This is a genomic window from Paenibacillus lacisediminis, from assembly GCF_046567315.2.
The window spans coordinates 171,605-286,947 of record NZ_JBKIAX020000003.1 but is presented as its reverse complement, the minus strand read 5'-3'; the positions used below and the strand labels follow the sequence as shown (position 1 = coordinate 286,947).

Annotated in this window: 96 protein-coding genes and 4 tRNA genes (2 of these 100 running past the window's edge); 12 read left to right on the top strand and 88 right to left on the bottom strand. The window is 52.8% G+C overall.

The window, feature by feature from the left end:
* Positions 1–2,188 carry the 5' portion of an immunoglobulin-like domain-containing protein gene (locus tag ACLD72_RS07480; RefSeq protein ID WP_458475673.1) on the bottom strand. 1,685 nt of this gene lie to the left of the window's left edge, so 2,188 of the gene's 3,873 nt are visible here — the first part of the coding sequence; it begins with the start codon at positions 2,186–2,188; its stop codon lies off the left edge, out of view.
* Positions 2,189–2,252: 64 nt separating this feature from the next.
* Positions 2,253–2,591, bottom strand: a complete 339-nt coding sequence (locus tag ACLD72_RS07475) for a phage tail protein (protein ID WP_458475672.1) — start codon at positions 2,589–2,591, stop codon at positions 2,253–2,255.
* A gap of 267 nt (positions 2,592–2,858) precedes the next feature.
* Between ACLD72_RS07475 and ACLD72_RS07470 the strand changes: the two genes are divergently transcribed.
* The gene (locus ACLD72_RS07470; RefSeq protein ID WP_458475671.1) at positions 2,859–4,511 is read left to right on the top strand and encodes a stalk domain-containing protein; all 1,653 of its coding nucleotides are present in this window, start codon (positions 2,859–2,861) and stop codon (positions 4,509–4,511) included.
* 73 nt (positions 4,512–4,584) lie between these two features.
* Here the strand turns inward: ACLD72_RS07470 and ACLD72_RS07465 are convergent, their stop codons facing one another.
* The 12 genes from ACLD72_RS07465 to ACLD72_RS07410 all read right to left on the bottom strand — a co-directional run bounded on the left by ACLD72_RS07465 (position 4,585) and on the right by ACLD72_RS07410 (position 19,023).
* On the bottom strand, positions 4,585–6,063 hold the full coding sequence (locus ACLD72_RS07465) for an Lsa family ABC-F type ribosomal protection protein (RefSeq protein ID WP_411002725.1): 1,479 nt from the start codon (positions 6,061–6,063) through the stop codon (positions 4,585–4,587).
* Positions 6,064–6,376: 313 nt separating this feature from the next.
* Positions 6,377–6,670, bottom strand: coding sequence for a putative quinol monooxygenase (locus tag ACLD72_RS07460; RefSeq protein WP_411002727.1), 294 nt, complete (start codon positions 6,668–6,670; stop codon positions 6,377–6,379).
* Between the two features lie 70 nt (positions 6,671–6,740).
* Positions 6,741–7,322, bottom strand: coding sequence for a DJ-1/PfpI family protein (locus tag ACLD72_RS07455; RefSeq protein ID WP_411002729.1), 582 nt, complete (start codon positions 7,320–7,322; stop codon positions 6,741–6,743).
* A 19-nt stretch (positions 7,323–7,341) separates the two neighbouring features.
* A complete protein-coding gene (locus ACLD72_RS07450; protein ID WP_411002731.1) occupies positions 7,342–7,797 on the bottom strand; it encodes an NUDIX hydrolase in 456 nt (151 codons plus the stop codon).
* A 719-nt stretch (positions 7,798–8,516) separates the two neighbouring features.
* Positions 8,517–9,152: a pyridoxamine 5'-phosphate oxidase family protein gene (locus ACLD72_RS07445; protein ID WP_411002735.1), complete on the bottom strand. Its 636-nt coding sequence runs from the start codon at positions 9,150–9,152 to the stop codon at positions 8,517–8,519.
* Between the two features lie 37 nt (positions 9,153–9,189).
* Positions 9,190–9,840, bottom strand: coding sequence for an HAD family hydrolase (locus ACLD72_RS07440; RefSeq protein WP_411002736.1), 651 nt, complete (start codon positions 9,838–9,840; stop codon positions 9,190–9,192).
* Between the two features lie 46 nt (positions 9,841–9,886).
* Positions 9,887–10,771, bottom strand: a complete 885-nt coding sequence (locus tag ACLD72_RS07435; protein WP_411002737.1) for a YwqG family protein — start codon at positions 10,769–10,771, stop codon at positions 9,887–9,889.
* Positions 10,772–10,819: 48 nt separating this feature from the next.
* Positions 10,820–12,007 (bottom strand): VWA domain-containing protein, encoded by a 1,188-nt coding sequence (locus tag ACLD72_RS07430; RefSeq protein ID WP_411002738.1) that lies wholly within the window; start codon positions 12,005–12,007, stop codon positions 10,820–10,822.
* A 3-nt stretch (positions 12,008–12,010) separates the two neighbouring features.
* Positions 12,011–14,371, bottom strand: coding sequence for a DUF5682 family protein (locus ACLD72_RS07425; protein WP_411002739.1), 2,361 nt, complete (start codon positions 14,369–14,371; stop codon positions 12,011–12,013).
* Entirely contained in the window at positions 14,368–15,468 is a 1,101-nt protein-coding gene (locus tag ACLD72_RS07420) for an ATP-binding protein (protein WP_411002740.1), read from the bottom strand. The genes ACLD72_RS07425 and ACLD72_RS07420 overlap by 4 nt, the downstream gene beginning before the upstream one ends.
* 244 nt (positions 15,469–15,712) lie before the next feature.
* Positions 15,713–17,563 (bottom strand): HEAT repeat domain-containing protein, encoded by a 1,851-nt coding sequence (locus tag ACLD72_RS07415; protein ID WP_411002741.1) that lies wholly within the window; start codon positions 17,561–17,563, stop codon positions 15,713–15,715.
* A gap of 26 nt (positions 17,564–17,589) precedes the next feature.
* Complete coding sequence (locus ACLD72_RS07410; RefSeq protein ID WP_411002742.1) at positions 17,590–19,023, bottom strand: SWIM zinc finger family protein; 1,434 nt, start codon at positions 19,021–19,023, stop codon at positions 17,590–17,592.
* Positions 19,024–19,521: 498 nt separating this feature from the next.
* Between ACLD72_RS07410 and ACLD72_RS07405 the strand changes: the two genes are divergently transcribed.
* Entirely contained in the window at positions 19,522–20,424 is a 903-nt protein-coding gene (locus ACLD72_RS07405; protein ID WP_458475669.1) for a transposase, read from the top strand.
* A gap of 444 nt (positions 20,425–20,868) precedes the next feature.
* Here ACLD72_RS07405 and ACLD72_RS07400 read toward each other — a convergent pair whose 3' ends face one another.
* The gene (locus ACLD72_RS07400) at positions 20,869–21,447 is read right to left on the bottom strand and encodes a TetR/AcrR family transcriptional regulator (RefSeq protein ID WP_411002164.1); all 579 of its coding nucleotides are present in this window, start codon (positions 21,445–21,447) and stop codon (positions 20,869–20,871) included.
* 104 nt (positions 21,448–21,551) lie between these two features.
* Here ACLD72_RS07400 and ACLD72_RS07395 point away from each other — a divergent pair, with 104 nt between their 5' ends.
* Entirely contained in the window at positions 21,552–22,976 is a 1,425-nt protein-coding gene (locus ACLD72_RS07395) for an MDR family MFS transporter (protein ID WP_411002165.1), read from the top strand.
* A gap of 95 nt (positions 22,977–23,071) precedes the next feature.
* Here the strand turns inward: ACLD72_RS07395 and ACLD72_RS07390 are convergent, their stop codons facing one another.
* From ACLD72_RS07390 to ACLD72_RS07360, 7 genes are all read right to left on the bottom strand, one after another.
* A complete protein-coding gene (locus tag ACLD72_RS07390; protein WP_411002166.1) occupies positions 23,072–24,436 on the bottom strand; it encodes a DJ-1/PfpI family protein in 1,365 nt (454 codons plus the stop codon).
* A 337-nt stretch (positions 24,437–24,773) separates the two neighbouring features.
* On the bottom strand, positions 24,774–26,180 hold the full coding sequence (locus tag ACLD72_RS07385) for a Sapep family Mn(2+)-dependent dipeptidase (protein WP_411002167.1): 1,407 nt from the start codon (positions 26,178–26,180) through the stop codon (positions 24,774–24,776).
* A 35-nt stretch (positions 26,181–26,215) separates the two neighbouring features.
* Positions 26,216–27,196: an aldo/keto reductase gene (locus ACLD72_RS07380; protein WP_411002168.1), complete on the bottom strand. Its 981-nt coding sequence runs from the start codon at positions 27,194–27,196 to the stop codon at positions 26,216–26,218.
* Positions 27,193–27,549, bottom strand: a complete 357-nt coding sequence (locus tag ACLD72_RS07375; RefSeq protein ID WP_411002169.1) for a hypothetical protein — start codon at positions 27,547–27,549, stop codon at positions 27,193–27,195. The genes ACLD72_RS07380 and ACLD72_RS07375 overlap by 4 nt, the downstream gene beginning before the upstream one ends.
* Before the next feature lie 39 nt (positions 27,550–27,588).
* Entirely contained in the window at positions 27,589–28,428 is an 840-nt protein-coding gene (locus ACLD72_RS07370) for a MetQ/NlpA family ABC transporter substrate-binding protein (RefSeq protein WP_411002170.1), read from the bottom strand.
* Between the two features lie 25 nt (positions 28,429–28,453).
* Positions 28,454–29,116 carry a methionine ABC transporter permease gene (locus tag ACLD72_RS07365; protein WP_411002171.1) on the bottom strand — a complete coding sequence of 221 codons (663 nt, stop codon included), beginning with the start codon at positions 29,114–29,116 and terminating at the stop codon, positions 28,454–28,456.
* Complete coding sequence (locus tag ACLD72_RS07360; protein ID WP_411002172.1) at positions 29,116–30,078, bottom strand: methionine ABC transporter ATP-binding protein; 963 nt, start codon at positions 30,076–30,078, stop codon at positions 29,116–29,118. The genes ACLD72_RS07365 and ACLD72_RS07360 overlap by 1 nt, the downstream gene beginning before the upstream one ends.
* 370 nt (positions 30,079–30,448) lie before the next feature.
* Between ACLD72_RS07360 and ACLD72_RS07355 the strand changes: the two genes are divergently transcribed.
* The gene (locus tag ACLD72_RS07355) at positions 30,449–31,441 is read left to right on the top strand and encodes a LacI family DNA-binding transcriptional regulator (protein ID WP_458475667.1); all 993 of its coding nucleotides are present in this window, start codon (positions 30,449–30,451) and stop codon (positions 31,439–31,441) included.
* A 110-nt stretch (positions 31,442–31,551) separates the two neighbouring features.
* On the opposite strand, the gene ACLD72_RS07350 is transcribed toward ACLD72_RS07355, so the two are convergent.
* The 34 genes from ACLD72_RS07350 to ACLD72_RS07185 form a co-directional block, all read right to left on the bottom strand.
* A complete protein-coding gene (locus ACLD72_RS07350; RefSeq protein WP_128633520.1) occupies positions 31,552–32,133 on the bottom strand; it encodes a ribonuclease H-like YkuK family protein in 582 nt (193 codons plus the stop codon).
* Positions 32,134–32,546: 413 nt separating this feature from the next.
* A tRNA-Tyr gene (locus tag ACLD72_RS07345) sits at positions 32,547–32,629 on the bottom strand.
* A gap of 167 nt (positions 32,630–32,796) precedes the next feature.
* Positions 32,797–32,871 (bottom strand) — tRNA-Glu (locus ACLD72_RS07340).
* A gap of 156 nt (positions 32,872–33,027) precedes the next feature.
* Positions 33,028–33,104: transfer RNA gene (locus ACLD72_RS07335), tRNA-His, on the bottom strand.
* Between the two features lie 12 nt (positions 33,105–33,116).
* Positions 33,117–33,191 (bottom strand) — tRNA-Glu (locus ACLD72_RS07330).
* 177 nt (positions 33,192–33,368) lie between these two features.
* Positions 33,369–33,536, bottom strand: a complete 168-nt coding sequence (locus ACLD72_RS07325) for a hypothetical protein (RefSeq protein WP_178075947.1) — start codon at positions 33,534–33,536, stop codon at positions 33,369–33,371.
* 430 nt (positions 33,537–33,966) lie between these two features.
* The gene (locus tag ACLD72_RS07320; RefSeq protein ID WP_411002175.1) at positions 33,967–35,862 is read right to left on the bottom strand and encodes an IucA/IucC family protein; all 1,896 of its coding nucleotides are present in this window, start codon (positions 35,860–35,862) and stop codon (positions 33,967–33,969) included.
* Positions 35,822–37,069 carry a type III PLP-dependent enzyme gene (locus tag ACLD72_RS07315; RefSeq protein ID WP_411002176.1) on the bottom strand — a complete coding sequence of 416 codons (1,248 nt, stop codon included), beginning with the start codon at positions 37,067–37,069 and terminating at the stop codon, positions 35,822–35,824. The genes ACLD72_RS07320 and ACLD72_RS07315 overlap by 41 nt, the downstream gene beginning before the upstream one ends.
* Positions 37,066–37,842: an HpcH/HpaI aldolase family protein gene (locus ACLD72_RS07310; RefSeq protein ID WP_411002177.1), complete on the bottom strand. Its 777-nt coding sequence runs from the start codon at positions 37,840–37,842 to the stop codon at positions 37,066–37,068. Before ACLD72_RS07310 ends, ACLD72_RS07315 begins: the two co-directional genes overlap by 4 nt.
* Complete coding sequence (locus ACLD72_RS07305) at positions 37,839–39,620, bottom strand: IucA/IucC family protein (protein ID WP_458475666.1); 1,782 nt, start codon at positions 39,618–39,620, stop codon at positions 37,839–37,841. Before ACLD72_RS07305 ends, ACLD72_RS07310 begins: the two co-directional genes overlap by 4 nt.
* A gap of 14 nt (positions 39,621–39,634) precedes the next feature.
* Positions 39,635–41,380, bottom strand: coding sequence for an IucA/IucC family protein (locus ACLD72_RS07300; protein ID WP_458475665.1), 1,746 nt, complete (start codon positions 41,378–41,380; stop codon positions 39,635–39,637).
* A gap of 39 nt (positions 41,381–41,419) precedes the next feature.
* Positions 41,420–42,793: a diaminobutyrate--2-oxoglutarate transaminase gene (locus tag ACLD72_RS07295; RefSeq protein ID WP_411002179.1), complete on the bottom strand. Its 1,374-nt coding sequence runs from the start codon at positions 42,791–42,793 to the stop codon at positions 41,420–41,422.
* A 22-nt stretch (positions 42,794–42,815) separates the two neighbouring features.
* Positions 42,816–43,832 carry an ATP-grasp domain-containing protein gene (locus tag ACLD72_RS07290; protein ID WP_411002180.1) on the bottom strand — a complete coding sequence of 339 codons (1,017 nt, stop codon included), beginning with the start codon at positions 43,830–43,832 and terminating at the stop codon, positions 42,816–42,818.
* A gap of 796 nt (positions 43,833–44,628) precedes the next feature.
* Positions 44,629–45,408 carry an IucA/IucC family C-terminal-domain containing protein gene (locus ACLD72_RS07285; RefSeq protein WP_458475663.1) on the bottom strand — a complete coding sequence of 260 codons (780 nt, stop codon included), beginning with the start codon at positions 45,406–45,408 and terminating at the stop codon, positions 44,629–44,631.
* Complete coding sequence (locus ACLD72_RS07280; RefSeq protein WP_411002182.1) at positions 45,365–46,201, bottom strand: ABC transporter ATP-binding protein; 837 nt, start codon at positions 46,199–46,201, stop codon at positions 45,365–45,367. The genes ACLD72_RS07285 and ACLD72_RS07280 overlap by 44 nt, the downstream gene beginning before the upstream one ends.
* Before the next feature lie 59 nt (positions 46,202–46,260).
* On the bottom strand, positions 46,261–47,304 hold the full coding sequence (locus ACLD72_RS07275; RefSeq protein ID WP_411002183.1) for a FecCD family ABC transporter permease: 1,044 nt from the start codon (positions 47,302–47,304) through the stop codon (positions 46,261–46,263).
* The gene (locus ACLD72_RS07270; protein ID WP_411002184.1) at positions 47,301–48,314 is read right to left on the bottom strand and encodes a FecCD family ABC transporter permease; all 1,014 of its coding nucleotides are present in this window, start codon (positions 48,312–48,314) and stop codon (positions 47,301–47,303) included. The genes ACLD72_RS07275 and ACLD72_RS07270 overlap by 4 nt, the downstream gene beginning before the upstream one ends.
* 17 nt (positions 48,315–48,331) lie before the next feature.
* The gene (locus ACLD72_RS07265) at positions 48,332–49,354 is read right to left on the bottom strand and encodes an ABC transporter substrate-binding protein (RefSeq protein WP_411002246.1); all 1,023 of its coding nucleotides are present in this window, start codon (positions 49,352–49,354) and stop codon (positions 48,332–48,334) included.
* 190 nt (positions 49,355–49,544) lie between these two features.
* Positions 49,545–51,518, bottom strand: a complete 1,974-nt coding sequence (locus ACLD72_RS07260) for an Ig domain-containing protein (RefSeq protein ID WP_411002185.1) — start codon at positions 51,516–51,518, stop codon at positions 49,545–49,547.
* Positions 51,519–51,695: 177 nt separating this feature from the next.
* Entirely contained in the window at positions 51,696–52,943 is a 1,248-nt protein-coding gene (locus ACLD72_RS07255; RefSeq protein WP_411002186.1) for an NAD(P)/FAD-dependent oxidoreductase, read from the bottom strand.
* Positions 52,940–53,236 (bottom strand): (2Fe-2S)-binding protein, encoded by a 297-nt coding sequence (locus tag ACLD72_RS07250; protein ID WP_411002247.1) that lies wholly within the window; start codon positions 53,234–53,236, stop codon positions 52,940–52,942. The genes ACLD72_RS07255 and ACLD72_RS07250 overlap by 4 nt, the downstream gene beginning before the upstream one ends.
* Positions 53,237–53,271: 35 nt before the next feature.
* Positions 53,272–53,544, bottom strand: coding sequence for a (2Fe-2S)-binding protein (locus tag ACLD72_RS07245; RefSeq protein WP_411002187.1), 273 nt, complete (start codon positions 53,542–53,544; stop codon positions 53,272–53,274).
* Between the two features lie 15 nt (positions 53,545–53,559).
* A complete protein-coding gene (locus tag ACLD72_RS07240; RefSeq protein ID WP_411002248.1) occupies positions 53,560–54,996 on the bottom strand; it encodes an aldehyde dehydrogenase family protein in 1,437 nt (478 codons plus the stop codon).
* 482 nt (positions 54,997–55,478) lie between these two features.
* A complete protein-coding gene (locus tag ACLD72_RS07235) occupies positions 55,479–56,366 on the bottom strand; it encodes a dihydrodipicolinate synthase family protein (protein WP_411002188.1) in 888 nt (295 codons plus the stop codon).
* A 51-nt stretch (positions 56,367–56,417) separates the two neighbouring features.
* Complete coding sequence (locus ACLD72_RS07230; protein ID WP_411002189.1) at positions 56,418–57,476, bottom strand: proline racemase family protein; 1,059 nt, start codon at positions 57,474–57,476, stop codon at positions 56,418–56,420.
* Between the two features lie 53 nt (positions 57,477–57,529).
* On the bottom strand, positions 57,530–58,537 hold the full coding sequence (locus ACLD72_RS07225; protein WP_411002190.1) for a proline racemase family protein: 1,008 nt from the start codon (positions 58,535–58,537) through the stop codon (positions 57,530–57,532).
* Positions 58,534–59,730 carry an NAD(P)/FAD-dependent oxidoreductase gene (locus tag ACLD72_RS07220; RefSeq protein ID WP_411002191.1) on the bottom strand — a complete coding sequence of 399 codons (1,197 nt, stop codon included), beginning with the start codon at positions 59,728–59,730 and terminating at the stop codon, positions 58,534–58,536. The genes ACLD72_RS07225 and ACLD72_RS07220 overlap by 4 nt, the downstream gene beginning before the upstream one ends.
* Before the next feature lie 43 nt (positions 59,731–59,773).
* The gene (locus ACLD72_RS07215; protein WP_411002192.1) at positions 59,774–60,844 is read right to left on the bottom strand and encodes a M24 family metallopeptidase; all 1,071 of its coding nucleotides are present in this window, start codon (positions 60,842–60,844) and stop codon (positions 59,774–59,776) included.
* Positions 60,845–60,876: 32 nt separating this feature from the next.
* Positions 60,877–61,707: a carbohydrate ABC transporter permease gene (locus ACLD72_RS07210; protein WP_411002193.1), complete on the bottom strand. Its 831-nt coding sequence runs from the start codon at positions 61,705–61,707 to the stop codon at positions 60,877–60,879.
* Positions 61,708–61,712: 5 nt separating this feature from the next.
* The gene (locus ACLD72_RS07205; RefSeq protein WP_458475662.1) at positions 61,713–62,621 is read right to left on the bottom strand and encodes a carbohydrate ABC transporter permease; all 909 of its coding nucleotides are present in this window, start codon (positions 62,619–62,621) and stop codon (positions 61,713–61,715) included.
* Between the two features lie 22 nt (positions 62,622–62,643).
* The gene (locus ACLD72_RS07200) at positions 62,644–64,017 is read right to left on the bottom strand and encodes an ABC transporter substrate-binding protein (protein WP_411002195.1); all 1,374 of its coding nucleotides are present in this window, start codon (positions 64,015–64,017) and stop codon (positions 62,644–62,646) included.
* Positions 64,018–64,149: 132 nt separating this feature from the next.
* Positions 64,150–65,961: a cache domain-containing sensor histidine kinase gene (locus ACLD72_RS07195; protein ID WP_458475661.1), complete on the bottom strand. Its 1,812-nt coding sequence runs from the start codon at positions 65,959–65,961 to the stop codon at positions 64,150–64,152.
* An 18-nt stretch (positions 65,962–65,979) separates the two neighbouring features.
* A complete protein-coding gene (locus tag ACLD72_RS07190) occupies positions 65,980–66,762 on the bottom strand; it encodes a response regulator (RefSeq protein ID WP_411002197.1) in 783 nt (260 codons plus the stop codon).
* Between the two features lie 24 nt (positions 66,763–66,786).
* The gene (locus ACLD72_RS07185) at positions 66,787–67,332 is read right to left on the bottom strand and encodes a helix-turn-helix domain-containing protein (RefSeq protein WP_411002198.1); all 546 of its coding nucleotides are present in this window, start codon (positions 67,330–67,332) and stop codon (positions 66,787–66,789) included.
* 321 nt (positions 67,333–67,653) lie between these two features.
* Here ACLD72_RS07185 and ACLD72_RS07180 point away from each other — a divergent pair, with 321 nt between their 5' ends.
* Positions 67,654–68,802 carry a cation:proton antiporter gene (locus tag ACLD72_RS07180; protein WP_411002199.1) on the top strand — a complete coding sequence of 383 codons (1,149 nt, stop codon included), beginning with the start codon at positions 67,654–67,656 and terminating at the stop codon, positions 68,800–68,802.
* 32 nt (positions 68,803–68,834) lie between these two features.
* Here ACLD72_RS07180 and ACLD72_RS07175 read toward each other — a convergent pair whose 3' ends face one another.
* From ACLD72_RS07175 to ACLD72_RS07100, 16 genes are all read right to left on the bottom strand, one after another.
* Positions 68,835–69,320, bottom strand: a complete 486-nt coding sequence (locus ACLD72_RS07175; RefSeq protein WP_411002200.1) for a hypothetical protein — start codon at positions 69,318–69,320, stop codon at positions 68,835–68,837.
* Positions 69,321–69,334: 14 nt separating this feature from the next.
* The gene (locus ACLD72_RS07170) at positions 69,335–70,096 is read right to left on the bottom strand and encodes a GNAT family N-acetyltransferase (protein ID WP_411002201.1); all 762 of its coding nucleotides are present in this window, start codon (positions 70,094–70,096) and stop codon (positions 69,335–69,337) included.
* A gap of 30 nt (positions 70,097–70,126) precedes the next feature.
* Complete coding sequence (locus ACLD72_RS07165) at positions 70,127–70,801, bottom strand: HAD family hydrolase (RefSeq protein WP_411002202.1); 675 nt, start codon at positions 70,799–70,801, stop codon at positions 70,127–70,129.
* Between the two features lie 380 nt (positions 70,802–71,181).
* Positions 71,182–72,663 (bottom strand): beta-N-acetylhexosaminidase, encoded by a 1,482-nt coding sequence (locus ACLD72_RS07160; protein ID WP_458475660.1) that lies wholly within the window; start codon positions 72,661–72,663, stop codon positions 71,182–71,184.
* Positions 72,664–72,779: 116 nt separating this feature from the next.
* Positions 72,780–73,769, bottom strand: coding sequence for a siroheme decarboxylase subunit beta (gene ahbB, locus ACLD72_RS07155; RefSeq protein ID WP_411002204.1), 990 nt, complete (start codon positions 73,767–73,769; stop codon positions 72,780–72,782).
* Positions 73,770–74,792 (bottom strand): radical SAM protein, encoded by a 1,023-nt coding sequence (locus ACLD72_RS07150; RefSeq protein WP_411002205.1) that lies wholly within the window; start codon positions 74,790–74,792, stop codon positions 73,770–73,772.
* Positions 74,793–74,820: 28 nt separating this feature from the next.
* Complete coding sequence (locus tag ACLD72_RS07145) at positions 74,821–75,993, bottom strand: radical SAM protein (protein ID WP_411002206.1); 1,173 nt, start codon at positions 75,991–75,993, stop codon at positions 74,821–74,823.
* 109 nt (positions 75,994–76,102) lie between these two features.
* Complete coding sequence (locus ACLD72_RS07140) at positions 76,103–78,490, bottom strand: polyprenyl synthetase family protein (protein ID WP_411002249.1); 2,388 nt, start codon at positions 78,488–78,490, stop codon at positions 76,103–76,105.
* A gap of 405 nt (positions 78,491–78,895) precedes the next feature.
* Positions 78,896–79,378, bottom strand: coding sequence for a hypothetical protein (locus tag ACLD72_RS07135; protein WP_251587666.1), 483 nt, complete (start codon positions 79,376–79,378; stop codon positions 78,896–78,898).
* Positions 79,375–80,172: a DUF3100 domain-containing protein gene (locus ACLD72_RS07130; RefSeq protein ID WP_411002207.1), complete on the bottom strand. Its 798-nt coding sequence runs from the start codon at positions 80,170–80,172 to the stop codon at positions 79,375–79,377. Before ACLD72_RS07130 ends, ACLD72_RS07135 begins: the two co-directional genes overlap by 4 nt.
* 45 nt (positions 80,173–80,217) lie before the next feature.
* A complete protein-coding gene (locus ACLD72_RS07125) occupies positions 80,218–81,480 on the bottom strand; it encodes a M20/M25/M40 family metallo-hydrolase (RefSeq protein WP_411002208.1) in 1,263 nt (420 codons plus the stop codon).
* A 276-nt stretch (positions 81,481–81,756) separates the two neighbouring features.
* Positions 81,757–83,148 carry a hypothetical protein gene (locus ACLD72_RS07120; RefSeq protein WP_458475659.1) on the bottom strand — a complete coding sequence of 464 codons (1,392 nt, stop codon included), beginning with the start codon at positions 83,146–83,148 and terminating at the stop codon, positions 81,757–81,759.
* Positions 83,149–83,229: 81 nt separating this feature from the next.
* The gene (locus ACLD72_RS07115) at positions 83,230–84,210 is read right to left on the bottom strand and encodes an ABC transporter permease (protein WP_458475658.1); all 981 of its coding nucleotides are present in this window, start codon (positions 84,208–84,210) and stop codon (positions 83,230–83,232) included.
* Positions 84,211–84,217: 7 nt separating this feature from the next.
* On the bottom strand, positions 84,218–85,708 hold the full coding sequence (locus ACLD72_RS07110; RefSeq protein ID WP_411002211.1) for a sugar ABC transporter ATP-binding protein: 1,491 nt from the start codon (positions 85,706–85,708) through the stop codon (positions 84,218–84,220).
* 77 nt (positions 85,709–85,785) lie between these two features.
* Positions 85,786–86,772: a sugar ABC transporter substrate-binding protein gene (locus ACLD72_RS07105; protein ID WP_411002212.1), complete on the bottom strand. Its 987-nt coding sequence runs from the start codon at positions 86,770–86,772 to the stop codon at positions 85,786–85,788.
* Positions 86,773–86,950: 178 nt separating this feature from the next.
* Entirely contained in the window at positions 86,951–88,957 is a 2,007-nt protein-coding gene (locus tag ACLD72_RS07100) for a LacI family DNA-binding transcriptional regulator (protein ID WP_411002213.1), read from the bottom strand.
* 249 nt (positions 88,958–89,206) lie between these two features.
* On the opposite strand from ACLD72_RS07100, the gene ACLD72_RS07095 reads away from it, so the two are divergent.
* The 3 genes from ACLD72_RS07095 to ACLD72_RS07085 are packed head-to-tail and all read left to right on the top strand — an operon-like array spanning position 89,207 to position 91,862.
* The gene (locus ACLD72_RS07095; protein ID WP_411002214.1) at positions 89,207–89,746 is read left to right on the top strand and encodes a sigma-70 family RNA polymerase sigma factor; all 540 of its coding nucleotides are present in this window, start codon (positions 89,207–89,209) and stop codon (positions 89,744–89,746) included.
* Positions 89,733–90,872 carry a DUF4179 domain-containing protein gene (locus ACLD72_RS07090; protein WP_411002215.1) on the top strand — a complete coding sequence of 380 codons (1,140 nt, stop codon included), beginning with the start codon at positions 89,733–89,735 and terminating at the stop codon, positions 90,870–90,872. The genes ACLD72_RS07095 and ACLD72_RS07090 overlap by 14 nt, the downstream gene beginning before the upstream one ends.
* Positions 90,873–90,890: 18 nt before the next feature.
* Positions 90,891–91,862 carry a DUF4179 domain-containing protein gene (locus ACLD72_RS07085; RefSeq protein WP_411002216.1) on the top strand — a complete coding sequence of 324 codons (972 nt, stop codon included), beginning with the start codon at positions 90,891–90,893 and terminating at the stop codon, positions 91,860–91,862.
* A 34-nt stretch (positions 91,863–91,896) separates the two neighbouring features.
* Here the strand turns inward: ACLD72_RS07085 and ACLD72_RS07080 are convergent, their stop codons facing one another.
* From ACLD72_RS07080 to ACLD72_RS07045, 8 genes are all read right to left on the bottom strand, one after another.
* Entirely contained in the window at positions 91,897–93,009 is a 1,113-nt protein-coding gene (locus ACLD72_RS07080) for a GntR family transcriptional regulator (protein ID WP_411002217.1), read from the bottom strand.
* Positions 93,010–93,041: 32 nt separating this feature from the next.
* A complete protein-coding gene (locus ACLD72_RS07075; protein WP_458475657.1) occupies positions 93,042–94,640 on the bottom strand; it encodes an extracellular solute-binding protein in 1,599 nt (532 codons plus the stop codon).
* A gap of 19 nt (positions 94,641–94,659) precedes the next feature.
* A complete protein-coding gene (locus ACLD72_RS07070) occupies positions 94,660–95,556 on the bottom strand; it encodes a carbohydrate ABC transporter permease (protein ID WP_411002219.1) in 897 nt (298 codons plus the stop codon).
* Between the two features lie 19 nt (positions 95,557–95,575).
* A complete protein-coding gene (locus tag ACLD72_RS07065) occupies positions 95,576–96,571 on the bottom strand; it encodes an ABC transporter permease (RefSeq protein ID WP_411002220.1) in 996 nt (331 codons plus the stop codon).
* A gap of 603 nt (positions 96,572–97,174) precedes the next feature.
* Positions 97,175–99,376 (bottom strand): DEAD/DEAH box helicase, encoded by a 2,202-nt coding sequence (locus tag ACLD72_RS07060; RefSeq protein ID WP_411002221.1) that lies wholly within the window; start codon positions 99,374–99,376, stop codon positions 97,175–97,177.
* Positions 99,373–100,692, bottom strand: a complete 1,320-nt coding sequence (locus ACLD72_RS07055; RefSeq protein ID WP_411002222.1) for an ATP-binding protein — start codon at positions 100,690–100,692, stop codon at positions 99,373–99,375. Before ACLD72_RS07055 ends, ACLD72_RS07060 begins: the two co-directional genes overlap by 4 nt.
* Positions 100,689–102,227 carry a TerB N-terminal domain-containing protein gene (locus ACLD72_RS07050; RefSeq protein WP_411002223.1) on the bottom strand — a complete coding sequence of 513 codons (1,539 nt, stop codon included), beginning with the start codon at positions 102,225–102,227 and terminating at the stop codon, positions 100,689–100,691. Before ACLD72_RS07050 ends, ACLD72_RS07055 begins: the two co-directional genes overlap by 4 nt.
* Before the next feature lie 132 nt (positions 102,228–102,359).
* Positions 102,360–102,530 (bottom strand): hypothetical protein, encoded by a 171-nt coding sequence (locus tag ACLD72_RS07045; protein ID WP_411002224.1) that lies wholly within the window; start codon positions 102,528–102,530, stop codon positions 102,360–102,362.
* A 170-nt stretch (positions 102,531–102,700) separates the two neighbouring features.
* Here ACLD72_RS07045 and ACLD72_RS07040 point away from each other — a divergent pair, with 170 nt between their 5' ends.
* Positions 102,701–103,891 carry a M14 family metallopeptidase gene (locus ACLD72_RS07040; RefSeq protein WP_411002225.1) on the top strand — a complete coding sequence of 397 codons (1,191 nt, stop codon included), beginning with the start codon at positions 102,701–102,703 and terminating at the stop codon, positions 103,889–103,891.
* A 302-nt stretch (positions 103,892–104,193) separates the two neighbouring features.
* On the opposite strand, the gene ACLD72_RS07035 is transcribed toward ACLD72_RS07040, so the two are convergent.
* The 6 genes from ACLD72_RS07035 to bioB form a co-directional block, all read right to left on the bottom strand.
* Entirely contained in the window at positions 104,194–105,141 is a 948-nt protein-coding gene (locus tag ACLD72_RS07035; RefSeq protein WP_411002226.1) for an NAD(P)/FAD-dependent oxidoreductase, read from the bottom strand.
* A 166-nt stretch (positions 105,142–105,307) separates the two neighbouring features.
* The gene (locus ACLD72_RS07030; RefSeq protein ID WP_411002227.1) at positions 105,308–107,242 is read right to left on the bottom strand and encodes an FtsX-like permease family protein; all 1,935 of its coding nucleotides are present in this window, start codon (positions 107,240–107,242) and stop codon (positions 105,308–105,310) included.
* Complete coding sequence (locus ACLD72_RS07025; RefSeq protein WP_251587694.1) at positions 107,239–107,994, bottom strand: ABC transporter ATP-binding protein; 756 nt, start codon at positions 107,992–107,994, stop codon at positions 107,239–107,241. The genes ACLD72_RS07030 and ACLD72_RS07025 overlap by 4 nt, the downstream gene beginning before the upstream one ends.
* A gap of 100 nt (positions 107,995–108,094) precedes the next feature.
* Entirely contained in the window at positions 108,095–109,099 is a 1,005-nt protein-coding gene (locus ACLD72_RS07020; RefSeq protein WP_411002228.1) for a sensor histidine kinase, read from the bottom strand.
* Positions 109,096–109,788 carry a response regulator transcription factor gene (locus ACLD72_RS07015; RefSeq protein WP_411002229.1) on the bottom strand — a complete coding sequence of 231 codons (693 nt, stop codon included), beginning with the start codon at positions 109,786–109,788 and terminating at the stop codon, positions 109,096–109,098. Before ACLD72_RS07015 ends, ACLD72_RS07020 begins: the two co-directional genes overlap by 4 nt.
* Positions 109,789–109,868: 80 nt before the next feature.
* Positions 109,869–110,861 carry a biotin synthase BioB gene (gene bioB, locus ACLD72_RS07010; RefSeq protein WP_411002230.1) on the bottom strand — a complete coding sequence of 331 codons (993 nt, stop codon included), beginning with the start codon at positions 110,859–110,861 and terminating at the stop codon, positions 109,869–109,871.
* Between the two features lie 266 nt (positions 110,862–111,127).
* Here bioB and ACLD72_RS07005 point away from each other — a divergent pair, with 266 nt between their 5' ends.
* Positions 111,128–111,988, top strand: coding sequence for a YitT family protein (locus tag ACLD72_RS07005; RefSeq protein ID WP_411002231.1), 861 nt, complete (start codon positions 111,128–111,130; stop codon positions 111,986–111,988).
* A 35-nt stretch (positions 111,989–112,023) separates the two neighbouring features.
* On the top strand, positions 112,024–112,926 hold the full coding sequence (locus tag ACLD72_RS07000; protein ID WP_411002232.1) for an aldo/keto reductase: 903 nt from the start codon (positions 112,024–112,026) through the stop codon (positions 112,924–112,926).
* Between the two features lie 257 nt (positions 112,927–113,183).
* Here ACLD72_RS07000 and ACLD72_RS06995 read toward each other — a convergent pair whose 3' ends face one another.
* Both ACLD72_RS06995 and ACLD72_RS06990 read right to left on the bottom strand, forming a co-directional pair.
* A complete protein-coding gene (locus tag ACLD72_RS06995; protein ID WP_411002233.1) occupies positions 113,184–114,146 on the bottom strand; it encodes a hypothetical protein in 963 nt (320 codons plus the stop codon).
* Complete coding sequence (locus tag ACLD72_RS06990) at positions 114,110–114,733, bottom strand: RNA polymerase sigma factor (protein ID WP_411002234.1); 624 nt, start codon at positions 114,731–114,733, stop codon at positions 114,110–114,112. Before ACLD72_RS06990 ends, ACLD72_RS06995 begins: the two co-directional genes overlap by 37 nt.
* A 125-nt stretch (positions 114,734–114,858) precedes the next feature.
* Here ACLD72_RS06990 and ACLD72_RS06985 point away from each other — a divergent pair, with 125 nt between their 5' ends.
* Positions 114,859–115,343, top strand: the 5' portion of a protein-coding gene (locus ACLD72_RS06985) for a DUF3231 family protein (RefSeq protein ID WP_411002235.1). 22 nt of this gene lie beyond the right edge of the window; the window shows 485 of its 507 coding nt (coding positions 1–485); its start codon is at positions 114,859–114,861; its stop codon lies off the right edge, out of view.

The following is a 115,343-nucleotide window of genomic DNA, read 5'->3' as shown; positions in this document are numbered from 1 at the left end:
CGCTGTTATACAGTCCAAGCCGGGCGCCCGGGACCGCTCCGCTTACATGGACGGAGCCTGCTACGCCGCTGCTTGCGGCCGCAGCCGACACCGGGCGCGGCCGCACATGAACTTCGCGCACGGCGCCTTCCGCCATCCATCCATCGCCGCTATAATCATAGCTTAGGGAATAAATACCGGGGGCATTTATATCCACCAAACCCGTTCCCATTATCCCTTCCGCCAGAATGCTCCCATAAACGCTATCGACGACGGTCGCTCCCGGATCCCTAAAGCTGTCTCCGCTTTCGAACAGCATCGGATTCGTTCCGCTGAGGCGAATATAAGGTGTATTCGGCAGAGCTTTAAGTACGGTGAGCCGAAACGTTCTCTGCACGGCAGACGCATCCTTGGACACCGTTGCCGTCAAGCGAACCTCGGCATCCCCGTCCGTGTACCTTGGCCTGTTGACCCGGCCGTCCGCATCCAGCACTTCCGGCCGATCGGACGCCCATTCGATCGTAGTGTCAAAGGGGCCCGACCGGGGAAGATCGATGGAATCTTTAATCCCCGCAGGGTAATTGAGAACTAGCGTATCCGCCGCCAGCCGTACCGCCTCATCCGGGCGAATCGGCTGAGCGGGAAGCAGCAGCGGGAACGCCTTGGTCAGCGAATACGCTCCTCTTGAAATCGTCGCCGTCAGCGTCACGTTCTGATCCCCATCCGTATAACTCGGCAGGGTCACCTGTCCTTCCGAGTTCAGAAATTCAGGATGCGACGAGTCCCAGGCAATGGAAACCCCGTTTGCCCCGCGGTCCGGCAAATCCAAATCGTACGTCACCGTCGTTACGGGCAAGGTCAACGACTGATATGCGGCCGCCACCGCTTCCTCATCGTTAATCGGGAGGCTCAGGACATGAACGTTAAACGTCTTGACTCGTTCCAGACCGTCCAGCCTCAGCACAGCGGTTAGCGTAACATCCTTATCCCCTTCAGAATAAGCAGGCTGGTGAACCGTTCCGTCCGGCGCGACGATCTCCGGCGCACTGGAAGACCACTCGATCTGTGATCCGCCATAACCGGTTGCAGGCAGTGCGAGGTTGCCTGCAACGGCCGTCAGATCCCCGAGCGTAAGTTCCTGCTCCGCTCTGGCCAGAGCGGTTTCGGCCGGTTCCCTCAGCACGGTTATGTAGAAAGTCCTCGGCATCTTATACGTTCCCAGCATTACCGTCGCCGTCATTTCCACCGCGCGGTCCCCCTGAGCATACGCAGGGCGGGTCACCTTTCCGTCATTACCGGCCGTTTCCGGAGCGTTTGAGCTCCAGCTGACGGTTGTCCCGCTTAATCCGGCAAGCGGAAGCGTTAAATCCTGCGTCACCGCAGAAGCGTTGTCGCCGGGCGCATATCCGATTTCCAGCGCCGCGGCGGCCTCGTCAGCCCGTTCCGCCTCGCTTGGGACGTTCACGGTGATTTCCGCCGCCGCGCTGCTTCCTTTGGCATTAACCGCTTGAACGCTGTATGTAATTTCTCCTGCCGGCAGGACATCGGCATCCGTATAAGAAGTAAGCGGTCCGGAATAAATCAGCGTGCCGTTTCGTCTAAGTTCATAAGAGGCCGCGTTTGCTGCGGCATCCCAACTAAGCTTGGGAGCCCCATCTTGAAAGACGCCCGCAAAATTACCCGGCATCCCGGGCGCGGCCAGCAATTCTCCATAAGCTTCAAATTCGAGCACGGACGCCCATTGATTGTTGGCGGAATTCCCCTGATCGATCACCAGCCGGACGTAACGCGCCTCCGCCTGCTGCAGAGACCGTTGAAAGAGCGGATTAGTGTTGCCCTGCACCGTATCCACGGTCTTCCAATCCGATCCGTTCAAGCTTGTTTCCAGATGGAAATGATAAGGGTCCAGTCCGCCGGACCATTCATAGTAGAGCCCCATGCCGGTTACCTTCCAAGTACTCAGCGTATAAATATCCCCTAAATCGACCTGAATCCATTTCTCTCCAGCGGTTGCCTGGTACCAGCGGCTGGTTGGCTGAAGGGAACCGTCCACCGCCCTCGACGGTTCGTACGGGTCGGCAAAGCCGCTGGAAGTTACGGGTTTGCCTAGCGTTGCATTCACAGCCACCGCCGCCGACGCATCCTGACCCAACATCAAAATCGCCCCGCCGATGGCCGGCAAAAGCGGGATCAGGTACCGGAGTTTCATATTTTTACGCGTTTTACGCTTTGTTTTCGACACGCCCTCACCTCATCTTCCATGTTTACGATTCCTACTCGCGCGGCGGGAACGGGCCGTTTATAGAAATATAATAGGAGATCCCCGGCATCGGCGAAGCTCCGCGCAGGTCCGGCAGTGCAAACGTCGTTTGACCGTTCCCGCCGAATTTTGTTCCGAGCAAGGAATATAAAGCAGGGTTTTGAGAAATCGACAACTCCTGGCCTTCGGCTTTCATCCAGCCTTCCGGGGTGAAGCTGTAGGGGAACAGCTGAATCTCGCCTAAGTACGGATCTGTCGACGCTTCCGCCTGCCCAGGATTAACCGCTGTGCCTGCCGTTAACATCACTCCCAGCGCACCGAGGATCAGAGCTTTTTTGTAAAAACTTTTCATCATATACATCCTCCTTTTGAATTCACGGAATATATCGAAATTCTCGCTGTAGTCCGTGATAAAAATCATAGACTAAGTAGATATTAGCATGAATGGCAACCATTTAATATTGAAATTTTAATCGGTGCTGCCGTGGATTGAACATGACCAGTTCTTTTGCCGGCGCTTACAAGTGCAGATCGAAACTTTTTCCATGCACTGCCGTCTAAATGATGTGCCGAATTTTTCATATTTTAGAGGTGAATTCCTATGAAATGGAGCTTTAAATTGATCAAGATACAAACGCTTTTTCTTTTACTGTTGCTGTCGATCCCGCTTTTCCTGTCATCCGCCGCGTCGGCGGCTTCTTCCGATTCCGTAACCATCGAGGATCCCGTGCTGGAAAAAATCGTCCGCTCCCTCCTCGACAAACCCTCCGGACCGATTACCGCCGAGGACGCCGAGCGCATCACGGAGATCGATACCTCGAAGTCCTATGACGCCATGGCTGAAGGCGCGCAGAATGGCTCGGGCGACGGATCGGCCGGAATGTTTCCCGGCATTCAAAGCCTTGAGGGGCTTCAGCATTTCGCCCATTTGCAACGGCTTTATATCGCGCCGGACTATACCCACTCTTTTCAACCTGAGCATCGCATCAAAGACGTTAATCCGCTAAGCAAACTAAGCAAGCTTGAGGATGTGACCATATCTTCGGCTTCGCTTAGATCGCTTGACGGTTTGCAAAACTTGGCCAACCTGAAGCGATTGACATTGCAATATAACGGCCAGCTGTCGGATCTTAAGCCTCTCCGTGGTCTGACTTCTCTCGAAGAACTGGATTTGACCGGAAATAATGTCGCGGACCTGTCTACCATCGGCCAGTTGCCTAAGCTCCATAAACTCGTGCTGGATACGAACCCGCTGGTTGATTTAAAACCGCTGCGCGGACTTAAAAGGCTAACGGAGCTGTCGTTCGCCAATTTGACCATCGCCTACGACAACTCGAATCCAAAGCCGATCGAGCTGGAACCGTTAAGCGGACTGACCGGACTCGTTAAGTTAAACATGGAAGCAGCGCGCATACATGATTTATCGCCAATCGCTTCGCTTTCCCGCCTGGAAGAACTATATACAGGACAGAGTCCGAACCTTCGGCATCCTGAAACCGTTAAAGCGTTCCCGAATCTAACCCGGCTTTCGCTCCCAGCGGTTGGTTTGAAAGATGTCACACCGCTAACCGGACTTGCAAAGCTAGAATACCTCGATATCAGCATGAACGAAATCGAATCGATCGATGCTCTGCGCGGCTTGTCCAAGCTTCACACCTTTAACGCTGCCGCCAACCGCCTATCTTCGATCGACGTCATCAACGCTTGGCCCGAGCTTGAGTATGCCTATTTCAACCAAAATCTGCTCGTTTCGCTCGAAGGGGTCCAGCCCGGACCGAACATGAAGCAGCTTGATATTGAAGGCAACATCGTCGATTACCGTGAACCGTCCGGCTCCGCTGCCGTGATCCAAAAATTGAAAGAAGCCGGCGCCGAAGTAAGGTATTCGGCCTATGAACCTTTTCCGGACATTTTGTTCCGCCAGAATCAGGACGTATATGTTTTAGGGAAGATTGTAAAATTGGACGAAGCCCCTTTCAACAACAAAGGGAGATTTTACGTGCCGCTCCGGTTCGTGTCGGAAACGCTGGGGGCTGAGGTGAAATGGGATAAATCGGCGCGCAAAGTAACGATTCACGGGAAAAACCGTGAGCTTGAACTTACGATCGGAGAAAAAACCATCCTTGTGAACGGAAAACGCATGGAGACCGATGCGGCTCCGATGATGGTCGGAGGCACCACCTTCGTTCCCGTCCGCTTTGTTTCCGAACAGCTCGGCATTTACGTTCAGTCGATTGGGAACAGCGCAGTCGGCCTGATCCTGCCGGATTGATGCAAAACGAAAGAGGCCGCCCGCAAAAGTGTAATCACTATTGAGGAAGGCCTCTTCATTTACCCAATCAACACTATAGCTCGACAATCTTGGTGGCAATATGATCGCAAAATTCGCGGTCATGCTCCACGAAAAGGATGGTCGGCGCATATTGCAGCAGCAGTTCTTCGATTTGCATGCGCGAAATGACGTCGATGAAATTCAGCGGTTCGTCCCAGACCAGGAGATGGGCCTGCTCGCAGAGACTTCTCGCGATCAGCACTTTCTTTTTTTGACCGCCGCTAAATGCCGTCATGTCCTTTTCGAATTGGATTCGGGAAAAATCCAGCTTTCTTAAGATCGCCTTAAACAGGCTTTCATCAATGCCTTCGCCCCGGGCGTAGTCCGTTAAGTTGCCTTGGAGATGGGAAGTATCTTGGTTAACATAAGATATTTTAAGTTGACTTCCTGTTCTAACCGTCCCCGTGTGGCTAATCTCCTCACCGCAAATCAGTTTAATGATGCTAGATTTCCCGGAACCGTTTTTCCCGGAAAGCGCAATCCGCTCCCCCTGCTCGATCGTAAAGCTGATATCCTCGCAAACCGTCTTCTCCCCGTAAAAAATCGAAACGTGCTCAAGCTGGGCCAGCCGGGAGTTATGATAAGGAAGCTGTGTGATCTTTAAACTTTCCGACGTTTCAATGTTTTTCAATAGTTGGGACTTTTCCTCAATAGCGGATTGCTGCCGTTGCTCCATCGATTTGGAGCGCTTCATCATCTTGGCGGCTTTGTGGCCGATATATCCTTTATCCACCTTCGACCCGGAGTTTTTCGTACCGTTTTTCGTTTTTTCCACTTCATGCGACCAGTTGTTCGTCCGTTTCGCCGCTTCCGACAAGCGTTTGATATCTTTTTTTAGCTTATCGTTTTCGGCGAGCTCATAATTATCCTGCAGCTGTTTGTTTCCCCACCAATCGGAAAAATTGCCCTTCTGAATTTCGATATTCGTCTTGTTGATGGACAGGATATGATCCACGCAGTTGTCCAAAAACGCCCGGTCGTGCGAGACCAGAATAAAACCGCTTTTGCCCGCCAAATAATCGCTCACGAGCTTTCGCCCTTCCATGTCCAAATGGTTGGTCGGTTCGTCGATGAGCAGGAAGCGGTTTTCCTTCAGGAACAAGGTTGCAAGCATCACCTTTGTCTGCTCGCCGTTCGACAAGGATTCAAACGGCCGGTACAACACATCCTCGGACACCTTCAGCAAGTTCAGTTCGCGCATAAGTTCCCAGTTGACATAATCCGGAAATATTTCGCTGACGACATCCAGGGTCAGGTATTCCGGATTTTTGATCTGGAAGGGAAAGTACTCAAAGCCGACATCGCCAGAAATATGGCCGCTGTATTCGTATTTACCCTGAAGCAGGTTCATAAACGTCGTTTTGCCCCTGCCGTTCCTCCCCGTAAATCCAAGTTTCCAATCGGTATCGATTTGAAAGCTGACGTCTTCAAAAATGTTATCGTAACTGCCATCATAGGCAAAAGTCAGATTCGTCACTTTAATTAATGACATGAAATGATCCTCCTGCAAAAAAAATTTGAGCCGCAAGAAAGTTACTTTCCCGCAGCTCAAATTAAATACAGCAAATCTGGCCCACTTTTGGAATCAGATCAGGATATTCCGTTTGAGTGAAAAGGATAAGCAACTTTCTTGCATAGAAAAAATAAAACATGCGAAACCATTTTCGCTTTGTTGTTTTATAATTCTTAGCAAGAAAAATCCATTATCCTCTTCAGCTCCTGTCCTTTAAATTATGTGTATTTTAACATACCCGTTTTTAAAATTCAACCGTTCAACGCCAGGATGACCTACGGGCCTTGCTTTATTACTTCAAGAGTTGTCCGCTATAAGTTTTTATATCCAACGGTTCGGTTAAAAACTGACTCGCCTTGGCCACGAATGAGGTGAAATGTTCACTGGAATTATGAGAAGCCACTGCGGCCGAATCTTCCCAGACTTCAACCATCGTAAACGCATGTTCCTTTTCCGTATCTTTATACAGCCGGTACGATATATTACCGGCTTCATTTCTCGAGGCTTGTACAAGTGGCGCAATCTCTTCCAAAAAACTCGCTTCCTTCATTGGGTCTACTTGAAACCCGGCATGAATAATAATCACCTTTTCCATCCCTTTCTGTTTTATACGGTTTTTTCTCTCTTTATCCTTCGCCAGCCTCCTTTTTTTATCCTTAAAACACCGCAATATCCGTGTTGTGATAAGGATAATCCATTTGCTTTCTGATCTTTTCCGCTTCGCCCGGCCCCAATAATCGTTCCGCGATATACAAGCCCAAATCGACGGAAGTGGCTACGCCGCCGCCGGTAATCACTTTTCCGTCTGAAACGATTCTGGCCTGAACGACTTCCCGGCAATAGGGTTCCAGCAGTTCATAGGAAATAGGATGCGTTGTCGCTTTTTTGTTTTCCAAAAATCCCGCCGCCCCCAGTAGCAAGGAGCCTGTACATACCGATACGATGTATTCCGCCTCCCGGGCCCCTTTGAGCCAATCGATATATTCCTCATCATAACGTAAAGCTCTGGTCCCAAACCCTCCGGGAACAAACAGCATATCGTACGTAGAAAGATCGGGGTTCACTTGGTTTACTTTGATCGCCATTCCCCGTTCATCCGTGACCTCTTCCTTTCGTCCGCACAAATCCCAAGATACATCCTTCGTTGCTTCGAAATGTTTCAAGCGGGTCACCACGTCATAGAATCCGATCAAATCCAGGAAAGTAATCCCATCGAATAGAGCGTAAGCGATTTTCATGATTGAACACCCCCTTCATTTAGAAATGATTTTGCAGACTCAAAAATGCTCTAATGATCGGTTGATCCGGCGGGCTGATGTTATCCGGCAATCGGTTCACTTCAAAAAATCGGACCTCTTCCACTTCGGTCTCCTCTTTACGGATCGTTCCACGATACTCTCGGCACAGATAAGCGGTCACCACGTTATAAACTTCGTCCCCGTGCGGATACTTGTAATAAAGCTCATGCCCCGAGAAAACATCCATCAATTCGAGCTGAATGGCCTCCAAACCCGTCTCTTCAAACAATTCTCTCCGGGCTACTTGCTCCAACGATTCCCCAGGTTCCAGCGATCCCCCGGGTAACCCCCACATGCCGTTATCCGTTCTTCTCTCCAGCAAAATGGAGTCACCGTCGATAACCACAACACAAGCCCCTATCATAATTAAAGGTCTGGTACCCACAATCTTTCTTAAATCCATAATATAGCCCATGGGGGATCACTTCTTTTCCTGGTTATTAATAGCTCAAAACCAAAATGGGATTTGAAAAAGCAATATCAGAAAAACTGCAAAAACCAGGCTCCCTAAGAAATTCCATAGAAAAACATAAGTACATAAAATGGCGTTATTCCAGCTATATACGTCAATTTTGGGAAAATAGAGGAAATTTGTGTCGCTATTTTCTCAAAGCTCAAGGAATATCCGCCTTCTGGGCCGCTCAAAGGAAAAATAAGAACAAAAAATTCCGCTAATGGGGATGGACATGCCTGGCTCCAGAAAATAAGTACATAAAGTTCCGCTATTTTGCAGGCCCAGCCGGCGGTTCATCGTTCAGTAGTCGTTCCTATCAAACACCGATTTTTAAGTTGAGCTTAATTTAGTACTTTATTGTATTTACTCGAAACAGCACGAAACACAATAAATAAATGAAGCACGTAATGCCAAACAGCTTAAAAATGCTGGGTGTCAGCAGCATATACAAGCTGTACGGAAAACTCCAGATGAACGAAATCAATAAAATTAGACTCCGGGACAAAGCAAGACCCACGCAAAATAAAACAGCCGGGAGAACCAGCATAATAAATGTAATCAAAAGACTAATCCGATCAAAGCCGTTAAAATATGGGTTAAACCACAGCAGAACCGCCCATAAACCAACGGTAACCATACTTGCCGCATAACCGATTCGTTTGATAAGCCCTAACGACGGCTTAGTATAACCGCTGCTCATAGCTCTCCTTTAGCGAAGCGGCCACCTCATCGGCGGAAAGTTTTAATTTTTCCGCATGGTTGGCGATAATTTTTGCCGGATTCGGAAGCTTCTCTGGTTTCGGCCAATAGCTGTCATCCCACACATGCGACCGTTTGAACGCTTTGGCGCAATGCATGTAACATTCCTCAACTTTCACTCCGATCCCCAGCACCGGAACTTTTCCGAAAGCCTCCATGTTCTTTAGGATCTCCTGATCTTTCACGATCCAGGCCTGTCCATTGATTCTTAACGTCTCCCCCAGCCCGGGAATCATAAAAATCAATCCGATCCTTGGATTTTCGAGAATGTTCCGCAAAGAGTCAAATCGTTTATTTCCGGGACGTTCGGGAATAACCAAATGGTGGTCATCCATAACGTGTACAAAGCCGGCGGCATCTCCGCGCGGAGATACATCACAAAATCCCGCCGAATCGGCAGTGGACAGGAAGATGAGCGGGGACTTGGAAATAAAGTCGTGGCAATGCCGGTCTATGACCGTTATCGTTTTGTTCTTAACCAATTCTTTCGGAAATCCACATAACGTCCGGAGCTCCTCCTCCGAATTAACGATGTCATTAAAAATAGATGCTTTCACTTGAAATTCCCCCTGCGGATGATCTTATGGACGCTGGCTATAGTTCTGGGATTTTTACTTCTGCGATTGATCTTACAATAAAATCAGCCGCTGACAGATCTTGATTCCCCGAGTTTGGATTCACGAATCCGATGCATCGCATACCGGCGCTTTTCGCTGCCGCCACCCCGTGTTTGGCATCCTCCAGGACACAGCAATGCTCCGGTTCCACGTTCATCGCCCGCGCGGTTTCCAAATATACATCCGGAGCGGGTTTCCCCCTGGGAACCTCTTCCCCGCTTGTGATGCATGCGAATTCATGCAGGATGTTGAATTTGCTTAACACCTTTTCGATAAATATTCTGGGGGACGATGAGGCCAAACCGATCGGAATGTTCCCATCACGCAACTTCTGAATGAGCTCTCGTATCCCGGGAATGGGTTCAATGTCCGATTCATCCAAATAGGCAAGTTTTTTCGTTAATTGCAGTTGAATCAACTCTTCAATCGAATGCGGCAATTGATATTCATCCTTGATTAATCTCCACATTTCGGGATTGGTCATGCCCACGTATTGCTCCAGTTTTTCTTTGCTGCTGGCAACGCCGATTGAGTTCAACGTGTATAGATCAACTTCAAAATGCAGCGGTTCGCTATCAATAATTACGCCGTCCATATCAAAAATAAATGCTTTCAGCATGCTATTCATGTTATCTCCTTCTCTGAACTAGTTTCTCGGCTAAAGCCCGGGCGTCTTAGCTGGAATACAAAGAGCAGTAAGTATTCGTAAAATTCCCCGCCGACAAATCCTCTTTCCGTATGAAAAATTGCAGTGCTCCGGCATCCCACCAGCAAAAACCAACCTCCTGGTCCGAATCTAACGCCAGCAGCAAAAGCGTATCGCAGACTTCCTGCTTCGCCTTGTCCGAATCCCCTTTCAAGTGCGCCGTGATCCGCTCCATGGCCGCTTCCTCGGAATAGTTGTATTGCTCCCCGGTCAATATCCCCAGCGCCGCTTCCATTTCGCAATCCCCATGCTGGGTAGCCGGATAACCGAACAAACCCGCCAGGTCGCCGGAAGACAAATCGCTCAACTCGAAGCAAAAATCCTCGTACTGCCCGTAGTCATGTTCCTCATCCTCAACCTTCTCGTAATCCACATAGCCGTAATTGGGCGGCTCCAGCGTGGCTCTGGCCGTCACCCGGTAACCGTTAAACGGTTCCTCAAGGGCCGTCACTTCAGGTGAAGGACGACGCCTGGCCTCCTTAAGCTCCTCTTCATGCAGGTACACCACTTTGTGTTCAATATGATAAGCCGGTTCATCCACTCCAACGAAAAAATACAGCACGCCGTCCTGCGGGAGCCGGGAAGCTTCGTCATGAGGCGCCAATTCACGCAGGCGCAGCTGCGCCAGAAATGTCATAGGTGTTCCGCCGGAAATCAGCGGCCACGCCACGTTCGGCGGCAGATCAGGATCTCCGCCGATGCGGGAAGGGCAAATTTCCGTGTAATCTTCCGCCCCGGTCTTGGACAGGCGGATACCCTGACGCACCGTCTCTTTCAAATAATCCAGCGCATGCTCAAATTGATGTTCACGGACCGTCCGCTCCAGCTTATTCTTATCGTTTTCGCTTAACATGGTCTCCACCCTCCCGGTTCTTTCTATATCATTTGTTTTCCAACCGCTTCACCAGCTCCGCAAATCCTTGCCCTGCAGCGCCCCTTCCACCAATTGCGGCAGCATGGCAGGCGTGCAGGCAAAACTAGGGGTTCCGTCTTTAGCAAAAGTCCTGGCCAACTGCTCATCATAAAACGGTTTCCCTTCATCCGACAGGGCAAGCAAACATAACGTCTTGACGCCGGCTTCCTTCATCTCCCGCATCCGCCGGATCAGCCGGGATTGATTGCCCCCCTCATAGAGATCGGAGATCAGGATGAACAGCGTTTTCTTCGGTTCTTTAATGAACTGTTCGCAATAGGCGACGGATTTATCGATATTTGTGCCGCCGCCAAGCTGAATACCGAACAGCATATCCACCGGATCGTTCGCGCATTGCTCGGTTAGATCGACCACCTCGGTATCGAAGACGACCACCCGGGTATCCAGGGCGGGAATGCTGGCAAAAATGGACCCGACCACCGACGCCCAGATCACCGATTCCGCCATGGAGCCGCTCTGGTCGATATCGACGATAACCGTCCATTCCTTGCTCCGCTTCGCACGGTCAAAGTAATAGAACCTTTCCGGGATGATCCGCTTATGCTTTGCATCGTAATGCTTCAAATTCCGCTGGATCGTCCGCTTCCAGTCGATTCCGCTAAGCGAGGAAAGCGGCGTATGCTGACGGCGGTTTAACGCCCCGGTGACCGCTTTCTGGAGCTCATGGCTCATCCGCTTAACCAAGTCATCCACCACCGCCTGCACAAGCATCCGTGCGGTGTCCTTCGTCTTCTCCGGAATCTTCCCTTTGAGCGAAAGCAGCGTGCCAACGAGCTGGATATCCGGTTTTACGGTGGCCAGCACCTCCGGCTCGAACAGCAGCTGCTTCCAGCCCTTACGTTCCATCGCATCGTTTTGGATCACCGAGACCACGTCTTCCGGAAAAAAAGTCCGTACGTCACCAAGCCACTGCGCGAGGCGGGGCATGGACTTCCCATGGCCCGCACCGCGCGAACCCATACCGCTCCCGGACGCTCCTTCCCCGCCTTCTGCCGTTTGATCATAAATGGCCGCGAGCGCGCGATCCATAATCAACTCATCGTCCGAGAGCTCCACTTGCCCTCCGCTGCCGTACCGGCCAAGCTCCCCTGCTGCGGCCGCGCCCAGAATAAGCCGCCAGCGGGGCAAAGCCGTTTGATTTACTGCTTCCGCCATCGTCTATAAATCCTCAAAATCAAAATCATTAAGTTCGTCCAGCATCCGGGCTTCATCCTCCTTAAGCTCATCCATCATGATTTCGGCCGCCTGCTCCGGCTCCACACCCCACAATTCGCCAAGCAGCTCGGCGACCATCGTTTTTTCCTTCTGGCTAAAGACACTGAATGCGCGGCGCAAAAAAACCAGTGACCGCACAAACTCGTGATCCTCCAGCGTACTGATATATTCGTTAAGCTGCTCCCATAAGCTCATACGCGACAGCAGGGCATAGCGGTTGCGCATCGCCAGACCCTCAAACCAGCCGGCGCCCAGGTCGGCCGGAATTCCCGGCGAGAGCCGGCGCGAAACTTCGGCAGCGCATTGCTCGGCCGTCAGTTCCCCCCGCTCCAGCAAAATCGCACACGCCAGACCGGACAACCTGGGATGGGCGTCATCCCTGTCCGACAAAGCGCTCAGTTCCTCAAGCCACAGCGCTTCATTCACCTCATCGCTATGCTCCGCAGCGATATGGTTCAGCTCGTTCATCGCTTCCGCCATCGCCTGCGCCGCTTCATCATTGCATTGGCTCGCATCTTGCAGAAACAATGCGGCGCGCAAAAACAGCTGCTGCAGCAAAGGGATCAGCGGGGCCGTATCCATTCTGCGAATGCCGCCGAAGCGGATAAGCTGGGACAGACTTCTCGCCGCGGCCGCAATTTCCACGACATTCCGGCTCTCGACCGCCAGACTTTGCAGGGCCGTTCGGCCGGCCTCCATCTGCTGAATCATCCCGCACTCGTAGGCAACGGATATTAGCGCGGAAGCCTCCCTGATCGTTGAGCAGTCCTCCAGCCGCTGCTGCAAAACGAAGGCCGCGGCGGTTTCCACGGTTTCGCCCAGCAAATTGGATTCCACCACTTCGATTTCCACTTCCGGCGACCATTGGACGACCCAATGCTCCGACCAAACAGCCTGATCGGCGGACCTTCCCCGGTCTTTCACAAAATGAATGCCGAGCAGCTTCAAACGATGGAACCAAATCGAACGGTTCAAATCGAGATAGGCCGCTTCCTCGGAATTCACCCGCCGGTTTTCCCGCAGATCCAGGGCAAGGTCCTGGGCAACCGCGGTTTTGTATTTTTCCAGCTTAAGCCGCTTCAGCTGGCGGTTCACGTCGTCCTGAATCGGCGTCTGGCTGACGCCTTCGGCCAGGGCCCCGATCGCCGTCCCCACCTCCGTACGCGCGAGCGCTTCGGCGACCACGGCGAGTTCCCCATGGCCCAGGAGCGTTTTGGCGGCATCTCTGAGGTCCATCAGCGCAGGCAGGCTACCGCCATGCAGGGCCGACAGGGATTCGGCGAGCCTGACCGCCTCGATCACCTCGGCCGTGGAGCGGTACGTTCCCGTCTTTCGCAGATCCGCGGCCACGGAAGCCAGATAACGATGCGGCAGTTCCCCCAGCGTCCCCCGCTGCATTTGCTCCCACATCATTTCAAAATAGTACGGCGCAGTATTCCCCGCCCCATACCCGGTTATGGACGAAAGCCGCAAATAGGAGTACGGCATCAGCGTCAGCTTCGTCTTGCGGGAAGGAAGCTGGGCCAGTTCGCCGTCGCTCATCGCGACGGAAAGATCCTGGAGCGCGGAAGCGTGATACGCCCCGCAAATGACCACGATCTGTTCAGGCTTATGCCCAGCTGCGATCACATCGGCAATTTGCCGGCACATATACGCTTCGCGCACCGCATTATAGGCGTATTCGAGCGTTTGGCTGCGCCGCTCCTGCTCCTCCGTCAGCTCCCGCATCTGCCCGGAATACGCCAGGATGGCCTGACGGTATGCATCCGGATGCAAATTGTGCTCAAAATTACGTTCCCAATAAGCGTCATAATCATATTCGCCGGCGATTTCCGCGATCCTGCCGTACAAGGAGCTTTCTGGCTCAGCGCTTTTTTCCGATACCCGGCCTCCTCCTTCCGGGGGAGTGTCCTCGCTGCCGTTGGGCCGGATCTCTTCCTGATCACGGGCGGCGCCGCGAGCATCCTGCAGACAAACTGCGGAGGACGAAGGCAAATCGATAAAAGCGCAGTGCGCCTCGTGCTTTCGGGCCCAAAGCATCGCCTGATATTCCGGCGAATACACGGCAAACGGCCAAAGCACGGTCCGAACCGGAACCTCCTCGGTGAAGGCCAATATCGCAACCGGCGGCTTGGTCGAGGTGTTCGTCAAATGCACGATTTCGGCGGAAGCATCCGCAGGACCTTCGATCAGCACCGCCGTTGGCTTTACCCGATCGAGGAAGCCGGCCACATGGTAAGCGCCGGCCGGCGACAGGTGCCGGACGCCAAAAATATGCACGCCAGCGCCGCTAGCCGTCTTCATTGATTCATCTCCTTGCAAGCGTTGTACAGACCGCGCCAGCTTGCTCCGCGTTTTTTCATCACATTGTCCAGATATTCCTTCCATACGAGACGATCTTTGTCGTCATCTTTCACGATCGCCCCCTGCAGGCCTGCGGCCAAATCCTCGTCGGTCATTTCCCCGCCGCCAAAGCTGGCCGCCAGCGCTATGCTGTTGGTGAGCAGCGAAATGGCTTCCGCCGTGGAGATGACCCCCGCCGGGGATTTCACCTTCTCTTTTTTGTCCAGTGTCATGCCGCTGCGCAGTTCTCTAAAGATCGTCACAACCTTTTGCAGCGCTTCGTCCGCAGGAACAGCCGCCTGCAAATCATAGGAAGCGGCGATTTCGCTGACGCGCTTCTTCACGATTTCCACCTCGGTTTCGAGGTCCGCCGGCGCAGGCAACACGATCATGTTAAAGCGGCGTTTCAGCGCCGTCGACATTTCGTTGACACCCCGGTCGCGGGTGTTGGCTGTAGCGATTATGCTGAACCCTTTGCGCGCATTGAGTTCCTTACCAAGCTCGGGAATGGAGATCGTTTTCTCCGACAAAATCGAAATCAGGGCGTCCTGCACCTCGGAAGCGCAGCGGGAAATTTCCTCGAAACGGGCAATGCCGCCCGCTTCCATAGCCCGCATGATCGGGCTCTTCACCAGCGCCTCCGGCGTTGGCCCCTGGGCGAGCAGCATAGCGTAGTTCCAGGAATAGCGGACCTGCTCTTCCGTCGTCCCCGCCGTCCCTTGCACAACCAGCCCGGAGTTGCCGTAAATGGCCGCGGCCAGATTTTCCGACAGCCAGGACTTGGCCGTACCCGGCTCCCCGATCAACAGCAACGCGCGGTCGGTCACCAGCGTCGCAATCGCCATTTCAACGAGGCGCGGATTCCCGATATATTTCGGCGTGATCACTTGGCCGCCGGCCGTCCCGCCGACGATAAATTTAAGCACCGACTGCGGGGACATTTGCCACCCGGCCGGGATTTTTCCTTGATCCTCACGGACCAATGCCTGCAGTTCTTCCTGATACAAAAGCTCCGCCGGCTTGCGCATAATCTCCTGCATTGTGGATTCCGTACTCATCACCGTTTCGCTCCTTTATGATAAAAATATGAGTTCAAAAAGTCGGGTTTTCAGCACCGAGAAGATTGGATGAAGCTAGGGACTGAGTAGCGGAGCGTACGTTTTGGGTACGTGAGCAACTGAAATGTTTCCGCAGGAAACATTCTTCGGAAGCATCCACTTGGTCCGGCTGAATTCAAGATTCGACGCCCGATCCACTTCATAGCCTGCTTCGTGATCAAAAGACGACTTTTTGAACTACCTCTTAAATGGATGATTCCATCGTTTTTAGAATATATCCCAGTTGCTCTACGCTGTTGTTGACGAATTTGGGTATGGCCTTGCGGATTCGCTCCGCATATGAGGCGGGAAGCCGGCAAAGCTGGTCGAACAGAAACGGTTCGATTTCGTGGCATTCCGTATTCCGCTCGTCTTCCAAAGCCCGGACGAGCGCTTCATGCAGCTCGTTCTCCGCGATTCCCGCGCGAACCAGCCCCATGACCGCCAAATTGGCAAATCGGTTGCGAAATTCCGGCGAATTGCTCAGCTTGGTAAGCAAATAGGATGCGGCGGCCACATGTCCCGGTCGAGCGAAAGCGCTGGCCAGTGCCAGGTGATCCAGGGTGATGAAATGGTCCAGCCAGCGCGGGTCCCAATTTGCGGCGATTTCCTCCGGCGTCGGCATATCCACCCGATAGACATAGTTTTTTCGTTCATTTGTCCAGACCGGCGTCATTTCCTGATATCTGCGGTTAACGACCAAACCCTCCATTGTCTCGAGCAGTTGCTTGGCGTAATTGGCGCTTTTGCTGATGGCCGAAGCATTCAACCGGTCTTGCAAAATACCGGCGTACTCCTCATACAAGCGTTCCGGAGGCAACGCGGACTGCGCCTTGACAAAGGTATCACGCACATACGTGTTCGTGCCCGCCGTTTTTTTCATTTCGATTTTTACCGCGGCCCTTACAAGCTCATCCCCCTCAGCGGAGCCGGCTTTTGTTATGTACTGCATCGCTTCGTTCGTTAAAAAGGCCCAGCCGAGCGTGTAAGCATAGTGTGCATAGTTCCGCAGAACTCTGAAAAATATCTGTTCCAGCTCAGGGATCGTTTTATGGTGCAGCGCCCAGAAATAACGTCTCGCCAGCATCGAGATTTCCTGCGTTTTCTCCTTATCCGCTACGCCCGCTTCCACAGACTGAACCAGTTCGGCAAAATCTCTGGCCAGCCACCCGTTTAACCGCTCCGATTGGCTTCGGTTTAACGCCGGGCCTACCAGCTCGCTATCTTTGCCTTTGGAAACCTCATACAGACGTTCGGCCGCGCTTGCCCAGTCGCTGTCCGCCAACGCCTGGTACGCTGCTTCGCGAATGCTCTTCTTCTTGTCGCGGCTGAAATCGAGCAAGGCTTGCTCATATTCGGCATGCCCCGCAAGCAGACGAATCGCCGTCGTCCGCACTTCATCGGAACCCGAAACGGCGGCCTCATAAATGACAGGCAGCGCTTGTTCGCCGCCATTACTCGCGATGACGGTCAGCTTGCGAGCTTCAAGCTTCCCTCCGGCGGGCTCAAAGCTTCGGGTCAAATATGGTACGATGGCAGAACCGTAGCATGGCAAGATGTCGGTCATCGCAAAGTCGGCGATTTCCACGTAAGGGTCGTTTAAGGCTTCTATGGCAAAAGGAAGGAGACGCAGATCCTGAAACAATCCTTCGCGGAACGCTTCGACAATGATTTCATGGCGTCCCCCGCCCCGGGTGGTAAGCGCCTGGCGGACTACGGACAATTTCCGGTAAGATGCGTACGTCTTCAAGGAAACGGGCTTGTTTTTCAAAGGGGCCGTCTCACTCTCGGCAGAACCTTTTCCTTGGGTACGCAGCACCGACTGAAGGAGCAGATTAATATCCTGCAGCCGCTGGGCCGAATCCGCCCCACTATCTCCGGCAATCAAAGATTCGATACCTGCGGCGAGTTTTTTAAATACAGGCGCCCGCTCGCCCAGCTGTTGAAAAGACGGAAGCAGCCGCTTCAATCGAAAATCCCCGGATGCCAGATCGCTCCCGGCAATATAAAGCCGCCGGATTTCTTCGTTCAGCTCAAACAGTAAGGTTTGACTCATTATGCTTGTTCCTCCAATTCGGCTTGTTAGTAGAGCAACCGTACCAGCTCTTGTTGGTTTAAAATACTGAGCGGCTGAACCGTTAGCCGGCCGCTTTGGGAATTATGGTGAAACATCCCCAGCACGGCGATGTCCTGAAGACGCTCATCCGGCAAAAACCTCATAAGTTGGACGGTTCCGTCGTCCAAAACATCGCGCAGCTCCAACGTGTCCCCTTGAGCATCGGCAATAAACAGCCGGCCTTCCGAATCGGTGACCACCTTTTCTACAGACAGCAGCGCGACCGGGTTAGGATCACCCAGCGGATTTTTAAGCTGGTTTTTGACCCGCTTGACGGTGTCGGCGAAGGATGAAGCGGCGCAGCGGTAAATTTGGCCAAGATCATTCTCCTTCAAGGCTCTTGTGGTCATGGATTCGAAGCGGACGCGCCGGTTCAGATCGCCAGGGTAGCGGTAAAGCTCCGGCACGGCGGCCACCTCAAAAAAGCTGTCTTCTTCACGCATTAATTTCGCTGCTTTATAAGGACGGTACTGGACCGTGTAATGAATTTCCCCGCTATCCGGCTGAATCCAATAACCGCAGTCGACGTATTCCTGCCGGGCAGCATCATCATAGCTCAAAAAGGCAAGCTGAATCAGCTCGGTTCCCGGAGCGGCCAATCCCGCCTCCTTCAGTTCGGTCAGCTGCCAAGCATGCCCGAGCCATTCCTCGATGGAAGACTCATGGTCCAGCGCCAGCTCAGGATCTTCCAGCCTTGCGGACAGATGCGCCCGGCCTTTTTTGATGAAAGCATGAATGACGGCAAGCTGCTCGGCAGCCAACGAATAGGCTTGCTCCGTATTTTGCCGCTCCGATAAGGTCAGCAGCAGCTTGCTAAGCTGAATTTGCGCGCCGGCCAAATAGTGGCTTTTCATTTGCTTCGCATGCTCCTGAATCACTTTTAGCTCTTTCGTATCCAGGGTTCCGAGTCCGCGCCGGATCAAAGACTGCGTTAACTTCTCGAGCAGCTCCAGCCCTTCCAGTTGCGCCGTGATTTTTTTCTTAAGCGCTGATTTATTGACTTTCTTCGGCTTGGCCACGGCTCCAGCAGCGGCCTCCTGCGCTTTTTTCTCTTCCCGCTTCCCGGCTTTTTCCCGTTTGGCCGCCAGATCTCCAGGCACCTCTGCCGTCGTGAACGGCTTCCCTTCCGCATAGGCATACAAAAGACCAAGTACATGCTTGCACGGGAATTGCCGGCTCGGACAGCTGCACCGCATAACCGGTTTGTCGGGAACGGCGAAATCCGCAGATGGCGCGTAAGGCGTTTTTCCGCTTCCCGCACACAAGCCAAATAGCACCTGTTCATCCTCGGATCGGTGCAGCTCGATGTACTTGCCTTTTCTGTTCAAATCTTGACCGTTCTTAATCGCCGCGCTATTCGGTGCCTGTGAGTCGATCCAAGTTTCCCTAATCTCAATCAAACGTAGTTCCCCTCCGCCATCGGTAAGTTTACTGCTCTGCCAAAATTATCATATAAGTCTTTCTTCTATATAATACCTAATATTCGCAGCCTTCCCTACCTACTAAAGTCCCAATGGGAACATATATTCTTATATATTTATGCTTTACCTAAGAACTCAACTTTCGCAGCAAAAAATCGGCAGGCCAGCAAGATGTAGCTGGGGCTAACATTTCGAGCAGTGTCACAAATCGACGCCAGGTGAGGGGCTATCTAAATGGTTCGTGTCTTGGTGTCTTGGTGTCTCGGTGCCTTGGTGTCCCTGCCTGCAACCTTTGCACGATTATCCCTTTCGTTCAGAGAGCTGGGGGTGGGGGCTAGAGCAAGGGTGCCAAAAAAGAGAGGGGAAAAAATGAGGCGGTTCAGGTGAGATTTTCGGCTTGATAAGGGAACGTACGTTTGGTATACTGAAGTAAATCGAACACATGTTCATAAATTCTTGATTCGGGGGCGAGCGAATATGGAGGTCAATGCGGGAACGGAACTTCAACCATTCAGCAGCCGTTATAACAGCGAGCAGGCCTGCATGGAGGCGCTGATCGCGATGAAGTGGCCGAACGGCTTCGTCTGCCCGCGCTGCGCTCACACCCGGTGCAGTCGTCTGACCTCTAGGCATATCCCCCTGTTCGAATGCGGAAAGTGCAAGCATCAAACGTCGGCTTTGGTCGGTACGATTTTTGAAGGAACGCATTTGCCCCTGCTCAAGTGGTTCGAGGCCCTGGATTTGTTCCTGCTTGAGGGCGGCATCTCGGCGATTCGGCTGAGCCAGGTGATCCGAGTCACTTACAAAACCGCCTGGTTGATGCTGCACAAAATACGCCATGCCGTCGGGGAGTTCGATGCCCAGGAACTGCTCTGTGGAGATGTGAAGGTGAACAGCGATCTGTACGGGCGCGATCCGTCCCGGTGTCAGTTTTCGCATCCGTATGCCACGGCGGTCGTAGCGGGATGCACGGTGACGGAGTCGGGCGAGCCGGAGCAGGTCAAAATCCGCCTGGTGCCGCATAAAAGAGGAGACGGACAAAGGGCAAACCGTCACGAACTCGCCGCGTTCATCAACGGGCATGTAGATGTCCGTACATCGTCTGTACAGTCGTTCCCTCTAGCCTTTCGTCTGTATGCGCCTTTGCGGAAAGTGGTGAGAGAGGCGTGGGAATCGCTGAAGAGTACATATATAGCCTTGGGACTGAAGCATCTGCAGGCATATCTTAACGAGTACACCGGACGCCGCCAGCTGCACCTGCCCGGAGCGAAAGAAACGATGCGGCAGAAGTTGCTGCGCATGTGTGTGGCGATTCCGGCGATCCCCTACCGCCGGCTGATCGCGCGCCAACCGAACCAGCCCCTTGCGGCTGCGGCCTGATCGAGACGCTTGAACGGCGAGGGGAGTTTGATGCAGATCAACTTAATGGGTAGGGGTTAGCTTAATGCGGATCGACTTGATTGGTGTGAGTTAGCATGAACGGTGTGGGCGTTGCTGCAGAAGGAAGGGTACAGGCTACAACAAAATCACGGTCTTTTCGTTTCCCTCGCGTCTTGTCCTTGATCTCCTGTCTTGATCTCTTGTCCGGTCTGTTTCACCTCCCCTAAACCTGATTCCTTCTCCTAAGCCCGTCTAAATGATCTCGAACCGATCTGTTTCTCCACTAAATATTTTCTTCTCCCGAGCTTGTCTGTTTCTCTGCTACCTGAGCAATTGTTACCTGATTAAACGGGATAATCGTGCAAAGTCTCTGGACAGCGAGTGTTGATCTGCCGCTCAAAGACTCAAGCTGATTTTGCTCTGCGAAAGTTGAGCTAAGAAGATTCACTTAATTAACGGTAAAAAAATCTCATCCACAATTTCAGCAATTGTGTCCTGTGACACAGGCTCATAGGTAATTAACACCTCATGTCTAACAAGATCAACAGGCAGCCTTGCAATTCGTGGAGTAATTTTCTCCTGCCTAATTTCTCCTCGCTCTACTGCCCGATTCAGAATGGTTTGCATGGTATTGGTTCTTCGGAAACTGATCAATTCAGATAAGGGTATACCCGTTAGAACAGACATTAATCCATGAATCGTTTCTGGCCCAATTTGACGGAGCATTTCATTCAATCGATTCAGTACGATGATGACATCGCTTCGCAGATCGCCAGTATTAGGGACTTCATCCGGCGGTGCCGGTAAATTATTCTGAATTGCTGCCAAGACAAGCTCCTCGCGATTTGGCCAACGCCGATAAATAACTGGCTTACTGGTTTGAGTCCGGGCAGCAACCCCTTCTATTGTAAGACTCGGAAAACCAACCTCCATCAGTTCATCCCATGCTGCTTGAAGAATGGCGGCTTCTAATTCCGCTCCTCTTCGTCTAGTCGTAGACTCTCCTTCATTTTTCTTATTCATATTTAGCCCTCCAATAAAACACGTTGCGTTTCTTATGTGTTTATTATATCATAAACTCAAATAAGAAACCATAAGTATCTAATATTGAAAAGGAGTGAGCATGCATGGATAAACAAATTGAACAAACAGCCAATAAAAAAATAGATCCGGCCGTTATGAAAATGGCATGGATTCTGTTGGTTGGACTTCTAGCCCCTTTATTCGATACCACCATAATGAATGTCGCAATCGATACGCTTGGAAATGCTTTACACGCGTCCGTTTCAACGATTCAGTGGGTGATGACGAGTTATTTAATTGCCCTTGGTATTGTTATTCCCATTTCAGGATGGGCACTTGATCGTTTTGGCGGTAAAAAGATATGGATATTGGCTTTAAGTTTATTTTTAATTGGGTCTGTTTTATCAAGTTTGTCATGGAATGTAGGAAGTCTCATTGCTTTTCGGGTGATTCAAGGATTGGGTGGTGGCTTAATGATGCCAATCATGCAGACCATGATTGTGCGGGCAGCTGGCGGAGAGAAATTAGGTAAATTAATGGCCATTGTTGGTTTACCTGTACTTATCGGACCTATTCTTGGACCTGTATTAGGTGGGGTTATTATTAATTATCTTAACTGGCGTTGGATTTTTTATGTCAATCTTCCTGTTTGTTTAATCGCTTTAATCCTAGCCGTATGGGGTTTACCCAAAGATGATGCCACAAATCAGCCTCAAAAACTGGATATCCTTGGTTTATCCTTGTTATCACCTAGTATCGTGTTGATTATTTATGGGCTTACCAAAGTAAGCTCAGATCATGGCTTTTTTCATAGTTCAGTCATCGTCCCTATTGTCGTTGGAGTTTTATTTCTGCTGGTCTTCTGCCTCTATGTTTTAAGAAAATCTAACAATCCAGTAATAGATATACGTATATTTAAAAGCATGCCCTTTACCGCATCCTCTTGCCTTTTGTTTTTATCAGGTCTATCCTCTTATGGAGGCATGTTATTACTACCACTCTATTATCAACAAGTTCGCGGGGAGAGTGTTCTCGCTTCAGGGTTATTATTGATTCCTCAAGGTATAGGGATGTTATTGACGCGTTCATTAGCAGGTAAACTTACAGATACAATCGGCTCTCGATGGATCGTGCTCTGCGGTACCCTTCTAACAATATTCGGAACCATTCCCTTTGCCTTTTGCAGAGCCAATACCAACGAATTTCTGCTTGCCATTGCCCTCGTTGTCCGTGGCGGAGGACTTGGCGGAGTTATGCTCCCTATTATGGCAACAGCTTATGAAGGATTAAGTAAAGAACAGGTCCCGCATGCCAGCAGCGCCACTCGGATTCTACAGCAAATCGGGGGAGCTTTTGGTGCTTCAGTGCTTGCAATCATCTTACAAAATCAAATGACCTCTCAATCTGTTATTAATATAACTACGCGGAACGCGGCTTTTAATCATACATTTATGTGGACAGTCGGCTTCACTTTAATTTCACTCCTTTTCATAGCCTTCTTACCTAATAAAAAATCCAGTAAGAAATAAGTTAATTACACTAAAAAAAGAGATCAAGCCATTCTGGTTGATCTCTTTTTTAGAACTTCATATCGATGGGCATTCAAATACAACGCTCAAGATTTTTAGTGATGCGAAAACGTCTTTCTCCTTACGAAACGTCTGTCTACCCAATAAACAACGAGCAGCGACAACAAGCCGACACCGATCGGTATACCGAACGCTTCATACGAAAATGGCGCTCCTTCAAGCTTAAGCTGGCTTGTGGCGCGGTACTCCAGCCGCTTGGCGGCGAACTTTGCCGTCCGGATATCTTCCTGCTGCGCCAAATCTTCAAACGCAGGCTCCATCGCGAACCGCTCCGGCACATCGCTGTGCAGATAAAGCTGCTTGGCCTTGCCGCCGTTTTCGTTCCAGCTGCGGATATCGTCCGCAGCGAGCGTTTTAACGTCCGGCCCCACAAAAATCATTTTGTCAAGCTGCGGAGCATTCGCTATTTGATACCGGGCGATCAGATTCAGACCGTGCCGGGTAACGACCGGCCCTTGTTTGCTTGTTATCGTCAAGTTTGTCGTCGTGCCGGAAGCTCCGTACGTATCAAAAGCTGAGGCTAACATCAGCTCGTCGGCCCCGTTATACAGCATTACCCCGTTCTTTTTCTTGCTCCATTGAAACGCATTGTTCAAAACATAGACGATATCGCTCAATCCGGCCGTGAATGGCTCCATTTGCGGATGCTCAACAAAATCGTAGGAAGGGTAATTCATTTCCTCCGCCACTTTCTTCGCCGCCGGCTCCCCCAAGTGCCGGGATATAACATACAGCGTGGCATCGATCCCCGAAGTCAGACCGGCCGAGGAGACTATGTTGCCATCAGGTACATAACGCTGATCCCTTTTCCAAGTCACTTCGGTATATTTCTTTTCCAATCTGCCGATATCCCCCCAATGCGTTGCCGCAGCTTTCCCGTTCAGCAAGCCGGTATCCGCCAAATTTTCCGCCCCATTGCAAATGGACAACAAGATCGTTTCCTTGCCTGAGTGTTTCCTGATCCAATCGCGGACAGGCATGTATTTAGTCTCATCCAAAATCGGCATGTAAGGAATCACGATGATATCCGGACTTTTACCCGTCAATTTGTCCAACTCGTCAAAAGTGTACTGCGGTACGACATCAAGGCCGCCCGTTAACGATTTGATGTTTTTGTCGGGAGCCGCCGCAAACACATTGTACGAACCCGTCATTGAGAACATTTCGTAGGGTACGAGAAAATCGAACACTTCGGTCACTTCATTCGCCAAAATAACGGCCACGGTCGGCTTTTTCGAATCATAGGCAGGAGCTTGGATGTTTTGTAAAGATGCAGGAACCGGCTTATCGTAAACCGACATAGCCTCCTGCATCGTGCTCATGAAACCAATCGCTCCGGTCCCTCCCACAACCAGAACGAAAACAAACACATACACGATGAAACGCCATACTTTTTTCACTCGTCTTCTCTCCCTTAATTTTCTCTAGTTAATGATTAATTGTTACTTACTTTCATATTTCAAGAATAAGAGGAGAAGGCAAATTAATAAACTCGCCCGAAGACTGAATTTTCCCTCGACTAAGGTCCAGGTAGAGGACTTTTCTCGAACGGCGGCCGAATGCTTGTTTCTTTCTATTATCATAGCTGACCGGCCCTTTTCTGAATATGACTCCATCAGGCTATCTTATTCGAGGTATTCGAGCCACAACTCTTATGTTCAATAAGGCAACACTCAAAAAAAAGAAGCGGGGTTCACCCGCCTCCATTCTCATTCAAGTGTCTTTTTTTTCAATATCCTAAATCAAATTATCGATGGTAAGAACTGCTTTCACATAAATGCTGAAGGCGCTCCATATAGTATCTAATTTCACGGCCTCATCTGGCTGATGGCCGCCCCCTTTTCCCGTCGGAAAGGGGGATTCTTCATCCATGCGCAGCGGTCCGAAAGCTACCGCTCTCGGGATCCATCTCGCATGTGTAATACCGCCCATCGCATAAGGCGGCAGGTCCGTGCCCAGCTCGCTATTCGCAAGCTTGCACAGCTCCATTATTACTGGATCATCTTTCGGAATATAATGAGGCGGACTGTCCTCACTGTGAGTCAGTTGAAAGCCGTAGCGGTTAGCGGCTGCGGATAGCCGCTTGCGAATGTCGTCGCCCTTTTGGGTCACACCGTAGCGAATATCGCATAAAACTTTGAGCCTTCCACCCTCTAATTTTACAACGCCCGCATTGCTGGTGGCCGCACCCGCTTCATCCTCAAACTCGATTTCCAGCCCTTTACCATAAGAGCTTTCGAAGCATTCCTTCACAAAACGCAGCGCTCTGACGGCCGCAGCCCCTTGCACAAGCCCATAGTCCAGAAGCGCAGCCGCCAGCTTTACCGAGGCGTTTTCCGTTCCTTCGGGAAAAGCGGCATGCCCTGCTTTTCCGTGTGCCGTAATGACCGTGACACTCCCCTCGAACGTGACCGTGAATGGACCTGACAGCCTTTTTTGGACTTCGGCCGGATCAAGTCCGCTTAAGCGGGCTGACGCCGAGGCGGGAATGACGTTGTATTCCTCCCCGCCGGCAAAAGCTAGCAGATTACCATCCATAACTTCGGTTTCAAAATCCGCTTTAAGCATCCCCTTTTCGGCAAAGCAAACGGGAAAATACGCATCCGGCACAAGGCCAAATTGAGGCGGCTCATGCCGTGATAGGAAGTACTGGATATCACGCATGCCGCTCTCTTCGTTGCAACCCAGAAACAAATAAAGACTGTGGCGCAAGCCGATACCGCTCTGAGCAAAAAACTTCAGCACATAAAGCGCCATTACGGCAGCCGTTTTATTATCAACCGCTCCTCTGCCGAACAGATAACCATCCTGTACGAACGGCTCGTAGGGAGGAAAGCTCCAACCCTCTCCTTCCGGCACGACATCCAGATGATTAAAAAATCCTATGCATTTGGGATGCTTTCCAAGCTGCGCCTTGACGCCATACCCATCAAACAGGGTCACATCCAGCCGTTCTCTTTCAAGCAGCTTAACCGCCTCATCCAAAACCTGGCCGCAGCCTGGGCCAAACGGCTGCGTACTATCGGAAGCAAACTTTTGCCCGACGCTTCTGATTCGGATTAAGCGCTTGGCATCCTCCACGATGTAAGCTTTATTTGCCGCTAAAAAAAGCTCTATTTCCTTGTTCAAATTGTTATTATCCATCAGATTTCACCTTGGTTCTCCATGGTCAGGCCAAGTTATCGTAACCTGTTCAACCTGCGGTCCAGTTCCTCCATCGTGTCCGTCGAGAGGCTTACCTGAGCCCCCAAAATATTCTCATGCAGGTGCCGTTCCTTTCTAATCCCGCAAATTACATTAACATACTCGTGCTTCGCCCTTAGATAGGCAATCGCAATCGCTCCTGCGGAAACTCCATATTCCTTGCCTATTTGTGTGAGATAGCCCGCAAAATCCACCGCGCGAGCAAATTTTTCACCCTGCCACCAACTATCTCCGTTACGGGGATCGTCTTTCGGTACCACATAATCTTTGCGGATATTGCCGCTGAGCAGCCCTTGGGCCAGCGGAGAATAAGCGTGAAAGCTGATGCCGTTCTCCTTGCACAACGTAAGAATTTCGGCTTCCACCTCTCTTGACAGCATATTGTATTTTCTTTGTACGATCGCTATTTCTCCTTGCTCGATATAACTCCGAATGTGATGCGGCTCGCAGTTGGATGCGCCGATCGCTCTTATTTTGCCTTCCTTTTTAAGCCGGAGCAGGGTATCGATGGTATCTTCTAGCGGCGTTAAAAATGGTTCGCAGGCAGGGTTATGCGTATAATAAATATCGATATAATCAGTGCCGAGTCTTTTCAGGCTCTGCTCCACTTCAATTTTTATGGTGCGCGGACTAAGATTGCGTTTGACCCGTTTGCCTTCCCAGGTAAAGCGGTAGCTGCCTTCGTCATCTCCCCACCATAAACCGCATTTGGTCGATAAAACCACTTTATCCCGCTTGCCCTTAATCGCTTTTCCGATGATCTCCTCGCTGTGTCCAAAACCGTAAACGGGGGCGGTATCTATGATATTGACCCCAAGATCAAGCGCCGTCTCGATGGCTCTAATCGACTCCGCATCATCGGTACCGGGAAACTGGAAGCCTCCGCCGATGCCAAAAGCGCCAAATGTGATCACGGAAGCTTGAATCCCGCTTTTGCCGATCTCCATGTATTTCATTGATCGAGCCTCAGATTGCCGGCAACGCCAACATTTTCATCGGCGTGCTCCTTGATAATAACGATGGTTTTAACATTAACGCCCTTAAAAATTCGTTCTGCGGTAATCTGGATGTTTTTCACCAGATCGCGTTTGGCCGAAACGGGCTTGCCGGGAGCGGTGTATACAAAAAAGGTGATTTCTTCATAATTCTTCTTAGTACTGTTTACTCGGGGAAGCTCAAGGAACGAAATAGTTTTCAGTTCAGGCGGGAGCAGGAGCGATTGTGTAACCGCAGTGCCGATTTCATTTACAAAAGTCTCCTTCTCGCTATCGTTCAGTGATGTGTTCGCAAATGCAATAACCGTTGCCATATTTGCCCATCTCCTTTTAGTATAGTCAGATTACAAGTATTACAAGTTATAGGGCTTTTTAACGCCGTGGTATGTTTCCAACAGCCAATCCGAGTATTCTTTCGAGGTTAAAATTTCAACGACCTTGTCAAGCCACTCTTTGTTTGCATCTTCGGTTCCTTTTTTGACTGCCAACAAAATGCCGCCGTATTGCTTGTATACTTCAGGCGTTTCCTGAAATAAAGCTGTGTCGATCGTTACCTCGGGATCATTCATCTGATACACCGTAATGGCGGGAGCGGTCATCGCATCCAAATCGGCAAACGCCCCCACCCTGCTGCGCGGATCAATCTCGATAAAATTCAATTTTTTCTTGTTTTCTTCGATATCCAGCAGCGTAGGCAAATCAACGCCTTGGCGAAGCTTGATCAGGCCGTTGTCCGCCAGAAGCTCCAGCTCGCGCGCGCGGTTGGCGGAATCGTTGGCTATGCCGATCTTGGCGCCTTCAGGCAAATCATCAGCAGTTTTGTATTTCTTAGATACAAATAGAACAGGTGTGGTATAAATATTAGGACCGTAACCAACAAGATGGGAATCATTGCTTTCGTTAAAGCTGTTCATATATTTCTCATTTTGAAAATAGTTTGCATCGATACTGCCGTCCTCGGTCGCGTTGTTCAGTGCGATATTGTCGTTGAAAACACGAGTCTCAATGTCATAGCCCTCGGGCTTCAGCTTTTTGGCCACATAATCAATATCCGGTTGCTCGCGGGCGATCACGCCGATAATGATGTGTTTGGATTTTCCGCCTGCGGAATCGGAGGTTTGAGCGCAGCCCGCAAGAACGGAAAACGAAACAATGCTAGCTGTAATTAGGGCGATGATGGAAGCTTTTCGCATGGATAATCCCTCATTTTTCGTAAAATTATTTTAGTTTTCGATAAAGCGCGTTGCCGCCAACTTGCATCAATTGAACGATAATGATTAAGATAACAACCGTACTATACATAATGGTGTCGTTGAAATTTTGATAGCCATAGGTAAGTGCAACGGCCCCCAAGCCACCAGCGCCAACCGTCCCCGCCATGGCGGTAAAACCAAGCAGCGAAACAAAACCTAACGTCAAATGGGAAATGACCGAAGGAATCGACTCGCTGACGATGACGTGAAACGTAATCTGCCAGTCGGACGCCCCAAATGATTTTGCCGCTTCAATAAGACTAGGATTCACTTCCTTGAAGCATCCCTCCAGCAGTCTGGCAATCAGCGGGGAGCCGACAATCGTGATGGAAAATATCGCGGCCGTCGTGCCGATGGTCGTTCCAACCACCAGTCTGGTCAAAGGAATAATCGTGATGATCAGGATAATAAACGGCACCGAACGGAGCACATTGATGACCGCGCTGGTCCCCTCATATACGAGCTTGTTGGGACGTAGTCCCTTAACATCGGTCGTGACCAGAATGAGTGCAAGTATGAAGCCGAAAACCGTGCAGGTAACGACAGTGCCCCCAAGCATAATTAGCGTATCGATCAGACCGGGGATTATGATTTGGTTTAGCATCGTCTGGAAGTCATATTGATACATCAAAGTTGCCTCCATTCCGTGCAGCTTCGATCCAAGTAGGCTTTGACTTTTTCAAAATCATGTTCATCCACCGCAAGGGTAAACGCCCCTGCAATGCTATCCACGTACCGGTCCAAACCGCCCCACACCAATTCAAACGGCACGCCAGTCGCCAATGCAAAATTGGAAAGTACATCTGTCTGATCAGGCCGCTGAACGATTTCAAACTTTACCTTCCCTTCATCGCCATCGCCGCCTTCTGCGCTTCTAACCCCAAGAAAGTCGTTTAAGACGTCGGAGCGTTTCAGGAATATCTCTTGCACTGAGCCGGTTATTCTCAGCCTGCTTTCACTTAACACGGCAATGTTGTTGCAGGTTTCCTTAACGACTTCCATCTGGTGAGTCACAATGACAATGGTTATGCCAAGCTCCCTGTTAATCTTTTTAAGAAGTGCAAGTATGGACTTGGTGATGTTCGGATCCAGTGCGCTGGTCGCTTCGTCACACAATAAGATATTGGGATTCATGGCTAGCGCTCTGGCAATGGCCACGCGTTGCTTCTGTCCTCCCGACAGCTGACTTGGAAAGGCGCGGACTTTGTCCGAAAGCTCCACCAGCTCCAATAACTCATAAATGCGCGCTTCCGCTTCTTCCTTTCTATAGTGAAAACATTTCATCGGAAATATAATGTTGTCGTAGACGTTTTTTCGCTCAAGGAGTGAAAATTGCTGAAAGATCATTCCGATTCCCTTGCGGAAATTTCTAAGTTCGGTTCCACGCAAACTAGTAATGTCAATCCCGTTGACGAAAAGTGTCCCTTTTTCAAAACTTTCCAGCCCGTTAATGCATCGTAACAAGGTGGATTTACCCGCTCCGCTTACACCGACAAGACCGAAAATATCTCCGTCCTCGATGGTGACATTAATACCAGATAAAACCGGCTTATCACCGTAGGATTTATATAAATCTTTTATTTCAATCATATCTGCTCCCCCCTCTGCTTCCCGTTGTAGTGAGACAAAGCGTCTCTAAATGATGATGAGTAAGACAAGGAGCCTCCGGTTTGTCCGGTCAAGCAAATGCAATTTTGTTCGCGTTTTCCCAAAATTATATCGATCTAATTTTAGAATAAAAAATAATTACCGGTTAGCCGATAGCATTAACTTAAAATCACATCAGATTACTTGGAATAATGCTAACAGACGTCTCGATTTCTGTCAACCTAAAAATCAACCTGGAGAAATTATGATATACTGATCACATTATATTTGAAATTTAGTCATTTTTAAGGAAATGTAGAGGGGGGAATACAGTATGTCGTCATCCCAGAAAAAGCGGGTTACTCTTCAGGATGTGGCCGATGATGCGGGCGTTTCCCGCGCCACGGCTTCTCTGGTGGTCAGAGGCAGTAAAGCGATCAAAGAGAGCACACATAAAAAGGTAATCGGTTCGATGGAGAAGCTAGGCTATGTATACGACCGGGTAGCTGCTAGCTTTCGTTCCCAGCGCTCATCAACGGTTGGCGTCATCATTACGGATATCGAAAATCCGTTCTATCCCATTATGCTGTCCAGCATCGAGGATATTTTTTATGAACAGCGATTTACCGTACTTCTAGGCATGTCATCCGAGTCGTTAGAAAAGCAGGAACGCGTGCTGAATACGATGCTGGAGCATCGGGTAAGCGGTATTATACTCACCCCTGTTCCCGGAACTCCCCCGTCCATTTTTACTAAACTGCGGAATATGAATATACCTGCGTTGTTGATAGGGCGGGAAATCCAAGATTTGGATGCCGACTATATCGGGACAGACTACCGCCTGGGTTCACAATTAGCCATTCGTCATCTGGTGCAGCAAGGTCACAGGCGAATTGCTTATTTGGGAGGGAAGCCTCCTGGCAGCACCGCTTACCGGGAGCGGGTGGAGGGCTATTGTACAGCGCTGCGGGAATGTGGGCTTGAGGTCGATCCTGAGCTAATTATTCCCAGTCCGGTGAATCGAGAAGGAGGTATCCAAGCCTTAAAAGAGGCGCTTGAGCTCCAGGATCCGCCGACTGCCTGTTTATGTCACAATGACATCATTGCTCTAGGCGCCATTATGGGTTTACAGCTTCAGGGACTGGTTGCCGGTGAACACATGGCAATTGTAGGCTTTGATAACATTCAGGAGACAGAAACCGTCAAACCAGAGCTGACCACCGTATCCATTTCCCAGGACCGGTGGGGCATCGAAGCGGCCAAACTAATGCTGCAAAGAATTGAAGGGTTTCAGGGCAATTCCGTAAAAATAATCATTCCGCCCCGGCTTATTGTCCGAAAATCTTCTGTTTTTACCGAAGGATAATTCATCCCCAAGCTTAATACTTCACCCCATTTTTGTTAAAGAAAAGCCCGGCATATGCCGGGCCAAAATGTTAGCATTATGTGTATCTCAGAAACGCCTCAGTTTGCCGTTCACGAATTTGAAGCCGCCCTTAACGGATACGGTTTCTTGGTTTCGCGGTCGGCTACGCTGACCATCACCGATTCAGGCTTGACCCTAGCAATCAAACCCATCGCCTCAATTCGACCAACCATTTCCGAAAGATAGGCTGCCGTCTGGTTCTTGGCCTCGCGGCCGCCGTCAATATCGACCATAAAGCGAATGTCCGCCCCTTGATCAAGATAAGGAAGGATCAGGTTTTCGAGGCTGATCCGCTCGGCCACCCCGAATTGTGCGGCAATTTCTTGGCTGTATGACGTTTCCAAAGACAATTTTTCGCGAACCGAATAAATTTCCCTGGGGAGAATCACTTGGCGGCTGCACAGCCATGCCCCTCTTCCTACACGGTACACTACAATGTAGCTGACGAACTTGGTATGTCCCGGGTGGGTCTGAGCGTCGGTCGTAATAACGAGGTCGTATACGCCCCGCGGATCGCTTGCAATGAACCGGGTTATCCGCTCCATCACATCGCTAAACTCAAGGTTCTGTTCCGTCGTATTCCGAAATGTCGTCTCATGGATCAATGGGTACTGTCGTCTTTTACTTTTCATGGGTTTCACCTGTACTGCAAGGTTGGCTTCTTCCTTTCGTTTTGGAATTTTTCGGGCTATATAAGTTGAACTATTGATTGTACGTGATTGGGCAGCCGTGTGAAATGTTCTTACGATCGCTGTTGTTCGCGGATTTCTTTGATTAACTAAATTCAAATACTGTAGAAATCCGCTCACAAAGGCGACCAAGCATATGCTTCCGATGCAGCTTTCTTACAGAAAGCTTTCAGTTTCTTCAGAATCATTTCACCTAGGTTCAATATTCTAAAGTGTGTATTATTTAGAATATTGAACACTCTTGCCTAACTCCCGATTTTTCTTAGTTCAACTTATATAGCTTAGGATCCGGCTTAATAAAACGCCGAAGGCTCCCTTTTCATAATATGTCTTGATCGCCGCTGCTTGATCACAAGTGTGCCGAGCCGGATTCGAACCAGCGCGCTTTTTACAGGCCAGATTTACAGTCTGGTGGTTTCAACCACTCACCCATCGGCACATATAATCATGGTGCGAACCCCAAATTTAAATGGAGATTTCCACGCACAGCTTTCATCCAGCGGAGATGAAATTTGGCAGGGGGCGTGGGAATTGAACCCACCACAGTCTGCTTTGGAGGCAAACTCGCCGTCCTAGGAACATGGACCCCTACAGGATGAATAAAGATGACGTGGACGGGGCTCGAACCCGCAAATCCCGGCGTGAAAGGCCGGTGTGTTCATCCATTTTCACCACCACGCCATGCTAAGAACAGAACTGGATTACGGTAAATCCTTGCTAAGAGCGGGTTAATCTCCCACCGATTTTTTACAGCTTGTGTTTCGTTGAACCACAATATTGAACCCTGTCAAGTGACCCACTCACACTTTGCGAACCGTAAAGATATGTACTTTTAATTGGGGAGATCGACCGGATTCGAACCGGTGCATTATCTGGGCCACAACCTGACGTGTTATCCACTTCACCACGATCTCCGCGAAAATAAGTGACGCATGCCGGATTCGAACCGAGCGATTGCAGGATTGAAAGTCCTGTGGCTTTGGCCGCTTGCCTAATGCGCCATGAAAAAAAGACTACCTTCCCCAAAGCGGCACCATTCGCTTCCCTTGCCTCTCCCAAATCCTCCGGGCAGAGACAAGCACAAATGGACCACTTGCCAGGGTGCAAGTAGCCTCTTACGTACTGTATATGTATCGACGGAATTGAAACCGGAATTCAGAACGGTCCGTGATTCACAATCACGCTAGCACCGTTCCTCCTCCTTTAAGGATTTTACGGACTAAGCGTGGTACGTAAAAGCTACTGGCGATCGGATCGAGATAGGATGGTTCGCCGCTCTCTCGCCAAATATTTGCCTGTTGGTTATAGCTTTTCTCCAGAAAATCTAATGTATGGTGCTGTTTCATTTCCTATCCCTTCCTTTCTTCGTAGATTTACGAAACACATCGTTACATTAACGCTTTAACGTTTTGCCCTCTTGATGTTTATGATCTTAGCATGAGGTTTTGGGGATGTCAACCCTTTTTTTATCTTTTTTTCAACATTCACCCAAAATGGTCAAAAAGAAAACCGCCGAGTCTCCTCAGCGGTCGTATATCCGAACAAATTCGCACTTTGCAAACAACGTTAATTTGTCTACATCCTTCCCTAAGGAAGAGCATGTTTGGATATATCGAAATGGCCGCATGACGAGAATAAAAAGGTTTCGGCACAATCAAACAAGCGGTTGTCCTCCAGAAGGCACCACTGCTCCATATTCTCATACCCGAATGGATACATCGCCAATTTCATCCCCGTTCACGCTCCTTTCATTTATTTTCCTAAATTTTCATCAGCTTAATTCATCTCATCGTTATTTGTCAAGGAAAAATTTGTCTTTACCAAAAAAGGGTTATGCCCCTTGCCCTTGCCCGACGGCATCGCACCCGGCACACCATCCGCTTCCAACAGCGGGCGGACGACGAGTTTCACCGGCCACTCCCCGCTCTCGAAGATCGCCCGGTACAGCGCGGCCCGGTCGGCTTCCGGCAGCCCGGCGGCCAGCAGCGCTTCCTTCCATGCTTCCTCCGTGATCGCCCACAAACGGGACTCGGGAATGGCGTACACGCCGGACAAGGCTTCCATGATCGCAGCCAGATTCACCTGAGTGCCCAACGACTGGACATAAAAAATCAGCTTCTCGATCGTCTCATTGTACAAGCTGTTGGAATAGCCGGGGCGAATGCGGTAGCCCGGGTCCCCAATGCCATGCTTGTCCAAGTACGGCTGATGCAGGCGCACCGAATCGTGGTCGCGAAACAGCAGTCCGCTCACTTGATTATGCTTCAAGACCAGACAGCAGTTTTGTCCATGAATTTCCGGTACAACCCCAACCTTGAACAGACGCATCACCACATCGTAGAACATGCCGGCCAGATCGGTGTAGAAGCTTATGATCTCCTCGGCGGAAAGCGGCTTGCCCATCATGTCGGACAAAAAATGCCCGCCCCCCAATTCCACGCCAAGCGCGGACATCGGGATCACCTTGTACCCTTCCTCAAATAGCTCTGACGGATAAAACCGGAGCTGGGCGGCCAGATGGCGCGGATGATCGTCGAACAACCCCATCGTCGCCGGCATGTAGCCCCACCAATGGCGCTCCTCGCACAGATAAACCCGGCCGCGCAGCGTCTCATCGCAAGCCACCGCCTGACGCAGCAGCTTCTCTCCGGCCAGGCCGTTAAGCAGCTTCACCACGGGCAAATAGCGGGCGGCCCCCAGCGACAGCACGCTGACCGGCAGCTTGAGCATAGCCGGGGCAAGCCCGGCACCGGCACCAGCCCCGGCTTGCGGTACCATGGAACGCAGCGAAGAGGTGGCCAGGAACTCGCCTGCCTCCGCATCCAGCACCACGATCGTCCCTTCCTTGATCTCCTCAGCGAAACGGGACACGATCATATGCTTAAGCTGCCAGGGATGGACGGGCAGCGGCACGTATTCGTCCGCTCCCATCCCCCGCCGGCTCAGCTCCGCCTCAACCAAAGCCCGCTGCTCGGCATTCAACACATCCAGGCAGGACAACTCTTCCTCCTCGCAACCCCGCTCAACCGAATTCCTATGCACCGCTACCCAGCGAAGTCGGATCGGCTCGCCGAACTCCGCCGAATACCGCAAGCTGTCCGGCCCGGTGAAACCGATTTTGGCTTTGGCCGTCGGATGGAACGGGCGGTCCCGCAAAGCGGCGATCCGTTCTCCTTTGATGAACCACTCGTAAGCCGTGGCCGGGGCGAATGCCAGCAACGGCTCCATACGCTCCGGACTTAGGCCGAGCGCTAGCTGCTGAACCGCCGTCTCCACAGCGTCCAGAAAATCCGCAACGCCCGGCCGCGCGTAAGCTTCCGCGGACAAAACCGAACGCAGCACGGCTTCCGCCAGCTCCGACGCAGAATCTAAGCCCAACCAGCTTTCGTCCGCCTGCTTTTTATAGATGGGCGAATCCTGCACCCACTGAACTCCCAGCCGGATGCCGGGCTCAGCCAGAAACACTATTTCCCCTACATATACCTTGGTCTCGTCTCCATAGTTTCCATAGTCTCCGTATAACCCCCGAATCTGCTCCGGGGCAGCCGCCAACGGCCTCAGCGTATCCTCTTCCAGCCGAAAAAACCGTTCCATCAAAAAAGCATTCAGCAAATCGGCGGTAATCCGCGACTCAGCCGCCTTTAGGCCGAGCTGCATTGTCGATGTATGCATGACCATTTCCTTCCGTCAAATAGTAAAATTCCGGGTGCGGGTGGCCGAGAAAATCATGGTGGGAGATCGTCCAGCAATAGGCCCCCGACTTCTCAAAAACAATAATGTCGCCGACGCGCAGACACTCCACTTCGGCGTCGGTGTACAGCCGGTCTTTCGGTGTGCACAGCTCGCCGACCAACGTCACTTTTCCATGTCTTACTTCCGGTCTGGCAAATGGCTGCTCCCACTTATCCGCCGGCATGATGACAAATGGGTGATTGTGCCCCCAGGAAGCGGGCAGCCGGTTATGGTGAGTACCTCCCCGCAGCACGGCAAAGTGCTGATCATGCGCTGTTTTGATGTCAATCACCTCGGACGCATAATAGCCGTGCTCAGCCACGATCAATCGGCCCGGCTCGAACCATAGCCGCACCCCGGCAAGCCGTTTCCTCGCTTGACTCCGCGCGATCAGGGACGTGAACAGCGGCCAGTCAAATGCCGGCGCAGCATCGTAGGAGACGCCAAAGCCACCGCCCGCGTTGACGATTTCAATGTCCAGATTGTAGCGCTCCGCCCACTCCTCTGCCTTCTGCAAATACAGCTCAATCATCTCGGCGTGCAGCTCCGCCCGCAAATTGTTCGACAGCGAGTGAAAATGAAAGCCGCATAACCGGACCGCCCCCTGGCCCTCCGCCCGGATGATGCCAATCGCTTCTTCGAGCAGCAACTCGTCCAGCCCAAAAGGGGTAGGACGGCCTCCCATCGCAATCTTGGTCTGCGGCAACGCAGCCGTTCTTAGGTTGATGCGCAGCAAAATGCGCACCGGCTGGCTCCGCCCCTGAGCCAGCTGGATGATCCGCCTCAGCTCCAGCAGGCTTTCCACATGGATATAGGTGACATTGTGCCTGATGGCCAGCTCCAGCTCCGCTTCTTTTTTGCCGGGACCTCCGAACAGAACCCGAACGCTCTCACAAACTTTCCTGACTTTAAGCAGTTCGCCGGCGGATGCCACCTCAAACCCGTCCACCAGCGGCAGCAGAGACTCGATAATACGCCGGTCGGGGTTGGCTTTGATGGCGTAGAACAGCCCTGTCCCATCCGGCATGGCCCGCCGCATCTCCCGGACATGCGCCTGAATCCCCGCCAAGTCATACAGGTAGGCGCATACCGGCTCCCGGCTCTCCACTCGTAATCGGTCTATCGCCTCCCACACGTTTGCGTTCATGTCCACTCACCCGCGGCCCGATAGTCATTTCGCTTTTGCATATACGCGCGGAATGCCGTGTTTCTGTCATCTCCCAGCACATAAATGCGTACGCCCCGCTCCGCCCACAGCCGCATATCCTCCCTGCTTCTGGCCACCGCCGCGTACGGAACCCCGCAGCGCTGCGCTGCCGCATGCAATTGCTCCAGCCGCCGCTGCACCTCTGGATGCCCGGTTTGCCACGGCAATCCCAGCGACTGCGACAGGTCCGCCGCTCCTTCCAGCACAAAGCCGATCTGCGGGTGGGACAAAATGGCTTCGCTTTGCCGGATACCTTCCGCACTTTCAATCATCGGCACAATCATGATGGCTTCATTGGCTTCGCGGATGTAGTCGGCCAGCGAATATTTGGCGAACACGCCCGGCCGGCCGCTGTTCAGGCTGCGTATTCCGAGCGGATGGTAATACGCCCAGCGGACCGCCTCCTCCACCTGCTCGCGCCGCTCCACATGGGGGATGACGACGCCCTGGGCGCCGCAGTCCAGCACCTTCAGTATTTCGGTACGTTCCACGCCCGCAACGCGGACAAGCGGGGTCACGCCCGCCAGCTCGGCAGCGCGGATCAGTTCCTCGACGCGCTCCATATTCGTGGCGGCATGCTCGCAATCGATTATGACAAAGTCATATTCGGCATGGCCGATCAGCTCAACAACAATAGGATGCGGAATCGAGACAAACAGTCCGAATACCGGCTGCTTTCGGTTTATTTTTAATTTCAGCGTATTGGGTTTCATGACAGTGATAAACTCTCCCTCGCCAGCCGCAGCGGATTGCTTGTTTTACGGAAATACAGCTCGCTATCGCCGTACAGTCTCCGTTTGGTCATCTCCTCGATCAGGGCATCCGCCGCAAACAGATCAAACCATTTAAACCTCTCCTTATACTCGGGAAACTGCCGCTGATACCCCACAATCGTTGCCGCACATAGGCTCCAGAACTCCCGCTCCGATAGTCCGAACCTTTCGAGAGTCAGGGCGATATCCGTCATACAGATAAAAAAGAAAGCATCATACGTATAATCCCGCACCTCCGACACCTCATTGGCATGGATATATGAATACCTGTTGAACCGCCGATGCGTTTCCGGCTCAGGGTACAGCTTGGGCGCCCGGTCCGGAAACAGCAGCTTGTCCGGGACATACCGCACGCCGTCATGCAGGTCCTTGACGATGATCCGCGCTGGCAGCCCGTCCTCCAGCACCAGGATGATGTTCTGGGCATGCGCTTCCAAGGCGATGCCGTGCGCGTAGAGCAGATGAATCATCGGCAGCGTCAGCGTTCGCACGAGCGCTTCGCTCCACCGCCTGATCCCGTGCCGGCCGATGACATCCAGGAGGAACGGCTCACCGTTGTTTTGCACCAGCATCAGCGCGTTCAGCGGCCAGGCCTCCTCCCCTTCCCGCAGATGGGCGGACACGTTCTCCCGCCAGATCGCTCCCAGCGTGCCGTACGCGCTGCGGTACTGAACCCTGGGCAACTCCTCGTATCGGAACGAGAGCCCCATAACCTCTTTGAGGATGCCGAACCGCTCCCGCTGCAGCAGCTCGTCCTGACGGACCAAATCATCCAGCCAGTCGCTGATCAGCGGCGCGTTTTGCGTCGTATGATGGGCCAAAATACGGCTGGTTGAGGTATTGGTGATGCTGAGCGACAATTTGATGTAAGCTGCCTCCGCATAATCTCTGTGCGACAGCGTGCGGATCGATTGCTGCGCCCGGTAGTTGCCGTCCGAAATCCCCAGCGGAATAAGCTCTCGGCTCAGCCGCTGGCGGGTGAAGGCGGTTTCAATCTGATGCTCCCACTGCCAGGGATGGACAGGGATCAGTACATACGCGCTCCCATCACCCTGCTCCTCCAGAATGCGGCCGAACCTCTGCTGGTCATTCTCCGTCAGATACTGCCCGTAAATTTCCTCCGCCGAGCAGCCGGCGGAAAGCGCCATATCAGTAAGCTCCTGCTTGACGGCAACCCAGTACAGACGAATGTTCCGATTGAATTCGGGACCGTACGCCAGATTGTCCGTTAGCGTGAAGCCAAGTCTGGACTTGTAGCTTGGGTGGTAAGGATGCCCGTCCGTCATATGGCTTTCCAGCGCATCGTAGTGTTTGTCGTCGTCCGGAATAGCCTCGGGGAGCTCGGCCCTGCACTGGCTATCCTTTGCCAGCGTTTCCAACAGCTCCTGGATAAAGCAGGTGATCCGCTCCCCTTGCAGGTTGCCCAGCACCAGTTCCTCCAGAAACAGATACAGATCGGGGCAGGGTTCGCCTTCTCTTTGGATGGAACCTTTGACGATTTTCACCCGGCCGAACGAATATTTCTCCTCCGCCTCGCAAGTATAAGCGACGGGCTTTCCATCGCTTCCTACTCCATCTGTCCGCCAAACCCTGCCGGTTTCGGTACGGGTCAAGATGTCCTCAAACCACAAAGCCTCCAGCGTCTGTCGCATCATTCTCTCCTGGACGTCATGGTAGGCAGCCGCCTTCGGGTCGGACAAGTCAGACAAACTCCTCATGGTTCCCACTCGCTTCACTCTCCCGTTTTTTTCATCAAATTACCGACCGGCACATAAGCCGGCGCCTCGCCGCTTCCGCTTAAGCAGCTCAGCATGTTCCGCTTGGCATAAAACGTATCGGCCGTCAGCAAGTGTTTCACAAAAGCATTGCCGGAGCTCTCATATTCCTGCTGAAGCGTTTCGCGCGCGATCGCCCAGAAATGCGCTTCGGGAACGCCCGCATCCCTGGCCATGGCATGAATAAGCGAACCGAGATGGTTCACGATAAAATAGTACGATGTCCGCGCCCACGCCTGCTCTCTTGAATAGAACAAGGGACCGGATAGGTTCTGCTCCTGGGCTGTCCCCGGACCTTTCGCCGCCTTGCCGGACTCGACGCTAACGCCTTCCAGATCGCGAATGATGAAGACCTCCGGCATGCCGTCCCGCAAGGTCAGCAGCGTGTTCTGCAAATGGGCTTCAAAATGAATGCCCTTCTCCCACGCAACGCGCACGAGCGGCAGCAGCGACAGCTCCAGATAGCGCGCAAACCAGCGGTCCGCCTGTCCGCTCTGGCCGCTGCCGCCGCCCAGCATCGACATCAGACGCGCAGGCTTCCCCGGCTGTGGAGCTTCTACCAAGCTTGCCAGCACATAGGTAGATGCCGGATCAAATTCGACCGGACGGTAAACCACCGTGAACATCCGGGTCAGCTCCTCATCCGCAAACCGGCAGGTGCTAATGCCCGTCTCATAAGCGATCTTGATAGGCGAATCTGGACCGAAACAGCCAAACCGCAGCAAATAGCGGGAGGCGTCCAGCGTCCTGCGCATTTGCTCATCGCTGTTGGTGCGGATCAGATTGGTGATCTGCATATTCAAGGACAGCTTGATATTGCAGTTCATGCCGGGCACATATACCGTGCGTACGGAGGTCGTCGGAAAGACAACTGGCCCCAGGCTGCCGAGGGGAACTATTTTCCCTTCGCGAACATAATCCTGAACCTCGGGTAGGCCCAGCACATGCCTATACTGCCATGGGTGGGCCGGAAGCAGGAAGTATTCGCTGCTTTTGTCCCCAAGCGTATGCCGGACATGCGCCTGCACGCTCTCATGCGGCGGCACTTTTTTGTCCTCGGCCACCCACTCTTCCCGGTACACATCCTTGCTCACGGCAAAATACCCGAGTTGAAACGAGGTACGCAGCTCCGGGCTGTACATTCGCACATCCTGCTCGGAAAATCCCAACGAATTTTTGGGAAAAGGGTGAAACGGATGCCCGTAGATCAGCGATTGCTCCGATGTCCGGTAGTCAAACACTTCAAGCTCCGCCGTCCGCTCGATAAACAGGGCGAGGTTGCGGCAGCTGTTGTCCACCTTTTCCGCAAAACTGCGCGCCTGTTCAGACATAATCAAGTTTTCACCTGGCGGCCAGCCTTCGCCTGTCTCCAAACCTTCGCTCGACAGCTCCCGGATGATCCAGCGGACCAGATCCCTGTATTCCACAGGGGCACTCGCTCCGTTCGCGCCGGACCACCGGATGCTGTCGTATTCATGCTCTCCGGCGGCGGAAAAATAAGCCAGGTTCCCAAAAACCGTAACCCGGCTGGCCGGGAAAGCGACGGCATAATCAAGTGTGTCCGCGTTCAGCGTAATGTCAGCCTCCCTCTCTTGCGCCAGCTCCCGGATGTAACAGTTAAGCAGCAGCTTGCACGTGTGCCGGTTCGCTTGCTTCAAGCTTTCGGAACGCAGCTTGCTCTCCATCTCCAGCAATGATGCCAACCCTCTTTCTCGATAGGGATAAATTCACCGGCTCCTGTCTCAGCATGGAGCGGGAGCCGCGGGCAGCTCGGACAGCGCTTCGGCTACCGATTTCGCGAATATCGCAAGCACGTCCGCGGCTTCGCGTTCGGTGATCGTCAGCGGCGGAAGGAAGCGGATGACGGCGGAGCGGCGCCCGCCCACCTCCACAATCAAACCGTTGTTGAAGCAGCGCCGCTGGATGGCGGCGGCCAGTGCCCCATGCGGCGGATAGTGGCCCAAACGATCCTTGCGGCCAGCGGTGTCCACAATTTCCACCCCGATCATCAAACCTCGGCCGCGAACATCGCCGATAGCCTCGTATTTGTCTTTCAAGGCGCCAAGACGGGTCATAAACTGCTCGCTGCGTTCCTGTACATTGTTAAGCACATCCTGTTCCCGGACGTAACGCAGCGTCGCCAGTCCGGCGGCCATCGCCAACTGGTTGCCGCGAAAAGTACCGGTATGCGCACCCGGTGGCCACACATCCAGCTCTTCCTTGTAGATGACAAGCGACATCGGCAGACTGCCGCCGACCGCTTTGGAACAGACAATCACGTCCGGGACGATCCCGGCATGCTCGAACGAAAACATACGGCCCGTGCGCCCGATCCCCGTTTGCACTTCGTCAATGATCAGCGGGATGCCCCTTTCGGCCGTGATGCGCCGCAGCTCTCTCAGCCATTCCAGATCGGCGGGGATCGCCCCTCCCTCGCCCTGCACCGTCTCCACAATGACGCCGCAGGGAGCGGCAATCCCGTTTTCACAATCATCAAGCAGGTTTTCGATATACTGCGCGCTCAACTTAGGGGTCATCTCGCCGCCCATGCCAAACGGACAACGGTATTCATAGGGAAAAGGCAGGAAATGCACATCCGGCAGCAGGCTCTGCAGATGCTCCTTCTTGCTGAGATTGCCGCTCATCGCCATCGTCGCCTGCGTTGATCCATGATAGCTCCCTTGAAAGGCCAAAATGGACCTGCCTTGGGTTGCGCTTTTGACCAGCTTGATCGCGGCTTCAACCGCATCCGCCCCGGTCGGACCGCAGAACTGGATTTTGCTGCTGTTTCCTATTTCTTCGGGGAGTATCGAGAACAGTTCCTCCATAAAAGCCAGTTTGAGCGGCGTGGCCAGATCAAGGGTATGAAGCGGAATTTGCTGCTCAAGCACATCGCGAATCGCCTCCACCACAACCTCATGATTATGGCCCAGCGCCAGCGTGCCGGCACCGGCCAGGCAGTCATAATACGTGCGGCCCTCCGTATCCGTCACCATCATTCCTTTCGCCCTGCTGATCACAAGCGGAAAATGCCGGGAGTACGCGCGCGCATTGGATTCTTTTTCTTCCTGCAGCCTCAAATATTCGTTTTGGACATTATGGACCTTTACCGACATATCCCTCCAACGCTCCTTTGATTTAGTTATGGGGTGCAGAAAGTGTTTCTTCAAACAGATACTCCAAGTACATGCGGGTGACATCGCGTGAAGCGCCTTCATATGAAAAAACGTGATACGTAAAATCAGGCAGAGCATTGACCTCCAGGATGCCGCCGGATGCTTTCGTTACCGGCTGACCGATATCGGGGCAGCGCATGTCGATGCCGGCGACATCAATCTGCAGTGTTCGAGCCGCTTCTATTGCCATTTCGGCATTAGCGGAGCAGATGGACTCCGTACGATCGGCGTAAATTTCGCTGATCTCTCCAGCCGGAGCATTATGCAGATCATACAGTTCCAGCTGCGCTCCCGCCGGAATGACATCATCAAGCGCTGCCCCCTGCTTGTCCAGCACTGCTGCCAGCCGCGGCGAATCCGATTTGATTTCGGCAAACGCCTCCATCTCACCGATGTCGCTCTGTCTGATTCTCGTCGCATTCAACCGCCGGATCAATTCCCTTACCGCTGAGGAGCCATCCCCAAGGATAAAGGCGGGCCGGTACTCGGTGACCGCCGCAACCTTGCCGCCTATGACTAGAACGCGATAATCCGCGCCCGGCACAAACCGCTGGATCAGGATGCTTCCGCTGTATTGGCCGGCTTTTCGGATGGCCTCGTCAAGCTGCCCGCTGGTCCGGACGTCCAGCGTGACACCGGCGCTGCCGCTGGCATCAAGCGGCTTGACCACCACGGACGCGCAGGCCTCCAGAAACCGGGCCGCCTCCTCCCCCATTTCCGGGACCACGATAAACGGAGGCACCGGCAGCCCCTGGCGCTGCAGCAAATGGTTCGCCGCCTCTTTGTTCTTCGCCAGCAACCCGGCGATCAATGGCAGACGATGGGACCTCGTTTTGTTGATCACGATGCTTTTGCCTTTGCAGGTAAGCTCCAAAAAATCCTCACACCCGGCAATCAGCTGCCGGCAATCCATGCCCATTTTCTCGGCCTTGCTCATAATCAGCCGATTTTGTAAATTTTGGCTCCTCGCCTCGTGCACTACAACTCCTCCCATCCCCGAAAAAGCAACGGTTGTTTCACTTAATTCTGATAATATCGAAGAAACAATTTAATGATAATGATTATCAATATCATATGCAATTATCTTACAGGAGGTTAATGTAAATTGTCAATTATAAACTTTTAAGGAAATATAAGTTTTTTAGAGGGCGTTATGGGCGTTTACAATATCGGAGGATAGGAATAGAAAAAGGATGCCAAACGAGAGGTTTGAACTAGCAGAGGCGATGAGGGTTGAGAAACTGCAGCGTGGAGCCAGCATGTATGGGCACTGGTTGAAGGCGCATGATTATGGGTTCGGCCCGGCCGTATTGCCGAGACGTAGGGCCCTACTGTCAAAAATTAAGGCAATACAGCCGAGACCTAATGCCATATTGCCAAAAGCCGACCGTATTACCAAGAGCCGACCTATTATCTGGGATGCCGGCCGCGGTGCCATTAGGCCGTAATACCGACTTGCCGCCCCTAACGGACCCCAGCGCCCTTATTTCAGCGAAATCAAGAGTTTCCAGAATGTAACGGACACCACGGACCTTATTTGGCATTTAAGCGTTCCTTTTTGGCCATTTTAGGACAAATAAGCGCGCCTCTGTCCGTTAGATATGGAAACGCCGTATTTTCAGGCAAATAAGGGCTCCCCAGTCCGTTACTAGCCGAATCGTCCTCGGACAGCTGTCGTGCCCGTCGTGCAACGTGCAACATGCAGCACGCCCCATACCACACGGCCCGGGGAAAGCGGCGCCAATTCCAGTAAAAATAAGGGGGCACTCCCCGCGTTAACGATTCCGTTTGGGGCATGTCGAGCAATAGTCGTGCGGAGTGTCCGACGTCAAATAATACAAGCAGCACGTTTTGCGCATGCGGATCGGGTTATCGGATTCAGCCGTGAACACTTTGGGACTGTTGAACTTTTTGATCGGGTTGCGCGGTTCGCCAAAAAGACGGGTCGGCGCATCATAGAGCAGATAACGGTAATCCTCCTCCATCCGCTGCTTTTGCTCGGGACTGGCCGCTTCCGCAAATTTTTTCTCATATAGCCAATAGACATAAATCGCCGTATTTTCCCATAACAAGGCTTTGGAGATGCCGGCCGCTTTGGACACGGCATTCCATACCCGGGACAGGTTTCCGGCAAACATCGTTTCGATCACCCGGTTGCGCCATTCGCTTCTCTGTCCCTCCTCGGGCTCACTGGCCTGCAGATCCAAGAGCCTCGCTTTGGGCAGCCATGCCTGCCCCTGGTAGCTCGATTCAATCCAACCGTTCTCCAGGGCCAAATTCAAGCCTTTGTTGAAGGCAGACATTGCATAAAGTCCGGGGGCGATGACAAGAAAAGCATACCGCTTGGCAAACAGCGAGACGGCGGCAAGCTCGGAATCGGTTTCGAAAATGCCTTTTACCCCGCGAAAATAGGCCAGGCTTTTCTCCGGGTCCAGCAAATCGGCAAACGGAATGGAGAATGACCGGTCGGGCGAGGAATCCCGCGTTAACCGGTAGTCGGCGGCCAGGATATTATATTCTTCCGGCAGAAGCAAGGAGTCTGCGGTCTTTTTCATCATGAATTTTCCTTCCCCTTCCGTGAGGGATACATAATGGTGTTCCAAACAACGGATCAACGGTGATCTCGCAATCCATCCGGAAGACGGTCCGGACCATCTCCCGGGTTACGATATCCTCCGGTCTGCCCTGTGCAAACACGGTTTTGTTGTGAACCGCAACGATATGATGCGCGTAACGGCAAGCCAAATTCAGGTCGTGCAGGACCATAACGATGGTGCGGTTCTCCTGCTCGTTCAATTCAAACAGCAGATCAAGGACTTCAATCTGGTGGCTCATGTCCAGGTATGTTGTCGGCTCGTCGAGCAGCAGCGTTTCCGTGCCCTGCGCGAGGATCATGGCGATCCAGGCGCGCTGGCGCTGTCCTCCCGACAGGGCATCAACCGGGCGATCCGCCAGCTCCGACAGACGCGTGGACTCAAGCGCAAGCTGAACGATCCGCTCATCCTCGCGCGACCACTGCTTCAGCCAGCTTTGATGCGGATACCTCCCCTGCCGCACAAGCTGGCTCACCGTCAGCCCTTCCGGAGCGGATGGTCCCTGGGGCAAAATCGCCATCTGTCTGGAGACCTCCTTGGTCGGCAGTTTTGCGATCTCCTCCCCACTCAGCAGCACTGTGCCCGACCGGGGCCTCAGCAGGCGGGCAACGGTGCGCAGCAGCGTCGATTTGCCGCAGCCGTTGCTGCCGATCAGCACCGTGATTTTTCCTTTGGGAATCGCCAAATTCAGGTTGTCGATCACTGGCTCCGTTCCATAAGAAATGGTCAGGTCTTTTGTTTCCAAGATACTCACGGTTCTCCTCCTTCTCAAAGAGGTTGTTCAAAAAGTCATCCAAATTTTTGAACACACACTTAAAACTGATTTCTGTTCTTGAACAGCAAGTACAGGAAAAACGGCGCACCAATCCCCGCGGTGAACACTCCTGCCGGGACGTCCAGCGGAAGAAACGCCGTGCGTCCGACCAAGTCGGCGCCGAATACGAGCAGCGCGCCGGTCAGCGCCGACACGAGCAGCAGGCTGCCGAACATCCGGCCCACCAGTTTTCGGGCGATATGCGGTGCGATCAATCCGGCAAAACCAAGCGTGCCGGCCACGGCAACCGCAAATCCGGCGAGCAGGACGCTGCACAGCAGCAGCGCAAAGCGGTGGCGCTCAACGGTGACGCCGAGTCCTGTAGCCAGATCGTCCCCGAATTCCTGCGCGTTCAAGCTGCGGGCCAGCCAAAGCACAAGCGGTAGGACGAGCAAAATAACCGGAATTATCGTATAGACATCCGTCCATGAAGCGCCGTACACGCTGCCTGTCAGCCAAATATACGCTTGCCCGGCAGTATAAAACGGACTGATGATCAGCATAAACGTCGTGCCGGCGCTGGTGATGGCCGAAATGCCGATGCCGATCAGCACGAGGCGGATCGGCGCGACTCCTGCCTTCCAAGCAAGCGCATAGATGACCATCGAAGTCACCAATGCTCCGGCAACCGCAAAGGCCGGCAACAGCTTGATGCTGACCGCCCCGCCCAGCAGCGTCACAAAACCGACAGCAACAGCCGCCGCGCCGCCCGTGATGCCGATGACATCCGGAGAAGCCAAAGGATTGCGGATCACCCCTTGCAAAATGGCGCCGGACATACCGAGCGCGGCTCCGACCAACAGGGACAGCAGCACCCGCGGCAGCCTCAGCGTAAGCACTACAAAATCATACTCCCCCGCATTCAGTCCCAGAATCGTCCGGAGCACCTCCAGCGGCGAAATCACGTCGTTGCCTAGGCTTGTGCCAAGCACAGCGGCGAGCAGGACGAGAAGAACCAGCACGGCGATGACCAGCACCGCCCTCCTCTCCACCTGCAGGGATACCGCTTCCTTCTTGCTGCGGAAGATAATCGTTCCTCTCATATCTTCGTCACCCCCTTGCGGGCAATGTAGACGAAGAACGGTCCGCCAATCAGGGCGGTCATGATCCCAAGCGGAAGTTCCTCCGGCAGGATGATCAGCCGCGCGGCCACATCGGCCAACAGCAGCAGCACCGCCCCGCCTATGAGCGAGTAGGGAATAAGCCAGCGGTAGTCATTCCCGACCCATGTGCGCATGATATGGGGCACGACGAGTCCGACAAGACCAATGGAGCCGGCCACGGCCACGGCGCCCCCGGCGAGCAGCACGGTTACGACACCCATGGCCGTTTTGACCAGCACAACGTTTTGCCCCATGCCTTTAGCGATATCATCGCCGGTCAACAGCAGATTGATCGCCCGGCCCATAAACAGCGCGGCCAAAGCTCCCGCGGCCATATACGGCAGAACGGGATACAACATCTCCAGCGTGCGGCCGCTGACGGAGCCGGCCAGCCAGAACAGCACCTCCTGCAGCCCGGTCCCGTCCAGTACAAGCACCGCCTGTGTGAAGGACGAGAACAAGGCGCTAATCGCCGTCCCGGCCAGCACAACCTTGATTGGGGTCAAGCCGTCCCGCCCGATGGAGCCGAGCGCATACACAACGGCCGCCGCAATGGCAGCCCCGGTAAAACCAAACCACATCATCGTATTTAACGAGGAGACCGACAACAACACATTCGCAAGCACGATAAAAAATATCGCCCCGGCATTGATGCCAAACACGCTTGGAGAAGCAAGCGGGTTGCGTGTCAACGCTTGCATGAGCGCACCCGCAACCGCTAGGCTGGCGCCGACAACGGCGGCGATCACCGTGCGGGGCAGCCGTTCGGTACGGAGCACGATATGCGGGGTGGATTCTTCGTCATAATGTTTGAACGCTTCCACCGCCGTGGAAACGGTAATTTCCGTGCGGCCGTAAATCAGGCTCGCGGTACCCGCCGCGGCCAGCAGCACCAGCAACGCCGCCAGCCCTAAAATCTTGGATTTCCCTTGTGCAAACAGGGGCAACATATCCTCACTCTTTCCCCTTAGTTCAGTTTGAAATACTCGTACAGACCATCGAGCAAAAGGTTGGCCGACTTGTATCCGCCCCCGAGGTTCCATATCACCTCATCCACCTGGACAAACTGGTTGTTTTTGACCGCATCCAGATTGGCCCACAGCTTGCTTTTTGTCCATTCCTCGTAATTCTTCTGGGCAGCTTCGCCCTCCGCCTTGTAATTGAAGTTAAAGATCATGTCCGCATTCATATCCGGGATGCTTTCCTTCGAGGCAAGTTCGACACCCCAGATATCTTCGTCATGACCCGGAGGTCTTGTAAAGCCAAGCTCTTGCAATATTTGACCGGCATAACCCATATAGTAAATCCGCACCTGATCGGCTCTGAAATTGGTGATCGTGGCTTCAATCGGCAGGCGGTCGCCCATCTTCTCTTTAAAGTCGGCCACTCTCGCCTCCCAATCGGACAACAGCTGATCTGACTTGTCTTCAAGGTTCAACGCCGCGCCCGCCGTTTTCAGCGTTTCCTTCCAGTCGTACAACGTCTCCAGCATCACGGTCGGCGCGATTTGGGACAACTGCTCATAAATGTCCTCATGCCGCGTCTTATTGGCGATAATCAGATCAGGCTTAAGTTTATGTATTTCCTCCAGGTTCGGCTGAGTCTCCTGCCCGACGATGGGCACGCCTTCCAGATCAGCCCGCAAATATTCATAGACAGGCTGCTGCGCCCAGGATTCGACCACTCCGGCCGGCTTCACCCCCAGCGCAACCACGACATCGTTCGCCCCTTGGAACAGGGTGACGACTTTTTGCGGTGTTCCCTTAATCTCGGTTTCCCCCATCGCATGTTTAATGATCCGCGTCTCTTCCCCGGCACTGCTATCCGTTCCGCCCTTTCCGCCGCTGCCCGCATTCGCGCTGGAGCCCGCCGCCTGGCTTGTATTTGCCGTTCCTTCCGCCGCCCCGCCGGCGGCTCCGCAGCCTGCCAACATCGTAAAAATCAACACAAGCGCCATATGGCTGAAAAATGATTTGTTGAACCTGAACATCATGGCTTTCTCCCCCATTACATCCTAAATGATAATGAATATCAATATCAGTTAGATTGTAATGGAGACTGGAACATTATTCAAGTGGTATTTCAAATTTTTATTATAAAAAACACGAGCCGCAAGGGCCTTTTCTCCCCCACAGCTCGCTAAACTCGATATGCCTGCTACTTGCCCGATCAAATCAACACTAAGCCGGCTCTCCAATCACTTTCCATTGCTGGATGCCGGTTGACGCAGCTGCCTTGGCCTTCATCGTTAACCGGATTTTCGTCGTAGTCACCGGGTCGAAGGTGGTCACATTATACCGATCCGGAAGCACGCCATATGCGGAAGGGTTCGGCACCTGCATCCAAGCATTTCCGTTCCAGTATTGCAGGTAAAAAGACTCCGGCAGATCGATCCCCTGATTATCGTCAAACCAGTACACTTCGCTGGAAGAGATCTTAACCGGATGGTCGAAGTCATATTGAACCCACTGCTCGGTTCCAGGGTTATCCCAGTTGCCATATACCGGGTGTCCCCGATCCGCCGAGTTTTCCGGTTCGTATTCATCATTCAGCCCGGCCAGGCTTTCCCAAGGGGATACGTATGAGGTAGAGGCCGTTCCATTGGCGGCTACATTTTCAGTCGGGGCTCCTCCCTGCCCAACGTTGATAGTGAATTGTTTGTGCACCGGAGTGCCCTTTTCGTCGTAATCGCGAAGCTGCACAGTAAACTGATAGCTTCCTTGGGCATTGCCGGATACGGTTCCTTTGATTTCGCCGGTAAAGCGGTCCAAGCTCAGACCTCCGGGCAACGAGCCTTGCGTAATCGTCCAATCGTAGAAAGGAACTCCGCCCTCGGCCTGCAGCTTCAGTGCGTAATTCCCTCCCGGCGTTGCGTTAGGAATAGAGATATTTTTGATGGACGGACTCAGGAAAGGTGTCAGCTCGCGATTTAATTTCCAGCCCGCTTTTTCCGCAATCAGCAAGGCCAGTTTGGTCAGCATCCAGCGCTTATTGTCGTGAAAAAGATGGTTATATCCGCCGTTCTGGCCGCTGAGCCGATCCCAATACTGCTGATCTCCGGGGATATGGTAGCTATTGTCCAGCGGTACCGGAACGCCTTGGTAGTCTATAATATTGTTCGCCGTTCTCCAGCCGCCGCGCTCATAGGCCGCCATCCCTTGCCAGCTATCGGAATACGCGACCGCGTGGCCAAACTCGTGCATGATCAGGCCGTAAACGTCCGTGCGAGTACTCGACATTTCCGACAGGTACCATTCCTCGTCATTCAGCGAAGCAAACGGCGTCGCGGTATCGTAAAAATCAAGGATCGTTAGCAAGGAACGATGAATATTTCCCGGTACGGTCACTCCGCCCCGCTTGTGGTATTGCCCGTTGTTCGCCGGCCCGCCGGTCGAATAGGGTCCGTTGAGTCCTCTCAAGTAGATCCACATTCCGTTGTAAGGCTCATTGTTGGTTGCGGCGACATGCCCGTTGAAGCCATCCTCCGGCAGCCAGGTCGTTTCCGCGTTGGCCGGAACGGTGTCAAACGGTTCCATATCGAAGAAATAAAACCAGTCCTTGATCGCCTGCTCACCGGCTGCGCGGATCGCGGGATTGCTGAAATAGGGCTGAATCGTGTCGTATCTGTAATCGAATTTAAGCGGCAGCTCCGGCTCCCTATTATCGTCCTGATCCAGGACGCGAATCGGAGTGGTTTGTGTGCGGGAGGCGCCATTCGCGCCGGTCACCGTCAGTTCCAGCGTGTAATGTTCGATTTCGCCGTTCCCGCCGATCCGGTCTGGTTGGATCTCGAGGTAAAAAGGCTTGCGCTCGCCGGCGTTTTGGAACGACAGTGTCTTGGACGCCCCGTTTGCGCTAAAAGTGCTGGGACGGTCCAACATCAATCTGGAGGTGCCTTTGGCCTTAATGTTTATGGTCAAAGGATAAGCGGCGTTCTGTGGCGGAACAAGCGTTAATTTGACAAAAGGATTGGCGATATAGCCCTGCCAGTCCACCAACTCCACGCCGTAATTGTTCAGGGTTCTCCCGAAAATATCGACAATTTCCGCTTCGTTGCTAAGTTGCTGCGGCTCCGCGGGCTCGGCGGCAGCCGGTAAAGCGAATAAGGAAACCGTTAACAGGAAGCTCATCCATAACGAAACCCATCTTTTCATGCTTTATATCCTCCCTTAATTTATGGTTCAACCTAAAAATCGGCGGTTGATGACCAGCTACTGGTTCGACTAACCTCCATCCTACGAAAATAGCGGTACTTTATGATCTTATTGTCCGGATTAGATTATGTTCATCACCAATAGCGGAATTTTTTGTGCTTATGTTTTAGCTTGAATCTAATTCATCTGCTCATTTAACACTTCAGCCTGCAGGAACTCGGCATAATGCTGATAGACTCGCTCTCTGGCCTCCGCGATGCCCGGCGCAAATTGAATCAAGGCGGAGGCGCGCACACGCCGGACCTGCTGGATCGCATCACGCAGCTTGCTTTCCCTGCGGCCTCCCAATACTCCCGCATCGCCGCAAACGGCCGCGGCGGCGAGCCGCCCTTGAGCCATAGCCACCAGCGCGCTTTCGATCCCGGTAATATTGCCGGCGATATACAATCCCGCAACCGGGGTTTGCAGCTGCTCATTGTGCAGCGGAATATGACCGCCCAGCTCCGGAACATGCATAAAAGGGCATCCGGCCACCGCAGCCAATTCCGCCAGCGGGTATAATCCGCCCGCCAGCGCCACGAAATCCACCCGCTCCTCCCGTTCGCTTCCGGGGATGAGCTCGCCGGCTCCGGTTACGTCCGCCAGGGTGACGGATTCCACCCGGTCCGTACCGTTAATGGACACGACCGCCGTCCGCAGCATTAACGGGATACCCCATATTTTTATCCCGCCTCGGGGAAAAAAACGGGCAACCGGCCCGGCCAGCCCTAACGTACGCGCTATCCTTCCACCGATCCTCATGAACGGCGAAGGTGCCAGATGGGCCAGATCCATCAGCTTCGCCAAATTCGCCTTGGGCAGGGCGTCTTCGCCGGACAGCGGACCTGGCCCCGGCAGCACAATACCTGCGATCGGCACGCCGCTGACCGCCAGCTCCCGAGCGATAGCCATGGCCAGCGGATTCACGCCGATGATCAGTCCGCGCTGGCCGGGCTTCACGTAGTGGACATTGGCCAGCACTTGGGCGGCGCCGATCGACATCACGCCGGGCAGCGTCCAGCCGGGGCAGGGCCGAGGAATTTCGGCAGCGCCCGTAGCGAGCAGGACGCGTGCGGCCGTTAGCGATCCGCCGGTGGTTCTGACTACCCAGCGGTTATCAAGTCTAACCATGCCGTAAACGGACAAGCCGCAGCGGATTTCAACCCCTAAGGCAGCGCATTTTTCCAACAATTGCTCAGCTTCCCGCCGGCCTACCCACCAGTGCCCTTTTTCTTCGTGAAACTGGCCCAGCATGCGTCCGCCCGGTTCGGGGAACTCATCCAGCACGGCTACGCCGAGCCCATGTCCGGCTGCTTCGGCCGCGGCCGATAATCCCGCCGGACCGGCGCCCACGATCAACAGATCGAATTGCGGAGGTTTCGTCACGGCAGCTTCCTCCCCGTGATTTCATTGGGCAGCCGCCGCCCCTCGGAAACACGCATCCCTGCTTCAAGCGGGGTGAGACAGGCGCGTACCGGCCCCTTGCCATCCACGTTCAATCGGCATTCCATACAGTGGCCAATGGCGCAATACAACCCGTGAGGGCTCCCGGATTCCTCGTGCCTGCGCAGTATGCGGATCCCTGAGGCGAGCAAAGCGGCGGCGATCGGCTCCCCTTGCCGTCCCGTCAATTCCTTGTCGTTAAACGTAAAGCTCACCGTATCACGCGGCGTTCTCATCGGACCCAGAATCGGGTGGTCTATGATCCGTTCCACTAATCCTCCCCCCTTGCCAGTTGGCCGAAAGTTACGGGCCGGATCGGCGGGCGGTAGGCTAACAGTTCGACGTTGCGGGGGGACTCGGGAACCTTAGCGTGTAGCCAAGCCTCCAGCAGATGTCTGCATACCCTGCCCTGGCAGGCGCCCATCGCGGCCCGCGTTTTCATCTTCAGCTGCCGGGAGGTCCGGCATCCCGACTCATAGGCCGCCTCCAATTGTTCCAGCTCCACTTCTTCGCAGCGGCAAATCACCATGGATCGACGTTGCATATCGTAAGCCTCCTCCTAGAAGTAGCGGATGGCGCAGGTTTTTAATTCGGTATAGAAATCCAGGGCGGCTTGCCCCTGTTCGCGCGTGTGCGAGCTGGAGAGCTTCAGGCCGCCGAACGGGGCTTGATATTCGACGCCTGCCGTCTCCTGATTGACGCGGACCATTCCGGCCCGGGCTTCGTCCAGGAACCGATGGGCATAAGACAAATCCCGGGTGAATAAAGAAGCGCTCAGGCCATAAACGGTTTGATTGCACAGGGCGACGGCTTCCGCGAAATCGGACGCTTCCTGCACCACGGCGACCGGTCCGAAAATCTCCTCCTGAATCAGCGGATGCTCTGCGTTTAAGCCCGCTGCCACGAGCGGTCTTACATAATAACCTTCCTGATCCCCTGCGGCCGCCGGACCTTGTGCTAAAATTTCGGCATGCTCCCAGGCCAGCTGCACATAAGCGTTCACCGTTTCGTATTGGTTTGCCGAAGCCACCGGTCCCAGGTAAGCCTGCGGATCAAGGGCCGGGGCCAGCTTGAGCCTTGATACCGCTTGCGTCAACGCTTCGGTAAACGCATCGTAAATGCCGGATTCCACGATGATGCGGCTGGTCGCCGTGCATTTCTGGCCCGCCGAGCGGAACGCGCCGCTGACAATCAGGGGAACGGTATGCTCCAGATCGGCATCACCCAGCACCACGGCGGCATTTTTACCGCCCATTTCGGTTTGATATTTGATATTGCGTTTGGCGCAGGCCTCGGCGATGTGCGTACCAGTGGCCGTGGAGCCGGTAAAGCTGACCGCGTCCAAAGCCGTTTGCTCCAGCAGCGCATCGCCGATTTTGCTGCCCTTGCCGACGACCAGATTGACGACACCGGAAGGAAGTCCGGCTTCGGCGAAGATTTCCGCCAGCCTGGTCGCGGTTAAAGAGGCGGACTCGGCCGGTTTCCAGATTACTGTATTGCCGCAGATTAGAGCCGGCGCTATTTTCCACAGCGAAATGGCCACGGGAAAATTCCAGGGGGTGATAATTCCGACCACCCCAAGCGATACCTTACGGCTATACTGCAAAACATCCGGCTCGCTGGAAGGAATGACCGCGCCATTAGCCCGGACGCCTTCTGCGGCATAATATCGCAGCAGGTTTACACCGCGCATGACTTCGCCGCGCATTTCCGTTATCGGCTTGCCCATTTCCATACTGGCGAGTTGGGCAACTTCGGCGGCCCTCGACTCCAGGGCCGCCGCCAGCCGCTGCAAATGCTCGGCTCTTGCGGCTCCCGTCAAGCGGGACCAGGAGGCGTAAGCCAAACGAGCCGCCTGCTCCGCTTGCGCTACGTGCGAGGTATCGGATAAATGAAGCACGCCCACCTCCTCCCGGGTGTCGGATGGATTGACCACGGCGCACTCTCCTGCCGCGGGGACAATCCATTCTCCTCCGATCCAATTCCGGCTGTGTATCATAGACGATTCCTCCTGTTTCAAGCTCATTCCAAGCTCCCTTCTTTTGCTTCTTTTTTTGGACTCAACCCAGAAGTCGGCGCTTGGCTGCAAAGTCAGTTGGCCAATCCATTCGTTTTGAGTTAACGGCTCTGCATCCCGGATCTTCAGTCTTTCGCTAACGGTTGTAACCAGCGCTTATTTAGCCGAAAAGACGGGGATTCAATATCTAACGGTTGCTCTCGCTCTTATTTGGGTAATAAAGGGCCGAATCTTTGAAATAAGGCAAAATAAGCTCTGTTGCAACCGTTAAATTTGGTTTCCCCTGCATTTTATCGAGATAGCGGCGCTCACAACCGTTAGAATGACGTCGGTCTTGCTTGAAGGAGCTGCGCCGTCCTGATGGCAAGCGCCGCTTTTGCTTTTGCGCCCTTCATTTCGCGCTTCCTTCTTATGGCCGAAGCCGTGTTCCGGCAATTGCCTTTGTTTGCGCGGTCTGCCGTTTAATTGGCCGGTTGGTTGCGGTGGGCGGCATGCTCGAACGCTTGTTTGATCAACTCATAATCGGCTTCCGGCAAAGGCAGACGCGGCGGGCGGGACGGCCCCACTGGGAATCCGGCCAGCTCCATCATGTACTTGATCGACTGGACGAGCTGCGGGCTGGCATCGAAGTGCAGCAACGGCAGCAGCCGGCGGTACAGCGCGGCGGCTTCCTGAACCTTGCCTTGTCTGGCCAGGCCAAACAACTCCACGCCTTCCTGCGGCAAGGCGTTCGGCACCCCGGAAATCCAGCCTGTGGCTCCAAACATCACGCCCTCCATGGCCAAATCGTCAACGCCGATCATCACTTCCAGATCCGTCTGGTCCAGAATATCGTGAACTCGGCGGATGTCGCCGGAAAACTCTTTGACGGCCACGATATGTTCGAGCCCGGAAAGCCGGGCAAGCAGCTGCGGCGTCAAGTCGACCTTGTAATCATGCGGATTGTTGTAGGCGATGATCGGCAGCCCCACCTCATTAAGCGCCTCGTAGTGGGCGATAACTTCATGCTCCAGCGGCCTGTAGTTGATCGGCGGCAAAGCCATCACGCCGGCAGCGCCCGCATCCTTCGCGTGCTTCACCCACTCCACGGCCTGCCGCGTGGAAGGCGCCGCGGAGCCGGGCACCACCGGCACTCGCCCGGCCGCGGCCGCGATCACGGTTTCCACGACTTTGGCCCGTTCTTCGCCGGTCATGGTTGCGTATTCCCCCAATGATCCGGCCGGAACCAGACCGTTCACCCCTTGTGAGATCAGCCAGTCACAAAGCTCGGCCAGACGCTTATAGTCCACCTCATAGCTGTCGGTGAACGGCGTGACGATGGCCACGTAAACCCCTTCAAATCTAGGCATATCGCGATTTCTCCCCTCGCCATATAATTATTCACATAATAAAATATTAATCTAATAAAGTATAAATCCTTCCGGCAACGGATCGGCTGGGTCCAGCAGGAAATTCATAAAACCTAAGAGATGGGCGGTACCCGTAAACCGCGGGATAACGGCCCTACAGCCGTAAGCCGTCGTTACCCCGGAAATGCTTCCAATCGCACGGGCGCCGGTTATCCCTTCATAGATGATCTGCTGGCCTCGCGCAAGCAAACCTCGGGAATAGAGGACTGCCAGATGAGCGCAAGCTCCCGCTCCGCCCGGTGACCGGTCAAGCTGTTCACCGGCGAAAACAGCCGTACTCCGGTAGACGATCTGCGCCGGATCACGGTCATCATGGCAGACATCAAGACTGGCTTCACGGCGGCTACCGGGCCCATCGTCCCTGCGATAAAAAAACACGCCATGGAGCCCCGTACTCCAGTCCACCAGCGGGCGCTTGCCTTGCAGCCGCCCATCCGCCGCCTCGCGGATCAGCCGGGCCCACTCCCGCAGCTTGAGCAGCGGGTACGCTTCACTTGCTCCGAACAAGGAAGAGGTGTCGACGACGGCAAACAACTCTCCGCTGAAGGCAATGTCGACCCTCACCTCCACACCATCAACATTCACCGTAAGCGGCTCGTCATAAGCGAAGCTCGGAACCGGCTCAATCGTAACCGCGCGAACTTCCTCCCCTTCGCAATCGGCAATCGCGCGAACTGTGCCCGCCGGGCAATCGATCAGAACACCCGCGGCGGCTTCGGAAGGCTCCAACTGCCCTGTGGCAATCCAAGCCGTAACTGCGGCGATAATCCCGTGGCCGCTAATGGCTGCCAGGCCTTCCTGGTTCAAGAACAGCAGGCCGAACCGCGCTCCTTTCGTTACCGGTGCCGTGACGACCGCCCCGGTCATCGCCCCGTGCCCTCGCGGCTCGGCCAGCAGCAGCTTCCTTGCGGAATCAAAGTTCCGCCGGAAAAATCCCGCCTTCTCCTGCAGCGTTGCTCCAACCAGCGGCGGCAAGCCGCCGGTAATGATCCTGAGCGGTTCGCCGCCGGAATGCGTATCGATCGCCGCATACCATTTCTTCATGTTCATGTACACCGGCCCCCGAACCCATTCATATTAGAGGTGATTTTGAACTCAAACGATTAAAGCAGAAAGAACCCCTGATTGAGCTTATCCCGATCCTGCAAAACAAACTGGTGGAAACCCGTCACCCAAGCCGATCCGGAGATTTGCGGGATGACCGCCGGCAAGCCGCCTACCGTCGTTTCTTCCACAATCTTGGCCCGGAATAGCGAGCCCACGATGCTCTCATGGACAAACTCCTGTCCTCGGCCAAGCTCCCCCTTGGCGTGAAGCACGGCGACCTTGGCCGAGGTTCCCGTCCCGCACGGGGAACGGTCGATTCCTCCGGGAGGCACGACCACGGTATTCCGGCAATGGGCCAACGGCGATACCGGATCGCTATAGAACTCGATATGGGTAAGCCCGCGAATGACCGGGATTTCGGGATGTACCACCTCAACCAGGCAATTCACCGCTTCACGTATCTTAATGGCCAAACGAACGATTTCCGAGCCCCGCCCGGGAACCAGGGGAAGACGAAGCGGCCGCGCATCGACAAGTCCGTAAAAATTGCCGCCATACGCGATGTCAACGGAGATTTCGCCATGCCCTTCAACATCCACCAACACATCCCTTTTGTATAAAAAAGAGGCGATATTCGTGAACATCACTTGCCGCACTTTTCCCTCTTCGATCTCCAGCTTGGCTTCCACAAGGCCTGCCGGAGTATCGAGCCGAATGACGTCTTTGCCGGCGGGATAGATTCCTCCCTCGATCAGCGCGGTGCAAAGGCCGATCGTATCATGTCCGCACATCGGCAAATATCCGCCGGTTTCAATAAACACTACCCCAATGTCGGCCCGCTCGTCGCAAGGCGGGGTCAAAATGCAGCCGGACATTACCTCATGCCCCCGCGGTTCGAACATCAGCGCGGTGCGGAAATCGTCGTAATGCTCGGACATGTAGACCATCTTTTCCGTCATCGTCCTTCCGCACAGCTCCGGCGCTCCACCGATCACGGTGCGGGTCGGGTTCCCGCCAGTGTGGGTGTCGATCGTGCTCACCAGTTTGGAAATGCTCTTACTCATAACACGGCCTCCTGATGGCGGGAACCGGAGCGAAAGCGGTCATAACGGAGCGGCTCGACCGGGATGCAGGTGGCGGCGCCGCTTAACATTTCGCTCATCACCTTCCCCGTGACTGCGGCCAGGCTGATCCCGTCCCCTTCGTGTCCTGCTGCCACATAAAATCCGGGGATTTCGTCGATGGCGGAAACGATCGGCAGATGATCGGCGGTCCAGGGACGCAAACCCGCGTAGGTGCGCAGCAGCGGTATCCGCTCCAGCGCGGGAAAAAAGCGGATCGCCCGTTCCGCAATCAACCGGATCACCTCCTGATCGACGCGGCAGTTCATCCCTACGAATTGGCGGCTGGAGCCGATCAGGAAGTTCTGCGAGGCGGTTGGTTCGAACACCAGCGCGATGCCGTACTGCTCGAACTTCGGATCCACCTGGCGCGTTCCGCCGAATTTGCTGATCAAATAGCCGAATTCCATCACTTTCCGTTTCCCGATGCTTTCCCAGCGGGAGGCCACGAGAATGTGGCCCTTGCGGGGTTCGATCGGAATGTCGATGCCGGCCATTTGCCCGATCCGCTTGGCCCATACCCCGGCGGCGTTAATGACGAACTTCGCGTGGATCATGCCGCCGGAGGTGTCCACTCCGCGAATCCGGCCCTTCTCGTCCAGCAAAAGCGCCGTCACGGACGTATGTGTACGCAGCCTTGCACCATGGCGGCGGGCGGTGGAAGCCAGCGAATAGGTTAAGAGTACCGGGTTCACCGTAGAATCGGTGGCGCATTCCAAGCCGCCCGGAAGATCGTCCGCCAGATAGGGCCATTCCTCCCGCAGGTCCTGCCGGCCGAGCATACGAAAAGGGAGGCCCGCTTCGCGCTGGCGTGAAACCCAGCTCTCGGCAGCCTGCATCTCCTCCTCGGTCTCGCATACGAGAATGCTGCCGGGGGCCCGGTATTCGAATTCCTCACCGAGCTCCCGGGCCCACTCCGCCACTAATTCCTGCGATTTCAGGGACATTTGGCTGTCAAATCCGGGATCCTTGTCAATCGCCAAAATATTGCCGTCGCATTTGGAGGAGGTGCCCCCGGCGATTTCACCGCGCTCGACCACAACCACGTCCATGCCGGCTTTTGCCGCATAGTAGGCGATGGACATGCCGATGATCCCCCCGCCGATGACGACGACTTCCGCAGCCTCCGATTTCATGGACACGATCCCCCCTTCTTTTATAGAGGTTGTTGAACTCGCATTATAATACGATCAGTTCTTTGTTTGATTTCGTCAGTACCTCAATGCCCGTTTCGGTGATGAGAATGTCATCCTCAATGCGGACGCCGCCGAAACCGGGGATGTAAATCCCGGGCTCCACCGTCAGGATCATCCCTGGCTCGAGCACATCCTCCGTTTTTTGCGAAAACCGCATCGGCTCGTGGATTTCCAAACCAAAGGCATGACCGAGGCCGTGGCCGAAGTAGTCACCGTACCCATAGCCGGCGATACAATCCCTGGCCAGTGCATCCCCTTCCTTCCCCGTCATGCCCGGCTTCAGCCCTTCCAGGGTGGTCCGGTTGGCCTCCAGCACGATCCGGTAAATCTCCTGATGGCGCTCCGTGGGCTCGCCAATAAAGACGGTCCGCGTCAAATCGGAGCAGTAGCCCTCATAGCTCGCCCCGAAATCCAGGGTCACGAACTCATTGACGCCAAGCGGCTTGTCGCTGGCCAGACCGTGCGGCAGCGCGGAGCGTACGCCGGAAGCGACGATCGTGGGATACGCCGACGAAACCGCCCCGTTTTTGCGCATAAAGTATTCCAGCTCCGTAGCCACCTCCCGTTCGGTAACGCCCGGCTTCATGAAGCCCAAAATATGATCAAAAGCTTTTTCCGTAATCTCGATCGCCCGCCGGATATACGCCTGCTCCCGCTCATCTTTGATGCCACGCAGTTTTTCAACGATATTTTCCGTCGGCACCAGCTCGATTCCCTGAAAAAATTTTTCGTACGCTTCATAGCCCGCATAGGTCACCTGATTTTTTTCAAACCCCAACGTTCTAACCCCGGCCACTTCCAGCTTCCCGCGAATCAGCTCAAGCGGTTCGCCCGCCGCCTGCACGACCTCATATGCCCCAGCCTGTTGCGAAGCTTGGTTGGTATAACGAAAATCGGTCACCAGCAAGGCCCGGTCCTGCGTAATCACCACCCAACCCGCGGTGCCGGTGAAGCCGGTCACATATCTGCGGTTATAGGGGCTTGCGATCAACAATCCGTCGATTCCCTGCTGCTTGAGCGCTTCCCGTACCTTTTGGAGACGTTGTGCTTCCATGGATTTAACCCTCCCTTTGCATTTTCAATTCTTCAACCCTTCATCCCGGTTAACGTAATCCCTTCAATAAAATAACGCTGCCCGATAAAAAACACGACAATCACCGGCAAAATCACCACGGTCGAAGCGGCCATCAGCAGATGCCACTGCGCGCTGTGCAGCGATTGGAACATCTGCAGGCCCAGCGCCATCGTAAATTTGCTTTCCTCATTCAAGTACACCAGCGGGCCCATAAAATCGTTCCATGAGTTCATGAAGGAAAATAAACCGATGACGATCAGCGGCGGCTTCGACAAAGGGATGATGATCCGGGAAAAAACCGTCCACGGACCGGCCCCGTCCACATAAGCGGCTTCGTCCATATCCCGCGGGATGCTGGTATAAAACTGCCTTAACAGAAAAATGTCGAAGGCCGAGCCAAACCACACCGGCAGAATAAGCGGGAAGTAAGTGTTGATCAGATCAGCCAGCTTCCAGCCGATAAAGGTCGGAATTAATGTGACCGCACTGGGCAGCATCATGCTCGACAGCAGCAGTCCGAAGAAGAACTTTTTCCCCGGCCAGTTTAACCTGGCATAACTGTAAGCCCCCAGCGAACTGCTGATCAGCGCTCCGGCCAAGCAGCCGATGGTGATGGTTAACGTGTTGCGGAAAAACCGGAAGAAATCGATCGTCGTTAAGGCCTCCACATAGTTCTCCAAGCGAAAGGGCGAAGGTATCCACCTTGGCGGCATCTCAAAAATTTGCAGCGAACTCATCATCGAGCTGCGGACCAGCCAAAATAACGGCAATAGACAGAAGCAGGCCCCTAAAATGAGGATCGCGTAAACGGTCATCTGCGAGATTCGTCGGCTTCTCCGCATAAACGCTACACCTCGCTTTCATAGAACACCCAGGACTTGGATGTGCGGAAAAAGATAACCGTAACCAGCAGGATGATCATAAAGAGAATCCAGGCAATGGCCGACGCCTGCCCCATTTCGCCGAATTGAAACGCCTGGCGGTAAATGTAGTAGTTATAAAACAAGCTGGCATTGTTGGGCCCGCCCTGCGTCATAATCAGCGCCTCGGTAAATACCTGAAATGCTCCGATCGACCCCATGATCAAGTTGAAGAAAATAATCGGCGTCATCATCGGGATCGTGATATGGCGGAACTTCCGGAGCGGGCCGGCGCCATCGACAATGGCCGCTTCATACAAAGACCGCGGCACGCCTTGCAGGCCCGCCAGGAAAATAATGATCGTGCTCCCCATCCCCCACAGGCTCATCAGCACGATGGAAGGAACCACGGTGGTTTCGGAATACAGCCAATCGAGCGTCGGCAAATTCAAGGCTTCCAGGAAGCTGTTGAACAGGCCCAGGTCCGGGCTAAACAGCCAAATCCAAATCATCGAGGACGCGACCGCGGGCACGATGGCCGGCAAATAATAAATCGTGCGGAACACGGATTTGCCGCGGATAAACTCCATGTTCAACAGAAACGCAACGATAAACGAAAAGACCAGGCCGAGCGGAACGCGAAGCACGACATATTTGAAGGTGACCCACAGCGAGTTGTAAAAATATTGATCCGTGCCGTTGAACAGCCGCGTATAATTCGCCAGCCCGATGAATTTGGGCGCATTTACGATCCGGTAATCCGTAAAGCTGAGCAACAGACTGGCGACCATCGGCAAAATGACGAACAGCAACAGCCCGCAGATACTGGGCAGGGCGAACAGGATGCCTGCTAGAGCGATACGGCGTTTATGAAGAATAGGAATCCCCCCAATCATGATGAATGGATAAGTCTGGATATTACCTGCCGTAATATCCTTGAATCAGCGGCTGCACCTTGGGCTCCACCCCCTTCAGCGCTGCTTCGGCCGTCATTTTGCCCGTCCAGACCAAATCGAGGGCTGGCGTTACCAGCGCATTGATTTTGTCCAGATTCTTCACTTCGAAGCCCGGGGTGCGGATGCCGCTTTCAATGGTTTGCTTCATAAAGGCTTCGGTGTATCCTTCCGGATGCGCCTCGTTTCCGGCCGCCCATTTGTTTATCAGGTCCGGATTCGTGTACCATTCTTTTTTCAGCGGCATCCATAAGCCGCCTTCGATCAGCGGCAGCACCGATTCAGGGTCGGCCATATATTTATAGAGCAGCCATGCTTCCTCCGGGTGCTTGGTCGAGTTGAAAATGACCGTCGGCGCCCCATCCAAAAGGGTATTGCTGACTTTAAGCTTCGGCAGCACCCCAACCCCCAAATTAAAATCCTGTTCTGCAAACGCTTGCAAAGCCCAGTTCCCTGAGACCGTCATGGCGACTTTTTTCGTCTGCAGCGCTGTATCGGGCAGGTTTTTGGTTTGCATCGGGGTGGGCGAAACATGGTGAACATACATCAGATCCGCCAGCTTTTGGATCGCCTCGATCGCCTCCGGCTGGGCCAGCCCAAACCCTTTTCCATCCTCCGTCAAAAAGTTGCCGCCATTAGAAACCACCGCCGCCATCATATTGTAGGGATCGTATTGAAGGCCGTACTGTCTGATTTTGTCCGGGTTAAAGTTGGGATCAAGCGCATTTCTTCCCTGGTCATCCAGCGTTAATTTTCTGGCAAATTCCACAAACGTATCCCAATCCCAGGCTTTATCCGCGTCGGTCGGGGGCAGTTCTACGCCCGCTTCCAGCAGCAGATCCTTGTTATACATGAGTCCGTATCCTTCCACCGCGGTGCTCATCCCGATGATGTTGCCGGGAGCGATTTCGTACCATACCTGGTCGAGATAATCCTCCTTTTTAAAATCCGGGTCCTTTTCGATAAGCGGGGCGAGATTCAGCAGTTTTCCGTCCGCGCCCCAGCTCAAAGCGGCACCGGAGGACAAATAACCGAGATCCGGGGCGACATTCCCCGCCACCATGGTCGTCAGTTTGGTTAAATAATCGGCCGGAACGTGCATCGGCTCCACCTGAATTCCGGTCTCCTGCTCAAAACGTTCGAGCGCTTCCGTAACCGTTTTTTTCTCAATCGTATCCCCCCAGAAGGAGAACTTTAGCGTGATCTTTTCTTCACTGCCGCCCTGGGTCCCGCCCTGGCTTTCGGAGGTTCCTCCGCTGTTCGAACAGGCCGATAACACGACGGTGACGGCAAGAACCGCCGCTAAAGCCAATCCCGCAAAACGCCTTGCACTCATCATCCCCTAACCCTCCATTCAGCTAAAAATGATTTGTATATTTATTGTAAAAAATCACGGTTCTAAAAAGAATTCGAACATTTTTGGATTGGTGGAGGATTTTTATTTGTTGGTTAAAATGTGTGTTCAACCTTTTTAAGGCAAGCGGATGTGTACTTGGGTCCCTTTCCCTTCTTGCGAAGTAATGGATACGCCGTAGGCTTCCCCGTAAATAAGCTTGATTCTTTTGTCCACGTTGTGGATGCCGATGGAGCCGCTCTGCATTTCGGATAATTGCTCCAGCCTATGGGCGGGAATGCCTATGCCGTTGTCTTCCACCGTGAACACGCGCTCGCCGCCCTCCATCCGGCCCCGGATCATAATCCTTCCCCCGGTATGCAGGCGGGAAAAACCGTGGACAATCGCATTTTCGACAAACGGCTGCAGAAACAGCTTGGGAACTTTATACGAATACAGCTCGGGGGAAATGTCATAGGTGACGGTAAACTTACCCTCAAAACGCTCGTTCGTCAGAAAAATATAATGCCGGAGCCAATTTAAATCCTCCGCCAAATCACCGATGTCACGGCTGTTTTCGGAGGTGTACTGCAGCATGGCGGACAAGCTGACGATCATCCGGCTCAGCTCTTTCTGCTCGTTCTCCAGCGCCGTCCAATTCATGATGTTTAAGGTGTTGTACAAAAAATGCGGATTCAGCTGGATATTCAGCGACATGATTTGCGTCTCTTTTTCCCTGAGCTTGACCTTGTAATTCTCTTCGATTAAATTTTTGATTTTTACGTTCATTTGGTTGTATTTATGAATCAACAACCCCATCTCGTTGTAAGACTCCACCGGGATGCGGGTATCGAATTCTCCTTCACCCGTCTTTTTGATCGCCCGCAGCAGTTGATGAATCGGCCTGGTGATCGAATTGGCGAACAACAACGCCAGCAGGAGCGAAACGATCAGCAGGAGCAACGTTAAATAGAAGGTATAGGACCTGATATCCGGTAAAAACGCGGCTCCCAAAGCTTCCGGCGAGATGGTAACCGCGGAAATCCAACCCGTCTCTTCGGACGTATCAAAGCAAACGATCAGCGGCTGGCCGTCCTCCATCATCGTCAAAGTCCCGCTTTTCAACCTGGTCATTTCCTCCAGCCAATCCGGCTTACCGGCAGCATATGTCCGCTTCATATCCGTACCGGCAACCACCTCTCCCCCCGGGCTTACAATAAAAAAAGCAGCTCCTGCGGAAGGGAGCGCATTTTCGAACCGGGCACGGTAATAATCCGGCTTATAGGTGATGAGCAGCACCGGGAGCTCGGCTTTGCCTTGCAGCTCGATTACTTCGCCATTGTTGATTTTGAACAGTTTGAGCAAGCGTACCCCGGCCAGCAGCCGGAAGTATTCCGGCGGGTTGGACGGGTTGATTTCCTGCTGGAACATTTGCGCAAACGAAAAGGTAGGGACCCACGCCAGCCCCCCGTCCCCTTTTACCGCAGCCTGGTATAGACTGGTCTCGTTAAAATTTTCATAAGGGATCAATGCGGAAGCTCCCGTCGGGCCGATGTTGGAATAGCTGGTGATTAAATGGAGCGAATACATGTCCTGCAAATCGGGAAAGTATTTGTTGAGCGCGCGGCTGACCTTTTTTTCCATCGTAATCATGCTGTATTCGTCCTTCGGGTTCGCATGCAAATATTGCTCGTACAGCATCTGCTCCGCAATCAGGGCGAGGCTGCTTTCCTCCACCCGGGCGAGCTCGGCGTCGATGATTTCGTTGTTTTGCTTCACGATGGAGTAAAGGTTTTGCCGGGCGAATTCGGAGACGAATTCCCTGCTGGAGAAATAATATTTAGAGCTGAGGATGCCAAGCGGAATCGTGATAATGAGGGCATAGGATAAAAAAAGTTTGGTCCTGTAGCGAAGATCCTTTAATCGCGGCAAACCGTAGCGTCCTCTCAAATGACATCCCTTCCTTATTCAGCGAATGGCGGACAGATGGCGGTATTCTTCCGGACTTGTGCCGAATTCCTTGCGAAACAGGCGGATAAAGTACTTAACATCCTTATAGCCGACGTTTTCGGCAATTTGGTATACCTTTTGCGAGGTATGCAGCAGCAGCTTTGCCGCCGCCTTCATGCGGGTTTGGGTAATGTATTGGTGGATGGTCATACGCGAATGCGTTTTGAAAAGGTTGCAAAAATACGAAGGATTAAAATGAAATTTCGCGGCCAGCGTGCTTAGCGACAAATCTTCTTCATGGTAATGCGTGTCAATATAAGTTTTGCAGCTTTCGATAATCATCTCGGCTTTACATCGCTTCCGGTCATTCGGGCGATCGCTCAACGCGAAAAGCCATTCCCTGGACGCCTTCGAGGCGGCGAGACGCACGGTATTTGCTTTTTGTTCCGCTTTCGCCAGCAGCGGCGCGATTCTGTCCTCTTCTACCGGCTTGAGCAAATAATCGCGGGCGCCAAGCTGGAGCGCGCGCTGCGCATAAGCAAACTCCGAATACGCGCTCATAATAATAACGCATTCGTTCCCGCCGCGGCGGGTCAAGTGCTCCACAAATTCGAGCCCGCCCATGACCGGCATTTGAATGTCCGTAAAAACCAGGTCAATGGGATGAACGCTGATGCTTTCAAGCGCCTCCGCACCGTCCCTGGCATGAAAAATGTTGTGCTTCGGGTTTAGCCCCTGAAGCATCCGCGACAGCCCTTTCCGGTGCTTCGGTTCGTCGTCCACGACCAAAATGTTCAGCATTTTCCATCCCCTCTTTTTCCGCCATTAAGCTTTGGAATCGGAGCAAAACACCGACAAATACTTGACCTCATCCGTCACCGGCGTATATTTATGATTTTCGAAGGAGTCGAAATACAAGCTGTCGCCGGCGTTTAGCGTATACGCTTCGTTGCCTACGTAATAGATCATGGTGCCTTCCAGAACATAAATAAATTCCTGTCCGACATGAGACAGCGTTCGTTTGCCCGTCTTCCCCTTCCTGGCCACAAAATAAAACGGCTGCATCAATTTCTCCGGCCGTTCCGCCGCAATCGCGGAAAAGGAATACCCTTTATCGGTGCGGACCATTTTATCCAGGCTCGCCGTTTTCGTGGTGTGTACGGTTCCATGCAGATCACTGTCATCGAGCAGCACGGAGACTTTGGTGCCCAACGCTTCGGCAATCTTGATGAGCGTGCCGATCGGGGGCACCGTTTTCCCGTTTTCGATTTTGGACAACAGGCTTTTCGTAAATCCGCAAACTTTGGCGATGTCGTCCAGACTGCGGTTTTGTGCTTTACGGATCTTTCGGATTTTACTGCCCAGTTCCACGTGAGTTATCCCCTAAATAAAAATGAATTCAACTTGGTTTAATCAAATGAAACAACATTTAATTGGAATTGTCAATAAATTTTAACAAATTGATCGGGGTAATTTAACATAACTGTGATTCTTGTTATACCTATTGGCAACAATTATACTTTTTGATATAATGACGCTTGTTGGTTAAAAATTTAAAATGCTTCACTTGGAGGAGCCTGTCACCAAGGGAGTGGTATGTCATTTTCGGCATAACATTCCCGTGGTTGCAGGCTCTTTTTGCATTTTTTTTAATTTTTTCCGCACAATTCACTTCAATGGAGGACGATTGACATGCTGATTTTAGAACTGGCCATTATTCTGATTGCATCTAAATTAGCCGGAGATCTAAGCGTAAGATTACGGCAGCCTGCGGTTTTGGGGAAGCTGCTCATCGGCATTCTGCTTGGCCCCGCAGTGTTGGGCTTGATCCATGAAACCGATATTCTCGATGAAATAAGCCAGATCGGCGTCATAATACTCATGTTTATCGCGGGGCTGGAAACGGATGCGGGTGAATTCAAGAAAACCGGCAAAGCCTCCGCTTATGTAGGTTTAGCCGGCATCGCCCTTCCTTTCGGATTGGGATATCTATCGGGTGTTCTTATCGGCATGCCCGTATTTGAGGCCATTTTTCTCGGGCTGCTGCTGTCCGCGACAAGCGTCAGCATTTCGGTACAAGCACTGAAAGAAATGGGCAGGCTCAAATCCAGAGAGGGAGCTACAATCCTGGGGGCGGCCGTGATTGACGATGTTCTCGTCATTATCCTGCTGGCCTTTGTCATGAGCTTCGCCGGCGGTGACGTAAACTTGGGAATGATTATTTTGAAGAAGTTCGCGTTTTTTGCGGCTGCGATTGGTTTGAGTTGGAAAGTTGTCCCTTGGGTGCTGCGCAAGTTCTCTCCGCTCCGCGTGTCGGAGTCGGTCATCTCCGCAGCATTGATCATTTGCTTCCTGTTTGCTTACATGGCTGAATTCGCTGGTGTGGCTGCCATTATCGGGGCGTATATTGCGGGGGTGGCAATCAGCCTTACCACGTATAAACATGAGGTTACCGAAAAAATCGAAACGATTGGATACGCCGTGTTTGTCCCCGTGTTTTTTACGACGATTGGCGTAAAGGTCGACTTTTCCGCGGTTTCCTCCCAGTTTGGGCTGATTGCCGGATTAAGCGTGCTGGCCATTGCCACCAAATTATTGGGATCGGCCTTTGGGGCTAAAGCCTCCGGCTTCGGTTGGCGAAGCGCCCTGGCAATCGGCGCGGCGATGGTGTCCCGGGGCGAAGTCGCGCTGATCATTGCCGCCATCGGTCAAGAAGCCGGGCTGCTGAACGAAGGGATGTTCGCCGTCATTGTACTGGTCGTGCTGGTTACTACGATCGTCACCCCGCCGATGATGAAGCTGTTTTTTAGCGAAAAGGAGAATGAGCCCGGCACGCTGTAGCTTGCATGGGCTTTTGAATTGAAATTGTAGACTCAAGGAGAGATCTCCAAAATCTCCTTGAGTATTTTTTCTCTTGTTTCCGGACTGGACTGATCCAGCATTTGTTTTAATTGTACGGCATGCCAGGACACATAAGATGGGTCTATCTTGGAATTACCGTCAAAAAAATGTTCGGGGTATTGTGTCAGCTCCAGGTCTCTTTCATTCACCGCGCCGAAATACTCAAAGGCGTACTGGAATTCGTTTTTCGTGATCAGCTCATCAACCACTTGTTCAATACGTGCTCGGCTGACATTGTCTACAATAATGACGTGATTGGAACACCAATAAGCCCCGTTCAAGCAGTGTCCGTTCTCTGAATAATCCTGCCTGATCGATTCAATACATTTTATCGTATAGAAATCAGCAATCCATAGTGTAGCATCGGGAAAGGTAACGACAACATCGACATGGTTGTCTTCTATGTCCTCTACCCATTCCTCCGCACCAATACGAATATGTCTTTTGGCTTCAAACATCTCGGTTAAGCTCCTTAATTACAAAGGGATTTAAGTTTTTTGATTGCGGAATGAACGGTAAGCCTGTGGAAAGTAACTAATTGCCCGCGATAAGTAACCCCAAAAATGCCATACGGCGTCGGGGATAACGCCATCAATTCTTCTCTGTTTTTCATATCAATGACTTTGGCTTCAATCCCGAGCTTTCGGGCCCCTTCCAGCATATTTTCGGTAGCAACGTCCACAAACGGGCATTGGTTGGTGCGGAAAATGGTTAGTTCATCGGAAGCTTTCAATCTTTCCTCCCAATTGTTTGGAAAAAAAGGAAGTGGACCATCCTTGAGCGGATGTACCAACAGTTCAAATCCGTAGGGCGCTTCTTGAATGACATTAAATCCGTTTTTCAAGAAGATGTCTTTGCTCGGAGTCCAGGAAGTGTCCGAATTGGTGATTACCGCAACACCGCATTTATTTTGTTGTCTTGCATCTTCAATGCATTTATGGATCAGCCTAGTTCCATAGCCTTTTCCGGAAATGTTGACCCATAAGCAATGGATGATCAAATAATCGTTGGCGTGAACGACTCTGGATGAATATTCCGCAGCCGTATACTCTATAAATCCCGCTTGTTTTCCGTTTTCCATCAGCTTTATGTCTTTTAAGCCCGCTGCCAGTTCGTTCTTTAACCAGTTGTTTTTGTTCTGATATCCGGTTGATAGTGGTTTGCTTCTTAAGCAATATCCTCCTTCTTCTTCAAGGTTTTGCTGATTTAATTCAATCATCTGAATAGCTTGCATCGGATTCGGGACCTTCCTTCCACGGATAAATTACAGAATACTTTCTAAATCGCTTAATGTTTCTATGACAAAGTCCGGTTCAACCTCATGTTTCCAAGTGCGTTTATGCCGGTTCAACCAGCATGCTTTTATGCCTTCTCGCTTTGCCCCTACAACATCGGAAACCGAATCTCCGATATGGATAACTTTGTCCGGGTTCGTATGATAAATTTGCAGCAGTTCTTTAAACATCGTATTGTGTTCGTCATTTTTATAAGACCGATACCGTTCGGAAGTCAAAATCCGCATCCCGTATTCCTTATAAAATTCCGGAATCATCGCCTCGTCTGCATCACTTACAATACATACTTTGTACTTTTGCAAGATTCTTTTTAAAAATCCGACCGTGTCTTCATAAAATTCCGAACGTGTGTGTTCTTCAAATAAAATCTCAAGGGCGGCCGCCGACTCGTATGACAGGTTCATTTGCCGGAATAAACTACCGAAACTGCGTTCATAGACTTCCCTCATAAGAAAAAATAGTTTCGTTTCTTTCATCTGTTGCCAATGTTCAAAAAAATAACTTAATAATAAACGCCCGCACTCGTCTGCAGCTTCATACGTATAGGTATTTACTAATATCGGCTTCCATATCTGCTCGATTCTAGAATCCACATTCACTAAAGTTTGGAACATATCCAAACTGACGACTTCAAGCGGTTTCATTTTTTATCATTCCTTAGAAAAGAAGATTATTGTCCGCGACACTATCATTACATTCCAGCAAAAAACATAAGGGAAAAAAATGTCGTTATTCTAGCGATGTCCGTCCATTTGAGAGCATTAGCGGAAATTTATGTCGCTATTTTCTCGGATCGCATAGAAATGCCCCAGTTCTGGACCATTCATAGGAAAATAAGGACAAAAAATGTCGCTAATGGAGGTAAACATGCCTGGCCTCGAATAATAAGTACATAAAGTTCCGCTATTTTGAAGGCCATTTAGTCTAAACCCAGCCGCTGCATAGTGCATCCCCTCACTTAAGTAGCCTTGTTTTAATAAAAATCCCTACTTCCATGAAAAAGTAGGGATCATCGATCCGATATCTATAAGAACGTAAACGCCGCTTTAAACTCCTCGTAGCTGCCGTAACGATTCACCGCAAGCCATGATTTTTCGGCCATGGCCCGCAGCGGTTCGGCGATGCCGGCGCTTACTTCGGCTTCGGTCTGCGCCGACGGTTTGTCGCTCCAAATGGCAAAAGAGCAGCCGATCAATGCGTCGGGGTATGGCCTCGCGTACTCCTGCCCTTCCGCCTCGCTCACTCTGGGGAACACGCCGGGATGCCAGCTATCGTAGATCTTTTTTCCCGTTGGATACTTGTATCCGGCATTTTCCCCCAGCACATAGTAGAAATACGAATCGTTATAATTCAATACGTCATGGCCTTTGTCCATAAAAGCTTGCACCCTGGCCATATTGCGGTGCCATTTGGTCCAATAGGCGATTTGCATGGTAGACTTGAGCGCGGCGCGTTCCGTCTGATCGGCCCGGTAAAAGCCGTCGTTCCACACCCGCACGACAAAACCCTTCCGCTCCAGATAATCGGCAATGTCGTTAATATAGTCGATATACGTATCGACGCCTGTTCCGCCCTGGATCCCCAACGTCTCCCGGGCATATGCCTCCAACTGGGGGTACGCTCCAAACTTCTCAAAATCGATAAATTCGTCTCCGCCGATATGGAAATAAGGGCTGGCATGAAACAGTTCAGCATATTCATCAATCAAATCCAGCACAAACGCTCTGGCGTGCGGATTCGTAATATCCAGCGCTCCCTTGGCCGGAACTCCATTCGTATCTTTCAACAGCCAGTCCGGATGATTCCGCAGCGCGTATCCCAGGTGGCCCGGCGAATCCAGGGAAGGGATCAGCGTAATGTGATAACGCCTCGCCACCCGGGTGATCTCCTGCACTTGCTCCTTCGTTAAATATTCCGGCGACATGACCTCCGAATGCCGGTCGCTCTGCAGCCTAAAACCTTCGTTTTCCGAAAAATGCAGCTGCAGCGCGTTTAGCTTCAGCCAGGACATTTCCTTAATTCTTGCCACGATCCATTCGGCCGTAAAAAACTTTCTCCCCATATCCACATGCAGCGCCCGTTCTTGCACCGCCGGGTAATCGACGGCCTTGCCGCAAGGCAGATAGCCCTTCCGCAGCAACTGCTGCAGCACGGTTCGCCCGCCGTACATGACCGCTCGCTCGCCAGGCGCTGTGATTTTAACAAAACTGCCAATATCGATCGTGTAGCCTTCCGGGCTGCTTGTTTCAGGCGGTTCGGCAAGCTCGATGACCAGATCGCCGGGGGCGGCATCGCCGATGGCTCCATATCGAACCGGCAGCTTGTTTTCGGTCGGCAGCCGTTTAGCCATAAATTCCGACTGAAGCAGCGACACCGTGTCGTCAAGCCGCGGATTGCCGTTGGATTTTGCATTGGAAATGATTACAATTTTGGAGGAAGGGGCCGGCTTCCACCGTTCTTCGGACGCTGTTGTAAACTGCTGCACGCTCGGAAAAAGACTTCCCATTCCATGCTGAGTTTCCATTAGCTCACCTCACATTGGTTTTATTCCGAAATGGCACTTGAACCTCTCTCCATATTAACACAGCTGCTGCCCCCGGGCCTGCCGATTTCCTCAAAAAATCACAGGGACCAGCTTGTTTTTTTTAACTCTTCCGTACTGAACAGAATGTCGTAAGCCTCAACCGCTGCTTCTTTAACAAACTCCCTGACAACACGCTGCACTTCCGCTTCCTCGGAGGCGTGAATCATCGCATATAAATTGTACGGCCAATCCGGATAGGAACGGCGCTGATAGCAATGGCTGACCTCTTTGAACCCAGCTAACCTTTGACCGGCTTCGCGGATTGTTTCCTGTGGCAGAACCGCAACAAACAGGCCATTGGCGGAAAAACCGGCCACCCTGTGCCGCAAAACGGCGGCTACCCGCTTCAGAACCCCCGTGGCCTGCAGCCTTTCCAGCCGGATCAATACTTCGTCTCGGCCGCAGCCAGCCCGGTCCGCCACCTCGGCAAAAGGATCGGGTAAAAGCGGCATATCGCCCTGCAGCTCGCGAATGATCCGCAGATCGAGTTCATCGGTCTCGCAAGCCCGCCGCGGCGAAAGGCTCACGCGCTCCAGGCTGCCGGGCAGCGGAGGGCTGCTCTTTTCGGCGTTCCCTTCCATATTCAAAAACACGTTCAGCTTGAACACCTGCTCGGACGGAAATTCGTACAGCCGCGCATAACCCGCCGCTTCACGAATCGGCCCAAGAATCGTCTCGCGCTCTTCCTCTGACCGTGCCGATAACGTAAACCACATATTCAGCCGATGCCGCCTGCGGTAATTATGGGTAACCCCTTTAAAGCCGTTGACGACGGCAGCAGCCTGGTAGAAGCGGCTCTCCTCCACCTCCATGGCATAGAGCCTTCCCGCGTAACCCAGACCCGCCGGGTTAAAAACGCCGCCAATCCGCCTGACAACCCCCTGCTCCTTGAGCCCCTTTAGCCGTTCCAGCACTTCTCCCGGCTTCAGCCCCAGCTCTTCGCCAACCGCTTGCCAAGGCTCAGCCGTCAGAGGAATGCGGGCCTGCAGCCGGTTCAGGAGAGACCGATCCTGCGCATCCAGCTTCATTTAAGCTTCCCTCCCGCCCGCTGCTCTTGCAGCCGGTCTTTTATGACACCATGGCTCCTCCGCCAAATAATTGCCGCCGCTGTAAAAATACGATCTGGCCCGGCAGCCCCCGCAAATCCCCACATTCCGGCACGACCCGCAGGATCCTTCGTATTTCTCGAAATTCCTTAAGTCCTGAAACGCCGGGCTGGTTTCCCAAATCTCGTGAAACGGCCGCTCGCGCACATCGCCGACCTTGACCGGGAGGTAGGGGCAAATATGCACCTCACCGTTAGGCAGGATAGAGCAATAGGCGACACCGGCCAGGCAGCCGCGCGTGTAGCGCAGGTTGAGGCCCATGCTTTTGGCCAAAGGCATAAACTGCGGAGCGCAGGTCGGCTTGATTTCGACCGAGGTCGACTTGCGCTTGGTTAAGACGTTTTTTAAGGCGGTGAAATATTGTTCGCGCTTTAACGCATTTTCTTCAATGTAAATGCCGCGGCCGGTCGGGACGAGAAAAAACGGATGCAGTGAGGAAACGTCCAGTTCCTCCGCCAATGCGGCCACCCGCTCGAAGTCGTCCATATTTTCGGAGGTCAGCGTCATATTGATCTGAACCTTAAGTCCGGCTTCACGCGCGTAACGTATCCCCAGCACCGCCCGCTCCCACCCGTCGGACGCATTTCGAAAGCGGTTGTGGTAGGCGGGAGAGGCGCTGTCAATGCTGATGGCGATGCCTGCCAGACCGGCTTCTTTCAGCTCAGCGGCTTTGGCGCTGTCGAGCAGCGTGCCATTGCTGCCCAGTGCGGCGCGCAGCCCACGCCCCGCCGCGTAAGCGATCAACTCGCAAAGATCGCCGCGGGTCAGCGGTTCGCCGCCGCTGAAAATGAGCATCCGGAACCCCGCCTCCTTGATCTGATCTATCAGCCGGCGCCCTTCCTCCGTCGTCAGTTCGCCCTCCGTCGGCGACTCCGGTCCGGAATCGCGATAGCAGTGTTCGCAATAAAGATTGCATCTTCTGGTCACATTCCAGGATACGAGCATGGCGTTATCTCCTTTTTATACAATCGCATTATACGATCCCGATTTCATGGTCGCTTAAATAACAGGAAGGATCGGCCGCCCAGAAATCACCGGTGGCCGACGCTCTTGCCCGGAAGTTGCCGTTGCACAAATCCAGCCAAGCACACGCTGTGCACCGCCCTTTCAGCAGCGGTTTCCGGTCTCGCAATCCGGCCATGACAGGGTGGGCCGCTTCCCGCCAAACTTCGCTGAACTGCTGTGTTCGAAGGTTGCCAATCTCCAGGTCCCGGGTGAATTGGTCCGGATAAATACGCCCATGCCAATCGACGCAGCCGATGGCCACCCCGGAACGGTTGCCGCCGTTTCGCCGCAGCAGCCCGAGCAGAATGGAGGCCCGCTCCGGGTCATGCTCCCTCATCCATTGATACAAATAAACCCCGTCCGCATGGTTGTCCACGGTGAGCAGCTCCGTCTTTTTCCCTTTCCGGTGCAAATCCAAAGTTTTGGCGATGATCTTATCAAGCGCCCGCCGCGATTGTTCGCGGGTAACATCCTCCATCTGCAGTGTGCTTCCTCTACCGGAATATACGAGATGATAGAAGCAGGCGCGCGGGATGTTCTCCTGGTCGATCAAATCGAGCACCCCATCCAAATCGGGATATGTATGCTTGCTGATCGTAAACCGTACGCCCACCTTTTGCCCGACGGACAGGCAGTTGCGCAAACCGGCCAGCGACTGGGCAAAAGCTCCCTTCCGGCCACGGAACAAATCATGGCGCTCCTCCAAGCCATCGAGGCTGATACCCACATACTTGACCCCGGACTCCTTCAGCAGCCTCGCTTTCTCGGGAGTAATCAGCGTTCCGTTGGTGGATACGACCGGACGCAGCCCTTTGCCGGCCGCATAAGAGATCAGCTCCAAAATATCTTTGCGGACCAGGGGTTCTCCCCCGGAAAAAAGCAGCACAGGCACCTGAAACGAAGCCAAGTCGTCGATAAACGCTTTGGCTTCGGCTGTGGAAAGCTCATCCGGTTCCTTGGCCGCCCGGGCATCCGCGTAGCAATGCTTGCAGCTTAAATTGCAGGAGCGCGTCGCGTTCCAGACCACAACCGGCCCTTTGCCGGCCGAAACGCCATGCGGTTTGTCTCCCGGCGTGATGTCATAGCGGAGATGATCCCCCTCGCCCTGCATGCCGGTGAGCAGTTTTGTCACATTGATCATTTCATTCCTCTCTTTCTCTGCGATAGTAAATTTATCCATTCGAAATTATTATAAACAAAGTATGTGAAAATTCACACAATATAATTCATGGACCGGCCGAGGCAAAAGCCTAGCGATCCCGGCCCACGATGAAATGTAGTAAATGTTTTAAGAAAACGGTGCCCCGCGGCAGCTCCTTCAAGGCTTCCTCGGCCAGACAGAAATGTTCCCACATTTGCTTTCTGGCGTCTTCCTGGCCAAGGATCGTCACAAACGTGGAGTTCTCGTTCTCCTGATCCTTGCCGGGCGGTTTGCCCAAACGCTGCAAGTCGCCTTCCCAATCCAGCAAGTCATCCTTGATTTGAAAAGCGATCCCCGCGTGATAGGAGTAGGTTTTCAGAACGTCCATCTCCGCTTCGCCCGCCCCGGCCAGAATGGCCGGGGCCACCAGCGATACCTCAAAAGCGATGCCGGTTTTGTAAAAACAAACCCGGTTCAGTTCCTCCAAAGTCAGCGCCTTGCCTCTGGAGCTAAGGTCCATCGCCTGCCCCATGCAAATTTCGCCGGCCTTTTGCGACATGTACCTTAGCAAAGCAAGCACGGCTCCGCTCGCGAAGCCTTCGAGGGAAGAAACCTCCTCGATCGCTTTCTGGATCAGGAATATCCCCGTCAATTCCGCGATCGCGCTGTTATGAACCCGGTGCAGGGTGGGCCTCCCTCGGCGCGTAGACGAGTTGTCCTGGGACGGCAGGTCGTCGAAAATCAAGGAAGCGGTATGCATATATTCGAGCGCTCTGAACAGCGGCGTAAGCTGCGCATCCGGCAGCCCGTACTCATTGACGCCCATCACCCAGGCGAGGATCGGCCGCAGCCGTTTGCCGCTGCCTTCCAGGCTGTAGTTGGCCGTTTCGATCAACAGTTCCTGCATCGGCCCAGCCGCGGCTTCCGGTTTGGAGATCGGCAACCGTTTATTAATGGCCAGGCGGGCCGTATGGACGATTTCGGCAAATTGCTCCTGTTCGCTTCGATGGCGGTTCATGACGGCGAGCAACTGATCCCGCAGCAGTTTATCCAAGAAATCCACGTCTTCCGCTTTGTGCGCCATACGCTCTATGAGTTGGTTCAATTCCGCACTGCCCGTGGAGAAGACGCCCATCACTTCGTTATATTTCTTGGCACCGGCGCGTTTCCGATATCGCTTAAGCCCGTTGATTGCCCGGTCAAGCAGGATTTCGCGTACCGCCGCATCCGAGCGGTAGACATGATGAATCAAATGGAAGATGACTGCCCAATACAATTCGAAGGGATTGATCAAATCCGGGCGTTGATGGCGGTATTTATAAAAATAGGTGTAAGGCGTTACTGCGCCGCGCTCCAAATCTTCGGACAAGTCGGCGAAATCGTCGGCCAACTGGTTGTACAAGCCGTAATAAAACACCCGCCGGTCAAAACCCTCGTCCTGAGGAGCGCCGATCACGGAACGGACAATCAACCGCGACGAAGAGGATTTAAGAATAATAGGCAAATAAAGTTCCTCGTTGGTATAGTCCGCATGCGCGAGCTCCTTCACCCTGTCCACATGCTGGGCATGAAAGAAAACATAGGATTGGTCGAAAAACGTCCGCTGGGCTTCCGCGGGTTGACGGTTTTTAATGTACTCGTAAGCTTCGCGAAGCTCCGTGTACACATACCGCATCAATTCGCGCTGCCCGCCGCTCCACTCCCCCGGTTCAGGTACGGTTCCGCTGATCAGCGCGGCGCGGATCATTCGGGAATAGTGCTCCTTTTCGTCCGCGTTCAGCGCCGCGGAATCAAGCAGGTCGTCGATAAAAGGATAAGTCAGTCCATAATAATAACCCGACTTGATCGCCGCTTCCAGGGTTTGCGCCCGCTTTGCGGCCGGAGCTTCTTCGCTGATTTCGTCCAAGGCGTGCAATACGACGCCAAGGATAATTTTGATCAGCTTCCGCTGGGCTTCCTCCGCATTCATTTCCTTAGGAAGATGGATGGACACGCTTTTGAGTTTATCGATAAGCCAGATGGCGGTATCCTCCACGTCTTCCTGTTGGGCCCAGCGGTAAAATGACCTGAGGCTAATCAGTTCGGGCAGGTTACCCTCGGCGGATTCGGCAGGACGTAGGAGGTGTTTTTTCAAGTCCGCCAGGAAATGCTCCACCCGCTTTAGCGTACGGGGTTCATTCAAATCTTTGCCCAGATCGCGCAAATAGATATAGGACACGCTGCGTTCCAAATAAGCGTCCAGTTTGCCCGACCGGTTCAACCACCTCAAATGGGTTTGGACATCGGAGGGATCGGGCCTTTTTCGTGTCTTGGCAAAAATAACCGACAGCGGGGCGCGATGGATGTGCCTCCTTTTCCACTGCCCGAAATCTCCAATTAAACCGGGGACATAACTCTGTTCAAGGACCTGCGCCTTCAGCGCGGCAAAATATTCGGCCGCCCGCTCCTCGGCCCTTCGGTACGAAGCGTCCGCAACCTCAATAAGTTCAATGTTCATAACGCCTACCTCGTCTTGTCTATTCTTTGATACGTTGTAATTTATGATTACGCAGCAAGCTATCATTTCGTTGCAAATAAAGTCACCCCATTTACAACTAGATAGCGGTAATTTTAGGCGTTATTTTTGATTTTCGATCCCTCGTCCGTGAAATAGCGGAACTATTGGTCTCTATTTTGTTCCAGACTTGAAAAAAACGGTAGTTTCGCCCTCATCCGCCGAAGATAGCGACAAAATATTCCTCTATTTGCGATGACCCCCCTGTCTTGATGTAAATAACGCCCTTTTATACCGCTAATTTCGCGGTGGCCCCACGTAAAAGACGGCGTAAAAAAGCGGCGGCCAACCGGGACCCGCAAAAAACTGCCAGGTCCAAGGTTAACCGCCGCTTTATATGCACGGCAATCAGCGGGTAAGGGCCAAACCGATTTCCGAAACAATCGCGCTGCCCAAATACGTTCCCGTGAAGACGAAAATGGCGACGATGGCGACGCGCCAGGACGTTTTGCGCAGATCCACCAGCCGGTTGGCCACCGAAATGCCCGCGAACGTCAGGATCGGTGTCGTGATCGCCAGGAAATTCACCGCTTGAATCGCATTTACGAACACATCGGAGCTAAGGCAAAAGATGAGCGAAGTGATCGACACCCAGCCGAGCACCGGGAATTCCTGCAAAAATTTGACCGGTACCTTCTTCATGACCGCCGAGATGAGGATGCCGATGAAGGAAAACAACCACAGCACGGCAAGCCCGCCGATCGTATCCCAAGAGATGGAGCCAGATTCCGGATTTCTCCAATATTTGACCTGTTCCGTGAACAGGATCAGCGCCACGCTAAGCAGGAGCACCAAGGCGTATTTAACGTATTTGTTGAATCCGCTCGTCATTTCGCTCTCCCCCTAACCAACAGTTTGTACATAAAACGCTGTAGCGGCACCGCCAAAAACACCATCGTGTACGTGCCGAGGAAACTGGTCAACAGTTGACTGGCGGACGCATACGCGGTGATCGTGTCGGCTCGCTCGGGCGCACCCGCGATCAGCGCGGAGGATGCCCCGGTCATCATGCTCGCGGAGCCGACCCCGGAGGACATGGCCAACGCTTCAACGGAGAAGCCGGCCGCTCTCATCAGCGGCGCAATGATGCTGAAGAACAGCGTGCCAAACAGCGTGCCGATGATATACAGGGACAACACGCCCCGGCCTTCGTCGGAGTCCAGCGTATACTTCTCGGAGATGTACGCCAGTTCGCCTTCCCGTCCGATGCCGAGCGTAGCCCCGATAGCTTCGCGCCGCAGGCCGATCCAAATGGCCACCGGCAAGCCCAGCAGGACGGTCCCCAAGTTGCCGATTTCCTGCAGAATAAATACCCAGCCAACCTGCATAATCTCATGGATTTTCGGAGCGATATCGGCTCCGTATCTAGCCATGAGCGGCAGCATGATAAAGATCAGGTATTTGCCGGCAAAATCCACGTTTTCCTTGCTGTAGATTTTTTTCATAAATCCTTTGCGGAATATAGCCAAGCCCAAAATCATCGTAATCAAGATAGCGAAAACGAGCGGCAGCAAACTAATGCGCACGGAGCCGACCGGAATCGACTGGATTCCGATCCACTCGGACACGGTGATTACGAATAGTACGAAAATAAGCAGATAGATAAAGTTTAACTTCGACTTCATGGGTCTCTCCTCGATAGGTTTTCGTCATTTCCGTTTCATGGCACTTTAAGAGGGCGTCACGATGGAAGCCAGCAGTTTCTCATAATCGGCGAAAGCACGGCGGTACAGCTTGCTGCGGTCGATGCGCCCGTTCATGCGGTCAAACACCCGGGTCAAAAATTCGGGGAATACGGCGTAAATGAATTCCGGGTCGATGTCCTTAAAGTCGTCCCCGTGAATCGTTCCCGTAAAACCGCTGTAACCGATTTGGATGCAGGGGATCATAAAGGACAAATCACCGATGTCGCCGGCCGCGCTGATCGCGTTATTGTTCAGACAATCGCTGATCTCCCCGGTTTCGCGGAACGCTTCCAGCACGAATTCCGATAGATACCGGTCCTGCACGAACGGCAAATACCCCATCTGCGTTTCGATTGCGACCTCGCCCTGCAGCGCCAGCGCGCTGCCTTTGGCGGCATCGTCCATTTTCGCGGCCACATCGGTCATGTATTCGACAGTTTGAGTCCGCAGATCCGTGCCGACCGTAATCTGGTTCGGAATCACGTTGGTGGACATATCCGAGGACATCACGATCGGGTTCATGCGTACTTTTTCCGCGTCCTTCAGCTGCTGGCGGCATAAGCCAAGCGCCACATTGAACAGCGTGGACATGCTGTACGCGTTTTTTCCCGAAAACGGATCAAAGCCGGCGTGGCTTGCCTTGCCCGTAAAGCTGTATTTCTTGTACAAAAATCCGGCCAAATCGCAATTGATTTCAATCGTCCGCCGCGGGTATTCCCCGCCCATAGCGTGAACGCAGATACCGATATCGATGCCGTCAAAGACGCCCAGCTTCATCGCTTCCGGTTTGCCGCCGTAATAAGAGATTTTGCCCTGCTGAAGCAGTTCTTCCCGGTAAGCCAGATCAAGGTATTCTTCGGCAGGCACAAAAACGAACGACAGTGTATAATCATACGCCTCATACGCTTTTGTCGTAATGAAATAGTTGTACAGAGCGAGCGCGATCGCCACTTGCGTATAATGGCCGCAGTTATGCGCCGCCCCGGTCTCCTTGTCCGCCCGCCAGTGAGTTGGCGCGTACACGGCATCCAACTCGGCGATAAACGCGATATGTAACGGCTTGCCCGGTCCGAGCGTCGTTTTTATACCGGTGGTGCTGAAGGTTTCCAGGGCAACGTCCGGGTTCACCTTCCGTAAATAATCCGACACCATTGCGCTTGTTGAGAACTCCTTGTAACCCAGCTCAGGATGGTCGAAAATCGTTTTGCCGATTTTGGAGATCTCCTCATACTGTTGTTTAAAAAACATTTCGTTTCACCTCCACAGCCAATTTTGTATAAACATAAATTAAATCTTATTTGAATGCAGCGAATTGTGTCAATATTTGTTGAAAAAAATCTCTTACCTTATTATGGTCTGCGCGTTCTGAAAAATTCAGCAAAAACAGCAGACCCTCCAACATGCTTCGGAGGTTCTGCTGTTTGAATGATGACCGGTCCCAGGTCCACTGCCTTCCTTTAATTCGGTCCCGGCAGCAACCCAGCCCCCTTATAAGAGCGGTGATTTTTAGCATTATTTTGCCGCTTAATCGTTAATCATTTGCGCCAGGCCTTGCTTGGAGTCGATGTTTTTTTCCATCGCGTCCGCCTGCTTCTCCCAGTTCGCAAACTTGCCGTAGGCCGTATAAATCGTCGATCCGGTCGGCAGCTCGGGATGCTCATTCTCCCCGTTCGTTCCCCAGTTCACCCAGCCGGAATCACTGCGCTGCACGATTTGGTACCGCGATACGACCTCGCTCGTGTACCACACCATGGCATAGCCGGTTTCATCGTTCAGCTCGGCGGTTTTGTTGGCGCTCATAGGGAAAATGGTCTGCTCGGGCGCACTGTTGACGTCCACCGTCTTTTGGAACAGCACCTGTTCGTTCCGCTCGCCTTGATGCACCTGCTTATGGGATTCGGGAATGATCTCGGCAATATGCGCCCTGATTTCCTCCGGCGTCAAAATCCCGTCCTGGATGCAAAAGATGCGCCAGAAATAATCCCAAGACACCTCGTTGATGTTCTCCCCAATGCTTTCCTTGTACTGCTTCAGCTTGTCGTTCCCCAGCTTGTCCGCGTCCGCCAGCAGCCGGTGCACACCGTCCGACAAAATATTGGCGTACAGGTCGCCTTCCCGGTAATACGTGCCCCCGTAAGAAGCGAAGGATGTAAATACGCGGTTGCCCTGCCCGCTCTCGAATTCGTCCCCGACGGTAATTTTATTGACGACCGGAATGCCGTCCACCGTGGTGGAGAAATCGTCGACCTCGTATTTTCTGCGGAACCAAGGGGAATTGTAGAAAAACTCCCAGGTCACCGAAAACTTTTTCCCCTGCAAATTTTCATCCAAACCATCAGGCACTTGGCCGTTCATACGGTAGCGGCAGTAGATCGGGCCTTCGGCCTCGACCACGTACTCCACCTTCGTGTGTTCCGGCGGATTGATGAGCCCATTTTTCGGCGTGAAGAAAGGACCGTAAAATCCCCCGATCGCATTGGAGTAATCCTTGATTAAATTTTTCTGCTCTGCCTTGGCTTCAAAATAGCGGATGCCCCATTTGCCATAGGAGGTGCCGTCGGCGGTGCCGGAGCACAGCTCCAAGATGTAATAGCCGGTGTCCAGCCGGCGGAAGCCGTCCGCCTGCACGGGTTCAAGCTGCTGAATGCCTTTAAACGCCGCGGTCTCAGCAACCGGCTTATCGGCGGCATACAGCCAATACGAGGTGACCAGTTTGTCCATGCTGACCACATAAACGAGCGACGCTTCCCGAATATATTCCCCGTCAAGAATCACGTCCGCGAGTTGAAAAGGAACTTTACGGTGCTCGTCGTCAAACAGTTCAAGGCTATCCGGATGAACCCGGTAATCGGAGAAATTCAGCTTGGTGATCACCGGCTCGTTTTGTCTCGGCAGATGATCCGGATTGTTCAACATAATGGGGAATTTATATTTAAATGCTTGCGCTCTTGTGTCCAAAGTCAAAACCTCTTTCCTTGGTTGGTCTGATGCTGCGATTTATTTGGCGAATTTGAAGGAAAACGGAAGCTTTTTACCCTTCTGGGCGTCGATCAGGACGGCGATCAGAATAATCAAGCCTTTGACCAGCAGCTGCCAAAACGAGCTAACCCCCATCAGGTTCAAACCGTTGCTTACGACACCAATGATCATGACGCCAAAGATCGTTCCGCTAATGCGGCCCCGCCCTCCGGCCATGGACACTCCGCCCAGCACGCAGGCCGCGATGGCATCCATTTCATACCCCTGACCAACCGAAGGCTGGCCCGAGTACATTCTCGCCGAGAGCACGATCCCGGCCAATGCGGAGAGCAGACCGGCCAACGTATACACGGCAATCTCCACTTTTTTGATGCGCACGCCCGAGAGACGGGCCGCTTCCCGGTTGCCGCCGATCGCAAAAATGTTCGTTCCGAACTTCGTTTTGTTCAACAGCACGATAAAAATAATAATCAAGATGACCATATAGAGTACCGGCAGAGGCAAAAATCCGAACAGCTTCCCCGTTCCCAACTGGGTGTATGCGTCGTTGGTGATCCGGGCCGACCGCCCGCCGCTGTAAATATAAGCGATCCCCTGGGCGATGTTCATCGTCGCCAGCGTCACGATAAATGCGGGCAGCTTAAACTGGGTGATGATCACCCCGTTAAAAAATCCAAGCAGTGTGCCGATGACAACCCCCAGCAAAATCGCCACGGGCATCGGGATACCGTTATTCACCATAAAGCCGACGGTCAACGTCCCGGAAACGGCCACGATCGCGCCGACCGAAAGGTCGATCCCGCCCAGAATCATGACCAGGGTCATGCCGAGCGCCAGGAAGACGTTATTGGAAACCTGCCGCAGCACCGTGATCAAATTTTCCGTCGTCAGGAACACCGGCGATACGATCGATAAAACCAGGCATAAAATCAACAACACGAAAATAATCCCGATATTGCCTTTGAGCATCGCTGTAAGGGCGCTATTTTTTGTGCTCATCGCTTTCTCATCCTCCTGTCGCATAGCGCATAATATTTTCCTGGGACAGCTCCTCCCGGTTTAATTGCGCCACAAGCTTGCCGCTCCGCATCACGCACACCGAGTCGCACATATTGATGATCTCCGGAAGATCGGACGAAACCATAATAATCGCTAACCCTTCATTGGCCAACCGGTTGATGATCGCATAGATTTCCGACTTGGCTCCGACGTCGACCCCGCGTGTAGGCTCATCCAGAATCAAAAGCTGTGGATTCGTGGCCAGCCATTTGGCGATGACCACCTTCTGCTGGTTGCCTCCTGACAAGCTGGACACCTCGATGTCCGCCGAGGCCGTTTTAATATTCAGACCTCTCACGTATTTGCCGATTTGCTCGCTCCTTTTTTTCTCGCTGACCAAAAACCGGCTGCCCATCAACTGATCGAGATTCGTTAACGTGAGATTGAAGCCGACCGAGTTCTCGAGGACCAGGCCCTGGTCCTTACGGTCTTCCGGGACCATAGCGATCCCCTGGGCGATGGCCTGGCTGCAATTTTTAAAGCTGACTTCCCCGCCATTCAAATAAATCCGCCCGCGGTTATGCCGGTAGGCCCCGAAAATGGTTTGCATCAGTTCACTTCTGCCCGCGCCTACCAGGCCGGAGAAACCGAGGATCTCGCCTTTTCGCACCCGGAAGGACACGTCCTCGAACACGCCCTCTCTGGACAGCCCTTCAACGCGCAGCACTTCCTCGTCCCGCACGGAATAGGTACGGGTATAGAAGCTTTCTAACTCCCGGCCGACCATCATCGCCACCAAAGCTTCCGTATTGGTGTCCGAGGTCCGCTTTGTGCCGACATAACTGCCGTCGCGGATGACTGTGATGCGGTCCGCCATTTTGAACAATTCTTCCAGCCGGTGCGAGATGTAAATGATGCCGACGTTTTGCCGCCGCAGCTTCTCCATCGTGACGAACAGGCGCCCCACTTCCTCATCGGACAGCGAGGAGGTCGGCTCGTCCATCACCAGGATTTTCACGTTAAATGAGATCGCCTTCACGATTTCGATCAGCTGCTGCTGGGCCACCGTCAATTCCCCCACCAAGGTCGTGACGTCGATGTTTAGACCAAGCCGCTCGATCATGCTTTTGGCCTCGTTTTTCATCCGCTTTTCGTCCTTGAACCCCCATTTGTTGACGGGCTCGCGCCCCAAAAAGATGTTTTCGGCGACGCTGAGATAAGGAACAAGCACGATTTCCTGGTGAATAATGCCGATTCCGTAAGCCCTTGCGCTTTGTACGCTATCGATATCCGCGGCCTGTCCGTCAATAAAGATTTGTCCCCGGTCCGGCTTGTGGATGCCGCCCAAAATTTTGATCAGCGTCGATTTGCCAGCGCCGTTTTCGCCCAGCAAGGCATGGATCTCGCCGGCTTTCAATTCAAAGTCGATCCCTTTAAGCGCATGGGTGCCCCCGAAGCTTTTGGCGATCCCATGCATCTCCAACAGATTTTCCGCCATTGCTATTCACCTCCGAAGCGATATCTTCTTGAAAAAATTTAGAATGCAAGGGATGCCTTGCATTCTAAATCATGCGTTTATTGCCACTCACCGGCGGTTTCTTTGGCCATTTCCTTCGTGACGATATGCGAAGGCAGCAGCACTTCCTGTTTAATCTCCTTGCCCTGCAAATAATCGACCGCCATATTGAAGGAAGTTTCCGCGATTTGAATCGGCACCTGGGCCGAAACCGCCGTGAACGAACCGTCGAGCAAAGCAGCTTTGCCGTCCGGAGACGCGTCGATGGAGTACACGCCGATATCGGTTCTGCCGCTGGCCTTAATCGCTGCCGCTACGCCCAAAGCCGACGGGTCGTTGATCGCAAAGAAGGCGTTGATGTCGGCATTCGCCTGGATGATGTCTTCCGCGATCGGCATCGAGGCATCCAGCGCCGCTTTGCCGTCCTGTTGGGCTACGATTTTAAATTTGGAGGCGTTGCCGCCGAGACCGTCTTTAAAGCCCGCGACCCGCTGCACGCAGCTTTCATTGGAAGGGAAGTCCAGGATGGCGATTTTGGCGCCGTCCGGATAGTCTTTCACCATCTGTTCGCCCATCAGCTTGCCGGCCATGTAAGCGTCGGTGGCGATGATGCTTTTCACGAGGTCTCTATCCTCTTTAATGACGGCCGTATCGACGTTGAACACCGGAATGTTGCGGTCATGCATCGCTTCCAGCCCCTGGCGGATCCCCGCGGAATCGACCGGGATGACGAACACAGCGTCAAAGCCCTGGTTGGCCGCGTCCGACATTTGATTGATTTGCTTGTTCAGATCATAGTCCGGATCCAGCATCGTATATTTGTAGCCTTTCTCCTTGGCCAATCTTTCAAAGGTATCATTCATCGCCGTTTGAAACGTATTGTTCTGCGTGTTTGTCAAAAAGGCAAAGCTGTACGTCCCGTCCTTGCCTCCGCCATTACCGCTCCCCGCTTGATTCCCCGCCTCGGTTCCTTTCCCGTTGCTGCAAGCCGATAGAGCCAGAACAGTAAGCGCTATCAAAGAAAACTTTAAAAAATGCTTTTTCACAATAAACCAGCCCCCTATGATGATTTAGTGGATAAAGAACGTCTGCGGTCGATCCGGTGCGCACTGTTTCCGTCGAATGAACCGCTTTCAATTTCTTTACGTAAAATGTATCACAGAAGGCTGGCGTATGTCAAATATTTTGTCGAATTTTTAAATAAAAAATAGTTATTAGTTTTATTTACGTAAATTTCTTAAGAATTAATTCCTCAATCTCTGCCGGAGCCGGTTCCAATACAATATTTTTCCAAGCCTTCAACAGATTTTTCGGTTCGACGATATAAGGCGGAACGCCGATATACTTATGCTCTTCATGGCCCAGCAAGGCCTTGGCGGTGGCCAAGCCTACCGCGATCCCTTGATCGTAAGGCCGCTGCGTAGACAGTCCCTTCACCATTTCTTCTTTTGCCAAATAGGTGGCGATTTCCGTGTCGAGATCAAACGTGAAGATAGCCACGTCCTCCCGCTTCAGCTCCTTCAGAGCCTTAATCGCCTCCAGCGCCGGTCTGTCCCAGGAAATATACAGGCCTTGAATTTCCGGATGCCGCTTAAGCATTTCTTTGCAAACGTCGTACGTTTTCTCGATTTGGTAAAAATACTGCTCATCAACGATTTCAATATTGCGGAAATTGCTGCGGATCGTATCGTTTGCTACGGCATCCCTTAAATGCGTGCCGTAAAACGGGGCGCCATGCCCGATGAAGCCGATCTTGACGTTCTGCTTATTTTTAAAATAATTGCCCAGCAGGAGCGCCGCATTTTGGCCGTTCTCCCGTTCATTTACCGAAACGCAGCAAGAGTACTGGTCTTTCGTCATCCCCTCCGGCACATGGCTCATAAAGATCAGCTTCGTTTCCTCCGCGATGTTCTTGAATTTTTTGGCGGTCAGCTCATCGTCGACCGGGATAGCGATAATCGCATCCGGTTTTTGCATGCGCAAGCCTTCCAGTTGCGTGACCTGCAAACTCGGGTCAAAACCGGCGTTGGTAATGGAAATAATGGAAATCCCGTATTGGTCCAACACATGGCGAATTCCGTTTTCGTATAGTCTTGTCCACGCTGTACCGCCGTAATGGAAAGAGATCCCGACTTTATAGCTGCCGGACATCAATTTTTCGACTTCATCCTTGGACAACGCCAATTCATCGGGAGAAACCGGCTTTTCGCCAAACGGTCCTTTGCCGATTACCTGGGTCGACTTCTGGATAGAAAATGTCATCGGGACTTTGATTTCCCGGGCCTCGCCCGGACCGTGATCCATGATATCAAGCAACATCGAAACCGCTTCCAAAGCCATTTGCTTCGTGTCCTGCTTCAGCATCGTCAGCGGCGGATTGATGATTTCCGACCATTCCTCATCGCCGAACCCGATCACCGAAACGTCGGCCGGCCATTCCAGCCCCAGTTTGTTCAACACCCGCAGCAAATTTAAGGTGATCCGGTTGCCGCTGGCCACAAAGGTCGGATTTTTATGCTGGCCCCACACCTCTTTGATCCCTTTTTCGAAATCTTCCAGCCGGTTTTGCTCCACTTCGATCAATAGCTCTTCACGAAACGGGATTTTGTAGGAACGAAGCGCTTCGCGGTAACCTTCCAACCGGTCTTCGACACTGGAAAAATCCCCTTTTTCGATAATCAAGGCGATTTCCTCGTGTCCGGATTTCAACAGATGGATGCAGCCTCTGTAAATTCCTTCCCTGCTGTCCGCCTGCACCGAGCCTACGCCTTTGAGATCAACCTTGCGGTCCAGGAATATAAACGGAATCTGCTGCTGCTTAAGCTTCTGAAACTGCTTCGCCTCCGTGCTGGCCGGCACGATGATCAGACCCGCGATCCGCTTATTGTTCAGAATGTTGGTAATGATGTTCTTCTCCAGCGTCACGTCGTCATGATGGAAATAGACCGTTAAACTATAACCCCGCTCAGTTAAATAGGATGAAATCGCCGATGCCAGTTGAGAAAAAAGCGTCCCCGACAACCCCGGCAATAGCAAAGCGATCTCCGATTTTTTGCCGATTCTGAACTTATTGCCGGCAACCGCGATTTTTTTGTCGTAACCCAATTGCTTGATGACGCTTTCCACTTTTTCCACCAGCTCGGGACTTACGTACCTCGTTTTATTAATCACATGGGAAACCGTGGCTATCGACACGCCGGCTTCCTTAGCAATCTCTTTGATTGTCGCCAATTCTCACACCCCCACCCATGAATTTACGTAAATTTATAAAAAAATTGTAGCATTATATATTTTTTCAGTCAATCCAATCGAGAAAAGCGGCTTTTTACATTCGTTTTTGCTTTTTAAATAGAATTTACGCATAATTCATTAGGGACATTGCCAAGGATGTATCCTGACAACCATAAATTTTTGTGTGTTACCTTTCGGACAGTTGGCCGGTCTAATAAACGAAATGAAAGAGAAAAGAGGTGAAACGATTTGGAATTTAGTGAGGAATGCATACTGCTGGCAAAAGCCGGAGATCGCACCGCCTTTGTTCAATTAATGAAGCAAGTGGAACTGCCGCTTTATCAAACCGCTTGGGCCATTGTCAAAAAACCGGAAGATTGCGATGATGCGATGCAAGAGGCTGTCTTAAAAGCCTTTAAATCCATCCATACTCTACGGGAGCCCTCTTATTTTAAAACATGGATTTTTCGAATCTTAATCAATGAATGTTTTAATATTTTGGGGAAGAACAAAAAAACGGTTGCTATCGGCGATCCAACACTCTTTGCCGGCTTGCAGCCCAACGATTATTCCGCAGTTGATTTACGGGATGCGGTTGATCGTCTTGAGGAAAACCTCAAGGTTGTGATTGTTCTGCACTACTATCAGGATATGAATATCAATCAGATAGCCAGCATTTTGCAATTATCCCCTGCTGCGGTAAAAACCCGGCTCTATCGTGCTCGTCAAAAATTGTTGCTGTCCTTTAAAGATCAGAAGGAGGGAAAAATAAGCTATGGAACATATTAATGAGGAAATTTCAAGACTAAAATCCCGGCAGCCCAATGAATTACCCCAAAGTACGCGTTTAAGATTGGACAATACCTATCAAATGATCATGGACCAAGATTTGAAACATTCAATAGATAATAAAGGAGCATTTACAAAAATGAAAATGGTCAAAAAACTTGGACTTACCGCGGCAGCAACTTTTGTATTGGGAGGAGCCGTAATCGGCTCGGGTTTTGTTTCTCCGGCAATGGCGGCCGCTTTGGAAAATTTGCCGCTGATCGGCAGTGTATTTAAGACCGCAGAAGAAGACCTGGGGGCCGCAGTCGATAAAGGGTTGGTAACCTTCCCTAATGTAAGTGTCACTCACGATGGCATCACCCTGAAAGTGGTGGAAGCCTATTATGATGGAAATCGTTTGAGTGTGGGTATGATCCGGGAAGGAGCGGATCTGGACGGTGTCATGATGCCTTGGCGCGACCTTGAGCAAAGTGAGAAAGTCAAGGGTTATATTGATTGGCGATCCAGTTTATTGGATGTCACCGTTAACGGTAAACTCGTGAAGGGGTTATATGGCGATAGCGGGGAAATTCCCGGGCAACAGGACACCTTCACTTATAACATAAGAAAAGGCTTGGAAGAAGCGGCGCTTCCGGATCGGTTTGAATTGTCGTTAGCGGTAAAAGTTACCCAAGTAGAAGAACCTTTCGTGCTTAAAATCCCAATCACCAAGGTTCAACCGATCCTCTCCGTCAATCCGGAAAAAACAATGAGCAAAGGCGATTTCAGTTACACGGTTAAACGGGTCAATCTGACTGCCGGTTCCACCAGAGTGGTCATTGACAGCAACGGTACAGTACCGGTAACCGAGAATCAGACAGGCGAGTATGCGGCCAGCAAAATGTATTACGATATTGTGGATGAACAAGGAAATCCAATTCAACAGTCGTGGGTTCCGTCCCCCTATGAAGCGCCAAAAAATCACTATCATGAGGACGAACTGTATAGCGCGTTCAGTACGGCACCCAAATCCATTACGATCAAACCGTATACCTATACGGTCAAAAAATCGGATTGGACTGCGGTTGACAAACAAACAAAAACGTACCATAAAGATTTGGAAATGACGATCCCGCTCAATCCGTAAATCAGGAGGAATACAATCATGATCAGCAGAATTTTTAGCAGAAAAATCGCCTTGAGCCTGCTTATCGCTTCGTTTTTAACCGCAAGCGGGCCAACCCTATCCGGGGTGGCTACGGCTGATGCGGCCAAACAAGAGTCCGCTGCTGCACAAAGTCTTTTTGAATGGGCTAAGAGAGATCCGGGTTTGCAGAAAGCGGCCAAGCAAGGGTTAACAAAGGTGCAAAATCAAAAAGTGACAAAAGATGGCGTCACCTTGAAGTTGACGGACTATCTTTTTGATGGAGCAAGAGTTTCCTTTGCTTTGCAAAGGGAAGGCGATGATTTTGAAACAACGCTGGACGATATAACAAATGCCGAGAAAAAAGGGGTTCTTCTATACGTTGATATTTATATCGACGGCAAAAAGATGGATCTACAGTCGTATGGAAGATCGGAGTTGCCAGACAACAGTTTGTTGATCTCCTTCAACGACCTGTCCGTTAAGGGCCCGCGAACCCTGTATCTGCCCAAGCAGTTCGAGCTTACGGTCAAAGCTTATATTTCAGGCGTGAAGGATCCTTTTACCTTTAAATTACCCGTCAAAAAACAAGCGCCACAAAACACGGTTTTAAGCAAAGCGGTGGTTAAGAAAGCGGGAAATTTCAGCTATACCGTAAAACGGGTAGAATTAACCCCTTATTCAAGCCGGTTAGAGCTGGCTGCACAAGGCACTCATAAGCAAGTAAAGGATTTAAAAAATTTAGGATTTGATCTCGCGGATAGTAAAGGGAATACCTTATCCCCTATCCTGCAAGCTAATGAGGGCGTCGTCAAAAAGCAGCGCTACTTCGACATGACATATACATCCTTTGCGGCTGTTCCAAGTTCTATTGTCGTAAAACCGTATACCTTTAAAACGGACAGCAAAGGAAAATTGGTTCAAAACAGCGACGGGTCGCCTATTAAAGTATATCTGGAAGATTTGGAACTTAACCTTCCCCTGAAAAAATAACCTTCTCGCTAAAGCTAAAAATGGGCCGTCCTCCTTATTGGGAGAACGGCCCGTTTGCTTCCGCTGTGGACCCGCGTTCAACCAGCTTGACGGGGATTTTGAGGCGTTCCCTGCAAACCGCTCTATGCTCCAGCCAGTCGACCACGGCAGCTGCCGCTCTGCGGCCGATTTCGTAAAAATTTTGCTCCACCGTCGTCAGCGGAACGGCGACATGCTCTGTTAGCGGATTGTTGTCGTAACCGATAATCGAAAGCTTCTCCGGTACGCGCAGACCGGCGTCCAGGCAGCGGTTCAGCAAACTGGCGGCGACGAGATCATTTTCCGCCTGGACGGCGGTCACCCCCTCGCTGACGTACAAATTCAGCAGCTCCGCAAAAAAACGGTCCCGTCCCCGCTCCTCGATCGTGGTTCTCCCGTCCACATGCACCCAGCGGCAATCCAGCGGAATGCCCGCATCCTTCAGTGCCTGGCAATAGCCGAAATACCGGTCGAGCACCGAAGAAGTCGATTCCAGGGAAACACTGGACAAAAAGCCGATATGGCGGTGGCCCTGCCCGATCAGATGGGACACGGCCTGATACGTGCCGCCCACATTGTCCGATTCGACGCTGCCGATCGCGAGGCTTTCGAAATGCTTATCGATCGTCACGATCGGGTATTCCTCCAGGGTCAGTTTATGGAGAATGTCGAAGTTCCCCTGAGCCCGCGGGTAATAAATGATAGCCGATACCCCGCGGCGCGGCAGCGTATCCAACAGGTTCCTTTCCTTGCTGTCGTCATAATTGCTCTGGTGCACACTTAAAAAATAACCGTGCTTGTTCAACCATTCGGAAGCCCCGCGAATGTAGCCCATCGTCCCCCGGTCGTCCTCTTCGGGGATAATGAGGGAGACCATTTTTCCGATCCGCCCGGTTTGTTCCTCCTGAAACCGGCCCAGCGGTTTGACGAAGCTGCCGCTGCCCTGAATCCGGTAAATGTAGCCTTCCTTCTCCAGCTCCTCCAGCGCCCGCCGGCTCGTCACCCGGCTGACGCCGAAACGTTCGGTCAATTCCGCTTCCGTCGGCAATTGATCATCCGCCTTATACACGCCTGAAGCGATTTTTGCTTTCATTTCCTCCACGATTTTACTGTACAGCGTTCCTCTCATGCGCCGTCTCCATCCCTCTATTTCTTAAAAAATTATTGCACGGCTTTGTAACGTTCGTATTGCGTTTTCTGGATTTCCAAATATTTTTGCGCGCCCATCCGGTCCAGCGTGTTGACGTAATTGTCCCAGTCCGACTCGAAATTGGCTTTGCCGGTCACGAATTTGACGCGCATTTCCGTAATGTATTTGTTGATGTCGGTCAAAACCGCGCTTTGCTCTTGGCTTTCCTCCGGCGTCGGCACAAAGGTCGGCCAAATTTCCTCGGGAAGGTACTTTTCCAGCTCTGCCGAATCTGTCTTAAAGTCCTCGTCCACCGTTTTCCCTTTGGCGGCGGAACGCAGCTCCGCCGGTGGTTCGACGTATGGGTAATAACCCCCGTAGACATTGTCGACGTATTGGAAGGCGCCAAGCTGCTGCCCGCCTTCATAATGCAAAATTTCATCAATATACACCGGTTTCCCGTCTACCATATTATATGTCTCCCCTTCGCTGCCGAAGAAACCAAACATCGAGCCTTCTTCCCCGTAAAAATAATCGACCCAAGCGATCGTTTCCTCCGGATGCTTATTCGCCTTGGTGATTGTAAACGAGGAAGTGCCGCGCGTCATCGGGTCCATCCAGTTGACCACCCGCTCCCCGCCCGGCCCGGCGAGCACGTTGATCCCGATGAAATTTTTCGGGCCGGTGGTTCCGATATAGGCCGGGTCTCCCCAGGAGAAAGCGCCGACCTTATCACCCGAAGCGTCGGTGACCCACTGGGCATACTCGTATTCGGAATAGTTGAGGAGCGGCAAGGTGCCGTCTTGGTACAGCTGATGCAAATATTGCAGCACCTGCTTGTATTTCGGGTCGTTAAAGACGAGCTTTAGTTTGCCGTCCTTGTCTTTGTATATCCATCTTTCCGCCGCCTTCAAGCCGCCGTTCCCCATGCCGAAGCTGCCGAGCAGCTGGCGCTCGAACATACTGTTGATAGAGCCGGAAGGCATCACCCAGCCCAACTCGTCGTTCGGATCGCCATTGCCGTTGGCGTCTTGTTCTTTAAAGGCCAGCAGCACCTCCCTGAGCTCGTCGGTTGTTGTCGGCGTCTCAAGGCCCAGCCGGTCCAGCCAGGTTTGATTGATGTACAGCCGGATCGAGCGGTAAGTCAGCGCACTGTCGATATAGGGCAGCGAATAAATATGGCCGTCCGGCATCGTCAGCGCTTTTTTCACCTCGGGGTGGTCCATAAACAGCTTTTTCAAGTTGGGCGCATGCTCCTCGATCAGGTCCTCCAGCGGCAAAAAAATCCCCTGCCCGCCGTAGCTGATCAGCTCATCGTTGCTGAAGCCGATCTGGTAAAACGCATCAGGCAATTGATTGGAGCCGAGCATGACATTTTTGCGTTCGGTCAAGCTGGCACCGGGAATTTCTTCCCATTCGATATGGACGCCGGTTTTTTCCTCGTATTTTTTCCACATCCACAAATCCTTCGACGGCGGCCGGACATCGTTATAGCTGACTCGCGCAAATTTCAGCGTAACCGGTCCGTCCGTTTCCCCTTCTTCCTTGGGCGTCCCCCCTTTGGAGCAGCCTCCTAACACTAAGCCCAGCGCCAGCAAACCGATCATAAACCAGCGGAGCCGTCGTTCCATCATTCCATCCCCTCTTTCTTTAGCCTTTAATGGCACCGACCAGAATTCCTTTTTCAAAAAATTTGGCAAGCAGCGGATACAAAATGAGCAGCGGCAGCGAGGAAACGACCACGACGGCGTATTTAATCCCCTCCTGCACCACCATCCGGTCCGCGTAACCGTCATCGATGGCGATCGCAACCATTTGCCGAAAATCGTTTTGGATCAATATTTCGCGCAGGATCAGCTGCAGTGGATACAGGGAGCGGTCCGAGAGATAGATCATCGCATCGAAATACGAATTCCAATGGCCGACGCCGTAGAACAGCACCATCACCGCGACGATCGGCGTCGAAAGCGGCAGAACGATTTTGTACAGCAGCCGGTAATCGCTGCAGCCGTCCACAAAGGCGCTTTCTTCGAGCTCGACGGGAATTTGCGTCTGAAAAAAAGTCCGCATGATGATCAGGTTATACGCGCTGATCGCCCCCGGCAAAATGAGCACCCACATCGTGTTGACGATGCCCAGCGACTGGTTGACCAGATAACTGGGGATCAGGCCGCCGCTGAAAAACATGGTGAAGGTAAACAGAAACGTAAAGATGTTTTTGCCGAAAAAACGCCGCCTTGACAACGGATATGCGCCGAGGATCGTCATGATCACGTTCAGCGCCGTGCCGACGGTCGTGTACAAAATCGTGTTGCCGTAACTGCGCCAGATATCCTTATTTTCAAAAATGGTGAGATAGCTTTGCACCTGAAAGCCTTTTGGCCAAAGCAGCAACGGGTTGTCATAGATTTGCCGCGGGTCCGAGAGCGATGCAAACAACACGAATGCAAGCGGATACAATATCAGAAACGTCAGCAGCAAAACGAACAGGAAAATGACCGCATCAGCCACTTTTTCCCCCGTTGTCCGATAGATTGCGGTATGCATGTGCGTTCCTCCCTTCGGCTTACCAAAGACTGGTTTGCCCCGCCCGTTTGGCGATCGCATTGAAGGAAATCAGCAGGATGAAATTGATGACGTTGTTGAACAGGCCGACAGCTGCGGAAAAGCTGTATTGGGCATTTAATATCCCGCTTTTGTACATGTAGGTGGAGATCACTTCCGAGGTTTGCAGGTTCATATCGGTTTGCATCAGCAGCACTTTTTCGAAACCGACATTCATGATGCCGCCGATGCTGAGGATCGACAGGATGACAATCGTCGGCATGATTCCCGGCAAGGTCACGTGCCACATTCTGCTCAGCTTGCCGGCGCCGTCCATGTAAGCCGCTTCATATTGCTCCGGCGGAATGCCGGACATCGCGGCCGTGTAAAGGAGCGACGACCAGCCGATGCTCTGCCACAGTCCCGACCAGACGAACAGATGCCAAAACGATCCCGGGTCCGCCAGGAAATCGCCGCCGGAGCCGCCAAACCATGCAATGACCGAGTTAATCACACCGTTCGTTGGTGAAATGAAGAAAAACAGGATGCCGACGGCGACGACGACGGAAATAAAATGCGGAGCGTAGGAGATGGTTTGCACGACGGTGCGAAAACGTTTGGAGCGGAGCTCATTAAACATGAGCGCGAGGATGATCGGAGCCGGAATGCTGACAAGCAGGCCATAAACGCTGATCCCCAGCGTGTTGCGCAAAATGTTCCAGAAATAATAGGCGTTGAAAAACCGTTCAAAATGCTCAAATCCGGCCCATGGGCTGCCGCCGATCCCCAACGCGGGCATGAAATCCTTAAAAGCGATTTGCACGCCGTACATCGGCCAATAATGCCAAACGACAAAGTACAGAAAAGCCGGGAAAATGATGACGTATAATGCGAGGTTTCTTTTGAGCTGGCTGCGGACATAGGTCCATCGTGTGGGCAGTCGCTTGTTCCTTTGCGAGGGCGGTCGCTTCTTCCCTTGCCGGGGCGATTGCTTGCTCCATGGCGTTGATCGTTGCATGATCCAGTGCGGGGGCCATCGGGCAGGTCGGTTTGCGGAGGCGGATGGTTTCGCCGGAGGAGTAGTTTTCACATGCAATCACGGCTCCTTTCTGAAAAGGTGGTGAATGCGCAGTCTGTTGCGGCGGTGATAAAGGTAAATTTGCCAAATTGTTATGACATATATTATGTCACGAAATAAATTTGGTCAATGTGTAATGACAAATTAATAAAATCACATTGGAAAAATCCAATCAAGCTGCTAATTTGGCACTAGCGTTGCATTAACTTTTGCTCAAAATTCCCCGTAAATGCTGACCGGAAATCTAACGGTTGTAGCAGCGGCTATTTTCCGAAAAAAGACCTTTACAAAATTTTAACGGTTGTGAGCGTTGTTATTTGCCTGAATCTAAGCAGAAATAGCCGGATTAAGTGAAACAAGCGCCATGGCAACCGTTAGAGTTTGAAATCAACGTTTTTGGAACAAATAGCGCTTGTGGCATCCGTTAGAAAATTTGTTTGGCTAGAAAATGCATCTTGTCAGATGAAATTTGATGCAACGCTAGTGCTAATTTGGTCAATCTTCTTTCCAATGAGAACATCCTTTTTAGGCGCAGGAACCCTGCTATACTTCTTCCTCCGGCGGCATGTCGGCAAGTCCCACCCGCAGTCCCGGCAAATCGAGACCGTCGGCGGCAAACGCCTGGCGGATGAGCTCCGGAGCGACAAATTCGTCGTATTTCCCCAGGTAAGGCGCTTCCTCCGGCGCCAGCAGGTCCTCTTCACGACAGTCCCGGCAAGCTCGCGCGATTTCTCCGATAAACGTATGCGCATCGCTTTTGCCTGAAACGATCAAGTAGTATGGCTCCATCGGGACGACGGAGCGTAAGGCGAGACGTTCGGACAAATGATGCTTGAGCAGCCGCTCCAAGGTGCGGAACACCTTGCTGCCGACCCATGGCAGCACGAACAAGGAGTCTCCGCCAGCCGGCAGGACGACTCGCCGGGCCAGCCCAGTCTCCCTGGCCAGTCGCCGCGCCCGCTCCAAGCGGTTTACCGCTTGCGGGGACAAATACGGATAAATGGCGGAGCCGGCGAGCACTTCCCGCATCTTTTTCACGACCTGCGTGTGAATATCTCCGCCTGCCCCAAGCCATAACGTATCCACTTTGCCGATCGCCGGTTTTACGTAAACCGCCTTATGCTTCGCGTCCACCTCTGTCACCTTCCACAGCTTCCCGGCCAGGGTAAAGCAGTATCCGGGTGGCGGAACGGTCGTAATCGAGCCGATTTCCTCGGAGCCGTGATACACCGCATGTTCTTCATCATCCTGAAAGACGGCGTAAAAGCGGAAGTTGTTTACGATCTTCTCCCCGGTCAGGCCGATGATCAGCGACTTTTCCTCCGTCCACTGCAGATGATCGGTTTGCAGGAGATAATTCAGGAACATTTTATACTGCTCCGGGCTCACCTGGCGAAACGACGGAAGCGTCAGCACCGCTTGGGCCAGTTCGGCCGGCTCGGCTTCCCCCATGCTTTTCAACATGCTCATCGTTTGATGATACATCGTGCCGATCGGCAGCTTGCGGATGTCCAGCGGCTCGATCCACTTGTCGCGGACGTACAGCTCGATCACCGCGATCGCACGCAGCAGCGTCCACGGCATGCGCGCCGGGAGCGGGGCATCCTCGTCCTCTTCTTCTTGGACGACAAACAGCATCTCGGAAGCCGCATCGCCGCGCCGGCCGGAGCGCCCCAGCCGCTGCACGAAGCTGGACGAGCTGTACGGAGCGCCTAGCTGCACGACCCGCTCGAGCTCCCCGAGGTCGATCCCCAGCTCCAGCGTCAGCGTCGCCGCGGACACCGCCGGTCCCGGGCCGTTTTTCAGCGCGTTTTCCGCCTCTTCCCGGAGCATCGCCGAAATGCTCCCGTGGTGAACGTAAAACACATCCGGCTCATGGCGTTTTGCCGCGACCCGGCGCATTTCCAGCGTCGTGAGTTCGGCATCGGAACGGCTGTTGGTGAAAATCAGCGCTTTCTTCAAATGTGTGCTGTCGTAAATATACTCGTAGTATGCCTTGCGGGCGTTCTGCAACTGCTCGGCCTGCTGTTCGTCGCGGGCATCGGGAAACGAAAAATGCTCAACCCGCAGCCGCAGCTTGCGCCCTCCCGCCGAGGATACGACCTCGACTTGCTCGCTGCTTCCCGCTCCTAACCATGCCTTGGCCGATTCGTAATCGCTGAGTGTCGCCGACAGCCCGATCCGCCTCGGTCTGGCACCGGCCATTCGCTCGATGCGGGCGATTTGGCTCAGCACCTGGATGCCCCGGTCCACCCCCATAAATGCGTGCACCTCGTCGATGATGATGTAACGCAAGTCTTTAAACAACGCTGGGATCGCGTTGGGACGGTTCATCAGCAGACCCTCGAGCGACTCCGGCGTGATTTGCAGTATCCCGGAAGGATTCCGGACCAGCTTCGTTTTATCGGCTTGCGGCACGTCGCCGTGCCAATGCCAAACCGGGATGCGCGACTCGCGCAGCAGATCCTCGAGCCTGGCGAACTGATCGTTGATCAGCGCCTTCAACGGGCCGATGTACAAAATGCCGACTGAGCTGGCCGGCCGGTTGTGCAGCTCGGTCAGCGCGGGAAACAACGCGGCCTCGGTTTTTCCCGAAGCGGTGCCCGAAGCGATCAGCAAATGGCTGCTTGTCCCAAAGCAGATGCGGCAGGCCTCCACTTGCACGGCCCGCAGCGCCTCCCATTTCCGCTTATAAATAAATTCCTGAATAAATGGGGCCAGTTGATAAAAAGGATTGTCGCTCATAGTTCAAACTCCGCGAGAAAGCCGTCGACTTCGTCCGGATCCGCTTCGGCCGGCTTTACCTGGTGCTCGCCGACAAGCTGCTGGAAGGAAGCGTCCGGATTTTGCCGCAGCGTATGCAGCAAATCCATAAAATCGCGGATCACTTCGCGCGGGGTGAGCAGTTGATCGGCGCCCAGGCGGCCGACGGCGGCCTCCATAAAATAAACGATCTCCTGCTGCGTAATCGACGGCGTATAGCCAAAATGCTGGGCGTGGATGTTTACCAGCTTTTGCAGGAGCAGCAGAATCTCCTCCGGCGACAGCATCTCCAGCTTCAGGATCGGCCCGGAATAATTCACGAAGCCGTTCCCGGCGTAACGCCCTTCCATCAGCCGGGAGCGCAGCGCTTCATAGCTGAACAGGCCCCTGCGCTCATCTTCGACAAATTGCGGCGTTCCCCCGACAAAAATACCCAGGTGCTCCGCTTTGCCTTGCATCGTATCGTTAAACATCGTCAGCAGTTTTTCGTAGTTGCTTTGCCGGGACACGCTATTTGAAATCTTGTACAAATTGACGGCTTCATCGATAAACAGCAGCAGGCCCCGGTATCCGATCCGCGCCGCAAACTCCGACCACAGCTTGGCATAGTCGTACCAATTTTCGTCATCGATGATGACGCCGACCTGCAGTTCCTTTTTCGCTTCCGTTTTGGTCGGGTACTCGCCCCGCAGCCAGCGGAGCGCCATCTGCTTCCGGTCGTCGTCGGCCAGTTTATGGCCGTTCCAATAGGCCGCCAGCACTTTGGCGAAATCAAACCCGTGCACGAGGTTGTGCATTTCGGCCGTAACCGCAAAAATCCGCTGCTCCACCGCATCGTTTAAGGCGGGATCGCCTGGCTTTAGGCCCGTCTCCCGCAGCGCCTCCTGCTGCAAAGCGGCGAACCACTTTTGCAGCATCGCTTCCAGCGCTCCGCCATCCGGGCGCGTCTTGGTGGACAGATGGGTCATCAGCTCGCGGTAGGTGGCCAAGCCTTGCCCTTTCGTCCCGACCAGTCTCCGCTCCGGCGACAAATCCGCGTCGGCCACGACGAAATCCCGGTCCATCGCGTAGTTGCGGATCGTCTGCAGCAAAAAGCTTTTCCCGCTGCCGTAACGCCCGGTAATAAATTTGCACGCCGCTCCGCCCTCGGCGATGTTGTCGAGGTCTTTGAGAATGGCGTCAACTTCCGCCCGGCGCCCTACCGCGATATGCTCCAGCCCCACCCGCGGCACCACGCCGGCCGTGAGCGAATTGACCAGCGCCGTAGTGAGGCGCTTGGGGATTTTCACTTCATTCACGAGAATTCTCCTTTCAAATGCGCAAAAAAGTCCATATATTCCGGGACAAGCTGTCCTCCGTCAACAACCAGGTCCCCGATCGTATCCATCGCCAACTGGTTGATTTCATCCAGGATCAGCTCCGGCATGCTGCCGCAAGCTTCGGCCACAGCGGCAAGCGCGCTAGCGGGCGCAGGGCTCTTCAGGGCGAGCAAGGCTTTGAGCTGCGCCGAATCAAGCTGACTAGCGAACGAAGCCCAGTCCTCGTCCAACTGCGACATATCCCAATACGCCGAACTTCCCCTATCTTTCTTGTCAACTTCTTGTTCAGGTACGACATTGTCCTCCGAGTCCAAAGCTGCTTCCGAGTCCAAATTCGCTTCCGGGCCCAAATCCCCGGCCAAATCCGAAATCACCTTCGCCGCCGTTCCGTCCCCTTCCTCATCTTCGATCGTCAGCCTGCCGCGCACATAATCCGAATCCCGTTTCAGCGCCGCCAGCTTCTCCGCGTCGATTTCGATCCGCGGCTGTGAAACCGTCTGCGGAGCGAGCTCTTTTTCCAGGTAACGGTCGATCAGGCGCTCCATCTCAGAATCCATAACGATGCCCCTCAAGCGTCCTCTAAAGCCTCTTAGTTCCCTTAATTGGTTTTCGGCATAGCGGATCGTTTGCGTAATGTATTTTCGCAGCGGACGATGGCTGCTGAGCGGGACCGAAACGAGGGCCGCCGTTCTCCCGTACAGCGAATCATCGTAGACCGCACTGCGGAACAGATACCGCTCGGTCGTCCGCTCCCGTCCGGGATGAAATTTGTCGATCAGTCGGATTCCCTGGGTTTTGCCCAAAAAGGCGTCGAGCATCCCGACAATCCGCGGGACCCACAGCTCCAGATCCGATTTGCCGGGCCCCTGATAAAATTTGCTGCGCCGCAAATCGTAATCGCTTAACGCGAGCAGCAGGTCCAGCGGAATTTGGGAGGGCTGTTCTTGAAAAAGCCGCAGCAGCTCCATATCCACCAAAGCTTCCGGATACGAACCGCCGCCGCGCGTGATGATTTCCAGCAGCGGAACATCCAGCGCGTGCACAAACGCAAAATCGGCGAGCCAATCTTTCAAATAGGCGGTCAGTTGCGGGTATCGTCCGCCATACGCGATCCAAATCCGGTTAAGTTCTTCGTACCCTTCCTGCGGGTCCGACCACCCTACGCCGTTGATCAGTTCATAAACGTATACGAATATGTATGATAAATCCGTATCGGGATAACACCCGGCGCGCACTTCAGAGCGCCAGTAAAAATACCATCTCTGCTGCGACTCCATCATATGTTCGTAGGTCGGCCAGTAGCTCATAAACGGCACAAAAGGCGCCGGCTCGCCCCGCTCGTTCCCCCGCTTCCGCGCTTCCTCGGCAAAATGGCGCTCGCGGCTGTAGAATGGAATGGATGCCGCAGACTGTTGGCTCAGGTCCGTGTCTTTTTTAGGCGGTATATTAAGTCCCGGCTCTTCTTCGTACAAATCGATTTCCGCAAATTCAATGGAACGCGAACGATTTTCCATGGCAAACTCTCCATCCTCATGGACAAACGATAAATTCCATTTTAGTATATCATAACTGGGGAACATTTGTTCACATCCGCTTATATTGAAAATAAAAAAACAGCGACCGGACTAGTCGCTGTTCTTGCAAAGTTATTCCGTGGCCTGGTCGTTTCCGATTCGCTCCAGACTTTCCTCATTGGAAGGAAGGGCCGTTACGTCGGGCTGCTCCGGCATAAAGCCGGTTCGCTGATGCGGGCTCGTATCCTCGTAAACGGTTTGCGGGTCCCCGTCTTTTTCGATGGATATCCGTTCATTAGGCATAGTTATTCCTCCTTTTTTGATTAGATTCCCCGGTTTCGTGAATTCCATGCTCGGGCGGATTATCTATGACAAGGACCATAGGCGGATCCTTTCCGTTATGATGCAAACAGACATGGAGCCTATGTCTCCCCCATATGCTGATAGGGAGGGTACTCTAGGAGGGATGGCTTTTGAAAATTCAAGTTCGCGCCGGGGATACGCTGTGGTATTACAGCCAGCTGTTTAACCTGCCGCTGCAGTTGATCGTGGACTCCAACGCCGGGGTGGACGCCGCGAATCTTGCTGTAGGCCAGGAAGTGAATATTCCGGGGTTTCTGGTTAGCGAATATCAAATCAAACCCGGTGACTCGCTTTGGAAGCTGGCCAGGGACCGGGGGATTTCGCTGGATATGCTGATTCTGCTGAACCCGTCGGTCAATCCGAACCGGTTGGAGATCGGGCAGAGAGTGCAGCTGCCGCTGCGAGTCACCTGGTTTGTGGTGGACGTCAGAAAACCATACAATTATGCCGCGCTTCGCTCCGATCTGAATCGGCTTATGGATCTGTATCCATTTCTCGGTTACCGAAATATCGGCCATTCCGTGATGGGCAAACCGCTGCCCGAACTGCGCATCGGCAAAGGCAACAAACGCGTTCATGCCAACGGGGCATTCCATGCCAACGAATGGATTACAACGCCTGTCCTGATCAAGTTCCTGAATCATTATTCGCTCGCATTAACCAACAATACCGGAATCAGGGGACTTCAAATGTGGCCTTACTACGAGGCGGCAACGTTGTCCGTTGTTCCCATGGTCAACCCCGACGGCGTGGATTTGGTCATAAACGGCTTGCCGGAGCAGGAGCCATACCGCAGCGATGTGTTGTCTTACAACAACGGAAGTACAGATTTCCAGGGCTGGAAAGCGAACATACGCGGCGTGGACCTCAACGACCAGTTTCCCGCACTGTGGGAGCGCGAAGTTGCCAGAAATCCGCAAGAGCGCGGACCGCGGGATTATGGGGGAACCGCCCCGCTTACCGAGCCGGAAGCGATCGCGATGGCTGATCTAACGAGAGAAAGCGATTTTGCCCGCGTACTGGCTTTTCATACCCAAGGTGAGGTCATTTATTGGGGGTTCGAGAATCTGGAACCACCCTATGCCGAAACGATCGTAAACGAGTTTGCCCGCGTCAGCGGTTACGAACCGGTACGGTATGTCGAAAGCTATGCCGGCTACAAAGACTGGTTCATCCAGGACTGGAGAAGGCCTGGGTTTACGGTGGAGCTCGGCAGCGGGGTCAATCCCTTGCCGCTGGCGCAATATGACGAAATTTACGAAGAAAGCCTGGGAATCCTGTTGGCCAGCTTGTATATGTAAGCCGTCAGATGACAGATCCTTTGGGGCGGGATTCTTAGGAGTTGAAACAGCTTCTCCGAAAACAAATGACCAACTTACAAAATCGGCGCTTGACGGCCGACCATGGGAACGTGTGGGCTTCATCCTGGGCTTGCTAAGGGACTGGAGAGCCCTTATTTGCCGAAAAAGTCGGCGTTTTATTTTTTAACGGACCGGAAAGACATTATTTGCCCGAAAACAGCCAAAAATATGCCTGAAAATGCCAAATAAGGTCGATAGGGTCCGTTAACACTCCTAAAACGCTTGATTTCGACTAAATAAGGTTATTTCAGTCCGTTAGCTTGCCCCACGTCTCCCTCCTCCCTACGATTCCAGGCTTCTTCCTGAAGCTCGTTATTGATGGCCATGCCTGCCAAGGCTCCCGCCGCGGCGGCTGCAATCACCTGATACTTGACGGAGGCCGCATCGCCGGCGCCGTAGACTCCGGGCAAGTTCGTTTTGCCGAGATCGTCGACGACCATAGCCCCGCCTTCCGTCATATCGCAGCCTAACATTTGGGGCAAGTCGGATCCCGGCACCAGCTTCGGCGCAAAAAAGATCCCGGTGCAAGGAACGGCCGTACCGTCCTGCAATACAACCTGCCGGACCGCGCCGTCTTGGGACTCGATATAATCGATCGGCAAATCGAAGACAGGAACCTGGCGGCGCTCAAGCTCCCCGCGGTGCCCCTCCGTCCATTCCCCTTGACCATGGGTACACACTGTAAATTGCGCGGTCCAGCCCGAGATCATTTTAGCCATATGCAACACATGATCTCTCGGAACGATCACGACAAGCGGCCGGTCCCGCAATTCCCAGCCGTCGCAATAGGGGCATACAAACGCGCTTTTCCCGTATACGTCGGCAAGGCCCCGGATGTCCAACGGCGCATCCTTCATTCCTGCGGCAATAAGCAGCTTTTTCGTATGGAGCGTATCCCCCCGTGCAGTAGTAATTTGAAAATGCCCATCCTCCCCCGCCGCCGTCACTGCGGTATCCTCTACAAAGCGAACCGTAGGATAGGCTTGGATCTGTTCTTTGGCGATGCGCCGGAATTCGGCCGGTTTGATGCCGTCACGGGTCAAAAAGCCGTGGGACTCGCCCGTCACCCGGTTGCGCGGACGTCCTTCGTCAATCACCACTACGCTTTTTCTCGCTCTACCCAAAACCAAAGCTGCGTTTAAACCGGCCGGACCGCCTCCGATAATGCCTACATCAAGCAAGGTTGTCATGATGAGTTTCCTCCTAAATTAATTCGATATTGTAGATTCTATATATCTATAATATCCGCGAATGAAATAATCGTCAACTACGACAATAGAATCCCCCAGTCGGTATAACCGTCCACGGATTTGAATGTACAAAAAAACCGGCCCTTGCAGGACCGGAGTTTAGGTGTTACAGCGATTCTTTAATAACCCGTTTATAGAACATAACGGACAGTAGTCCAAAGACAGAATACAAACCCGTGTACAGCAGCATCACTAGAATCATCGGCATCCACAGCTCGGTCCCAAAGAAAAACCAGCCGGATTTGACGGCAAAATAACTGTGGGACAAGCCGACGGCCAGCGGAATGCCGAAGCTGAACAACTGCTTGATTTGAATGCCGCGAAGCAGGTTCCCCTGCGTAAACCCGAGTTTCCTTAATATCGTGTAGCTCGGTTTCTCCTCCTCCCCTTCACCCATTTGCTTGAAATACAAGATGCAGCCCGAAGTGATCAGGAAGGTCAACCCGAGAAAGCCTACGATGAACATGATCAGACCCATGGTGCCTTTTTGTTCGGCGATAAACTGCGGCTGGGACATCTCGCCGAATTCATCCCCAAAGCTCCGCATATATAGCTCGTTAGCCTGGTTCAGCCGCTCGGGGTCAACGATATCGATCCCATAATATACAGGGTATTCCCTTTGGAGATCCGGATCCAAATCCTTCGCCATCTGCTCAAACACCGTCTGATCCACAATAACCGTAGGCACCCCATACGAAAAATAGCTCGAGATCACCGTATCTTTATTCATCCCGGTCAGCTTTAATTGAACTTCCTTAGTTTGTCCCTTGAGCGTCAATTCACCCGTCGACCGGATCGCCATAAACTGCTGCATCGCATCGCTCGAACCGGTAAAGAGGGCTTCTCCAGGGCCGACGTCCACGCCGGCCACTGTTTGGTCGCTGACGACCGATAGCGTCATGATCCCGCCGCTTTTGCCTTCATTGCTAACGCCGATGATTTGGGAGACGTCAGCGTCTATCTCAAGAACCTCGCGTTTGGTTTCCTTATACTCGATGTTCTCCTGCCGGAGCGTCTGCTCATACGCGGCGACATCCTTGGCACCCAGCAGGGAAAAGTGATTCGGCACGGATTGCTCGGCCGTTGTCTGCGCGGAATAATACGCGATGTAACTGAGCGACAGAAGGCCGATCGCCAGCGCCGACAGAGTTGTGATGATCGTCAGCAGCAGAGCGTTGGATTTCATCCGGAACATGATCGAAGAAAGCGAGAGCACCTCGTTGAGCGACAAATATCCGCCCTTCGCTTTGCGCACCAGATTGAATAAGACGCTGACCGACCCTTTATAGAATAAATACGTCCCGATAATGACGGAACCCAAAATCAGGATCATCGCCATAAACAGCGTACCCGCATCGTTGAAGGCGCCGCTGAACAATCGGGTCGACATCTGATATCCATAGAGGATTAGCCCGATTCCGAGCAAACCGATGATGACTTCGATGAAGCGTATTTCCCGGTACTTATCCTCCGTTGAAGACATGACCCGGAAAAGGGACAGGATGCTCTGCCGTTTAATGAATGTGTAGTTCATGAGCATGATCAGCAAATAAATCGCCGCGAAGACGATAATGGTTTGCAGCAGCGCCTGCGGCGAAAAGTTGAGCTTTGCCTGCGCATCCAAACCGATCACTCTAAACAAGACCATCAAAAGCAGCCTGGAGCAGGAAAAGCCGACGAAAATACCGATCAGCATGGAACCGAAATACAGGATCAGGTTTTCGCTGCTCAAAATCCGGAAGATTTTCCCCTTCGTTAACCCGATTAATTGAAACAACCCGATTTCTTTCCCCCGGCGCTTGATAAATATCGTGTTGGCATACAGCAAAAAAATCGCCACGATCGCCACGAGCAGCACCGAGGCGGCGGCAAGCCCCGCGGCGCCTTTGACGGAGCCCTTCATTTCATCGAGCGCCGGATCGTACTGCAGGGTCACAAACGCGAAATACAAAGCGACGCTGAAAATAAGGGCGAATACGTACAGATAATAGTTTTTGATGTTTTTCTTCAAATTGCGGTATATCAACTGGTTTAAGCTCATCCCTGGACACCGCCCAATACGCCCTGAGCCTTGATAATGTCGTTGAAAAAGGCCTGCCTCGATTCTTCACCCTTCACCAGCTGCGAGTAGTTTTGCCCGTCCTTGATGAACACGACCCGGCTGCAGTAGCTGGCCGCCACCGGATCGTGGGTGACCATGATGATCGTAGCTTCGATTTTCCGGTTGAGTTCGCTAAGCTTGCCCAGCAAATCGGAGGCCGACTTCGAATCAAGCGCACCGGTTGGCTCATCGGCAAAAATGATGCTTGGATCATGGATAAACGCTCGCGCGGCACTCGTCCGCTGCTTTTGCCCCCCGGAGATTTCGTTCGGGTATTTGTCCTTCAGCTCGTAAATCCCCAGCTCGGTGGCGATTGTGCGAAATTTATGATCCGCGTCTTTCCGGGACACTTTTTTGATCGACAAGGGCAGCAGCACATTCTCCTTGACCGTCAGCGTATCCAGCAGATTGTATTCCTGAAAAATAAAGCCCAGATGCGCTTTTCGGAACTCGGCCAGTTCCTTTTCCTTCATGCCGGTAAATTCCTTGCCTTCGATTTTGATGCTGCCGAGGCTGACCTTGTCGATAGAAGAGAGCACGTTCAGCAAGGTTGTTTTCCCGGAGCCGGACGCCCCCATAATGCTGACGAATTCGCCTTTTTCCACGCTGAGGTCGATCCCCTTCAGCACCTCCTGTTTATTGAATTTGTTGCCGTAGCTTTTATGAACTTTGCTGGCTTCCAATATAACCACTTTCCATCACTCCTTTGGTTCTGTCTCTATCTTATCCAATCGCCTCCTACCCTGTCCTGCGATTCGCCGAACAAAACACACTGGGCATGTGACAATGTTGTCACATGCCCAGTGTACTTACGAAATCATTGCTTTGCGGAAAATACAGGGTAAAAACGCTCCCCTCGCCCAGCCTCGATTCCGCCACGATGCGGATGGACAGCGAGTCCGCAACCTTTTTCGCCAAATACAATCCCATTCCCGTAGCCGCATTGTCCTGATGCGCCGCCGTCGACGTGAAACCCTTCTCGAAGATGCGCGGCATATCCTTCGGATCGATGCCCCGCCCGAAATCGCGAATCCGCAGCCAGGTTTGCCCGGCCTCCATTCCGCTTTCGATGGCGATATCGGAAGCCTCGCTGTATTTTACGGCATTGCTCAACAGCTGCCGGAGGATGAAGCCAAGCCATTTGCCGTCCGTCAGCACTTCCTTGACCGTTAGCGACACGTCAAAACCGCTGCCTTTTTGCAGGCACCAGGCTTGCAAATCCTTGATCTCCTTGTACAAGATCGGCTCCAGCGCCGTCCGCTCGATATACCGGTCATTTTCGATAAAAGCGATCCGCTTCTGATGCAGCTGGCGATCCAGCAGCAGGTGGATGCGCAGCCACTCGTACCTCAGCTGCGACTTCAGCGTTCCTTCCTCCAGCCGATCGATCATGAGCTGCATGGCGGTAAGCGGTGTTTTGACTTCATGAATCCAGGACATCAGCTCGTCTTTTTCCTCTTCCAGCCGGGCCACATGGATTGAAGCTTCCTCCCGGTATTTGTCCGTCTGTTCGCTGAGCATGTCCATCGTAATCGTTTCAAACGGGCTGTCGGGACGGGCGATCGCGGACAAATCGTACGTCTCATCCCAGGCCGCAAGGCTCTTGTAAAACCTCGTTTCTTTCGGATAACGTATAAAGAGAAAAACAGCGAACAAAAGCATCGACAAAAAGACGATGTAAAGGATCGGCATGAGCGGAATCGACTTGTCAATTATCGCGACGAATACCAGCAGCACCTGTAAACCGAGAATCAGCAAAATCCAGCTCAACCGTTCCCTGAAAAATTTCCAAATCATAGCAAAGCCGCCGCTTCCGTCGCCATATACCCTTGTCCCACCTTGGTTTCGATATAAGCGCCCAGCCCGATTTCTTCCAGCTTTTTGCGCAGCCGGTTCACGTTGACCGTCAAGGTGTTGTCGCTGACGAAGTGCTCGTTGTCCCACAAACTCCGGATCAATTCTTCCCGGCTGACAATCTGATTTTTATGTTCGATCAGCATTTTTAAAATGAGCATTTCGTTTTTCGTCAGCTCGATCGTTCCCTGCTCGTTCCGGATCGTATTCCGCACGTACTCAACCGTGGCCCCGCGCCACGTCCGCAGCTCCACCCGCTCCGTATTGTAGTCGTACACGCGCCGCAGCGTCGCCTGGATTTTGGCGATCAGCACTTCGAAATGAAACGGCTTCTGGATAAAATCGTCCGCCCCCAACTGCATGGACATCACCATATCGGCAGGATGGTCGCGCGAGGACAGAAAAATAATCGGTACTTTAGAGTGCGCCCGGATCATCCGGCACCAGTGGAACCCGTCATATTTCGGCAATTGAATATCGATCACGACCAGATCGGGACGGATCGCCGTAAACTCCTGCAGCACGTCCCCGAAGTCCCGAACCCCATATACCACGTAGGACCACTGCTCCAGCCGCGCTTTAATTTCCTGGAAAAGCGTCCGATCATCTTCGATCAGCATAATGTTAAACAAGCCTATCACCACATTTGTTCGTTTCGTTTTCTTTTTTAGTGTAATGGAAAACGGACAGCCGCGCTATATCCTCCTAACGTCTAAATCGCGGTGAGTTCAATCTCGAAGCCCAGATCCTCAATCATGCGGTGATCGAGGGCAACGTCCTGCCCTGCGGTCGTCAAGTAGTCGCCGACGAACAGCGAATTGGCCGCGTACAAGGACAAAGGCTGAAGCGAGCGGAGGCTCGTTTCGCGGCCGCCGGCCACGCGGATTTCCTTGGACGGACAAATGAAACGGAACAGAGCTAGCGTTTTCAGGGCCTTGAGAGCCGGTGTCCGTCCGGCCCGCTCCAGCGGCGTTCCCGGGATGGCGTTCAGAAAATTGACCGGAATCGAATCGGCGTCCAGTTCGCGCAGCGCAAACGCCATCTCCACGATTTCCCGGTCCGTCTCCCCCATCCCGATGATCACGCCGGAGCAAGGGGACAAGCCGTGGGCCTTGGCGGTTTCCACCGTTTCGAGACGCTGATCGTAGGTATGAGTGGTTGTGATGGACGGATAATTCGTCCTGTTCGTATTCAAATTATGGTTATAGCGGTGAACTCCCGCTTCCGACAGGCGCCTAGCCTGATCCGCTTTCAGCAGGCCAAGGCAGGCGCATATTTTGAGCGGCATGGTCTCCCGGATTTCTTTCACTGCCTCCGCGATCTGCTCCAGCTCCTTGTCCGTCGGCCCTCTGCCGGACGCCACGATGCAGTAGGTTCCTGCTTGGCGCTGCATCGCTTCGCGCGCGCCGGCCAGCAGCGTCTCTTTATCCAGCAGCGTGTATTTGGTGACCGGGGCCGCCGAGATGATCGATTGCGAGCAATAACCGCAGTCCTCCGGGCAAAGTCCGCTTTTGGCGTTAATGATCATATTCAGCTTTACTTTTTTGCCGAAATAATGTTTTCTGATTTGAAAAGCCGCTTCCATCAGGGGGAGCAATTCATCATCCTCCGCCTGAAGCACGGCCAGCCCTTCTTCCATCGTAATGCAATCCCCATGAAGCGCCTTTGTAACGTAAGCATCCCATGGCCCATCCGCTTTTATCATGTCATCCCATCCCTTCGGATATTAACACTATCGCTTAATTGTCAACCAAAAACCATTGAATGGGTTAACAATATGTCCAGTAAATTTTAACAAAAGAAACCGGTTATGCAAAGAACCTTTTTCGGGGACAAACTATACGCCACGTCTATTTTCATTGATAGATGCGATTGCAGATTGAACATGATGTTCATTTTAAATTTTAGCGAATTGGTTAACCCCATGAATGATGCTATAATGAATATATCAAACTTCTAAGGAGCAATCGTATGAAAAAAAATAAAATATTCGAATGGATTCGCAGAGTCATCATGATCATCATTGGGGCAGTGATTACCGGATACGGCCTGGAAGCCGTTCTGATCCCCAACGATGTCATTGACGGCGGCGTTACCGGCTTGAGCATCATGGGCTCCGACCTGTTCGGCATTTCCCTCGGCATTTTGCTGTTTGTTTTAAATATTCCGTTCGTCTACATCGGTTACAAACAGGTCGGAAAAACATTCGCGATTATGAGCAGTATCGGCATTGTGGCGCTGTCGGTTTCCACTGTGCTTATGCATCATATTAAACCGATTTTGGGACCTAAAGATCCTTTGCTTGTCGTCTTGGCTGGGGGGCTGCTGATCGGCGTCGGAATCGGGATCGTGCTTCGCAGCGGAGGCGCCATGGATGGATCGGAAGTGCTCGCGGTGCTGCTTTCCCGCAAAATTCCGTTCTCCGTCGGCGACATTATCCTTGTGATCAACGCTTTTATTTTTACGGGCGCGGGCTTTATTTACGGTCTGGAAAACGCCCTCTATTCGGCATTAACCTATTATATCGCCAAAAATGTCATCGACATCATTCAGGTTGGTTTGGAGAAATCGAAGTCGGTCAAAGTGATCAGCAGCAAATCGGAAGAGCTCGGGGAAGCGATTCAATCCCGTTTGGGCCGAAGTGTTACCTATACCCCAGGCCGGGGCGGGTACTCAAAGGAAGAAACTGAAATCTTAAATTGCGTCATCAACCGCATGGAAGAAACCAAGCTGCTCTCCATCATTAAAGACATCGATCACAGCGCATTTGTCGTTGTCTCCGACGTATCCGAAGTGCGCGGAGGAAACTTCAAAAAACGCGACATCCACTAAAAACGGCGACACCCGCCAATAAGGAGCTGGATCACATGAAAATGAACCGTTTGGGCGCATCCGATTTGCTTGTCGGCGAAATCGGACTGGGCTGCATGACTTTGGGGACGGACGAAACCAAAGCCGTGCCGCTTATCCATGAGGCGCTGGATCTGGGTGTCAACTTTCTCGATACCTCAGATTTGTACGACAGCGGGCGCAACGAGGAGATCATCGGCAAGGCGATTCGGGGACGCCGGGATCGGGTCGTGCTGGCGACCAAAGTAGGCAACCGGATAATCCCCGGCCAGGATGGCTGGGTGTGGGACCCTTCCAAAACCTATATTTTGTCAGCCGTAAAGGAAAGCTTGCGCAGACTCGGCACGGATTATATCGACTTATACCAGCTTCACGGAGGAACCATCGAAGATCCGCTCGATGAGACGATTGAAGCGTTTGAGCAATTGAAGCGCGAAGGCGTCATTCGGGAGTACGGCATTTCCTCCATTCGCCCCAACGTAATCCGTGAATATGCCGCCCGTTCATCCATCGTCAGCGTCATGAATCAATACAGCATCATAGACCGGCGGGCCGAGGAAGCCGTGCTTCCATTGCTCCAGGAAAAGGAAATCAGCGTCATTGCCCGCGGTCCGCTGGCCAGCGGCGCACTCGCCGCCGGGAGGGAGCCCGTCAAAGGCGTTCTCGATTATGCGCCGGAAGAACTGATCGCGCTGCGCAAACAGCTTAAGGAGCTGGAGACCGAAGGGCGCAGCCTGACGCAACTGGCGATCCGCTATTCCCTAGCCCACCCTGCGGTGGCCGTCGTGATTCCCGGCGCCAGCTCCAGGGAGCAATTGCTTCAAAACATCGCCGCTGCTGACGTTCCGGCACTGTCCGCCGAGGAAGTCCAGCTGATCCGCCAGGCGAGTAAAGTGAACGTGTACGCGCAGCACCGGTAACGGCTGGCGTTGCAAGGGCCTTAATGCAAGCTTCTCTCGGCGCGCGTTATCGTGTTGCTGACGGATTAGTTGGAGTTGACCTGGGAAACCCCAGCGGAAAAATAAGTACAAAAAATGGCGCTAATGAGTGGGAACATGCCTGGCTCCGGATTATAAGTACATAAAGTACCGCTATTTTGAAGGCTGACGGTTCATCGTCGTCCCAGCAGCAGGCTTTTTAAAAACGACCACCGGCCAACTCCCCCATTTGAATTTTTTCAAAGCCCGCCCCGGAATAATTCCCCGGCCAACTTCACGAGCTGTTCCTTGGTTAGCGCGTGCCCGCCGAAAGTGGATAAGAGATAGTAAGCATCCTGCTGTTCGTTGTACCATGTAAGGTAATGATAGCTTCTATTCTCTTTTTCTACATCGTTATAAATTAGGTTCCTGCCTTCTACCGAAATCAGCTCTGCCTTGTCTTCCTGCTCCTGCGTAAGCTTTCCGCCGCGAAGCATTACGGCGCTGATTACAATATGAGCGTTATCTAGCGTATATTTCCCCTGTACGGCACCAGCTTCCGTCCATGGAATCACTTTTGCGGCAAATCCGCTCCCGCCCGGTGCTTCGGCTTTAGCTTTCAATTCCTTATGCGCTTGAGCATATACCTCAGAGTTTTTTATTTCAGCATCGATAGGAATATGCGCGCTAACCGCACCGTATTCAAAAGGATATCCCGCTAACATTTCGGGCAGCATCGGCGAACCCGTCCTCTTCATTTCCGCCAAAAATGCGTCGTAGTCGCTGATCCGGCGCTCCTTGTAAGCAAACTGCAGCTTTTCCTTGGCGCTAGGGTCATCCGCGGCCTTATCGCTGTTCACATAATAAGCGATCAATTCGCCCGGTTTGGCAAGTTTCAGCGCTTTATGCTCAAATTTGTCATAGGAACCCTGCTCCCTTGTAAGATCCGGCGCGGCATATTGTACTTTAATCTCTCCTGTTGCATTGCGGATTTGAATCCATTCGGAAGCGGCATAAGCCGTTAAGGAGATGAACAGCAGCGTTAACGCGGCCGTAAAAGCTCCGGTGCGGCTAAACCAGCGGCTGCGGTTGTTCGGCGCTTTCCATTCGGACTCGCGAATGCGGCGCATCACCTGCTCCGTTACCTCAATTTCCGGCAAATTTTTCGCAGGCACAGCCTCTTGAATTATATTTTCGTACTCATTACCGATTCCGTATTGCATTCCATCTCCTCCTTTTTCTCCATGTAGGCCTTCATTTTGTTCATCGTCTTCTTCATGCGTTTGTTCAGGGCATTGGGACTAACCTGCAGGATTTCGCTCATCTCCTGATAGCTAAGCTGTTCAAAAACCCGCAGCACCAGCATATTCCGCTCCTCCAGCGTTAACTTCATAAGCGCCGCTTGCAAGGATTCGCTGTACAAGCTCTCCTCTATCTTTTGTTCCGGGCTCCCGGAAGTAGTCTCCGGTTTGAAAATACGCAGCAAACGGCTCTGCATCCGGCGTCTGCGCAAGAGATTCAGACAATGGTTGCAAGCAATTCTGTATAACCAAGACGCGAAGCTGGCCGTGGGCTTGTACCGCCTTATGGACTGATACGCCTTGAACAAAACATCCTGTACGGCATCCTCGGCGTCCTGGCGGTTTCCGAGCAGACGGCAGCAATAGCGAAAAATATGCTGCTGAAACACCTGTACGATCAGCGCAAACTCTTCCCTTTCCCCCTGCTGAATCCGCTGGACAATTTTTTCAATATGCCCGGGATCCCGTAAGTTTTCCGGCGGTTTATGTTCCTGTAACGTTTCGTTCACCTCCCTGGGTTTCTATGTTTATAACACATGAAGCAAACAAAAAGTGCCTTCGATCAAAAAAGATTTCGCGCAATTGGGCACAATAGTCCTGTTCAACCAAAAAATAAATTTAAGGGGATAAAACAATGGGCGTTTTGGATGGGAATCCGAAAAATGAACCGATGCATTACGGAGAAATATTTACGCTTTGGGAAAGCTCCATGGGCGCGAAGATGATGCTGTCGTGTTATCAAGCGTTTACTTATCATGCCGGCGATAAGGAGCTGAAAGAATTGCTTGGCGACTTGATCGATCAAGCCAAGCTGGAAATCAAAGAGTTCGACAAGCTGTTAAGCGAAGCTGGGATTACACCGCCTCCCATGCTGGCGGAACGTCCCGAAGCCAAGCTGGAAGATATTCCGGCCGGGGCCCGGTTTGCCGATCCGGAAATCGGCGCAAAGCTCGCCATGGATATCGCGGCAGGATTGGCGGGATGCAGCGCGGCGATGGGCATGTCCATCCGGGAGGACATTGGCGCTTTATTTGCCAAATATCACAACACAAAAACCGGATTCGGCCTGCGAGTTCTTCGCTTGAATAAAGAAAAGGGATGGCTTGTCCCTCCTCCATT

Bases quoted from the DNA above. Each gene is read 5' to 3' on its own strand.
- ACLD72_RS07215 (WP_411002192.1), bottom strand. From the start codon at position 60,844: ATGGAAGCACAACGTCTCCAAAAGGTACGGGAAGCGCTCAAGCAGCAG.
- ahbB (WP_411002204.1), bottom strand. From the start codon at position 73,769: ATGAAGCTGGATGCGCAGGATCGGTCTCTCCTGAACCGGCTGCAGGCC.
- ACLD72_RS07170 (WP_411002201.1), bottom strand. From the start codon at position 70,096: ATGCAAGCTATTCAGATGATTGAATTAAATCAGCAAAACCTTGAAGAA.
- ACLD72_RS06995 (WP_411002233.1), bottom strand. From the start codon at position 114,146: ATGCAATACGGAATCGGTAATGAGTACGAAAATATAATTCAAGAGGCT.
- ACLD72_RS07360 (WP_411002172.1), bottom strand. From the start codon at position 30,078: ATGATTGAAATAAAAGATTTATATAAATCCTACGGTGATAAGCCGGTT.
- ACLD72_RS07285 (WP_458475663.1), bottom strand. From the start codon at position 45,408: ATGAAAAAGACCGCAGACTCCTTGCTTCTGCCGGAAGAATATAATATC.
- ACLD72_RS07455 (WP_411002729.1), bottom strand. From the start codon at position 7,322: ATGAAAATCGCTTACGCTCTATTCGATGGGATTACTTTCCTGGATTTG.
- ACLD72_RS07045 (WP_411002224.1), bottom strand. From the start codon at position 102,530: ATGCCTAATGAACGGATATCCATCGAAAAAGACGGGGACCCGCAAACC.
- ACLD72_RS07260 (WP_411002185.1), bottom strand. From the start codon at position 51,518: ATGAAAAGATGGGTTTCGTTATGGATGAGCTTCCTGTTAACGGTTTCC.
- ACLD72_RS07310 (WP_411002177.1), bottom strand. From the start codon at position 37,842: ATGAAACCCAATACGCTGAAATTAAAAATAAACCGAAAGCAGCCGGTA.
- ACLD72_RS07235 (WP_411002188.1), bottom strand. From the start codon at position 56,366: ATGCCTAGATTTGAAGGGGTTTACGTGGCCATCGTCACGCCGTTCACC.
- ACLD72_RS07370 (WP_411002170.1), bottom strand. From the start codon at position 28,428: ATGCGAAAAGCTTCCATCATCGCCCTAATTACAGCTAGCATTGTTTCG.
- ACLD72_RS07320 (WP_411002175.1), bottom strand. From the start codon at position 35,862: ATGCATACATCGACAATGCAGCTCGGCCTAAAGGCGGCTGAGTCGCGG.
- ACLD72_RS07200 (WP_411002195.1), bottom strand. From the start codon at position 64,017: ATGATGAGTGCAAGGCGTTTTGCGGGATTGGCTTTAGCGGCGGTTCTT.
- ACLD72_RS07000 (WP_411002232.1), top strand. From the start codon at position 112,024: ATGAAAATGAACCGTTTGGGCGCATCCGATTTGCTTGTCGGCGAAATC.
- ACLD72_RS07030 (WP_411002227.1), bottom strand. From the start codon at position 107,242: ATGAGCTTAAACCAGTTGATATACCGCAATTTGAAGAAAAACATCAAA.
- ACLD72_RS07415 (WP_411002741.1), bottom strand. From the start codon at position 17,563: ATGAGTCAAACCTTACTGTTTGAGCTGAACGAAGAAATCCGGCGGCTT.
- ACLD72_RS07275 (WP_411002183.1), bottom strand. From the start codon at position 47,304: ATGAGAGGAACGATTATCTTCCGCAGCAAGAAGGAAGCGGTATCCCTG.
- ACLD72_RS07005 (WP_411002231.1), top strand. From the start codon at position 111,128: ATGAAAAAAAATAAAATATTCGAATGGATTCGCAGAGTCATCATGATC.
- ACLD72_RS07120 (WP_458475659.1), bottom strand. From the start codon at position 83,148: ATGTTGAACAATCCGGATCATCTGCCGAGACAAAACGAGCCGGTGATC.
- ACLD72_RS07110 (WP_411002211.1), bottom strand. From the start codon at position 85,708: ATGGCGGAAAATCTGTTGGAGATGCATGGGATCGCCAAAAGCTTCGGG.
- ACLD72_RS07020 (WP_411002228.1), bottom strand. From the start codon at position 109,099: ATGATTTGGAAATTTTTCAGGGAACGGTTGAGCTGGATTTTGCTGATT.
- ACLD72_RS07085 (WP_411002216.1), top strand. From the start codon at position 90,891: ATGATCAGCAGAATTTTTAGCAGAAAAATCGCCTTGAGCCTGCTTATC.
- ACLD72_RS07420 (WP_411002740.1), bottom strand. From the start codon at position 15,468: ATGAGTACGGAATCCACAATGCAGGAGATTATGCGCAAGCCGGCGGAG.
- ACLD72_RS07325 (WP_178075947.1), bottom strand. From the start codon at position 33,536: ATGAAACAGCACCATACATTAGATTTTCTGGAGAAAAGCTATAACCAA.
- ACLD72_RS07450 (WP_411002731.1), bottom strand. From the start codon at position 7,797: ATGGGCTATATTATGGATTTAAGAAAGATTGTGGGTACCAGACCTTTA.
- ACLD72_RS07405 (WP_458475669.1), top strand. From the start codon at position 19,522: ATGGAGGTCAATGCGGGAACGGAACTTCAACCATTCAGCAGCCGTTAT.
- ACLD72_RS07125 (WP_411002208.1), bottom strand. From the start codon at position 81,480: ATGTTTTTTAAACAACAGTATGAGGAGATCTCCAAAATCGGCAAAACG.
- ACLD72_RS07245 (WP_411002187.1), bottom strand. From the start codon at position 53,544: ATGCAACGTCGATCCATGGTGATTTGCCGCTGCGAAGAAGTGGAGCTG.
- ACLD72_RS07430 (WP_411002738.1), bottom strand. From the start codon at position 12,007: ATGGCGGAAGCAGTAAATCAAACGGCTTTGCCCCGCTGGCGGCTTATT.
- ACLD72_RS07175 (WP_411002200.1), bottom strand. From the start codon at position 69,320: ATGTTTGAAGCCAAAAGACATATTCGTATTGGTGCGGAGGAATGGGTA.
- ACLD72_RS07270 (WP_411002184.1), bottom strand. From the start codon at position 48,314: ATGTTGCCCCTGTTTGCACAAGGGAAATCCAAGATTTTAGGGCTGGCG.
- ACLD72_RS07295 (WP_411002179.1), bottom strand. From the start codon at position 42,793: ATGTCGGTAAAGGTCCATAATGTCCAAAACGAATATTTGAGGCTGCAG.
- ACLD72_RS07475 (WP_458475672.1), bottom strand. From the start codon at position 2,591: ATGAAAAGTTTTTACAAAAAAGCTCTGATCCTCGGTGCGCTGGGAGTG.
- ACLD72_RS07210 (WP_411002193.1), bottom strand. From the start codon at position 61,707: ATGCGGAGAAGCCGACGAATCTCGCAGATGACCGTTTACGCGATCCTC.
- ACLD72_RS07440 (WP_411002736.1), bottom strand. From the start codon at position 9,840: ATGAATAGCATGCTGAAAGCATTTATTTTTGATATGGACGGCGTAATT.
- ACLD72_RS07380 (WP_411002168.1), bottom strand. From the start codon at position 27,196: ATGAAATACATGGAGATCGGCAAAAGCGGGATTCAAGCTTCCGTGATC.
- ACLD72_RS07250 (WP_411002247.1), bottom strand. From the start codon at position 53,236: ATGAGAACGCCGCGTGATACGGTGAGCTTTACGTTTAACGACAAGGAA.
- ACLD72_RS07400 (WP_411002164.1), bottom strand. From the start codon at position 21,447: ATGAATAAGAAAAATGAAGGAGAGTCTACGACTAGACGAAGAGGAGCG.
- ACLD72_RS07205 (WP_458475662.1), bottom strand. From the start codon at position 62,621: ATGATTGGGGGGATTCCTATTCTTCATAAACGCCGTATCGCTCTAGCA.
- ACLD72_RS07130 (WP_411002207.1), bottom strand. From the start codon at position 80,172: ATGAAGTCGAAGTTAAACTTTATCTATCTGCTTATTTTCGTACTATTC.
- ACLD72_RS07305 (WP_458475666.1), bottom strand. From the start codon at position 39,620: ATGAGGAGTTTGTCTGACTTGTCCGACCCGAAGGCGGCTGCCTACCAT.
- ACLD72_RS07150 (WP_411002205.1), bottom strand. From the start codon at position 74,792: ATGCTCGTATCCTGGAATGTGACCAGAAGATGCAATCTTTATTGCGAA.
- ACLD72_RS07035 (WP_411002226.1), bottom strand. From the start codon at position 105,141: ATGACAACCTTGCTTGATGTAGGCATTATCGGAGGCGGTCCGGCCGGT.
- ACLD72_RS07225 (WP_411002190.1), bottom strand. From the start codon at position 58,537: ATGAGTAAGAGCATTTCCAAACTGGTGAGCACGATCGACACCCACACT.
- ACLD72_RS07060 (WP_411002221.1), bottom strand. From the start codon at position 99,376: ATGAGCGACAATCCTTTTTATCAACTGGCCCCATTTATTCAGGAATTT.
- ACLD72_RS07165 (WP_411002202.1), bottom strand. From the start codon at position 70,801: ATGAAACCGCTTGAAGTCGTCAGTTTGGATATGTTCCAAACTTTAGTG.
- ACLD72_RS07435 (WP_411002737.1), bottom strand. From the start codon at position 10,771: ATGTTAAGCGAAAACGATAAGAATAAGCTGGAGCGGACGGTCCGTGAA.
- ACLD72_RS07395 (WP_411002165.1), top strand. From the start codon at position 21,552: ATGGATAAACAAATTGAACAAACAGCCAATAAAAAAATAGATCCGGCC.
- ACLD72_RS07135 (WP_251587666.1), bottom strand. From the start codon at position 79,378: ATGACGAGCGGATTCAACAAATACGTTAAATACGCCTTGGTGCTCCTG.
- ACLD72_RS07385 (WP_411002167.1), bottom strand. From the start codon at position 26,180: ATGGATAATAACAATTTGAACAAGGAAATAGAGCTTTTTTTAGCGGCA.
- ACLD72_RS07265 (WP_411002246.1), bottom strand. From the start codon at position 49,354: ATGTTCAGGTTCAACAAATCATTTTTCAGCCATATGGCGCTTGTGTTG.
- ACLD72_RS07075 (WP_458475657.1), bottom strand. From the start codon at position 94,640: ATGGAACGACGGCTCCGCTGGTTTATGATCGGTTTGCTGGCGCTGGGC.
- ACLD72_RS07065 (WP_411002220.1), bottom strand. From the start codon at position 96,571: ATGCAACGATCAACGCCATGGAGCAAGCAATCGCCCCGGCAAGGGAAG.
- ACLD72_RS07080 (WP_411002217.1), bottom strand. From the start codon at position 93,009: ATGAGAGGAACGCTGTACAGTAAAATCGTGGAGGAAATGAAAGCAAAA.
- ACLD72_RS07230 (WP_411002189.1), bottom strand. From the start codon at position 57,476: ATGAACATGAAGAAATGGTATGCGGCGATCGATACGCATTCCGGCGGC.
- ACLD72_RS07160 (WP_458475660.1), bottom strand. From the start codon at position 72,663: ATGGGAAGTCTTTTTCCGAGCGTGCAGCAGTTTACAACAGCGTCCGAA.
- ACLD72_RS07140 (WP_411002249.1), bottom strand. From the start codon at position 78,490: ATGAACATTGAACTTATTGAGGTTGCGGACGCTTCGTACCGAAGGGCC.
- ACLD72_RS07425 (WP_411002739.1), bottom strand. From the start codon at position 14,371: ATGAAGACGGCTAGCGGCGCTGGCGTGCATATTTTTGGCGTCCGGCAC.
- ACLD72_RS07145 (WP_411002206.1), bottom strand. From the start codon at position 75,993: ATGATCAATGTGACAAAACTGCTCACCGGCATGCAGGGCGAGGGGGAT.
- ACLD72_RS07050 (WP_411002223.1), bottom strand. From the start codon at position 102,227: ATGGAAAATCGTTCGCGTTCCATTGAATTTGCGGAAATCGATTTGTAC.
- ACLD72_RS07465 (WP_411002725.1), bottom strand. From the start codon at position 6,063: ATGTCATTAATTAAAGTGACGAATCTGACTTTTGCCTATGATGGCAGT.
- ACLD72_RS07220 (WP_411002191.1), bottom strand. From the start codon at position 59,730: ATGAAATCGGAGGCTGCGGAAGTCGTCGTCATCGGCGGGGGGATCATC.
- bioB (WP_411002230.1), bottom strand. From the start codon at position 110,861: ATGATAAAAGCGGATGGGCCATGGGATGCTTACGTTACAAAGGCGCTT.
- ACLD72_RS07180 (WP_411002199.1), top strand. From the start codon at position 67,654: ATGCTGATTTTAGAACTGGCCATTATTCTGATTGCATCTAAATTAGCC.
- ACLD72_RS07315 (WP_411002176.1), bottom strand. From the start codon at position 37,069: ATGAACGCAAACGTGTGGGAGGCGATAGACCGATTACGAGTGGAGAGC.
- ACLD72_RS07375 (WP_411002169.1), bottom strand. From the start codon at position 27,549: ATGGCAACGGTTATTGCATTTGCGAACACATCACTGAACGATAGCGAG.
- ACLD72_RS07350 (WP_128633520.1), bottom strand. From the start codon at position 32,133: ATGAAAAGTAAAAGACGACAGTACCCATTGATCCATGAGACGACATTT.
- ACLD72_RS07115 (WP_458475658.1), bottom strand. From the start codon at position 84,210: ATGAGCACAAAAAATAGCGCCCTTACAGCGATGCTCAAAGGCAATATC.
- ACLD72_RS07090 (WP_411002215.1), top strand. From the start codon at position 89,733: ATGGAACATATTAATGAGGAAATTTCAAGACTAAAATCCCGGCAGCCC.
- ACLD72_RS07070 (WP_411002219.1), bottom strand. From the start codon at position 95,556: ATGCATACCGCAATCTATCGGACAACGGGGGAAAAAGTGGCTGATGCG.
- ACLD72_RS07190 (WP_411002197.1), bottom strand. From the start codon at position 66,762: ATGCTGAACATTTTGGTCGTGGACGACGAACCGAAGCACCGGAAAGGG.
- ACLD72_RS07365 (WP_411002171.1), bottom strand. From the start codon at position 29,116: ATGTATCAATATGACTTCCAGACGATGCTAAACCAAATCATAATCCCC.